This is a genomic window from Sphingomonas sp. SP3 (assembly GCF_058514305.1).
Genome location: NZ_JBZSOE010000001.1, coordinates 1 through 106,490 on the forward strand (window position 1 = coordinate 1; position 106,490 = coordinate 106,490).

At 63.9% G+C, this 106,490-nt stretch carries 124 protein-coding genes and 2 pseudogenes (1 of these 126 running past the window's edge); 66 read left to right on the forward strand and 60 right to left on the reverse strand.

Annotated features, from left to right (window positions below):
• The 4 genes from AC4K8G_RS00005 to AC4K8G_RS00020 all read left to right on the forward strand — a co-directional run.
• On the forward strand, positions 1-331 hold a 331-nt coding region (locus AC4K8G_RS00005; protein WP_491732137.1), incomplete at its 5' end, for a hypothetical protein.
• A 44-nt stretch (positions 332-375) separates the two neighbouring features.
• A complete protein-coding gene (gene parC, locus AC4K8G_RS00010; RefSeq protein ID WP_491732138.1) occupies positions 376-2,601 on the forward strand; it encodes a DNA topoisomerase IV subunit A in 2,226 nt (741 codons plus the stop codon).
• A 161-nt stretch (positions 2,602-2,762) separates the two neighbouring features.
• Positions 2,763-4,424 (forward strand): putative bifunctional diguanylate cyclase/phosphodiesterase, encoded by a 1,662-nt coding sequence (locus AC4K8G_RS00015; RefSeq protein WP_491732139.1) that lies wholly within the window; start codon positions 2,763-2,765, stop codon positions 4,422-4,424.
• An 86-nt stretch (positions 4,425-4,510) separates the two neighbouring features.
• Positions 4,511-4,831 carry a hypothetical protein gene (locus AC4K8G_RS00020; protein ID WP_491732140.1) on the forward strand — a complete coding sequence of 107 codons (321 nt, stop codon included), beginning with the start codon at positions 4,511-4,513 and terminating at the stop codon, positions 4,829-4,831.
• Here AC4K8G_RS00020 and AC4K8G_RS00025 read toward each other — a convergent pair.
• On the reverse strand, positions 4,828-5,562 hold the full coding sequence (locus tag AC4K8G_RS00025) for a DUF2334 domain-containing protein (RefSeq protein ID WP_491732141.1): 735 nt from the start codon (positions 5,560-5,562) through the stop codon (positions 4,828-4,830). The two genes, AC4K8G_RS00020 and AC4K8G_RS00025, sit on opposite strands and share 4 nt — an antisense overlap.
• Positions 5,563-5,658: 96 nt before the next feature.
• On the opposite strand from AC4K8G_RS00025, the gene AC4K8G_RS00030 reads away from it, so the two are divergent.
• Positions 5,659-6,897, forward strand: a complete 1,239-nt coding sequence (locus AC4K8G_RS00030) for a glycosyltransferase (protein WP_491732142.1) — start codon at positions 5,659-5,661, stop codon at positions 6,895-6,897.
• A gap of 240 nt (positions 6,898-7,137) precedes the next feature.
• On the opposite strand, the gene AC4K8G_RS00035 is transcribed toward AC4K8G_RS00030, so the two are convergent.
• From AC4K8G_RS00035 to AC4K8G_RS00045, 3 genes are read right to left on the reverse strand one after another with little or no spacing between them, the layout of a single operon-like run.
• Entirely contained in the window at positions 7,138-8,328 is a 1,191-nt protein-coding gene (locus AC4K8G_RS00035; RefSeq protein WP_491732143.1) for a CCA tRNA nucleotidyltransferase, read from the reverse strand.
• Entirely contained in the window at positions 8,319-8,900 is a 582-nt protein-coding gene (locus AC4K8G_RS00040) for a CoA pyrophosphatase (RefSeq protein ID WP_491732144.1), read from the reverse strand. Before AC4K8G_RS00040 ends, AC4K8G_RS00035 begins: the two co-directional genes overlap by 10 nt.
• On the reverse strand, positions 8,897-9,451 hold the full coding sequence (locus AC4K8G_RS00045) for a DUF1285 domain-containing protein (protein ID WP_491732145.1): 555 nt from the start codon (positions 9,449-9,451) through the stop codon (positions 8,897-8,899). Before AC4K8G_RS00045 ends, AC4K8G_RS00040 begins: the two co-directional genes overlap by 4 nt.
• Before the next feature lie 47 nt (positions 9,452-9,498).
• Here AC4K8G_RS00045 and AC4K8G_RS00050 point away from each other — a divergent pair, with 47 nt between their 5' ends.
• The 7 genes from AC4K8G_RS00050 to glmU all read left to right on the forward strand — a co-directional run bounded on the left by AC4K8G_RS00050 (position 9,499) and on the right by glmU (position 14,806).
• The gene (locus AC4K8G_RS00050) at positions 9,499-10,230 is read left to right on the forward strand and encodes an SDR family oxidoreductase (RefSeq protein ID WP_491732146.1); all 732 of its coding nucleotides are present in this window, start codon (positions 9,499-9,501) and stop codon (positions 10,228-10,230) included.
• Positions 10,227-10,649: a dihydroneopterin aldolase gene (locus AC4K8G_RS00055; RefSeq protein WP_491732147.1), complete on the forward strand. Its 423-nt coding sequence runs from the start codon at positions 10,227-10,229 to the stop codon at positions 10,647-10,649. Before AC4K8G_RS00050 ends, AC4K8G_RS00055 begins: the two co-directional genes overlap by 4 nt.
• A 204-nt stretch (positions 10,650-10,853) precedes the next feature.
• Positions 10,854-11,510 (forward strand): energy transducer TonB, encoded by a 657-nt coding sequence (locus AC4K8G_RS00060; protein WP_491732148.1) that lies wholly within the window; start codon positions 10,854-10,856, stop codon positions 11,508-11,510.
• 46 nt (positions 11,511-11,556) lie between these two features.
• Positions 11,557-12,342, forward strand: a complete 786-nt coding sequence (locus tag AC4K8G_RS00065) for a MotA/TolQ/ExbB proton channel family protein (protein WP_491732149.1) — start codon at positions 11,557-11,559, stop codon at positions 12,340-12,342.
• Positions 12,343-12,409: 67 nt separating this feature from the next.
• Positions 12,410-12,895: an ExbD/TolR family protein gene (locus AC4K8G_RS00070; protein ID WP_491732150.1), complete on the forward strand. Its 486-nt coding sequence runs from the start codon at positions 12,410-12,412 to the stop codon at positions 12,893-12,895.
• An 18-nt stretch (positions 12,896-12,913) separates the two neighbouring features.
• Positions 12,914-13,342 carry an ExbD/TolR family protein gene (locus AC4K8G_RS00075; RefSeq protein ID WP_491732151.1) on the forward strand — a complete coding sequence of 143 codons (429 nt, stop codon included), beginning with the start codon at positions 12,914-12,916 and terminating at the stop codon, positions 13,340-13,342.
• A 105-nt stretch (positions 13,343-13,447) separates the two neighbouring features.
• A complete protein-coding gene (gene glmU / locus AC4K8G_RS00080) occupies positions 13,448-14,806 on the forward strand; it encodes a bifunctional UDP-N-acetylglucosamine diphosphorylase/glucosamine-1-phosphate N-acetyltransferase GlmU (RefSeq protein WP_491732152.1) in 1,359 nt (452 codons plus the stop codon).
• On the opposite strand, the gene AC4K8G_RS00085 is transcribed toward glmU, so the two are convergent.
• Entirely contained in the window at positions 14,799-15,812 is a 1,014-nt protein-coding gene (locus AC4K8G_RS00085) for a proline iminopeptidase-family hydrolase (protein WP_491732153.1), read from the reverse strand. The two genes, glmU and AC4K8G_RS00085, sit on opposite strands and share 8 nt — an antisense overlap.
• Positions 15,813-15,937: 125 nt before the next feature.
• Here AC4K8G_RS00085 and glmS point away from each other — a divergent pair, with 125 nt between their 5' ends.
• The 3 genes from glmS (at position 15,938) to AC4K8G_RS00100 (ending at position 19,068) form a co-directional block, all read left to right on the forward strand.
• Entirely contained in the window at positions 15,938-17,761 is a 1,824-nt protein-coding gene (gene glmS / locus AC4K8G_RS00090) for a glutamine--fructose-6-phosphate transaminase (isomerizing) (protein ID WP_491732154.1), read from the forward strand.
• Entirely contained in the window at positions 17,758-18,483 is a 726-nt protein-coding gene (locus AC4K8G_RS00095; RefSeq protein WP_491732155.1) for an aspartate/glutamate racemase family protein, read from the forward strand. The genes glmS and AC4K8G_RS00095 overlap by 4 nt, the downstream gene beginning before the upstream one ends.
• Positions 18,484-18,552: 69 nt before the next feature.
• On the forward strand, positions 18,553-19,068 hold the full coding sequence (locus AC4K8G_RS00100; RefSeq protein WP_491732156.1) for a hypothetical protein: 516 nt from the start codon (positions 18,553-18,555) through the stop codon (positions 19,066-19,068).
• Here AC4K8G_RS00100 and pdxR read toward each other — a convergent pair.
• Complete coding sequence (pdxR, locus tag AC4K8G_RS00105; RefSeq protein WP_491732157.1) at positions 19,065-20,462, reverse strand: MocR-like pyridoxine biosynthesis transcription factor PdxR; 1,398 nt, start codon at positions 20,460-20,462, stop codon at positions 19,065-19,067. The genes AC4K8G_RS00100 and pdxR overlap by 4 nt on opposite strands.
• 50 nt (positions 20,463-20,512) lie before the next feature.
• Between pdxR and AC4K8G_RS00110 the strand changes: the two genes are divergently transcribed.
• The 3 genes and pseudogenes from AC4K8G_RS00110 to alr form a co-directional block, all read left to right on the forward strand.
• Entirely contained in the window at positions 20,513-21,232 is a 720-nt protein-coding gene (locus AC4K8G_RS00110) for an HAD-IA family hydrolase (protein WP_491732158.1), read from the forward strand.
• A gap of 40 nt (positions 21,233-21,272) precedes the next feature.
• A complete protein-coding gene (locus tag AC4K8G_RS00115; RefSeq protein WP_491732159.1) occupies positions 21,273-21,626 on the forward strand; it encodes a tRNA-binding protein in 354 nt (117 codons plus the stop codon).
• Between the two features lie 3 nt (positions 21,627-21,629).
• Positions 21,630-22,652 (forward strand): annotated as a pseudogene (alr, locus tag AC4K8G_RS00120) (alanine racemase); the annotation flags it as partial.
• On the opposite strand, the gene nth reads toward alr, so the two are convergent.
• Genes nth through AC4K8G_RS00140 form a run of 4 tightly spaced genes read right to left on the reverse strand, consistent with a single transcriptional unit; the run spans position 22,537 to position 25,700 of the window.
• Positions 22,537-23,304, reverse strand: a complete 768-nt coding sequence (nth, locus tag AC4K8G_RS00125; RefSeq protein WP_491732160.1) for an endonuclease III — start codon at positions 23,302-23,304, stop codon at positions 22,537-22,539. The pseudogene alr and the gene nth overlap by 116 nt on opposite strands.
• The gene (locus AC4K8G_RS00130; protein ID WP_491732161.1) at positions 23,301-23,954 is read right to left on the reverse strand and encodes a 4-hydroxy-tetrahydrodipicolinate reductase; all 654 of its coding nucleotides are present in this window, start codon (positions 23,952-23,954) and stop codon (positions 23,301-23,303) included. The genes nth and AC4K8G_RS00130 overlap by 4 nt, the downstream gene beginning before the upstream one ends.
• A gap of 9 nt (positions 23,955-23,963) precedes the next feature.
• The gene (locus tag AC4K8G_RS00135) at positions 23,964-24,707 is read right to left on the reverse strand and encodes a DUF72 domain-containing protein (protein ID WP_491732162.1); all 744 of its coding nucleotides are present in this window, start codon (positions 24,705-24,707) and stop codon (positions 23,964-23,966) included.
• Between the two features lie 27 nt (positions 24,708-24,734).
• Complete coding sequence (locus AC4K8G_RS00140) at positions 24,735-25,700, reverse strand: sensor histidine kinase (protein ID WP_491732163.1); 966 nt, start codon at positions 25,698-25,700, stop codon at positions 24,735-24,737.
• 189 nt (positions 25,701-25,889) lie between these two features.
• On the opposite strand from AC4K8G_RS00140, the gene AC4K8G_RS00145 reads away from it, so the two are divergent.
• A complete protein-coding gene (locus AC4K8G_RS00145; protein ID WP_491732164.1) occupies positions 25,890-26,246 on the forward strand; it encodes a hypothetical protein in 357 nt (118 codons plus the stop codon).
• A gap of 68 nt (positions 26,247-26,314) precedes the next feature.
• The gene (locus tag AC4K8G_RS00150) at positions 26,315-26,830 is read left to right on the forward strand and encodes a DUF1993 domain-containing protein (protein ID WP_491732165.1); all 516 of its coding nucleotides are present in this window, start codon (positions 26,315-26,317) and stop codon (positions 26,828-26,830) included.
• Positions 26,831-27,185: 355 nt separating this feature from the next.
• On the opposite strand, the gene AC4K8G_RS00155 is transcribed toward AC4K8G_RS00150, so the two are convergent.
• On the reverse strand, positions 27,186-27,581 hold the full coding sequence (locus AC4K8G_RS00155; RefSeq protein ID WP_491732166.1) for a rhodanese-like domain-containing protein: 396 nt from the start codon (positions 27,579-27,581) through the stop codon (positions 27,186-27,188).
• Positions 27,582-27,741: 160 nt separating this feature from the next.
• Between AC4K8G_RS00155 and AC4K8G_RS00160 the strand changes: the two genes are divergently transcribed.
• Positions 27,742-28,443: an NAD-dependent deacylase gene (locus AC4K8G_RS00160; RefSeq protein WP_491732167.1), complete on the forward strand. Its 702-nt coding sequence runs from the start codon at positions 27,742-27,744 to the stop codon at positions 28,441-28,443.
• Here the strand turns inward: AC4K8G_RS00160 and era are convergent.
• Genes era through lepB form a run of 3 tightly spaced genes read right to left on the reverse strand, consistent with a single transcriptional unit; the run spans position 28,440 to position 30,849 of the window.
• On the reverse strand, positions 28,440-29,330 hold the full coding sequence (gene era, locus AC4K8G_RS00165; RefSeq protein WP_491732168.1) for a GTPase Era: 891 nt from the start codon (positions 29,328-29,330) through the stop codon (positions 28,440-28,442). The two genes, AC4K8G_RS00160 and era, sit on opposite strands and share 4 nt — an antisense overlap.
• Positions 29,327-29,992, reverse strand: a complete 666-nt coding sequence (rnc, locus tag AC4K8G_RS00170) for a ribonuclease III (protein WP_491732169.1) — start codon at positions 29,990-29,992, stop codon at positions 29,327-29,329. Before rnc ends, era begins: the two co-directional genes overlap by 4 nt.
• Positions 29,989-30,849 carry a signal peptidase I gene (lepB, locus tag AC4K8G_RS00175; RefSeq protein ID WP_491732170.1) on the reverse strand — a complete coding sequence of 287 codons (861 nt, stop codon included), beginning with the start codon at positions 30,847-30,849 and terminating at the stop codon, positions 29,989-29,991. Before lepB ends, rnc begins: the two co-directional genes overlap by 4 nt.
• A gap of 71 nt (positions 30,850-30,920) precedes the next feature.
• On the opposite strand from lepB, the pseudogene pgi reads away from it, so the two are divergent.
• The 3 genes and pseudogenes from pgi to gorA all read left to right on the forward strand — a co-directional run.
• Positions 30,921-32,405 (forward strand): annotated as a pseudogene (pgi, locus tag AC4K8G_RS00180) (glucose-6-phosphate isomerase); the annotation flags it as partial.
• Positions 32,402-33,232 (forward strand): retropepsin-like aspartic protease, encoded by an 831-nt coding sequence (locus AC4K8G_RS00185; protein ID WP_491732171.1) that lies wholly within the window; start codon positions 32,402-32,404, stop codon positions 33,230-33,232. The pseudogene pgi and the gene AC4K8G_RS00185, both read left to right, overlap by 4 nt.
• Before the next feature lie 3 nt (positions 33,233-33,235).
• Positions 33,236-34,576, forward strand: coding sequence for a glutathione-disulfide reductase (gene gorA, locus AC4K8G_RS00190; RefSeq protein WP_491732172.1), 1,341 nt, complete (start codon positions 33,236-33,238; stop codon positions 34,574-34,576).
• 2 nt (positions 34,577-34,578) lie between these two features.
• On the opposite strand, the gene AC4K8G_RS00195 is transcribed toward gorA, so the two are convergent.
• Positions 34,579-35,886 carry a S41 family peptidase gene (locus AC4K8G_RS00195; protein WP_491732173.1) on the reverse strand — a complete coding sequence of 436 codons (1,308 nt, stop codon included), beginning with the start codon at positions 35,884-35,886 and terminating at the stop codon, positions 34,579-34,581.
• A 159-nt stretch (positions 35,887-36,045) separates the two neighbouring features.
• Here AC4K8G_RS00195 and AC4K8G_RS00200 point away from each other — a divergent pair, with 159 nt between their 5' ends.
• Together AC4K8G_RS00200 and AC4K8G_RS00205 are read left to right on the forward strand one after the other, a co-directional pair.
• Positions 36,046-37,635: a phytoene desaturase family protein gene (locus tag AC4K8G_RS00200; RefSeq protein ID WP_491732174.1), complete on the forward strand. Its 1,590-nt coding sequence runs from the start codon at positions 36,046-36,048 to the stop codon at positions 37,633-37,635.
• Entirely contained in the window at positions 37,632-38,828 is a 1,197-nt protein-coding gene (locus AC4K8G_RS00205; protein WP_491732175.1) for a CaiB/BaiF CoA transferase family protein, read from the forward strand. The genes AC4K8G_RS00200 and AC4K8G_RS00205 overlap by 4 nt, the downstream gene beginning before the upstream one ends.
• Here AC4K8G_RS00205 and AC4K8G_RS00210 read toward each other — a convergent pair.
• The 6 genes from AC4K8G_RS00210 to AC4K8G_RS00235 form a co-directional block, all read right to left on the reverse strand.
• The gene (locus AC4K8G_RS00210; protein ID WP_491732176.1) at positions 38,825-39,514 is read right to left on the reverse strand and encodes a hypothetical protein; all 690 of its coding nucleotides are present in this window, start codon (positions 39,512-39,514) and stop codon (positions 38,825-38,827) included. The genes AC4K8G_RS00205 and AC4K8G_RS00210 overlap by 4 nt on opposite strands.
• 9 nt (positions 39,515-39,523) lie before the next feature.
• A complete protein-coding gene (locus AC4K8G_RS00215) occupies positions 39,524-40,222 on the reverse strand; it encodes a COG3904 family protein (RefSeq protein ID WP_491732177.1) in 699 nt (232 codons plus the stop codon).
• 2 nt (positions 40,223-40,224) lie between these two features.
• Entirely contained in the window at positions 40,225-40,737 is a 513-nt protein-coding gene (locus AC4K8G_RS00220; protein WP_491732178.1) for a hypothetical protein, read from the reverse strand.
• A gap of 84 nt (positions 40,738-40,821) precedes the next feature.
• Positions 40,822-42,741, reverse strand: a complete 1,920-nt coding sequence (locus AC4K8G_RS00225) for a hypothetical protein (RefSeq protein WP_491732179.1) — start codon at positions 42,739-42,741, stop codon at positions 40,822-40,824.
• A gap of 99 nt (positions 42,742-42,840) precedes the next feature.
• Positions 42,841-43,575 (reverse strand): hypothetical protein, encoded by a 735-nt coding sequence (locus tag AC4K8G_RS00230; protein ID WP_491732180.1) that lies wholly within the window; start codon positions 43,573-43,575, stop codon positions 42,841-42,843.
• A complete protein-coding gene (locus AC4K8G_RS00235) occupies positions 43,572-44,777 on the reverse strand; it encodes a toxic anion resistance protein (protein ID WP_491732181.1) in 1,206 nt (401 codons plus the stop codon). The genes AC4K8G_RS00230 and AC4K8G_RS00235 overlap by 4 nt, the downstream gene beginning before the upstream one ends.
• 189 nt (positions 44,778-44,966) lie before the next feature.
• On the opposite strand from AC4K8G_RS00235, the gene AC4K8G_RS00240 reads away from it, so the two are divergent.
• Genes AC4K8G_RS00240 through AC4K8G_RS00250 form a run of 3 tightly spaced genes read left to right on the forward strand, consistent with a single transcriptional unit; the run spans position 44,967 to position 47,187 of the window.
• Positions 44,967-46,286 (forward strand): pilus assembly protein TadG-related protein, encoded by a 1,320-nt coding sequence (locus AC4K8G_RS00240; protein ID WP_491732182.1) that lies wholly within the window; start codon positions 44,967-44,969, stop codon positions 46,284-46,286.
• Positions 46,283-46,762 carry a TadE/TadG family type IV pilus assembly protein gene (locus AC4K8G_RS00245; protein WP_491732183.1) on the forward strand — a complete coding sequence of 160 codons (480 nt, stop codon included), beginning with the start codon at positions 46,283-46,285 and terminating at the stop codon, positions 46,760-46,762. Before AC4K8G_RS00240 ends, AC4K8G_RS00245 begins: the two co-directional genes overlap by 4 nt.
• Positions 46,759-47,187: a TadE/TadG family type IV pilus assembly protein gene (locus tag AC4K8G_RS00250; RefSeq protein WP_491732184.1), complete on the forward strand. Its 429-nt coding sequence runs from the start codon at positions 46,759-46,761 to the stop codon at positions 47,185-47,187. The genes AC4K8G_RS00245 and AC4K8G_RS00250 overlap by 4 nt, the downstream gene beginning before the upstream one ends.
• Here AC4K8G_RS00250 and AC4K8G_RS00255 read toward each other — a convergent pair.
• Entirely contained in the window at positions 47,184-47,951 is a 768-nt protein-coding gene (locus tag AC4K8G_RS00255; RefSeq protein WP_491732185.1) for an enoyl-CoA hydratase, read from the reverse strand. The genes AC4K8G_RS00250 and AC4K8G_RS00255 overlap by 4 nt on opposite strands.
• Positions 47,952-48,049: 98 nt before the next feature.
• On the opposite strand from AC4K8G_RS00255, the gene fsa reads away from it, so the two are divergent.
• From fsa to AC4K8G_RS00275, 4 genes are all read left to right on the forward strand, one after another.
• The gene (gene fsa, locus AC4K8G_RS00260; protein WP_491732186.1) at positions 48,050-48,703 is read left to right on the forward strand and encodes a fructose-6-phosphate aldolase; all 654 of its coding nucleotides are present in this window, start codon (positions 48,050-48,052) and stop codon (positions 48,701-48,703) included.
• Between the two features lie 154 nt (positions 48,704-48,857).
• Positions 48,858-49,016, forward strand: coding sequence for a Flp family type IVb pilin (locus AC4K8G_RS00265; protein ID WP_491732187.1), 159 nt, complete (start codon positions 48,858-48,860; stop codon positions 49,014-49,016).
• Positions 49,017-49,136: 120 nt separating this feature from the next.
• A complete protein-coding gene (locus AC4K8G_RS00270; protein ID WP_491732188.1) occupies positions 49,137-49,706 on the forward strand; it encodes a DUF484 family protein in 570 nt (189 codons plus the stop codon).
• The gene (locus tag AC4K8G_RS00275; protein ID WP_491732189.1) at positions 49,682-50,614 is read left to right on the forward strand and encodes a tyrosine recombinase XerC; all 933 of its coding nucleotides are present in this window, start codon (positions 49,682-49,684) and stop codon (positions 50,612-50,614) included. The genes AC4K8G_RS00270 and AC4K8G_RS00275 overlap by 25 nt, the downstream gene beginning before the upstream one ends.
• A gap of 157 nt (positions 50,615-50,771) precedes the next feature.
• Here AC4K8G_RS00275 and gshB read toward each other — a convergent pair whose 3' ends face one another.
• The 3 genes from gshB to rsmI are packed head-to-tail and all read right to left on the reverse strand — an operon-like array spanning position 50,772 to position 52,918.
• Positions 50,772-51,725, reverse strand: a complete 954-nt coding sequence (gene gshB, locus AC4K8G_RS00280) for a glutathione synthase (protein WP_491732190.1) — start codon at positions 51,723-51,725, stop codon at positions 50,772-50,774.
• A 9-nt stretch (positions 51,726-51,734) separates the two neighbouring features.
• Complete coding sequence (locus AC4K8G_RS00285; RefSeq protein WP_491732191.1) at positions 51,735-52,088, reverse strand: YraN family protein; 354 nt, start codon at positions 52,086-52,088, stop codon at positions 51,735-51,737.
• Positions 52,085-52,918 (reverse strand): 16S rRNA (cytidine(1402)-2'-O)-methyltransferase, encoded by an 834-nt coding sequence (gene rsmI / locus AC4K8G_RS00290; RefSeq protein WP_491732192.1) that lies wholly within the window; start codon positions 52,916-52,918, stop codon positions 52,085-52,087. The genes AC4K8G_RS00285 and rsmI overlap by 4 nt, the downstream gene beginning before the upstream one ends.
• A 114-nt stretch (positions 52,919-53,032) precedes the next feature.
• Here rsmI and AC4K8G_RS00295 point away from each other — a divergent pair, with 114 nt between their 5' ends.
• Entirely contained in the window at positions 53,033-53,389 is a 357-nt protein-coding gene (locus AC4K8G_RS00295) for a hypothetical protein (RefSeq protein WP_491732193.1), read from the forward strand.
• Here AC4K8G_RS00295 and hemW read toward each other — a convergent pair.
• From hemW to rph, 3 genes are read right to left on the reverse strand one after another with little or no spacing between them, the layout of a single operon-like run.
• Positions 53,355-54,521: a radical SAM family heme chaperone HemW gene (gene hemW, locus AC4K8G_RS00300; protein WP_491732194.1), complete on the reverse strand. Its 1,167-nt coding sequence runs from the start codon at positions 54,519-54,521 to the stop codon at positions 53,355-53,357. The genes AC4K8G_RS00295 and hemW overlap by 35 nt on opposite strands.
• On the reverse strand, positions 54,518-55,129 hold the full coding sequence (gene rdgB, locus AC4K8G_RS00305; RefSeq protein WP_491732195.1) for an RdgB/HAM1 family non-canonical purine NTP pyrophosphatase: 612 nt from the start codon (positions 55,127-55,129) through the stop codon (positions 54,518-54,520). Before rdgB ends, hemW begins: the two co-directional genes overlap by 4 nt.
• Positions 55,126-55,842 carry a ribonuclease PH gene (gene rph, locus AC4K8G_RS00310; RefSeq protein WP_491732196.1) on the reverse strand — a complete coding sequence of 239 codons (717 nt, stop codon included), beginning with the start codon at positions 55,840-55,842 and terminating at the stop codon, positions 55,126-55,128. Before rph ends, rdgB begins: the two co-directional genes overlap by 4 nt.
• Before the next feature lie 72 nt (positions 55,843-55,914).
• Here rph and hrcA point away from each other — a divergent pair, with 72 nt between their 5' ends.
• Positions 55,915-56,949 (forward strand): heat-inducible transcriptional repressor HrcA, encoded by a 1,035-nt coding sequence (gene hrcA / locus AC4K8G_RS00315; protein ID WP_491732197.1) that lies wholly within the window; start codon positions 55,915-55,917, stop codon positions 56,947-56,949.
• The gene (gene grpE, locus AC4K8G_RS00320; RefSeq protein ID WP_491732198.1) at positions 56,946-57,494 is read left to right on the forward strand and encodes a nucleotide exchange factor GrpE; all 549 of its coding nucleotides are present in this window, start codon (positions 56,946-56,948) and stop codon (positions 57,492-57,494) included. The genes hrcA and grpE overlap by 4 nt, the downstream gene beginning before the upstream one ends.
• Here the strand turns inward: grpE and AC4K8G_RS00325 are convergent.
• Entirely contained in the window at positions 57,491-58,642 is a 1,152-nt protein-coding gene (locus tag AC4K8G_RS00325; protein WP_491732199.1) for an FAD-dependent oxidoreductase, read from the reverse strand. The two genes, grpE and AC4K8G_RS00325, sit on opposite strands and share 4 nt — an antisense overlap.
• Positions 58,639-59,094 (reverse strand): vgr related protein, encoded by a 456-nt coding sequence (locus AC4K8G_RS00330; protein ID WP_491732200.1) that lies wholly within the window; start codon positions 59,092-59,094, stop codon positions 58,639-58,641. Before AC4K8G_RS00330 ends, AC4K8G_RS00325 begins: the two co-directional genes overlap by 4 nt.
• A 107-nt stretch (positions 59,095-59,201) precedes the next feature.
• On the opposite strand from AC4K8G_RS00330, the gene AC4K8G_RS00335 reads away from it, so the two are divergent.
• From AC4K8G_RS00335 to AC4K8G_RS00350, 4 genes are all read left to right on the forward strand, one after another.
• Positions 59,202-59,438 (forward strand): acyl carrier protein, encoded by a 237-nt coding sequence (locus AC4K8G_RS00335; protein ID WP_491732201.1) that lies wholly within the window; start codon positions 59,202-59,204, stop codon positions 59,436-59,438.
• Between the two features lie 106 nt (positions 59,439-59,544).
• Positions 59,545-60,801, forward strand: a complete 1,257-nt coding sequence (gene fabF, locus AC4K8G_RS00340) for a beta-ketoacyl-ACP synthase II (protein WP_491734375.1) — start codon at positions 59,545-59,547, stop codon at positions 60,799-60,801.
• Complete coding sequence (mltG, locus tag AC4K8G_RS00345) at positions 60,798-61,760, forward strand: endolytic transglycosylase MltG (RefSeq protein ID WP_491732202.1); 963 nt, start codon at positions 60,798-60,800, stop codon at positions 61,758-61,760. The genes fabF and mltG overlap by 4 nt, the downstream gene beginning before the upstream one ends.
• A 10-nt stretch (positions 61,761-61,770) precedes the next feature.
• Entirely contained in the window at positions 61,771-62,103 is a 333-nt protein-coding gene (locus tag AC4K8G_RS00350; RefSeq protein ID WP_491732203.1) for a hypothetical protein, read from the forward strand.
• Here AC4K8G_RS00350 and AC4K8G_RS00355 read toward each other — a convergent pair.
• The 3 genes from AC4K8G_RS00355 to AC4K8G_RS00365 all read right to left on the reverse strand — a co-directional run bounded on the left by AC4K8G_RS00355 (position 62,100) and on the right by AC4K8G_RS00365 (position 64,299).
• Positions 62,100-62,504, reverse strand: coding sequence for a hypothetical protein (locus AC4K8G_RS00355; RefSeq protein ID WP_491732204.1), 405 nt, complete (start codon positions 62,502-62,504; stop codon positions 62,100-62,102). The genes AC4K8G_RS00350 and AC4K8G_RS00355 overlap by 4 nt on opposite strands.
• Positions 62,404-62,787 carry a MarR family transcriptional regulator gene (locus tag AC4K8G_RS00360; RefSeq protein ID WP_491732205.1) on the reverse strand — a complete coding sequence of 128 codons (384 nt, stop codon included), beginning with the start codon at positions 62,785-62,787 and terminating at the stop codon, positions 62,404-62,406. The genes AC4K8G_RS00355 and AC4K8G_RS00360 overlap by 101 nt, the downstream gene beginning before the upstream one ends.
• Before the next feature lie 111 nt (positions 62,788-62,898).
• The gene (locus tag AC4K8G_RS00365) at positions 62,899-64,299 is read right to left on the reverse strand and encodes a leucyl aminopeptidase family protein (RefSeq protein WP_491732206.1); all 1,401 of its coding nucleotides are present in this window, start codon (positions 64,297-64,299) and stop codon (positions 62,899-62,901) included.
• Positions 64,300-64,420: 121 nt separating this feature from the next.
• Here AC4K8G_RS00365 and AC4K8G_RS00370 point away from each other — a divergent pair, with 121 nt between their 5' ends.
• On the forward strand, positions 64,421-66,790 hold the full coding sequence (locus AC4K8G_RS00370; RefSeq protein WP_491732207.1) for a membrane-bound PQQ-dependent dehydrogenase, glucose/quinate/shikimate family: 2,370 nt from the start codon (positions 64,421-64,423) through the stop codon (positions 66,788-66,790).
• A 6-nt stretch (positions 66,791-66,796) separates the two neighbouring features.
• On the opposite strand, the gene AC4K8G_RS00375 is transcribed toward AC4K8G_RS00370, so the two are convergent.
• From AC4K8G_RS00375 to AC4K8G_RS00385, 3 genes are all read right to left on the reverse strand, one after another.
• Positions 66,797-67,141, reverse strand: a complete 345-nt coding sequence (locus AC4K8G_RS00375) for a hypothetical protein (RefSeq protein WP_491732208.1) — start codon at positions 67,139-67,141, stop codon at positions 66,797-66,799.
• Between the two features lie 123 nt (positions 67,142-67,264).
• Entirely contained in the window at positions 67,265-68,596 is a 1,332-nt protein-coding gene (gene rimO / locus AC4K8G_RS00380; RefSeq protein ID WP_491732209.1) for a 30S ribosomal protein S12 methylthiotransferase RimO, read from the reverse strand.
• Positions 68,597-68,642: 46 nt separating this feature from the next.
• Positions 68,643-69,218, reverse strand: a complete 576-nt coding sequence (locus tag AC4K8G_RS00385; protein ID WP_491732210.1) for a cysteine hydrolase family protein — start codon at positions 69,216-69,218, stop codon at positions 68,643-68,645.
• A 128-nt stretch (positions 69,219-69,346) separates the two neighbouring features.
• Between AC4K8G_RS00385 and AC4K8G_RS00390 the strand changes: the two genes are divergently transcribed.
• Together AC4K8G_RS00390 and AC4K8G_RS00395 are read left to right on the forward strand one after the other, a co-directional pair.
• On the forward strand, positions 69,347-70,660 hold the full coding sequence (locus AC4K8G_RS00390; protein ID WP_491732211.1) for a UDP-glucose dehydrogenase family protein: 1,314 nt from the start codon (positions 69,347-69,349) through the stop codon (positions 70,658-70,660).
• A 109-nt stretch (positions 70,661-70,769) separates the two neighbouring features.
• Positions 70,770-72,029 carry a sugar transferase gene (locus AC4K8G_RS00395; RefSeq protein ID WP_491732212.1) on the forward strand — a complete coding sequence of 420 codons (1,260 nt, stop codon included), beginning with the start codon at positions 70,770-70,772 and terminating at the stop codon, positions 72,027-72,029.
• Here the strand turns inward: AC4K8G_RS00395 and AC4K8G_RS00400 are convergent.
• Positions 71,995-73,251 carry an MFS transporter gene (locus AC4K8G_RS00400; protein ID WP_491732213.1) on the reverse strand — a complete coding sequence of 419 codons (1,257 nt, stop codon included), beginning with the start codon at positions 73,249-73,251 and terminating at the stop codon, positions 71,995-71,997. The two genes, AC4K8G_RS00395 and AC4K8G_RS00400, sit on opposite strands and share 35 nt — an antisense overlap.
• Positions 73,252-73,336: 85 nt before the next feature.
• Complete coding sequence (locus AC4K8G_RS00405; protein ID WP_491732214.1) at positions 73,337-74,218, reverse strand: hypothetical protein; 882 nt, start codon at positions 74,216-74,218, stop codon at positions 73,337-73,339.
• Between the two features lie 112 nt (positions 74,219-74,330).
• On the opposite strand from AC4K8G_RS00405, the gene AC4K8G_RS00410 reads away from it, so the two are divergent.
• The gene (locus AC4K8G_RS00410; RefSeq protein ID WP_491732215.1) at positions 74,331-74,669 is read left to right on the forward strand and encodes a hypothetical protein; all 339 of its coding nucleotides are present in this window, start codon (positions 74,331-74,333) and stop codon (positions 74,667-74,669) included.
• A 1-nt stretch (position 74,670) separates the two neighbouring features.
• Here the strand turns inward: AC4K8G_RS00410 and AC4K8G_RS00415 are convergent, their stop codons facing one another.
• From AC4K8G_RS00415 to AC4K8G_RS00435, 5 genes are all read right to left on the reverse strand, one after another.
• Positions 74,671-75,318, reverse strand: a complete 648-nt coding sequence (locus AC4K8G_RS00415) for a hypothetical protein (protein ID WP_491732216.1) — start codon at positions 75,316-75,318, stop codon at positions 74,671-74,673.
• Between the two features lie 9 nt (positions 75,319-75,327).
• Positions 75,328-76,563, reverse strand: coding sequence for a glutamate carboxypeptidase (locus AC4K8G_RS00420; protein ID WP_491732217.1), 1,236 nt, complete (start codon positions 76,561-76,563; stop codon positions 75,328-75,330).
• 86 nt (positions 76,564-76,649) lie between these two features.
• Positions 76,650-77,120: a MarR family winged helix-turn-helix transcriptional regulator gene (locus AC4K8G_RS00425; RefSeq protein WP_491732218.1), complete on the reverse strand. Its 471-nt coding sequence runs from the start codon at positions 77,118-77,120 to the stop codon at positions 76,650-76,652.
• Positions 77,121-77,231: 111 nt separating this feature from the next.
• Positions 77,232-77,369, reverse strand: a complete 138-nt coding sequence (locus AC4K8G_RS00430) for a hypothetical protein (RefSeq protein WP_491732219.1) — start codon at positions 77,367-77,369, stop codon at positions 77,232-77,234.
• Between the two features lie 3 nt (positions 77,370-77,372).
• Positions 77,373-77,558, reverse strand: coding sequence for a hypothetical protein (locus tag AC4K8G_RS00435; RefSeq protein ID WP_491732220.1), 186 nt, complete (start codon positions 77,556-77,558; stop codon positions 77,373-77,375).
• Between the two features lie 147 nt (positions 77,559-77,705).
• Here AC4K8G_RS00435 and AC4K8G_RS00440 point away from each other — a divergent pair, with 147 nt between their 5' ends.
• Together AC4K8G_RS00440 and AC4K8G_RS00445 are read left to right on the forward strand one after the other, a co-directional pair.
• Positions 77,706-78,209 (forward strand): hypothetical protein, encoded by a 504-nt coding sequence (locus tag AC4K8G_RS00440; RefSeq protein ID WP_491732221.1) that lies wholly within the window; start codon positions 77,706-77,708, stop codon positions 78,207-78,209.
• A 108-nt stretch (positions 78,210-78,317) separates the two neighbouring features.
• The gene (locus tag AC4K8G_RS00445) at positions 78,318-78,494 is read left to right on the forward strand and encodes a hypothetical protein (RefSeq protein WP_491732222.1); all 177 of its coding nucleotides are present in this window, start codon (positions 78,318-78,320) and stop codon (positions 78,492-78,494) included.
• A gap of 69 nt (positions 78,495-78,563) precedes the next feature.
• Here the strand turns inward: AC4K8G_RS00445 and AC4K8G_RS00450 are convergent, their stop codons facing one another.
• Positions 78,564-79,124, reverse strand: a complete 561-nt coding sequence (locus AC4K8G_RS00450; RefSeq protein ID WP_491732223.1) for a hypothetical protein — start codon at positions 79,122-79,124, stop codon at positions 78,564-78,566.
• Positions 79,125-79,311: 187 nt separating this feature from the next.
• Between AC4K8G_RS00450 and AC4K8G_RS00455 the strand changes: the two genes are divergently transcribed.
• The 3 genes from AC4K8G_RS00455 to AC4K8G_RS00465 are packed head-to-tail and all read left to right on the forward strand — an operon-like array spanning position 79,312 to position 80,171.
• A complete protein-coding gene (locus tag AC4K8G_RS00455) occupies positions 79,312-79,635 on the forward strand; it encodes a hypothetical protein (protein WP_491732224.1) in 324 nt (107 codons plus the stop codon).
• Positions 79,628-79,903 (forward strand): DUF5985 family protein, encoded by a 276-nt coding sequence (locus AC4K8G_RS00460; RefSeq protein ID WP_491732225.1) that lies wholly within the window; start codon positions 79,628-79,630, stop codon positions 79,901-79,903. The genes AC4K8G_RS00455 and AC4K8G_RS00460 overlap by 8 nt, the downstream gene beginning before the upstream one ends.
• Positions 79,904-79,907: 4 nt before the next feature.
• Positions 79,908-80,171, forward strand: coding sequence for a DUF5985 family protein (locus AC4K8G_RS00465; RefSeq protein WP_491732226.1), 264 nt, complete (start codon positions 79,908-79,910; stop codon positions 80,169-80,171).
• A 16-nt stretch (positions 80,172-80,187) separates the two neighbouring features.
• Here AC4K8G_RS00465 and AC4K8G_RS00470 read toward each other — a convergent pair whose 3' ends face one another.
• From AC4K8G_RS00470 to parE, 3 genes are read right to left on the reverse strand one after another with little or no spacing between them, the layout of a single operon-like run.
• On the reverse strand, positions 80,188-81,444 hold the full coding sequence (locus AC4K8G_RS00470) for a cation:proton antiporter (protein ID WP_491732227.1): 1,257 nt from the start codon (positions 81,442-81,444) through the stop codon (positions 80,188-80,190).
• Between the two features lie 45 nt (positions 81,445-81,489).
• Positions 81,490-82,839 (reverse strand): SLC13 family permease, encoded by a 1,350-nt coding sequence (locus tag AC4K8G_RS00475; protein ID WP_491732228.1) that lies wholly within the window; start codon positions 82,837-82,839, stop codon positions 81,490-81,492.
• Positions 82,817-84,811, reverse strand: coding sequence for a DNA topoisomerase IV subunit B (gene parE / locus AC4K8G_RS00480; RefSeq protein WP_491732229.1), 1,995 nt, complete (start codon positions 84,809-84,811; stop codon positions 82,817-82,819). Before parE ends, AC4K8G_RS00475 begins: the two co-directional genes overlap by 23 nt.
• 110 nt (positions 84,812-84,921) lie before the next feature.
• On the opposite strand from parE, the gene AC4K8G_RS00485 reads away from it, so the two are divergent.
• Complete coding sequence (locus AC4K8G_RS00485; protein WP_491732230.1) at positions 84,922-85,389, forward strand: hypothetical protein; 468 nt, start codon at positions 84,922-84,924, stop codon at positions 85,387-85,389.
• A gap of 125 nt (positions 85,390-85,514) precedes the next feature.
• Positions 85,515-86,009: an Hsp20 family protein gene (locus AC4K8G_RS00490; RefSeq protein WP_491732231.1), complete on the forward strand. Its 495-nt coding sequence runs from the start codon at positions 85,515-85,517 to the stop codon at positions 86,007-86,009.
• 169 nt (positions 86,010-86,178) lie between these two features.
• Here AC4K8G_RS00490 and AC4K8G_RS00495 read toward each other — a convergent pair whose 3' ends face one another.
• The 4 genes from AC4K8G_RS00495 to AC4K8G_RS00510 form a co-directional block, all read right to left on the reverse strand.
• Positions 86,179-87,567 carry a pyridoxal phosphate-dependent decarboxylase family protein gene (locus AC4K8G_RS00495; RefSeq protein ID WP_491732232.1) on the reverse strand — a complete coding sequence of 463 codons (1,389 nt, stop codon included), beginning with the start codon at positions 87,565-87,567 and terminating at the stop codon, positions 86,179-86,181.
• Positions 87,568-87,575: 8 nt separating this feature from the next.
• Complete coding sequence (locus AC4K8G_RS00500; protein ID WP_491732233.1) at positions 87,576-87,767, reverse strand: hypothetical protein; 192 nt, start codon at positions 87,765-87,767, stop codon at positions 87,576-87,578.
• A gap of 74 nt (positions 87,768-87,841) precedes the next feature.
• Positions 87,842-88,402, reverse strand: coding sequence for an OsmC family protein (locus AC4K8G_RS00505; protein WP_491732234.1), 561 nt, complete (start codon positions 88,400-88,402; stop codon positions 87,842-87,844).
• A 24-nt stretch (positions 88,403-88,426) separates the two neighbouring features.
• Positions 88,427-89,332: a diiron oxygenase gene (locus tag AC4K8G_RS00510; RefSeq protein ID WP_491732235.1), complete on the reverse strand. Its 906-nt coding sequence runs from the start codon at positions 89,330-89,332 to the stop codon at positions 88,427-88,429.
• 317 nt (positions 89,333-89,649) lie between these two features.
• On the opposite strand from AC4K8G_RS00510, the gene AC4K8G_RS00515 reads away from it, so the two are divergent.
• Positions 89,650-92,325 carry an alpha/beta fold hydrolase gene (locus AC4K8G_RS00515; protein WP_491732236.1) on the forward strand — a complete coding sequence of 892 codons (2,676 nt, stop codon included), beginning with the start codon at positions 89,650-89,652 and terminating at the stop codon, positions 92,323-92,325.
• Here AC4K8G_RS00515 and AC4K8G_RS00520 read toward each other — a convergent pair.
• Entirely contained in the window at positions 92,322-92,966 is a 645-nt protein-coding gene (locus AC4K8G_RS00520; RefSeq protein WP_491732237.1) for a GcrA family cell cycle regulator, read from the reverse strand. The genes AC4K8G_RS00515 and AC4K8G_RS00520 overlap by 4 nt on opposite strands.
• Positions 92,967-93,023: 57 nt before the next feature.
• Here AC4K8G_RS00520 and AC4K8G_RS00525 point away from each other — a divergent pair, with 57 nt between their 5' ends.
• The 4 genes from AC4K8G_RS00525 to AC4K8G_RS00540 all read left to right on the forward strand — a co-directional run bounded on the left by AC4K8G_RS00525 (position 93,024) and on the right by AC4K8G_RS00540 (position 96,369).
• On the forward strand, positions 93,024-93,866 hold the full coding sequence (locus AC4K8G_RS00525; RefSeq protein WP_491732238.1) for an ABC transporter permease: 843 nt from the start codon (positions 93,024-93,026) through the stop codon (positions 93,864-93,866).
• 89 nt (positions 93,867-93,955) lie between these two features.
• A complete protein-coding gene (locus AC4K8G_RS00530) occupies positions 93,956-94,465 on the forward strand; it encodes a hypothetical protein (RefSeq protein ID WP_491732239.1) in 510 nt (169 codons plus the stop codon).
• A gap of 158 nt (positions 94,466-94,623) precedes the next feature.
• Positions 94,624-95,034, forward strand: coding sequence for a hypothetical protein (locus AC4K8G_RS00535; protein ID WP_491732240.1), 411 nt, complete (start codon positions 94,624-94,626; stop codon positions 95,032-95,034).
• A gap of 144 nt (positions 95,035-95,178) precedes the next feature.
• Positions 95,179-96,369: an aspartate aminotransferase family protein gene (locus AC4K8G_RS00540; protein ID WP_491732241.1), complete on the forward strand. Its 1,191-nt coding sequence runs from the start codon at positions 95,179-95,181 to the stop codon at positions 96,367-96,369.
• A 6-nt stretch (positions 96,370-96,375) separates the two neighbouring features.
• Here AC4K8G_RS00540 and AC4K8G_RS00545 read toward each other — a convergent pair whose 3' ends face one another.
• Positions 96,376-96,558 (reverse strand): hypothetical protein, encoded by a 183-nt coding sequence (locus AC4K8G_RS00545; RefSeq protein ID WP_491732242.1) that lies wholly within the window; start codon positions 96,556-96,558, stop codon positions 96,376-96,378.
• A 108-nt stretch (positions 96,559-96,666) separates the two neighbouring features.
• On the opposite strand from AC4K8G_RS00545, the gene hslO reads away from it, so the two are divergent.
• The 5 genes from hslO to queE all read left to right on the forward strand — a co-directional run bounded on the left by hslO (position 96,667) and on the right by queE (position 99,846).
• Positions 96,667-97,572: an Hsp33 family molecular chaperone HslO gene (gene hslO, locus AC4K8G_RS00550; RefSeq protein WP_491732243.1), complete on the forward strand. Its 906-nt coding sequence runs from the start codon at positions 96,667-96,669 to the stop codon at positions 97,570-97,572.
• Between the two features lie 61 nt (positions 97,573-97,633).
• Entirely contained in the window at positions 97,634-98,044 is a 411-nt protein-coding gene (locus tag AC4K8G_RS00555; protein ID WP_491732244.1) for a DUF3617 domain-containing protein, read from the forward strand.
• A gap of 157 nt (positions 98,045-98,201) precedes the next feature.
• On the forward strand, positions 98,202-98,552 hold the full coding sequence (locus AC4K8G_RS00560; protein ID WP_491732245.1) for a DUF3147 family protein: 351 nt from the start codon (positions 98,202-98,204) through the stop codon (positions 98,550-98,552).
• Positions 98,549-99,217 carry a 7-cyano-7-deazaguanine synthase QueC gene (gene queC / locus AC4K8G_RS00565; protein ID WP_491732246.1) on the forward strand — a complete coding sequence of 223 codons (669 nt, stop codon included), beginning with the start codon at positions 98,549-98,551 and terminating at the stop codon, positions 99,215-99,217. Before AC4K8G_RS00560 ends, queC begins: the two co-directional genes overlap by 4 nt.
• Positions 99,214-99,846 (forward strand): 7-carboxy-7-deazaguanine synthase, encoded by a 633-nt coding sequence (queE, locus tag AC4K8G_RS00570; protein WP_491732247.1) that lies wholly within the window; start codon positions 99,214-99,216, stop codon positions 99,844-99,846. Before queC ends, queE begins: the two co-directional genes overlap by 4 nt.
• A 4-nt stretch (positions 99,847-99,850) precedes the next feature.
• On the opposite strand, the gene AC4K8G_RS00575 is transcribed toward queE, so the two are convergent.
• The 3 genes from AC4K8G_RS00575 to lipB all read right to left on the reverse strand — a co-directional run bounded on the left by AC4K8G_RS00575 (position 99,851) and on the right by lipB (position 101,297).
• A complete protein-coding gene (locus tag AC4K8G_RS00575; RefSeq protein ID WP_491732248.1) occupies positions 99,851-100,171 on the reverse strand; it encodes a hypothetical protein in 321 nt (106 codons plus the stop codon).
• 100 nt (positions 100,172-100,271) lie between these two features.
• Entirely contained in the window at positions 100,272-100,517 is a 246-nt protein-coding gene (locus AC4K8G_RS00580; protein ID WP_491732249.1) for a hypothetical protein, read from the reverse strand.
• Positions 100,518-100,601: 84 nt separating this feature from the next.
• On the reverse strand, positions 100,602-101,297 hold the full coding sequence (gene lipB, locus AC4K8G_RS00585; protein ID WP_491732250.1) for a lipoyl(octanoyl) transferase LipB: 696 nt from the start codon (positions 101,295-101,297) through the stop codon (positions 100,602-100,604).
• A gap of 51 nt (positions 101,298-101,348) precedes the next feature.
• Between lipB and AC4K8G_RS00590 the strand changes: the two genes are divergently transcribed.
• Complete coding sequence (locus AC4K8G_RS00590) at positions 101,349-102,152, forward strand: DUF7847 domain-containing protein (protein WP_491732251.1); 804 nt, start codon at positions 101,349-101,351, stop codon at positions 102,150-102,152.
• Here the strand turns inward: AC4K8G_RS00590 and AC4K8G_RS00595 are convergent.
• Positions 102,098-102,709 carry a GNAT family N-acetyltransferase gene (locus AC4K8G_RS00595; RefSeq protein ID WP_491732252.1) on the reverse strand — a complete coding sequence of 204 codons (612 nt, stop codon included), beginning with the start codon at positions 102,707-102,709 and terminating at the stop codon, positions 102,098-102,100. The two genes, AC4K8G_RS00590 and AC4K8G_RS00595, sit on opposite strands and share 55 nt — an antisense overlap.
• Positions 102,706-103,548 carry an oxygen-dependent coproporphyrinogen oxidase gene (gene hemF / locus AC4K8G_RS00600; RefSeq protein WP_491732253.1) on the reverse strand — a complete coding sequence of 281 codons (843 nt, stop codon included), beginning with the start codon at positions 103,546-103,548 and terminating at the stop codon, positions 102,706-102,708. Before hemF ends, AC4K8G_RS00595 begins: the two co-directional genes overlap by 4 nt.
• Positions 103,549-103,704: 156 nt before the next feature.
• Here hemF and AC4K8G_RS00605 point away from each other — a divergent pair, with 156 nt between their 5' ends.
• Together AC4K8G_RS00605 and AC4K8G_RS00610 are read left to right on the forward strand one after the other, a co-directional pair.
• Positions 103,705-104,130, forward strand: a complete 426-nt coding sequence (locus AC4K8G_RS00605) for an EF-hand domain-containing protein (RefSeq protein WP_491732254.1) — start codon at positions 103,705-103,707, stop codon at positions 104,128-104,130.
• A gap of 93 nt (positions 104,131-104,223) precedes the next feature.
• Positions 104,224-104,622 carry an EF-hand domain-containing protein gene (locus AC4K8G_RS00610; protein WP_491732255.1) on the forward strand — a complete coding sequence of 133 codons (399 nt, stop codon included), beginning with the start codon at positions 104,224-104,226 and terminating at the stop codon, positions 104,620-104,622.
• On the opposite strand, the gene AC4K8G_RS00615 is transcribed toward AC4K8G_RS00610, so the two are convergent.
• Positions 104,616-104,822: a helix-turn-helix domain-containing protein gene (locus AC4K8G_RS00615; protein ID WP_491732256.1), complete on the reverse strand. Its 207-nt coding sequence runs from the start codon at positions 104,820-104,822 to the stop codon at positions 104,616-104,618. The genes AC4K8G_RS00610 and AC4K8G_RS00615 overlap by 7 nt on opposite strands.
• Entirely contained in the window at positions 104,822-105,160 is a 339-nt protein-coding gene (locus AC4K8G_RS00620) for a P-II family nitrogen regulator (protein ID WP_491732257.1), read from the reverse strand. Before AC4K8G_RS00620 ends, AC4K8G_RS00615 begins: the two co-directional genes overlap by 1 nt.
• Positions 105,161-105,233: 73 nt before the next feature.
• Between AC4K8G_RS00620 and AC4K8G_RS00625 the strand changes: the two genes are divergently transcribed.
• Positions 105,234-105,980: a phosphocholine cytidylyltransferase family protein gene (locus AC4K8G_RS00625; RefSeq protein WP_491732258.1), complete on the forward strand. Its 747-nt coding sequence runs from the start codon at positions 105,234-105,236 to the stop codon at positions 105,978-105,980.
• Positions 105,981-106,490 carry the 5' portion of an alpha/beta hydrolase family protein gene (locus tag AC4K8G_RS00630; protein ID WP_491732259.1) on the forward strand. 159 nt of this gene lie beyond the right edge of the window, so only the first 510 of its 669 coding nucleotides appear in the window; it begins with the start codon at positions 105,981-105,983; its stop codon lies beyond the right edge, outside the window.

Consider the following 106,490-nt stretch of genomic DNA (forward strand, 5'->3'; position numbering starts at 1 on the left):
GCCGCCGCCGCCGCCTCCGCCGCCGCCGCCGCCACCACCGCCGCCGCCGCCGCCTCCGCCGCCGCCGCCGCCACCACCGCCGACGCAGCCGCCGCCGCCGACCCCTCCACCCCCTCCACCGGGGGTTGGACCGCCCGGCGGCATCCCGCGTGACGAAGTGGTCCCGTGGCTGAACGGCAGCCCGGACGGCGACAATGAGGATGACGATGACGACGACGTCATCGATGAGTCGGGGCTGTTCGGTTCGGACGACGGCACGGTCGAGGACGGCGTGACGAGCGGCGCCGACCCGAGCTCCTGGGATCCGATCAACATCGACGGAAATCCCTAGGGCAAGCGGTGGCGGGGCGCGCCGCGCCTTGCTAGGCAGCGGCCATGGCTGAACCCGATATTTCCTCCGTTATCGAAACGCCCTTCGATGCCGCGCTTTCCGAACGCTATCTTGTCTACGCGCTGTCCACGATTACCGCGCGCTCCCTTCCCGATGTTCGCGATGGGCTGAAGCCTGTCCATCGGCGGCTGTTGTGGGCGATGCGGTTGCTGAGGCTCGACCCCGCCGGCGCTTACAAGAAATCGGCGCGTGTCGTCGGCGACGTGATCGGCAAATACCACCCGCACGGCGACCAGTCGGTGTACGACGCGATGGTCCGCCTCGCGCAGGATTTCGCGCTCCGTTACCCGCTGGTCGACGGCCAGGGGAACTTCGGCAACATCGATGGCGATAATGCCGCGGCGTATCGGTACACTGAGGCGCGGCTGACGGCCGTCGCCATGCAGTTGATGACCGGTCTCGACGACGGCACGGTCGAATTCCGCCCCACCTACAATGGCGAAGAGGAAGAACCGGAGGTCTTTCCCGGCCTATTCCCGAACCTGCTGGCCAACGGCGCGAGCGGAATCGCGGTCGGAATGGCGACGTCGATCCCGCCCCACAACGTCGCCGAGCTAATCGACGCCGCAACGCACCTGATCGATAATCCAAAGGCTGACGATCGCGTTCTATTGCAATGGGTTAAGGGGCCAGATTTCCCCACCGGCGGCGTGCTAGTCGATGACGAGGACGTGATTGCCCGCGCCTATGTCAGCGGGCGCGGCACCTTCCGCTTGCGTGCGGCGGTATCGGTCGAGCGCGAGAAGGGCGGGGGTTGGCACATCCTGGTCAGCGAAATCCCGTACGGAGTGCCGAAATCGAAGCTGATCGAACAGATCGCGCAACTCATTGCCGACAAGAAGCTTCCGATCCTCGCCGACGTCCGCGACGAAAGCGACGAGCATGTGCGGTTGCTTCTCGAGCCTAGGGCGAGAACCGTAGACCCCGAGCTGCTGCTCGAAAGCCTCTATCGGCTCACCGACCTCGAAATCCGCTTCCCGCTCAACCTCAACGTCCTCGACGCGACGCGCACGCCGGGTGTGATGAGCCTCAAGGAGGCCCTGCTCGCCTGGCTCGAGTTTCAGATCGAAGTGCTGGTGCGCCGGAGTCAGGTGCGGATCGGCAAGATCGACGATCGGCTGGAGCTGCTCGACGGGTTCCTCATCGCCTATCTCAACCTCGACCGGGTGATCGCCATCATCCGCAGCGAGGACGAGCCCAAGCCTGTGCTCATGGCGGAATTCTCTCTGTCGGACCGCCAGGCCGAGGCGATCCTGAACATGCGCCTGAGGTCCTTGCGTAAGCTCGAAGAGTTCGAGATCGGCAAGGAGCGCGAGGCGCTGTCCAAAGAGCGCGACGAACTCGAAAAGCTTATCGAAAGCCCCGCGCGCCAGCGCACCCGTCTGAAGCGCGATCTTGCTGCGCTTCGCGACAAATTTGGAGACGATCGGCGGACGCGCATCGAAGCTGTTGCTCCCGCTCGGGAAATCGACTGGTCAGCGATGATCGAGAAGGAGCCGATCACGGTCATCCTGTCTCAGCGCGGATGGATCCGCGCGATGAAGGGACATCTCGCGCTGGAGCAGGTCGCCGACCTCAAATGGCGCGAGAGCGACGGCCCGTTCATTCATTTCCACGCCCAGACCACGGACCGCCTCGCGCTGTTCGCATCCAATGGCCGAGTCTACACGCTTGCCGGCGACAAGCTGCCCAGCGCGCGGGGCTTCGGCGAGCCGGTGCGGCTGTTCATCGATCTCGATGCTGAAGTCGACATCGTGCAGCTGCTCGTCGCTCGCCCGGAACTGAAATTGCTGGTCGCATCCAGCGACGGGAAGGGGTTCGTGACCAACGGCGAAGCAACCCTTGCGGAGACGCGCAAGGGCAAGCAGCTGGCCAACCTCCGGGCGGGGGCCAAGGTTGCCGTGGTTAGGCCCATCGCCGACCAGGCCGACATGGTGGCGGTGGTCGGTGAAAACCGAAAGCTACTCGTCTTTCCGCTCGCCGAGCTTCCGGAACTCGGGCGCGGCCAGGGCGTCACCCTGCAGCGCTATCGCGATGGGGGATTGTCCGACGCAACCGCTTTTGCCTCGAGCGAAGGGCTCAGCTGGGCACTCGGCGGCGAAAGCGGCCGGGTGCGGACCGAAGCCGATCTTACGCCATGGCGCGCTGCGCGCGGCGCGGCGGGCCGGATGCCGCCCATCGGCTTCCCCCGGGATAACCGCTTCGACTGACCGTTAACCAAATCCGGTTAACAACCGCCCGTACAGGGAAAAAGATACTTCGAATTAACCCCTGTGCGGTCATAGACCGGTTCATGCAGGCTGCAGCATCCCGGCCGCGCGCTGCCACAAGGCAGCGGCGGGCGGATAATCTGAGTGTAAAACCGCACATCGTGAGCGCGGATGATGCCGGCTTGCTCGATGCCTTGCCGATTGCGGCGGCGATCATCGAACGTGTCGACGAGTGCCTGCGGGTTGCCGCGTTCAACAGCCGCTTCCGCGAGACCGTAGACCTTTCCACTTGCAGCGCCGCTGACTGGAACGAGGCCGAATGCCTCAAAGCGGGAGCGATCGGCGATGTGATCCACGGGTTCTTCGACGGGACCAATGCCGGCGGAGAGTTGGACTTCCGCGATGGCGAGGGCGTTGCGGCACGTTACTTCCGGATGAAGCTCGCACCGCTGCCGCGCGGAGAGGGCGGGCTGCCGCGTTGCCTGCTGAGCGTCGTCGATCGCACGGTCGAGGTTCAGGCGGAATGCGCGCTTCGGGCGGAAATGCTGCGCGACAGCCTCACTGGGCTGCCCAACCGGCTGGCCTTCACGGAGGCCGTCGAGAAAGCTGGCGACAATGTGTCCCGCGATCTGGAGCACGCCGTGCTGGTGGTCGACATGCTGCGCTTTTCCCGAATCAATGAGAGCATGGGCGGCCTTGCAGGCGACGAGCTGCTGATCACCTTTGCTCGCCGTCTGATCCTCGCCCTTCGGTCCGGTGATGTCCTGGCACGAACCGGCGGGAATGAATTCGGCGTCCTCGTTTCACTGCGCCGCGGCGTCGAGGATGCGTTGAAGGCAGCCGAACGCATCCAGCAGGTGATGACCGCCCCGTTCAAGCTGTCCGAACTCGAGATTCGTGTGGAATGCGCCATCGGCGTGGCATTGATGCATGCCGGTCAGGACCCGGAAGAGTTGTTTCGCAACGCCCAGTTTGCGGTGAAGCAGGCCAAAGCCGCCGGGCGCCCCCAGGTATACGAGCCGAAGCAGGCGACCGAAGCCCGTCGGCGCTTCTCGATCGAGACCGAGCTTCGCCGCGCGCTCGACAAGGACCAGCTGAAGCTTTTCTACCAGCCGCTGATCAACCTGAAGTCGGGCGAGGTCGCCGGCTTCGAGGCGCTGGCCCGCTGGAGCCATGAGGATCGCGGCGAGATTAGCCCTTCGGAATTCATCCCGGTCGCCGAAGAATCCGGCCTCATCCTGACGCTTGGCCGCTGGGCGATGGACAAAGCCGCCCAGACGCTGGCCGACTGGGACAAGCAGATCGGCGAAACCTTGCCCCTTTACGTGGGTGTAAATCTGTCTGCCATTCAGGTCGCTCGCGACGACATTGCAGCCGTCGTCGAGAGCGCCCTGAAGTCGAGCGGCCTAACCGGCGAGCGGCTGACGCTGGAGTTGACCGAAAGCTCGATCGTCCAGGACCCGGCCCGCGCGACCCGCGTATTCGACGCTTTGAAGGCGCTGAACGCGACGGTGGCGATGGACGATTTCGGCACGGGCTACTCGAGCCTCGCTTATCTCCAGCGGCTGCCGATCGACGTGCTCAAGATCGACAAGAGCTTTGTCAGCGGCATGATGGTCGATCCGGACGCGGTTGCGATCGTTCGCGCGGTCCTGAGCCTCGCCGAAGCGCTCGGTATGTCGACCACCGCCGAGGGTATCGAAACGGTCGAGCTCGCGACGACCCTCGCCACGCTCGGATGCGCGTCCGGCCAAGGCTATTATTTCGCCAAGCCGCTCGAGCCCGAAGCGGCGCTGGAATATTGGAAGTCGCGCCGTCGCTGACCCGTCACGGGACATTCACACAATTCGACTGGAACTGACCCGAAAAACCGTGGTTAATCCCCCCGTAACAGGGGAAGGAAAGAGCCATGACCAAATGGCTCGCCATTTCGGTGGCTCCGATGCTCTTCGCATCGACCGCCGCGAGCGCGCAGTTCAGCGGCAAGCTCGTCGCCGCTCACGCGACCACGCGCGCACTCGATCTTCGGTTATCGCAAGAGATGGGCGTTCAGCGTACAGCGCCACTGATCCGTGGAATGATCTTCCGGCATGACATTTCACCCGATGCAGCTTTGGGCGTCGGGCTGGCGAACATCTACGCGAAACGAAAAGGCTCCGCCGAATGGAAGGTGGGTGAGCCCACGCCGCATTCGCGCAAACCAGCCATCACCTTCATGATGAAGTTCTAGGTCGCCAGCAGGTCCGAGTAACAAGCCGATCCGCGCTTGGCCGTTGCGACGGCGAGCGTCTCGTCAATGCTGCGGACCAGCCGGTTATGACGGACGTCGGAAGGGTGGACGCCGACGCGCAGCGTATCGATAGGTGCCCTGCGCAACGACGATGCCGCGATCAGTGAAGAGAGAATGCGTGCCCGGCTGCGACTTGCCCACGTGATGACCGGGCCCCGAGCCAAAGTCTGGCCGGTTTGAGGCGACCATACTCGCCAATGATCCTCGGCGAGGGCGATGCCGGAGGCCCCGAGCGCATCAAGAGCGCCACGGCCGTATAGCCAGGCGGGCGCGACGAACCCGGCGACAGGCTTGCCCAGGATGTCTTCGATTATCGAGCGGCCCCGTTGTATTCGCTGCGCAGCAAGCTCAGCTGAAAGTCCCAGGAATTCGCCTTCACCAGCCGTCATCAAACGCGCGCGAGCGCGGTCCAAAAGCCGTTTATGCGGATAGTCATCGCGATGGAAAAAGCCGTGGAGCAGCATCTCGACCCCGCGGTCGGACCAGTCCCGCAGTCGCGTCGCGAACGGGGATCCGGCAACGATCGGGCTGTCACCCCAATGGTTCGGCACAACCAGCATCGTGAAGCGATCGCCGACCCGACGACCCAGGAGATCGCTCAGCTGATCGACCGCGCTTTCGAAACGCGGCGATACGTCATGGATTGAAGCGATGAGGCGACGCTGAGCCATCCCTGTCAAATACAACGCATTTCCCAACGGCGCGTGGCGAACCGATGAACAAAGCTTCACTTGAAGTTCACCCCGTCCTGCCCGCTTTCCGACCGCATGCGGATTGTCGACGTAAGCGCGTTCTATGCCCCCCGAGGCGGAGGCGTTCGTACCTACGTCGAAGCGAAGCTTAGGGCCGCGCCGCGGCTGGGGCACGAACTGGTCGTTATCGTGCCCGGCGAGCAGAATGAGATCGTTGAGCGGGCCCCCGGTGCGATCATGGCAAGCCTCGCCTCGCCGAACCTGCCGGTTGACCGGCGCTATCGCTACTTTGATGACCAGAAGGCGCTTCATCGCCTGCTCGATCAGTGGCGGCCTGACCACGTCGAAGCCTCTTCACCATGGTCCAGCGCGACGATGGTCGGACGGTGGCAGGGGCCGGCTTCCCGATCCTTGGTGATGCATTCCGATCCGCTCGCGGCCTATGCGTACCGTTGGTTTGGCGGCATCGCGTCGACCGAAACGATCGATCGCTGGTTCAACTGGTTCTGGAGCCACCTGCGCGGCCTGGGCCACCTTTTCGACACCGTGGTTTGCGCCAACAGCAATCTTGCGCAGCGGCTTCGCGAGGGCGGCATCGAGGGTGTCCAGACCGTGCCGATGGGTGTCGAAGCCGGGCTGTTTTCGCCCGGGCGGAGATCGTCTGAACTGCGCTCGTCCGCTTTGGCCTCGCTAGGGCTTCCCCCCGATGGAGTCCTGCTGGTCGGCGCTGGCCGTCTCTCCACCGAGAAAAGGTGGGACATGGTCATTCGCGCGGCCGGCGACGCGGCTCGGTCCCGCCAGGTTGGACTCTTGCTCGCAGGGGATGGTGCGACGCGCTCCAGGCTTGAGCGTTTGTCCCGCCGCCTGCCGACCGTTGGGCTGCTGCCGAACCTCGGCGACCGGACCGAACTCGCCCGATTGCTCGCCAGTGTTGATGCGCTCATTCACGGCTGCGAGGCGGAAACCTTCTGCATGGTCGCGGCGGAGGCAAGGGCCAGTGGCATTCCGCTGATCGTGCCCGATCGGGGCGCGGCCGGAGACCACCGCATCGGCGGCATTGGATCCGTTTATCGTTCGGGTAGCCGGCGGGCGCTTAAGCAGGCGATCGTCGACTTCATCGACCGCGGTCCTGAGTTGCAGCGCGCCGCCGCGGCGCGGGCGAGCGACGCGCGCACGATGGACGAGCATTTCACCGACCTGTTTGCCCGCTACGGCGCCCTACATCCGCGACCGACGCAGCGGTTCGCGATACCCTCGTGTTCGTCCATGCCGGAGACACTCGTCGGGGCGTCGGTCGCGGGTGGGGTATTTTAAGTCACGGGAATTGCCTCAAGTTATAGCGCGACCGTCACATTCACCGACTATTCAACCCGGCTTGCGGAAGCTGTTTCAGCGGAGGGTTGGGCGTGTTGTTTGATCATGCGTCTGTCGATTATTTCCGGCGTCGCGAGCAGGCGGAGCGAGCTGCGGCAAAGCATGCGCGGTCAGACGCGGCACGACGCATCCATCAAGAGTTGGCGCAGGAATATGCGGATTTGATCCGCGGCGTGACAGTCAGCGCGCGTTCCGAATTTCGTCGCTGACTATCTCCTCAAACGCGTCGCCACCCGGAAACCCCTCAGCGACCCACCGGCGCTCAATCGCCTTTAACGTGCGCGCAACAATCGGCCCCTCGGTGAGCCCGCGTGCGATTAACGCTCCTCCGCCGATCGGGAGGCGCGGCGCTTTCCACGATGCGATTTCCAGTGCTTCTCTGGTCTTGCCGGCAAGCAACAGGCGATCGACCGCGCACGGCGTCCCAAGCTGGTAGGCGAGGACCTGCGGCGAGACGCCGGTTTCGCTGCCGACAATGCAGGCCAGCCGCTTCCTCGCCTTGTTCGAAAAGCGCAGCCGGCTGGCGATGTCGTCGGCGAGGCCCTCGTCTTGCGGCAACAGTGCGGCCAGCCGACGCAGCGCGTCCGGGTCGACCGCGGTCTCGCGCTCGGCGGCAATAAGGCCGTCAAGTTTCCCGAGCCGGTCGGCTTTTATCTCCGGAAGAACCGGCTTGAAGATCCCGCGATCCAACATAATCCGAACCGTCGCTGCGGGCTCGGGCATGCCAAGCAACTTCATTAGCTCGTCCGCGATACGCTCCCGCGACAGTGCCATGAGGTCGTTTGCCCGGGCGGCGCAGGCGTCAACCGCCGCCGCGTCGGGCGGCCCGGCGCCAAAGCGGGCGTGGAAGCGGAAGAAGCGCAGGATCCGCAAATGATCTTCCGCGATCCGCTGCAGAGGATCGCCGATGAAGCGCACATGGCGCTTCTCTAAATCCTCGAGACCATCGAAATAATCATAGACGTCGCCGCTGATCGGGTCGGCAAAGAGCGCATTGAGGGTGAAATCGCGGCGCGCCGCATCGGCCTCCCAGTCGTCGGTGAAGGCGACCGTCGCGCGGCGTCCGTCGGTCTTTACGTCCGTGCGCAGGGTCGTGATCTCAAATGGATGGCCGTCGCTAACCGCGGTAACGGTGCCGTGGTCTAGCCCGGTCGGGACTGCCTTGATCTTGGCCTTTTGGAGCCGGGCGATGACCTCCTGGGGCTCGAGCCTCGTCGCCAGGTCGACGTCGTTCACGGGCAGGCCGAGCAGTCCGTCGCGAACCGCCCCACCGACATAGCGTGTCAGGCCTTCGTCTGCGCCGAGCGCCTTCAGCAGGCGCTTCATGCCGCGAATTCGCTGCCATTTCGCCGCGTCCAGCTTCAGGTCCATTGGAGCCTGCGCGACAGATTGACGATCATGGCAGCGGTTGCCCCCCAAATCCTGCGGCCCTTCCAGTCGATCTCGTAATAGTGGCGCTCGCGCCCCTGGAACAGCGCGCTCCGCCGCTGCTGGTTTTGCGGGTTGAGGATGAAATCGAGCGGCGCCTCGAACCAGTCAGCGACTTCATGCTCGTGAGGCTGCAGCGGAAGATCAGGCGGGACGACGCCAAGCACCGGCGTGACGAGATAATCGGTCACCGTTCGATATGGATCGGCTGACCCGATGATGTCGACGAGCTCGGGATCGAGCAGGATTTCTTCTCGCGCTTCGCGAAGCGCGGCGGCCACGACGTCCTCGCCTGCGTCGATCCGACCGCCAGGAAAGGCGATCTGCCCCGCATGGGTGCGCAGGTGCTCGCGGCGGACCGTGAGGATGACGCCGGGCTCGGGCCGTTCCGTGATTGCGACCAGCACGGCCGCCGGGATACCGCTCTGGTGATCCTGCTCGATCATGTCGCCGGCGAGCAAATCGCCACCGGACCCGCCATCGAGTGCAGTCCGGAGCTTTTCAGCCAGGGTCACTCGACGGTCTCCAACGGGAAGTAGGCGCCGGCGCTCCACACGCCGGGCGGCGTGCCGCCTTCCGCCAACGCTATCTCTGCCAGCTCGTAATAAACCGGGCGGGCCAGTTCGGCTTCCAGACCATGGCGGACGAGGACGCGCGGGGTCGGCCCCAGCGTCAGTGGATGGTCGGGGCCAAGGATGACGATGTCGCCGCTGTCCAAACCGAACACCACGCGCCGGTCGCGGCCATCGCCTTCGGTCCGCAGTTCGGTGGCGCGGAACGCCGTATTCTCGACCTCGATGTCCAATTTCTCGACTGGGGTGACGAGGACGTGCCGGCCGTCGGGTTCGCGTCGCAGCACGGTCGAAAACAGGCGGACCATCGCCGGTCGCCGAATCGGATCACCCTGATGATACCAGGTGCCGTCGCGTGCGATGCGCATGTCGGATTGTCCGCAATGCTCCGGGTCCCATTGATCGACCGACGGCAGCTTGCGCTGGTCGATGAGCGCCTGAAGTTCGGCCAGGCTGACGCCTTTCAAGTCGAGGGGCGGGCGCGTTTCGGGCATTGGGTCTCTGTTGTCATTGCCGCCGAAGGGACGCAATGCACGATCCTATGACGGAACGACGCACCGCCATCGTCACGGGGGCAGGAAAGCGAGTCGGCGCATGCCTGGCCGGAGCGCTGATTAGCGACGGCTGGCGTGTCATCGCCCATGTCCATCACGAAGACGATGACGTGCCGGCGGGCGCGGACAAGGTGGTCGCAGACCTTTCTCGACCAGATTGCGCCGGGGTTATCTTCGCGGCCGCAGATGGGCCAGTGAGCTTGCTCGTAAATAATGCCGCGCGGTTCGCATGGGACGCCTTCGGCGAATTTAGCGCGGACGAATTTGACAAACATATGGCGGTGAATGCCCGCGCGCCGGCGTTGCTGAGCGATCGCTTCGCGCGCGCGCATGAGAAAGGGAACGACGCCCTCGTCGTGAACCTGCTCGATTCGAAGCTCACGGCGCCCAACCCGGACTACCTTAGCTACACCGTCTCTAAGCAGGCCCTCGCCGGATTAACCGAGCTTGCGGCGCGGGCGCTTGCCCCGCAGGGGATCCGCGTGAACGCGATCGCGCCCGGGCTGATGTTGCGGTCCAGCGGCCAGAGCGAGGAGAATTTCGAAGCGATGCACGCCAACAATCCGCTGCGCCGCGGCGTGGACCCGCATCACATCGCCGATGCGCTTCGCTATCTGATCGGCGCGACGCGCGTAACCGGACAGACCTTGCTGGTCGACGCAGGCCATAATTTCCTGGCCCTCGATCGGGACGTGCAATTCCTGGGAGGGGAGCGGTGACGGGCGAAGCGCGCCTGGTCGGCCTAGTGCCAGACCATCTGAAGGTTCGCTCCGCGCGGATCATCTTGGATCGCCTGGCTGTCCAGGCAGACATCGGCTTTCACGATTTTGAGGTCGGCGCGCCGCAGCGGCTGTTGATTACCGTGGAGATCTGGCTGGACGATCCATCAGTTCCGCCCGACGACGATCCCGACCGGGCATGGAATTACGATCTCCTGCGGCAGGAGGTCGAGGAGATCGCGGCCGCTCGCCGGTACAATCTCCAGGAGACGCTGGCTCATATGGTGTTCGATCGGATCGCGGCGTTTCGCGGCGTGAAGGCGTTGCGGGTCCATACGTCCAAGCCCGATGTCTACGCCGATGCTCATGGCGTCGGGATTGAAATCGCTTCCTTTTCCGAAGCTTGGCCCGAAGCCTGAGCATCTGGCCTCGGAATAGCGGGTTTCACGCCTTCCGGCTGTGGAACAAAATCCGTTGCGCGGCCTTTGAGCCGGGGATAAGGAAGCGCGCTTGTCGCCGATGATATCTTGATACATCGGCGTTTAATCAAGGCGCAGGGCGCGCGTCTGAACGCCCGGTCTGACCGTGGTTAACCACGGTGTGTTGAGGAGAATTGCGGGTTAATGTCATACGCCCGGAAAAGAGAGCTCAGCGGTAATCGCGGCCTGTCGATCTTTTTCACGGTCGCGATTGTCGGTGGCCTGATGTACGCGATCGTCACTGGCCTCGCCTACAACGTCGTCAAGAAGGCGGCCGAAGACCTCAAGACCTTCGACGTAGAGGAGCAGCCGCCGCCCCCTGAGGAGCCGCCGCCGCCGCCGAAGGACATGCCGAAGGTTCCGCCTCCGCCGACTATCCCGCCGCCGTTGGTGCGCATGGAAGCGCCGCCGCCGCCGATCGCGGTCGTCGAAGCGCCCCACCCGCCGCCGATCCCGCCGGTTGCCATTGCGCCGCCGCCGCCGCCTTTGCCGCCCCGTAAGGTTGTTTCGGCCCAGAGCGCCAAGGGTGACCTGCGTTCGCTGTTCAGCGCTGACGACTATCCGGCTTCGGCCCAGTCTTCCGGTGCTGAAGGTACGGTGCGCGCATCGTTGACCATCGGCCCAGACGGTCGGGTGACCGCGTGCAACGTCACCCAATCATCCGGTAACGGCTCATTGGACTCAGCCACGTGCAACATTCTGCGCCGCCGCGCGAAGTTCACGCCTGCTCGTGACAGCAACGGCAACGCGACCAGTGACACGATTCAGACGCCGTCGATCGTGTGGCGTTTGGAAGGTTAATTAGACTCGGTTTTTTAGACGAAAAGTTCAGAAGGAAAGCACAGTTATGCTGATTCAAGCGACCGCCGACGCAGCAGCGGCGAATCCCTATGGTCTGGTGCCAGCTCTCAAGCAGGGTGGCATTATCGCTCTTTCGGTCTTCACGATCCTCGTGATCATGTCGATCGGCACGTTCTACATCTTGTTCACGAAGCTGATGCAGCAGCAGAAGATCATCAGCCAGGGGCGCAAGGTCCGCTCCAGCTTTTGGAATTCACCCAATCTGCGCGACGCCTCGACGAAGCTCGAAGCGAAGAGCGCTTACCGCGCAATCGTGGACGACGCGCTTGTCGCCCAGGACCAGCACGGCAAACTGACCGACCCGATCGACCAGCATGACTGGATGGCCAACAGCCTGGCGCGCAGCCAAGGCGCAATCGGCGCCCGTCTCGGCGAAGGCCTCGCCTTCCTCGCGACGGTCGGTTCGACTGCTCCGTTCATCGGTCTGTTCGGCACCGTCGTCGGCATCTACCGCGCGCTGATCCGGATCGGTGCTTCCGGTCAGGCTTCGATCGACGCCGTCGCCGGCCCGGTCGGTGAGGCGCTCATCATGACCGCGCTTGGCCTGGTCGTCGCGGTTCCGGCCGTGCTCGCTTACAACTGGCTGATCCGCCGCAACAAGTCGATCATGGAGGACCTCGCGGCCTACACGAACGACCTTCACGGCTATCTGATGTCGAACGGCGCGGTGAAGCCGTCGAGTGGTCCGGCTCCGGCCGCGGCGCGCACGACCGCTGCGGCTCGCGGCGCTGCGCCGAGCGAGCCGGTCCGCACGCCGACCAACGCCAAGTAATCGGATCAGGCCCCGGTCCGGTGAGGGTCGGGGCCTCGTCCAGATGAACTAGAAAGACACCAGCCGTATGGCAGGACAAGTATTAGACGAAGGCTCGGAAGAGGCGCTGTCGGACATCAACGTTGTGCCGCTCACCGACGTGATGCTCGTGCTTTTGATCGTCTTCCTGATCACCACCCAGGTCATCAAGCAGACCATTCCGATCAAATTGCCCAGCGTGCGGTATGAGCCCACTCTGACGAAGCCGGACAACGTTTCTCTGGTTGTCCGCAACGGCGCCGGCGATACGTGCGAGGTTTATTGGGGAGTGACCCGTATCTCGCAAAAGGACTTGCTCGACCGGGCCGTCAAGAAGCTTGAAGACCAGATCAAGAAGGTCGGCGGCGTTCAGAACATCAACGAAGAGAATATGCCGGAGGCGCACATCCGCGGTGACATCAATACCCGGTACAAGTGCATCGGCGCAGCAATCATCACGATGCAGCAGGCTGGTTTCCAGCGTGTCGGCTTCATTTCCGAGCCGCCGCCGCTGACCGGCTATCGCGCCGAGTAGGAGTAGCAACCCATGTCAATGCAGACCACTAGCGACAACGCTTCTGGCGAGCCGATGCTGGACGTGAACGTGACGCCGTTGATCGACGTCATGTTGGTGCTCCTGATCATGTTCATCATCACCATTCCGATCCAGACCCACGCGGTGAAGCTCGACCTCCCGGTCCAGCAGCCTAATCCGCCGCCGCAGGTCATCGACCCGGTCAAGAACGTGCTGTCGATCAACGCTCAGGACCAGGTGCTGTGGAACGGATCGCCCGTGACCATGCAGCAGCTGCGTTCCTATCTCGACACGACGCAGCAGATGAACCCGGTGCCGGAGCTTCACCTGCAGCCTGACGCCACCGCGCGCTATGAGGTCGTCGACCAGGTGCTGGCCGTGACCAAACAGGCGCACGTCCAGAAAATGGGCTTCGTCGGCAACGAATATTATCAGAACGTCTTCTGAGGCTTAACGCCGCAGAGGAAGTGAAGGGCGGTTCCTCCGGGAGCCGCCCTTTTTCGTTGGAGTGCTACTGGTGCAGATTACGCCGCCATGCCATTGCTCGCGACCATGACCGACCAGCGCCGATTTGCCGTCGTGATCCTCGCCGCAGGGCAGGGAACGCGCATGCGTTCGGACACGCACAAGGTGCTGCACCCGATCGCTAGCCGGCCGTTGCTGCTCCACCTGCTCGATCGTGTCGACGCGGTCGGCGCGGACAAGAGGGTCGTGGTCGTCGGCAAGGGCCGAGAGCAAGTAGAGAAAGCCATTCACGGCCGCGACGTCGCAATCGCCGTCCAAGCGCAGCAAAACGGAACAGGTCACGCGGTCCAGCAGGCGGCCGAAGCACTTGCCGGTTACGACGGTCCGGTGCTTGTGCTCTACGCGGATACGCCGTTCGTTGAAGCCGAGACGCTCGGCCGCATGATCGATCGCCTCAATGGCGAAGGCGGCCCAGGCGTCGTCGTGCTGGCCTCGCGGCCCGAAGATCCGCTGAAATATGGCCGGATCATCCTCGGTGAGGGCGATCGGATCGCCAAGATGGTCGAATATAAGGACGCAACCGAGGAAGAGCGGGCTGTGCGCCTGTGCAATTCAGGCATGATGGCGGTGCGCGCTGCCGACCTCTTCCGCTGGCTCGACCAAGTCGGCAACGACAATGCGGCCGGCGAATATTACCTGCCGGACATCGTCAATATCGCGGCCGCCGAAGGCCGCGAGGCGGTGGTCATCGAGGGCGATCCTTATGAGGCCGCAGGCGTCAACAGCCGCGCCGAGCTCGCCCACCTTGAGCTGGAATGGCAACGGCGGCGGCGCGAGCAGGCGCTGGACGAAGGGGCGACCCTGATAGATCCTGAAAGCGTGTGGTTCGCCTACGATACGCGCCTGGGACGTGACGTGACGGTTGAGCCGCATGTGGTCTTCGGCCCCGGCGTCGAGATTGCCGATGGCGCGACGATCCATGCCTTCAGCCACATCGAAGGCGCGACGATCGGGGCGAAAGCCAGCATCGGGCCGTTCGCCCGTATTCGCCCGGGCACCAAGCTGGCCGATCGCACCAAGGTTGGCAATTTCGTCGAGCTCAAGAAGGCCGAAGTCGGCGAGGGCGCGAAGGTCAATCACCTGTCCTACGTCGGCGATGCGGAGGTGGGCGCGGGCGCCAACATCGGCGCCGGGACGATCACCTGCAACTACGACGGCTTCGGCAAGTACAAGACCGTGATTGGGACCGGCGCTTTCATCGGATCGAATACCGCATTGGTGGCGCCGGTAACGATCGGAGACGGCGCGGTCGTTGGGGCGGGTTCGGTCATCACCGAAAACGTCGAGGCGGATGCGCTCGCGGTGGAGCGGAGCGAGCAAAAGGGCATCGCCGGCTGGGCCAAGCGCTTCCGCGACCGGATGGCCGCGAAGAAGAGCGCTACCTAAACTTCCCCAGGAAAGCCGTCAGCTTGGCGAAATAGGTCGGCTGGTCGTCGTACATGGCCATATGACCGCCATCGGTTGCGGCGAGTTCGCCATGGGGTAGCTGCTTCGCCATCCGCGCCATGTACGCGGGGTCCATCGTGTCATGGGCCCCGGAAATGACCAGGGTCGGAATTTGGATGCGCTTCAGGTCGTTGAAGCGGTCCCAGTTTACCAAGCGTCCGCTCGCGCCCATTTCGCTTGGGCCCTGCATCGTCACGTAGAACGCTCGGTTCATGTTGGCGAAGGACACGGCGACCGGTGCCGGCCACTGGTCAGCCGGACGGCGAAGGATGTGCTGTTCGTACCAATTGGGAACCAGCAGGGCCATGTAGGCCGACTGTTCGGTCTGGCCCTTCTTTTCCATGTCCAGGATCTGTTTCAGCACGGCCTGGTCCATTTTCGGTTCCAGGACCTTCTTCGCGTAATCGTTATAGGCGGGGATCGACGCCATCATGTTGGAGATGACCAGGCACTTCATCTGATCCTGGTGGGCCAGCGCATATTCCATCGCGAGCATCCCACCCCAGCTGTGGCCGAGCAGGCAGAAGTTCGACTTGTCGCCGCCGATCGCCTTGCGGACCTGGTCGACCTCGTCGACGTAGCGCGCGAGCGTCCACAGGTCAGGGTCGTTGGGCCGGTCGCTGGCGCCCGTTTCCAGCTGGTCGTAGTGATAATATTCGATGCCTTCCTGCGGCAGGAAGCTGTCGAAGACATTGAGATAGTCGTGCGATGCGCCCGGGCCGCCGGTGAGAAGCAACAGCTTCAGCTTCGAGTTGTTGCCGACGCGCTTGATCCACACCTTGTGCGGGCCCTTGGGCGTGGTGATCTCGACATAGCGTTCACCCCCGCTCCACGCGTCGGGATGCGCGCTGTTGTCGTAATAAGACGCCGGCACGGCGGAAGGCTGAGAATTGGCAGATTGGTTAGTCGAGGCCTGCGGCTGGCGATTGCAGGTGGCTAGAAGCATCAGCGAAGCGCTTGCGAGCGCCCATTTTGTGCGCGACATGGCGAACCCCCTCTTCGACCAGCTTGCAGCAAGGCCGAACGAAGCATAGCGCGCTCAAAAAAAGCGTTCAAAGGAGTGGCACGCGGATGTGCGGCATTGTCGGCATTGTCGGGAAGAGTGAGGTCGCTCAGCGCCTGTTCGACGGGCTGAAGCGGCTTGAGTATCGCGGCTATGACAGCGCCGGGATCTGCACCGTCGACCATGGCGAGCTTGTCCGGCGGCGGGCCGAGGGAAAGCTCGACAATCTCGCTCGCGAGCTGGCGGCCAATCCGCTTCACGGCGATACGGGCATAGCGCACACCCGCTGGGCGACCCACGGCGCGCCGACGGTCGGCAATGCACACCCGCACATCGTTGGCCCGGTGGCGCTGGTTCACAACGGCATTATCGAGAACTTCAAGCCGCTCCGCGATGAGCTGATCGCCGAAGGGCGCAAGTTCGAAAGCGAGACGGACACCGAAGTCGTCGGGCATCTGGTGGCCCGCGAGATCGAAGGCGGGGCGTCGCCGCAAGATGCCGTAGCCGCCGTGCTCCCGCGACTGGTCGGCGCATTCGCCCTCGCCATTCTGTTTCGCGACCATGCCGACCTGATCATTGGCGCGCGCATGGGGGCGCCGCTGACGGTCGGCTATGGCGATGGTGAGAATTACCTGGGGTCGGACGCGCTTGCCGTCGCGCCGTGGACCCAACGCATCGCCTATCTCGATGAAGGCGACTGGGTCGTCGTCCGCCGCGACACCATCCAGATCTTCGACCGCGATAACGCGCCCGCGGAGCGCGAAATCGTTCAATCGGGCGCATCCTCGGCCCCGGTCGAGAAGGGCAATTACGCGCATTACATGCAGAAGGAGATTTTCGAGCAGCCGATCGTGGTTGCCCAGACTCTCCAAAGCTACGTGCGCCCGTTCGAAGGGGAGATTGCGCTCCCCGTGGCCGAAGCCGACCTGGAAAGCGTCAACCGGCTGACCATCGTTGCTTGCGGCACTAGCTACTATGCCGGCTTGGTCGCCAAATATTGGGTCGAGCAATTCGCTCGCGTGCCCGTCGACATCGATGTCGCGTCAGAGTTTCGCTACCGCGAGCCGATCCTTGAACCCGGCGGGATGGCGCTGTTCATCAGCCAGTCTGGTGAGACCGCCGACACGCTCGCTGCCCTGCGTCACGCCAAGTCGCAGCAGCAGCGCATTGCGGTCGTGGTCAACGTGCCGACGAGCTCGATGGCGCGCGAAGCCGATCTGCTGCTGCCGACGCACGCCGGTCCCGAGATCGGGGTTGCGTCGACCAAGGCCTTCACCTGCCAGCTTGCCGTTCTCGCAGCGCTCGCGGCCAATCTCGCGCGCGCCAAGGGACTTCTCAGCCGCGAGGAAGAGAAAGAGATTGTCGCCCATTTGCAGGAAGCGCCGGCTGCGCTGAATGCCGCGCTTGGCCATGATGACGATATCGCCGCGATGGCGCATCTTATCGTACCGGCGCGCGACGTGCTCTATCTTGGCCGCGGTCCGGATTATCCAATGGCGCTGGAAGGCGCGCTGAAGCTCAAGGAAATCAGCTACATCCACGCCGAAGGCTATGCCGCGGGCGAGATGAAGCACGGGCCCATCGCGCTGATCGACGACGAAGTGCCCGTGATTGTCCTCGCGCCGTCGGGCCCGCTGTTCGAAAAGACGGTCAGCAACATGCAGGAGGTCCGCGCGCGCGGCGGCAAGATCGTGCTCATCAGCGACGCGCACGGCGTCGCCGAAGCCGGCGAGGGATGCATGGCGACGATCGAAATGCCGCAAGTGCACCCCCTGATCGCACCGCTCGTCTATGCGGTGCCGGTGCAGCTTCTGGCTTATCATGTGGCGGTGCTAAAAGGCACAGACGTCGATCAGCCGCGCAATCTCGCGAAAAGCGTCACCGTCGAATGAAGCATATCGGCATCCTCTCGCACAGCTTCGAAGGTGCGACCTTGTGCTACCGGACGATGTGTCTCGAGGGCGTTGCGCGGCTCGGCCCGCACCAGCACCCGGAAATCACGCTGACCGGTGTTGCGATGGATCACATGCTCGAAGCGTGGGATCGGGACGATCGTCCAACGCTGCGCCGGATGTTCGCTTACGACATCGGCAAGCTCGCGGCCGCGGGCGCGGATTTCTGGGTGTGCCCTGACAATACCGCGCACATCGCGCTCGAAAGCGACGGTGAACCCTTCCCGATCCCCGGCCTCCACATCGGCGAAGTCGTTGCCGATCGCGCGGAGCGAGACGGGCGCCACAAGGTCGCGATCCTCGGCACCAACTGGACGATGACCGGCCCGGTTTACCCAGGGGCGCTCGGGCGGCGCGGTATCGACTGGGAAATCCCGGACGAGGACGACCGCAAGCTAATTCACCACGTGATCATGGATGAACTCTGCCTCGGCACGTTCACCGATGAATCGCGCGACGCTTATTGCCGGATAATCGAGAAGATGGCCGCGCATGGCTGCGACAGCGTGGCCCTGGTCTGCACCGAAATTCCGCTGCTCGTGACGGCGGACGTCTCGCCGCTGCCGATCCTCGATTCGACGCGCCTGCTTGCCGCCGCTGCGGTGGATGTCGCGCTTGGTGAGCGAGCCATGCCGGAATGGCGCGGCGGCCCCATAATCTGATCCTGGCACCAAACGCGCTCCACTAACTGGCTCTCGCTGGCGCGAGTGGCCCGGTGCAGCCTGCCCACAATGACTCGCGCCTTTCTATTCGCCGCAGTGGCCGCCGCGGCGAGCAGCGCTGTCGCCCAGCAGCCGACCCCATCGGCCTGCTCGGCGGCAGCGCATCACCAGTTCGACTTCTGGGTCGGCGAATGGACGGTCACCGACCAGGCGAGCGGCCAGTTCGCCGGCGTCAGCCATATCGAGCAGGTCTACGGCGGCTGCGTGATCCGCGAGAATTGGGCGAGCGAGGGTTTCCGCGGCGGGAGCCTCAACAGCTACTGGGCGACCGACCGGCAGTGGCACCAGACCTGGATGGATTCTGCAGGGGCATTCCGGCATTTCATCGGCGGCCTGGACGATCAGGGCCGGATGGTGATGACCGCCCACCAGCCCGATCCGGCCGGGAGCGGCAAGATCCGCTTGATCCGGCTCACCTTTACCCACAATCTCGACGGCAGCGTACGCCAGTTCTCGGATTATTCCGATGATGACGGACGGACCTGGAAGTTCCGCTACGATTATCTGTACCGCCGTCTCGGCTAGGCGAAGCGGCCTAGCGCGGCGTCGAAGGCCGGGCGCATCGACTGAATGACATCAGGCGAGAAGGCGGCGAAGCCCAGCAGCAGCGCATCTTGGTCCCACGAGTCGCGATTCAACGCGCCAAAGGTCCAGCAGGCGATTCCGTGGTCGCGTAGCGCTGCCTCGGTTGCGGCGACCGACGCCGAACGGGGTTTGAGTACAAGATGAAGACCGCAGGGGTTGAGCTCAGGCTCAAACACGGTGCCGAGGTACGGCTCCAGGAGTGTAACGAGCGCTTCACGCCGCGCCTTTGCCATCTCCCTGGAAGCGCGCAGGTGAGCGGAATATGCGCCCTCCTCGATGAACTCGCTGAGCACGAGTTGGTGAGGGAGCGTGACGTAGCCGTCGATTGCCGCTCGCGCTTTCAGGAGCGGGCCTTTCAGTGCTTCGGGCACGAGCATGAAGCCAAGCCTCAGCGAACGGAACAGCAAGCGGTTGAAGCTCGTGATCGTCACCACTCTATCGGGATGATCGGCGCGAAGCGGAGCGAAGGGCAGTTGACCGTCGAAGCGCGCCTCAGCGTCATATTCCTCCTCGACAATCCACGCCTGAGCCTCGGTGGCCCATTCCACCAGCTGCACGCGGCGTTCCGGGCTCATCGTGACGCCGGTCGGGAACTGCGTCGCGGGCGTCACGAGGATAAGCGCGGGCTCGGGAGCAAGTTTGCGCGCTGCATCGACGTCGAGGCCATGGGCATCGACCGGAGCGGGGACGATCTCCAGGCCGCGCCCGGAGAAGGCGGCGTCAGCGAAGACGTATCCGGGATTTTCGACCACGACTTGCGAGCCGGCGGGAAGCGTTGCGGCGAGATGGTCGAATGCCGACTGGGCGCTGGTCACGATGACGACGACATCCGCACTGGCCGATAGGCCTCGCGCGGGGAGGGCCACGTCGGCGATGGCCTGGCGCAGGCCGATGTCGCCGGCCGGGTCGGGGTCGTACAGCAGGTTCGGGACCGATCGCGACCAGACGCGCGATTGCAATCTCGCCCAGCGTTCGAAGGGAAAGCTGTCCACCGCGCCTGGCCGAAGCTCGAACGGTATGGGCAGCTTGCCACCACCAGTCGAATCCCGTGGCGTGGCGGGACGGCTTACTCGCTCGGGCAGCGGCGCACTGACGAAGGTACCTGAACGACTGCGGGCTTCGACCCAGCCATCCGCGAGAAGCTGGTCGATCGCGAGGCTTGCGGTGTTGCGTGCGATGCCGAGATCGGAGGCGAGGGTTCGCGATGAGGGCAATCGCATGCCCGGCGGCCAGCTTCCCTCCAGGATCAAAGCGCGCATCCGCTGGTAAAGCCGGACGTACAGAACACCGGTCTTGTCGGGCAGGCTCAGCAGCGGATCGTGCCGGCGTCCCATCAACCGGTCGCCTTGCTCATTTCGTTCGGCCTGATAAGCGGCGCGCGAATATGCAGCTCTCCCAATTCAAGGCCCTCAGTTTCGACTGCTACGGCACGTTGATCGACTGGGAAACCGGGATCGTCGAGGCGCTTCGCCCGCTCGGCGAACGGGCCGGAGTGTCATCCGAGCAGCTGATCGAGGCTTATGGGCCGGTCGAGCATGAAGCGGAGGAGGCTTTTCCCGCCCTTCGTTATTCCAAACTGCTCGAGAAGGTGCATGAAGGCCTGTCCCGGAAATTTGGGGTTGATCCCGACGATGCCGAAGCTGCCGCCTTTGGGGCGTCTGTCGGAGACTGGCCCGCGTTCCCGGATACTATGGAAGCGCTCACCTACCTCAAGGGCCATTTCCAGCTGATTATCCTGTCCAACGTCGACCGCGTGAGCTTTGTGGGCAGCAATCGACGTCTTGGCGTCGAATTCGACCAGATCCTGACTGCGGAGGAGATTGGCTCGTACAAGCCGAACCTGCGCAACTTCCAATGTTTGCTGCGACGGGCTGGCGAGGCGGGCATTGCGAAGGAAGAGCTGCTCCACACCGCGCAAAGCTTGTTCCACGACCATGTGCCGGCCAACAAGATGGGGATAGCCTCAGCCTGGATCGACCGGCGGCACGACAAGCCTGGTGGCGGAGCGACCGTGCTTCCGGACCCGATGCCGCACTTCGACTTTCGCTTCACCTCGATGGGGGAACTTGCCGGGGCCCATCGCGCGGAGCTGGCAGGGCGCTGAGCGGCTGGATTTCCGCCGCGCGTCCTGACATGGCGCGGCCATGGCCAATCAAGCGGCACCTGAGATCACCTTTGATGATTTTCTGGCGGTCGACGTTCGCGTCGGCACGATTGTCGACGTCCAGGAATTTCCCGAGGCGCGAAAGCCCGCATTCAAGCTGACCATCGACTTCGGGCCTGAAGTGGGCCGCAAGAGATCGTCGGCGCAGATCACGGCACATTACACGCCGGAGAGCCTGCTCAACCGTCAGGTCGCGGCCGTCGTCAATTTTCCGCCGCGGCAGATCGGTCCATTCATGTCCGAAGTACTGACCCTGGGCTTTGCAGATGAGGCGGGTGAGGTTGTGCTGATCAAGCCGGACCTCATGGTGCCCAACGGCGGACGGCTGTTCTAGCAAATGCATCGTCCTCTTCGCCTGACAATTGATCGCGATGCGCTCCAGGCAAACTGGCGCTGGCTCGCCGAGCGCGCTGGCGTGCCGGCGGGCGCCGCCGTGAAGGCCGATGGTTATGGCCTTGGCGCCCGCGAGACCGTCGAAGCGCTCCTCGAGGCGGGCTGCCGCGACTTCTTCGTATCGACTTGGTCCGAAGCTGCTGCGCTCGGCAACCTGCCCGCCGATGTGAGTCTGGTGGTACTTCATGGAGTCGGGCCCAACGACGGCGATGCGGCACTGGGGCTTCGCGCCCGCCCGGTGCTCAACACACCCGAACAGGTCGCGCGGTGGAAAGAGATTGCGCCTGATCGGCCGTGCGACGTGATGGTGGACACGGGCATCAACCGGCTGGGCCTCAGGGCGGACGAGCTAGGGGCCGTCGATGGCCTCGCCGTCGATACGCTCCACAGCCATCTCGCCTGCGCCGATGAGGATCACGCGCTCAACCAGATGCAGCTCGAGCGCTTCCGCTCGGTGGCGGCTGACATCCCCGCAAAGCGCTACAGTTTCGCCAATTCGGCCGGCATCTGCCTGGGTCGCGACTACAGTTTCGACCTCGTCCGGCCCGGACTGTCGCTGTACGGCGGAATCCCGCGCGAGGAAGCGGAGGGCAATATCCGCCAGGTCGCCCGCGTCGAAGCCCAAATCGTTCAGCGCCGGACGATTCGGGAAGGCGAAACCTGCGGTTACGGCGCGACGTTCACCGCCCCCTCGGACACTGAGGCGGCCATCCTCAATATCGGCTACGCCGACGGATATCTCCGCGGTTTCTCATCGCGCGGCGCGGCGTTTGCCGGAGAGTTCGCGCTGCCGGTGATCGGGCGAGTGTCGATGGACTTGATCGCGATCGACGTGGATGCGGCGCCCCGGCTCAAAGAGGGCGAGTGGGTCGAGATCGACTACGACTTGCCCTCGGCCTCGAGGCAGTCCGGGCTTTCGCAGTACGAGCTGTTGACGACACTTGGCTCGCGGTTCGAGCGGGTTTGGAAGTAGTGCGTTCTCCCGGCGGGGGCGTCTTCGGCTTGTAGCGACAGAGGTCGATCAGCGGGCAACGCCAGCATTCGGGGAGCCGAGCCTTGCACGTGTAGCGGCCGTGCAGGATCAGCCAGTGGTGGGCGTCCCGGCGGAAGGGCTGGGGAACGATCTTCTCGAGCTTCGCCTCAACGACATCGACATTCTTGCCGGGGGCGAGGCCGGTGCGATTGCAGACGCGAAATACGTGGGTATCGACGGCGAAGGTTTCCGCCCCGAAGTAAGTGTTGAGAACAACGTTGGCGGTCTTGCGGCCGACGCCCGGAAGTTCACACAGTATTTCACGATACCCGGGGACCTCGGAGCCGAAGCGGTCGATCAGCGCCTGAGAGAGCGCGATCACATTCTTGGCCTTGGTGTTGAACAAACCGATCGTCTTGATCGCGTTTTTGAGCGATTCTTCGCCGAATTCGACCATTTGTTCGGGCGTTTGGATGCGTTTGAAGAGCTCGCGCGTCGCAATGTTCACCCCGGCGTCCGTCGCCTGCGCCGACAGCACGACGGCGACCAGCAGCTGGTAGACGTTGCCGTACTCAAGCTCCGTGGTGGGCGAAGGGTTGGCCTCGGCCAGGCGGCGGAAGAATTCGAAAACCTCTGCGCGGTTCACAGGCTGCCGACGACGTCCCGCATCGAATAGAGCCCGGCGGGCTTGCCCGCGAGGAAGCGCGCCGCAGCAAGCGCGCCGCGGGCGAAGATCATGCGGTTCTCGGCGCGGTGCGACAGGATCAGCCGCTCGTCCGGCCCGAGGAACATCACGTCATGGTCGCCAGCGACCGTGCCCCCGCGAACCGATGCGTAGCCGACGTCGCGGCCAGCATTCTCGGCGATCTTTCCCAGCATCAGGGCGGTGCCGGACGGAGCGTCGACCTTCTTCGCGTGATGCGCTTCGGCGACCTGGATATCCCAATCCGGGCCAAGCGCCTTTGCCGCTCGCTCGACCAGCTCAGCCAGCAGGGCGATCCCAAGGGAGGTGTTAGCGGCGCGCAATACGGCGACCGACTTCGCGGCTTCCGCAATTTTGGCGTTCGCGTCTTCGCCAAGCCCGGTCGTGCCGATCAAAATCGGGATCGCGCCGGATACCGCACGGTCGAGGCTCCCGGAAAGCGCGGCCGGAACCGAGAAATCGACGAGGACGTCGGCGTGATCCTGATCGAGTGCGAACGCCGGATCATCCGCGACTGCTGAAGCGATCGCCTGGCCCATGCGGCCGTTGGGCGCGACGAGGGAAATCCGGATCGGCTGGTCGGCAGTGCGCATGATGAATGGTTAGCGAAGCCGTTCCTGCAGCGCCAGCGCAGCGGCCGGTGCGCGGACCTTCGCGCCGTTGATCATGAAGATGTAGGCGTCGCCGCGTTCGCGCCATTTCCTCGCGCGGTCCGCAAAGCCGTCGAGCGCCGTATCGTCATAGCCGGTCGGGACATCCTCGTTCATCCGCTGAAGGCGTGCATAAGAAAAATCCGCGGTGTCGGCTTCGATCAGCGGATAATCGTCGGAATCCTCGAACACGATCGCGATATTGCGGGCACGGCACAGGTCGAAGAACTTGTCGTCGTCGAAGCTCTTGTGGCGCGGCTCGATCGCATGGCGCAGCGCGATGCCGTTCAGCTCCGCCGGAAGAAGGTCGATGAATGCAGCGATATCGTCGGCATCGAAGCGCTTGAAGGGGGCGAATTGCCACAGGATCGGACCCAGCTTCGGGCCGAGAATCTCGAACCCCTGGCCGAAGAAGTTGGCGATGCTTTCTCCGCTCTCGGCGAGCTTCGAACGGCTGACGCAATAGCGCGAGCCCTTGATCGCGAACTGGAAACCCTCGGGCGCGATCTTCTCCCAATTCTCCCAGCTTTTCGGTTTCTGCCGGCCGTAGAAGGTCGCGTTGATCTCGATCGCGGTCATCGCCTGGGTGGCGTATTCGCACTCTTTCGCCTGAGGCAGTTTGTCGGGGTAGAAGACCCCGCGCCACGGCGCATAGGTCCAGCCGCCGATGCCGATGCGGATCCGGTGATCGCTCACGCGCTTCACCTAAGCGCGTTCGGCAATTCAGTCGAGCGCGGGAATAAGCAGGCGGTGGGTCGTGCCTTCGCCGGTCGAGGTCACCTGGTGCTTGGCGCCAAGCTGGCGGGCGAAGCTTTCGACGAGCTTGGTGCCGAGCCCGGTCGAATCCTTGCGTCGGCTCTCGCGTATGCCGCCGCCGTCATCCGACACAATAAGCTCGAACGGGTTGCCCGAACGGCCGCTCACGCGCACGCGGCCCGACCCTTCGCCGTTGAAGGCGTGTTTGATGGCGTTGGTCACAAGCTCATTGACGATGATCGAGATCGAGGTGGCCTTGTCGGCATCGGCGGTGACCTCGTCGACATCACAATCGACGTTGATGCCATCGCGGGAAAGGCCGCGCTCTATCTGCTGGACGAGCCCGCAAAGATGGTCGTCGAGGCGCACCTTGCCGATATCGGCACTGCGCACGGCAAGCTGTTGCGACGCATTGGCGATGGCCTGAATCCGGTCGCTCACCTGGCGCAAGGCTTCGCGGGCAATGTCGCTCGATGCGCGGCGCGACTGAAGGTCGATCATCGCCAGCACGGTCTGGTAATTGTTGCGCGTGCGGTGATCGATCTCGTTCAGCGCCTCATCGAGCAGGGCGAGGCGCTGCTCCCGCTCCTCCGTGCCCTTGTCGATCTCGCGCTGATAAAGGCCGATGATCAAAACGGTGACCAGCTGCGAGAAGGTTGCGAGGATGAAGGCCCCGCGCACCTCGTCAGTAGCCGCTGAGCTTACGACCAGGTTCCAGGCCAGCGCCTGTCCGACGACCACCGCAAGCACGCCGCTGCGCCAACCGGCGAGTAAAGTCGCGAGCGCGGAACCGATGAACATGAAGGCATAAGGCGCGCGGTCGCCGGCAAAGCCGTACAAGGGCATGCGCAAGGCGACCATGACCACCGGCAAGGTCAGTCCGACGGCGATTTCGACCAGGAATGGCGGCACCGTCCGGACGCGTTGCGGCAAGCGCGATCGCAAGATTTTCCGCATACTGGACCCCCAAACTCGACCGGGCTCGCTAAGCCCTTTCGAACCAAGGCTTATATCAGGTCCGGAACAGTGTCACCTTAACGAGTGTCAGTAGTGTGACAGGCCGCCACAACCGTGTTGCCGATTGAACTTCTCAAAGTCGTAGTGGCCGATTAGGCCGTGACTATGTCAGGCCAAACCAAACTCATCATCCTCGGTTTTCTCATCATCGCCACGGCCCTCGAGGTCAGCGGCGACGCGGTCATTCGCAATGGACTGGCGCAAAAGGCGCTGGGATCGAAGTCAGCCTATTTCGGGCTCGGTGCGGCAATGCTGTTTGGCTATGGGTTGAGCCTCAATCTCGCGCCGATCGAGTTTCACCGGGTGGTGGGAATCTATATCGCGACCCTGTTCGTGATGTGGCAGCTCGTGAGCTTCCTGTTCTTCCGGACCGTTCCAAACCTGCCGATCATCCTGGGCGGCGGGCTGATCGTTGCCGGGGGGCTCGTGGTCGCCTTCTGGGATCAGGGCGCGCACGCTTAGGGGCCGGATGACGGATCGGTTTCCCGACGCTAGGGCGCTCTCATACCTGTGAGGCGAGAGGGACTGTAATGAGCTTTGGAATGTACGAGGCGTCGGTGCCGATATTCGTTCGGTCGCTGACCAATATGCGCAACTGGCTGGACAAGGCAGCGCAGGAAAAGAGCGAAGCGGAGTTGATGGAAGCGCGGCTTGCGCCCGACATGCGGCCGCTCCCGGCGCAATATCAGATGGCATCGGACTCAGCGAAGAGCGCGCTTGCGCGGCTGACGGGCACGGAAGCGCCGTCGATGCCGGACACGGAGGCGAATTTCGCGGAACTGAAGGACCGGTGCGACCGGACGATTGCGTATCTCGAGGGCTTCGATGCTGCCGCTTTGACCGGAAGCGAAGACCGAGAGGTGAAGATCATTTTCCCCAACGGGATGGGCTATCGCTTCGGCGGTGCCGAATATCTCGCGGGGTTCGCGCTGCCCAATTTCTATTTCCACGCGACAACGGCGTACGCGATCCTGCGTAATGCCGGCGTGCAGCTGGGCAAGCCGGACTTTCTTGCGCATCTGGGGCCGCCGAACATCGGAGGTTGAGGGGCAGTGATCCCAATGGCTGCTTTCCACCCATTCCTGCCCTTAGCTCAGTAGTCGATTACGGCACGGCCACTCAGCAACAACGCAATCCCAACGAGCAGAGATAGGCCCGTCCAAACGGCAAGAACGACCCACACCCACATGGGCGAGCCGCCTTGTGACGCTGGTGTGATGGACGCACCTTCACGCGCTTCCCGCCGCCGCCGTGCAATCAGAATGCATGAAATGCCGAGTAAAAGGACGACCAACCCCAGCTGGGGGAGTGAGACGTGCCACATCATGGGGTAAAGCTAACCGCCATCCTCAGTTGCGGCTAGTGGCAGCTTTCCACCCATTACAGACGTTAGGCGGTCGGTTAGGCTCGGGCGAGGGGGAAACCTTCGTCCAGCCACCCCGTAATCCCGCCTGCCATGATCTTCACCGGCCGACCAAGCCTCGCGAGGCGCAGCGCACCGCGCGCCGCGCCGTTACAATGCGGCCCGGCGCAATAAGTTACGAACAAGGTGTCGTCCGGCCACGCGGCCATCTTGGAGCCGATGATCTTGCCGTGGGGCAGATTGATCGCGCCCGGCACATGCCCTGCCGCGAAGAGCGCGGGACTGCGCACGTCCAACAACACGAAACCGGGTGAGCCTGACCCAAGCGCGTCATGGACATCCCAGCAATCGGTCTCGAAAGTGAACTCGGACTCGAAATGAACTGCCGCTACCTCGGGGGAGGCGGCGCTTACGGCAGTGACGGAATTGGACAAGGGCGATCTCCTGCGGCTGTTGGGGCGGCGACCTAGCGACCGGTCACAACCTAGCCCAATCAATCTGCCTGCAATTCCCATAAGCGGGCTTTATCCGACCGCAGCAACGGCAGCCCATCTACCCGTAGCGGACATTGAGCATCGCCCGTAAGCCGTGGACATGAGTGACTTCCGCAGCATCGTGATCCTGACGGGGGCGGGTGTGTCTGCCGAAAGTGGGCTCGCGACATTCCGCGGCCCGGATGGACTATGGGAAGGGCACCGCGTCGAGGATGTGTGCACGCCGGAAGCATTCGCGCGCGATCCCGCGCTCGTTCATGAATTTTACGACGCGCGGCGGGCAAAGCTGGGAACGGTCGAGCCCAATGATGCGCATAAGGCGCTGGCGCGGCTCGACGCCGAATGGCCGGGCGAGCTGCTGCTGGTGACGCAGAATGTCGATGATTTGCACGAGCGCGCGGGCTCGACGCGGCTGCTCCACATGCATGGCGAGCTGGCCAAGGGCTGGTGCCTTGCGTGCGACGAAAAATTCGAATGGAGCGGGCCGATGGGCGAGGGCGCGGCGTGTCCTTCGTGCGCGGTCTCGGGCCAGGTTCGCCCCGACATCGTGTGGTTCGGCGAAATGCCATACGAAATGGAGCGGATCGAAGGCGCGCTTCGGAGCTGCGACCTGTTCGTGTCGATCGGGACCTCGGGCGCGGTCTATCCCGCCGCGGGTTTCGTGCAGACCGCGCGCTACTGCGGGGCAAGGACGCTGGAGATGAACCTCGAGCCGAGCCTCGGCAGCTTTATGTTCGACGAAAGCCGGACGGGGATGGCAGGCGAGCTGGTGCCGGCGTGGGTGGAGGAGATGCTGGGCTAGTCAGCCCACTCCAATCCTATCTCTTTGTACAGCCCGCGGTCTTCGTCCCAGCGCGGATTTACTTTGACGTGCAGGAACAGGTGGACGGGCCGCCCGAGATGGTGCGCGATCTCCTCGCGCGCCGCGGCGCCGATTTCCTTCAAACGCTTGCCGCCCTTGCCGATGACGATCGCTTTCTGGCTGTCGCGCTCGACCAGGATCTGCTGGCGGATGACGGTCGACCCGTCGGGCCGGTCTTCCCACGTCTCGGTCTCGATCGCGGTCGAGTAAGGCATCTCCTGGTAGAGCCGGTTGACGATCTGCTCGCGCGTCAGCTCGGCCGCGATCATCCGGTCGGTCGCGTCGGACACCTCGTCCTCGGGATAGAGCCACGGGCCTTCGGGCATGGCGGCGGCGAGGGCCGCTTTGACGTCGGCAACGCCGTCGCCGTTGGCGGCGCTGATCATGAACACCTGCTCGGGATTCAGGCGCTCGGTGAGCGACTGGGCGAGAGCCAGAAGCTGCGGCTTTTTTACGAGGTCGATCTTGTTGAGCGCGAGGAACAGCGGGTGCTCGCGCTTCTCCAGGCCTTCGAGGATATCGTCCCTGATCTTTTCCGATGCGTCGATGACGAGCAGGATCAGGTCGGCGTCCTGCGCGCCCGTCCAGGCGGCCGCGACCATCGCGCGGTCGAGCCGGCGCTTGGGCGCGAAGATGCCGGGCGTGTCGACCAGCAGGATCTGCACCTTGTCGGCGATGGCGATGCCCATCAGCCGGGCGCGGGTGGTCTGCGCCTTGGGCGAGACGATCGCGACCTTCTGCCCGACGAGCGCATTGACCAGGGTGGATTTGCCGGCGTTGGGCGCGCCGATGACAGCGGCGAAGCCGGCGCGGGTATCGTCGGTCATTGAAGCTGTTCGAGCAACGCGGCGGCGGCGGCGGTTTCCGCTTCCTGCTTGCTGGTTCCTTCGGCGGTCGCTTCGCCAAGCTTTGGCACCGAGACGCGGATCGTGAACTTGGGCGCGTGGTGTGCGCCGGTGCGGCCGACGACTTCATAAGCTGGCGCCTTGACGCCCTTGGCCGCCGCCAGCTCCTGAAGCGCCGACTTGGGGTGCTGCGGCGCCTTGCCCTGCTCGGCGAGGTGCGCGTCCCAGGTTGCGAGGATGAACCGCTGCGCAGCCTCGAATCCGCCGTCAATGAGGAGCGCGCCGATCAGCGATTCGACGACATCGCCGATCACATTGTCGCTCTGCGTTGCGCCGTCCTCCCGCGCCTGCTTGCCAAGGCGCACGAGCGCCGGAACGCCAAGCGCACGACCGATGTCGGCGCAGGTCTCGCGCGCGACGAGGACATTGTAGCGGCGCGAGAGATAGCCTTCGGGCTCGCTCGGGTGGCGGTCGTAGAGGGCGCGGGCCATGACATGGCCAAGGACGCGGTCGCCCAGGAACTCTAGCCGCTCGTAATCTTCATGCTTGCCGATGCTCTTGTGGGTCAGCGCAAGCTCGAACAGCGCGAGGTCTTTCGGTTCATGACCGAGGCGTTCGCGAACGAAGGCAGCGACGTCGCTCATTCCGCGTCACCGGTGTAGCCGTTGCCGATCCGCGTGCCGCGCAGCGCCGTGAACCACGTCCACGGCTTCCAGTAAGACGCGCTGCCGTCGGTCGACCAGAAGGTGACCGCCGCGCGGCCGATGATGTTCTCGACTGGAACCATGCCGATCCCCCCTTCAGCCGCGGAGAAGCGGCTGTCGAGGCTGTCGTCGCGGTTGTCGCCCATCAGGAAGATGTGTCCGGCCGGCACGCGGACGACCGGGAAGTTGTCGGCGAAGCCGTTATCGACCTGGTCGAGGACGGTATAGCTCGGGCCTCCAGGCAGCGTCTCGCGAAAAGCCGGGATGACGCAGTAGGTGCGGTCATCGACCGAGGCGACGAATGGTTGGGCTGGCGGCACAACCTTGCACGGGCTGTTTTCGCTGACCCGCATCTGGAACGCGGGGAGCTTCTGGCGAAGGACCGGGCGGCCGTTGAGCAGGAGCTGCCCGCGTCGCACCTCCACGGTATCGCCGGGAAGGCCGATCACCCGCTTGATGAGGTCCGCTTTCTCGCTCGGGTGGCGGAAAACAACCACGTCGCCGCGCTTGGGCAAGTGACCGAGCACACGTCCGTTAAGCGGCGGAAACTGCATCGGAAAGCTGTAGCGCGAATAGCCGTACGGCCATTTCGAAACGACCAGATAGTCGCCGATGTACAGGGTCGGCAACATCGAGCCCGAAGGGATACTGAATGGCGCGACGATGAAGCTGCGTAGCGCCCAGGCCAGGATGATGACGGTGCCGACGAAGCGCACCAGGCTCCAAAGCCCGCCTTCTTGCTTGTCAGCCTCCCCGGCCGCGGGCGCGTTGGCGTCACGAAGATCGGTCGAGGACATCAGGGCCGCTTGTTTCCGCGCCTTGGGCGAAGGTCAAGCCGGGGTGGCAAAACACGGCCCGCGCATTATGTGCGGCGGCGATGGCCGCAAAGGACACCAAGACGCTCGAGCAGCTGTTCGCCGCCGAGCCTGACCGGCTCAGCCGGCTGACGTTCGAAGCGGCCGGCCTCTATTTCGACTGGTCGAAGACGCACCTCGATAAGACGGTCATCGCGGAGTTCGAGAAGCGGGCGAATCAGGCGGGGTTCGCCGCGAAGCGGGACGCCCTGTTCGCGAGCGATATCGTCAATCCGAGCGAAGGGCGCGCCGCAACGCATGTCGCCGAGCGCGGTAATGGCTCGCCGGACGAAGTCGACCTTTCGACCTCGCGCAGGCAGCGGTTGCGGGCACTGGTCGATGCGATCGAAGCCGGTGCGTTCGGCACCGTCGCCGGCGTGCTGCACATCGGCATCGGCGGATCGGTTCTTGGCCCGGCATTGCTGATCGATGCGTTGGGCAGGCGCTCCGGCGGCCTGAACGTGCGATTCCTGTCAAACATCGATGGCGCGGCGTTCGACGATGCGGTGAAGCCGCTCGACCCGGCGACGACACTGGTCGTGGTCGCATCGAAGACGTTCACCACGCTCGAAACCTTGGCCAATCTCGATGCGGCGCGGGCGTGGTTGCGTGCTGCCGCTGTCGACGACCCGGATGGGCGCATGATCGCGGTGACCGCCGCGCCAGAAGTCGCGCTCGACCATGGCATCGACGAAACGCGAATCCTCGTGTTCGGTGAGGGCGTCGGCGGGCGCTATTCGCTGTGGAGCTCGGTTGGCGTGACTGCCGCGCTGGCGCTTGGTTGGGATGCGTTCGAGGCATTGCTCGAAGGCGCGGCGGAAATGGACCGCCATTTCCGCTTCAGCGATGGCGCCGCCAATGTGCCGCTGGTCGCCGCGTTCGCCGACCGGCTCTACGTCGAGCGTTTCGGCTGCCAGACGCGGGGCGTCTTCGCCTACGACGAACGGCTGCGACTGCTGCCTTTCTATCTTCAACAGCTGGAGATGGAATCGAACGGCAAGTCAGTGACAACGGACGGGAAAGCTACCGCGCACCCGACCGCGCCGGTCACCTGGGGGGGCACCGGGACGGACGCTCAGCACGCGGTGTTCCAGCTGCTTCACCAGGGTACGGTTCTGACGCCGGTGGAATTTATCGCCGCGAGCGACGGCGACGACGACCAGGATCCCGAGCATCACCGCCTGCTTCTGCTCAATGCGTTCGCGCAGGGCGCGGCGCTGATGCAGGGCAAGGCGAGCGACGACCCGCAGCGCAATTATCCCGGCAACAGGCCAAGCACCACGATCCTGCTGCAGCGGCTCGACCCGCGCGCGCTCGGTGCGCTGATCGCCTTTTACGAGCATCGCGTGTTCGCCAATGCCGTCCTGCTCGGGATCAATCCGTTCGATCAGTTCGGGGTTGAGCTGGGCAAGCAAATGGCGCGGCAATTGTCCGAAGGTGCCGACGAAAACGCGCTCGATCCGTCGACACGGGCGCTGATGAAGAGGGCGGGGCTGTGATCCGCTGGCTTGCCGCCGCGGCATTGCTCGCCACGGCATCGGCAGGTGCCGAGCCGCTCGGGTTTCACAACGGCCGCTTGTTCATTGCTGCCGAGGTCAACGGGGTTGCGACGGAGGCTTTGCTCGACAGCGGCGCAGAGGCCACGCTGATCGATCCCGAGCTCGCGCTGAAGGCAAAGCTGCCGGAAGGGACGCCGCAGGTGATCAAGGGCTCGGGCGGGAGCCAGCAGGCGCATATCGTCGAGGGCGCCACCGTAACAGCACTCGGCATCGAGCTTCATCCGGAAGCCGTCGTCGTGCTCGACATGACCGATTTGTCCACGCGCCTGATCAAGCGACCGACCCATGTCATCGTCGGACGCGAGTTATTCGACGCCGCGCGGCTGGAGATCGACATACCGCGAGGTAAAATCGCTGTCGTCGAAAAGGCAGCGGCGCCGCGCGGCAAAATGCTCGCGCTCACTGAGCACGCCGGGATCGAATCCGTTCCGACCCGCGTGAACGGCATTGCCGCACAGGCCGAGTTCGATCTCGGTAATGGGAGCGAGGTCACCATCTCCCGCGCGCTCGCAAAGCGGCTGAGACTCAAAGCCATCGGCAAAAAGAGTGGCGGCGGAATCGGCGGAAAGATCACGCGCGATCTCGCGAAGATCAGGTCGCTCGAGGTCGCTGGCGCGCGCTTCCGCAACGTCACTGCAGCGATCGACGATCAGGATAGCGCGAACGATCTCAATATCGGAACCGCCATCCTCAAGAATTTCCTGATCACCACTGATTTCAAAGACCGCTCCGTCTGGCTTGAGCCGGTCGGTTCAATTGGAAGGTAAGATATGGCCGACTTTGACCTGTTCGTGATCGGGGCGGGATCGGGCGGGGTGCGCGCGTCCCGCATCGCCGCCGCCTACGGCGCCAGGGTCGCCGTCGCCGAGGAGTTCAAGGTTGGCGGCACCTGCGTCATTCGCGGCTGCATTCCCAAGAAGCTCTTGGTGTACGGCGCTCACTTCGCCGAGGATTTGGACGATGCGGCCATGTTCGGCTGGGACGTGCCCAAGAAGCGTTTCGACTGGCCGGTCCTGCGCGACAATGTGCTGTCGGAAGTCGGCCGGCTCGAAGCCGCCTACACCGAAACGCTGACCAATCACGACGTCACGATTTTCCACGAGCGCGCGGAGCTCACCGGACCCAATTCTCTCAAGCTCGCAAGCGGCAAGGAAGTCACCGCGGACAAGATCCTGATCGCCACAGGAGCGCGGCCAGTGATGCCGAAAATCGACGGGATCGAGCACGCGATCAGCTCCAACGAGACCTTCCATCTTGCGGAGCTGCCGAAGCGCATCGTGATCGCCGGCGGTGGCTATATCGCCAACGAATTTGCTGGCATTTTCCACCAGTTCGGCAGCCACGTGACTCTGGTCAACCGGACAGATGTGCTGCTGCGCCATTACGATCAGCAGATCGTCGACCGGCTGATCCAGATATCGCTGCGCAAGGGCATCGACTTCAAGTTCCACGCCACGATCGAGCAAATCGAAAAGCGCGACGACGGATCGCTGCACATCAACATGACCGGCTGCGACGACATCGAGGCGGATCAATTACTGTTCGCTCTCGGGCGGAAGGCCAATACCGAAAACATGGGTCTCGAAGCCGCCGGCGTTGCGGTCGGCGATCGGGGGGAGATCAAGGTCGATGCCGACAATCGCTCGTCGGTGCCGTCGATCTTCGCCATCGGCGACGTGACCGATCGCGTTCAGCTGACCCCGGTTGCGATCCGTGAAGGCCATGCCTTCGCCGACACTTTCTTCGGCAACCAGCCGCGGCAGGTGGATTACAGCTGCATCCCGAGCGCCGTATTCAGCCATCCGCCGCTGGCCGGCGTCGGGATGACCGAAGGCCAGGCGCGCAACAAGCTGGGCAGCGTCAAGACGTTCACGTCCGACTTCCGCCCGATGAAGAACGTACTAGCCGGCCGCAACGAGCGCTCACTCTACAAGTTGGTGCTCGACGGCGCGACCGACGAGATTGTCGGCATTCACATGATCGGCCCGGACGCGCCGGAAATCCTGCAGGCCGCGGCGGTCGCCGTGAAGGCGAAGCTCAAGAAAGCCGACTTCGACGCAACCGTCGCGCTTCATCCTACCATGGCCGAAGAGCTGATGTTGATGCGCTAGCGCTACTGGGTGCGCGTGCCTTCGGCGGTTGATCCATCCGAGCGGACGAGGTGGAGCGCCGTCGCGCGGTCACCAGCCACGTCGAAGGTCACAGTCGCTCCGGGATCGTTTTCGTAGGCAAACTCATTCGGCCCGATCGGAACGAGCTTGCTGGTCGCGCCGCCCTTGCGCTCGATCGTCAGGGAATCGCCCTCGGCCCGGACCAATCGCTCCCCGTAATCGCCGGCGTAGGCCGCAGGCAGCAGGGCGGTTTTGACCGGCGCGGTCTTCGCCAACAGCATCGCTGCCTGGACTTCGAGTGCGCGCTTCCGGTCCGCGGAGGCAGAGGCTGCGATCCTCGTTAGTGCATGGGCCTCGGCGACGTCGAGGGCCTGGCCGACCGGGACAACGGTGTTGGGCGCGAAGCCGACTCCCTCCCAGCCCTTGCCGGTCGAGGCGAGGATCGCCTGCCCGACCGAGATGCTGATGATCAGGCCATCGGGCAGGGCATAGAATTGATTGCGGAAACCGGCACCCGCCGTGTTCTCCCCGATCAATTCGCCAAGCTTGTAGCCGGCGACGTGACCCACGAATTCCTCGGCCGCGCTCGCGGTGCCGCCGCTGGTCAGCACGTAAAGCGGCTTGCCGACCATGCGCGGCGCGATCGTCTTGGGCAGCGCTGCGGTCGTGTCGACGCGGGTCGCGCCCATGTGAAAGGTCATCAGCGGCGTATTCGGCGCGAGGAAGTGGCTGACGAGATAGCGAACCGCTGAAGGGTCGCCTCCACCGTTCTTGCGCATGTCGATGATCACCGCATCGCCGCCCGACAGGAAGCGAGCCGCGTCGTCATAGGCGCGTTCGGTGACTTCACCCGCCCACACGAAGCCGTCGGTTTCGAGATAGCGGACGTTGCCGGGCAGGATCTTCATCTGGATGAGGCCGCTGTTGCGGCGCTTGGCGTCGGCAATGTCGTCCGCGGTCGGCGGAGCATCGTCCGCGCCCGCGTCAGGCGGCGCGGCGGCCAGCTTCGCCGAGGTTTCCGGGTCGACCATCACGCCCAGGTGCTTGTCGGGCGTTACGGTGTGCAGATCCTCATTGAGCAGCTCGGACAGCTTATCGGGATCAGAGACATCGTAGCGGCCGGAGGCGATGCCCTTGGCAAGCACGGCGTCGAACTTCGGGCGCGCCTCAGGAAGCACGTAATTGGCGTCGAGCAGCTTCCTGATCTCGCTTGCTACCTGCCGGCCGTTCACCGGTGTGGCTGCGTCGGCTGCGACGGTACCGGAAATGAGGGCCAGCATCGCCGCGCCAGCCAGAATCATCGTGCGCATAGATCGTCTCCCGCCCCCTCACGATACAATTGTAGCGTGAACGCGATCCAAGTTTTCAACGTTTCGACCAACCTACTGTCAGAATCCGACAAATCGTCGCCGCACTGGACGCGGGAGGGGCCGTCACTATAGGCGGAAAGCATCGCGAGCCCCGGGGGAATGATGGAATTGGATGCGGTCGTTATCGGCGCGGGCCACAACGGCCTGACCTGCGCTTATTATCTCGCCAAGAAGGGCATGAAGGTCGCGGTGCTGGAAGCGGCCGGGACGGTGGGCGGCGCGGCTGTGACCGACGAATTCCTGCCCGGCTTCAGGAACAGCGCGGCGAGCTACACCGTCAGCCTGCTCAACCCGAAGGTCATCCGTGACTTGCAGCTCGAGCGCCATGGCCTGAAGGTCGTGCTGCGCAAGACCGACAATTTCCTGCCCGGTGACGGTGATTACCTGCTCGCGGGGCGCGGGGGCCTGACGCGGCGCGAAATCGTCCGCCACGTGAAGGCCGATGGCCCCGCCTACGACCGCTATATCGACGAGCTCGAGACGGTCGTCCGGCTCCTCAAGAAATGGCTGCTTCGCGCGCCGCCCAACGTCGGGCGGACTGCGAGCGCGATCCCCAAGCTGCTGAGCCTCGGTCGCGACATGGCCGGGCTGACATTAGCCGAAACGCGCATCGTCCATGATTTCGCGGTACGGAGCGCAAGCGAGGTCCTCGACCGCCATTTCGAGGGCGAGCTGACGAAGGCGCTGTTCGGGTTCGACGGCGTGGTCGGTAATTTCGCGTCGCCGCAAGCGGCGGGATCGGCCTACGTTTTGCTCCATCACCTGTTCGGCGAAGCAGCCGGCGTGCCCGGCGCCTGGGGCCATGCGGTCGGCGGCATGGGATCGATCACGCAGGCCATGGCCAAGGCGTGCCGTGAGGCTGGCGTCGACATCGTGCTCAACACGCCGGTCGAGGAAATCATCGTGTCGGGCGGGCGTGCGACAGGCGTGGTCGCCGGCGGCAAGGCGTGGCGCGCAAAGTCGGTGATCGCAGGCGTGAACCCGAAATTGCTATTCGATCGCCTGGTACCGGCGGGCGCGGTCGACGAGGACGTGTCTTCGCGCATGCACGGCTGGAAGTGCGAAAGCGCGACCTTCCGCATGAACGTCGCGCTGTCGGAGCTGCCGAAGTTCACCGTGCTGCCGAAAAAGGGCAATCACTTGACCGCGGGCATTATCATGGCGCCGAGCCTTGGTTACATGCACCAGGCGTGGCTCGATGCCGAACAGAACGGCTGGACCAAGAAGCCGATCGTCGAGATGCTCATCCCCTCGACCCTGGACTCGACGCTCGCGCCGAAGGGCCAGCACGTCGCGTCGATGTTCTGCCAGCATTTCCGCTACAACCTCGGGCCGGGGCGGAGCTGGGACAAGGAGCGGGAAAAGGCCGCGGACGCGATCATCGCGCTGGTCGACAGCCACGCGCCAGGCTTCGCCAAGTCGGTGATCGGGCGGCAGATCCATTCGCCGCTCGACCTCGAGCGCCGCTTCGGCCTGATCGGCGGCGACATCTTCCACGGCAAGATGGGCCTCGACCAATTATTCAGCGCGCGCCCGATGATCGGCGCTGCCGACTACCGAATGCCCCTGAAGGGCCTCTACCTGTGCGGATCGGGTGCGCACCCCGGTGGAGGTGTGACCGGCGCGCCCGGGCATAATGCCGCGCACGCCGTGCTGTCCGACCGTCGCTTCTGGAAGCGAGGCCATTGAAGCCGCTCGCGGGCATCAAGGTCCTCGACCTAAGCCGCGTGCTGGCGGGGCCGTGGTGCACGCAACTGCTGGCCGATCTCGGTGCCGAGGTCACCAAGATCGAGCGGCCGGGAAGCGGCGACGACACACGCCATTGGGGCCCGCCGTGGCACGGCGAGGGCGACAGCCGCGTCGCCGCCTATTTCCTGAGCTGCAACCGGGGCAAGAAGTCGGCGGCGATCGATTTCGCCCAAGCGGAAGGCGCGGCGCTTGTGCGCGAGCTCGCCGCAGACGCGGACGTCGTGGTCGAGAACTTCAAGGTCGCAGGGCTGAAGAAGTTCGGGCTCGACGCGAAATCGCTGCGCGCCGCCAACCCGCGATTGATCTACGCGTCTATCACCGGCTTCGGGCAGGATGGGCCTTACGCGGAGCGCGCCGGCTACGACTTCATCATCCAGGGCATGGGCGGGATGATGAGCATCACCGGGCTGCCCGACGGCGAACCGGGCGGTGGGCCGATGCGCGCCGGCGTGGCGATCGCCGACCTGTTCACGGGCATGTACACCTGCGTTTCGATCCTGGCGGCCTTGTACGGTCGCGAGAAGACGGGCGAGGGCGCGACGATCGATCTCGCCTTGTTCGACACGCAACTGGCGGTGTTGGCTAACCAGGCCGCCAATTCGCTGATTTCGGGTAAGGACCCGCCGCGGCAGGGCAACACCCACCCGAATATCGTGCCCTACCAGCCGTTCGATGCTGCGGATCAGCCGATCATCATCGCAGTTGGCAACGACCGCCAGTTCGCGCGGCTGGCCGAGATTTGCGGGCATCCGGAGTGGGTCGGTGACGACCGGTTCTCGTCCAATGCTGCGCGCGTCGCCAATCGGGCGGAAATGGTGCGGCTGGTGAGCGAGGCGATCCGGACCAAGCCTGCGGCGGCATGGCTCGATCAGCTTGAGGAGGCAGGCATTCCGGCGGGGCCGATCAACCGCATCAGCCAGGCCATGGAAGATGTGCAGGCGCAACATCGCGCCATGGTGCGCAACATCGCGGGTATTCCGCTGATGGGATCACCGGTGCGACTGGACGGCGAGCGGGCCGATTCAGACCTGCCGCCGCCGGCACTTGGCGAACACACGAATGAGGTATTGGAAAAGCTCGGACTCGAGCCGGCCCAGGTGGCGCGGCTCAAGTCCGAGAAGATCGTAGGTTAGTTGCCCTTGCTGACCTTGCTGGCGCCGTCGACCAGCAAGTCGAGCTGGTTCTGGCAACCATTTTCAATCAGCACCTGGGCGGCGCCGACGAGGTCATCGGTCGGCAATGAATTGACGGTGACGATGTCGAGCTTGCTCGTCTCGGCGCCCGGCCACTCCACCTGATACTCGACTCCGCCAACGATCGGCAGCGATGCCGGCCACGGGGCAAGAGCGCTACCCGCTGCCCAGGTCAGATCCTGCGTGCTGCCATCCGGTGAGCGGATTTTCACCGTCATCTCCGTTTCCTTGTCCGGGCGCCACGCCTGGACAGTCGAAGCGTTGCTCACGCAGATCTTTGCGCTTTCGCTGAGATCGATGTCCCAAATGCTCGGGTTGTGCGCGACTTCAGCTGCCCGAAGAGCGCCAAAGCGGCCGCGCTTGGCGGCGGCCGACGCGAGCGTCACCTGCTTTGCATCGAAATTCCCGGGACCGCGCATCGTTTGCGCACTTGCCGGCCCAAGCACAGTGACGATGTCACCGCCCTGGAGCGTGATCTTGGCGGTTTCCGGCAGGGTCTTGCCCGGCGGGTAAGCCTTGGCCGAAGGTCCAAGCGACTTGACGACGACGACGCTTGCCACTGCCGCCGACGACCCTAGGGCTACTACGGCTGCTGCGCCCCACAGCATTAGCTTCGATCGCATCATTCATGCTCCTCACTGTGCATTTGCGACATTGTACTTCACTGCCTCCGCTGCGGTGAGGCAGCGGCGAGTAGACTTGTCTTCGTTGCCGTCCGCGACGGCCTTCTGCTGGTACATGACTTCGGTCAGCAGCTTCCGGGACACACCCATCCGGATTAAAAAGTCATTATCCTCACTTGCGAGTAAAGCCGAGTCCTGTTCGACATCGCCGATCAGACCGATGGCATTGTCAGTGCCCTTGGCGAGCTCGGACCTCACCGCCTCCTTGTCGGACACGTGAGTGAACATGTGGACGACGAACAGGCCGCCCGCATCAACGAAGCGGACCGGGCCGCCCATGAACATGAAGTTGCAGGCTGAGAAGCAAGCCCAATTCGCTGGGATGCGGGTCGGAATGCCGTTCTTGCGAATGATCTTGCCCGCCTCGTTGCCGGCTCGCGCGATGCCGCCCGGGGAGCGGAGCCAGATCTCGTCGATTGGCTGGTTAGTTTTGAGCGCGTCTTCGAGCTTGGCGGGCACGTCCTCGTCGATCTGCCCTTCGGCGCGCAGCACGCGCTGACCACTCGACGTGTCTAGGGTGAAGCGCATTTGCGGATAGGTCGACCAGTTGAGGCGTAACGGGCAGGTCGGATTCTTTGGGTCGTTAGCTGGCGTCGCTGCCGAGGTCGTCAGCAGCGCCAGGATCCCGACAATTTTGCTGCCCCTGATCATCGCTAGACCCGAGCGTAGCCACTCGCGCCCTTCGCCTTGCACATTCGCTTCGGCACAGTGGTTTCCTCGCCGTCGACGATGACAACGTCGGTGACCGTCAGGCACTGGCCGCCATCGGCAAGCTTTTCCTCGCCAGTGACGGTGGATTTGCCGGTAACATTGGCGCGCGTGTCGCTCTTCCATGCGACTTCGGTGCCAACCCCGCCCCGAACCGCCTCGTCCGTTGCCTTCGCGGCCTGGACCTGCTCCTTGCAGTCTAGCTTTTTGAGCAGTTCGTCGGTGAGATAGGAGCCGACGGGAAGCGCCAGCGAGACGACGTTCCCGGCGACGCCCGCACGGCCAAGCAGGTTTCCGCCGACCGCGTTCAGCACCCCTCCGAAGAGCGACCTTTTGGCTTTTTTCTCGGCCGTATCAGCACATTGCTGCGGCGCGTTCTGCGCCCCCGCAGGTGCGGAGGCCGCAATCGCTACCGGCGCAGCAAAAATCAGCCCGGACAAAACCAAGGCACGCAGCATGAATCACCCCCGTGTCGCTTGCCCGCCAAATTATGCTTTGATTTTAAAGGGGTCAATCAAGGCCAGTTAATCGAAATCAAAGTTTTAGGCGGTGCGCGGTCCCCGCTTGCCGGCGAGCGACGATCCGGCGCCAAGAAGCGCCTCGAGCTGTTCGATCCGCTGGCGATTAGCCTCGATCAGCTCGGCCACCTTTTCCTCGCGCGCCTCGCGCTTGATGACGGTGCGGATGGCGCGCGCGATGGCTTCCGACACGCCGGCTAGCGCCTTCTGCTCTTCCTTGCTCGGAATCGAGCCGTCCGGGCGCGGTCCGACGAGGATATAGCCGATGGGCTCTTCGTCCCGGTCCGAGCTGGGAATGAGCGGCACGCGAAGCGGAAACTGACGATCCGAGGATTCGCACAAGTCCCGTGAAAAGCCTTCGTTCAGCGAGCGCCAGTCTTCGACTTCCTGAAGCGTGACGTCGTGCGTGTTGAGAACGCGGCCGCCGACAATTGCAGCGCTTCGCACGGCGCGCACGCCGTTTTCAATGCGCTGCAGGATCTCTTCCAGCATTTCCCCGAGCGACGCGGTCTCGCGCATGTCGCGGATGATCTCGGGCAAGTCATCGCGGAGCAGGAACAGGTTCTTCTGGAACTTGCGCTCCGACCATTTGTGAATCCGTTCCTGGAGGGGATTGATCAGCACGGTGGCGAGCGCCGCCGCGATGACCACCGGTCCTTCGCTGTTGGTGTTGCCGTAGTAATTGTAGATGACCTGCTTCAGCGCGTCCGCAGCGCCTGCGAAAATTGCCGCGACCGCGAGGGCGATTATGGCGAAATTGGCCGATCTGCTTATGACGACCTCGGCGTCGTACAGCCGGAAGCGAAGCAGCGCGACGAGCAGGCCGAGCTGGAGGAACAGGACGCCAAGCGCCAGTGAAACGCCGGCGCCCATCTCTACCAAAAGCTGGTGGCCGAAGCTTCCGGTCGACCATTTGAAATAGTCGCTCGCGATCGAGATGACGCGGAGCAGCGCGTAGCCCGTGAAGCCGAACAGGGCCCAGCGGATCTGCTGGCGAAGGTCTATCGATTCCGTCTGCCGGAGACAGCGCAGCAGCAACAGGACTGCGGTGATCATGAAGCCGACGAAAAAGGCCTGATAAAGGGTTCCGTGGAGGAACATCAGGATGGGAAGCGACGCGAGCAGGCCGACAATTCGCCACGACAACTTTCCGTGCGGGAACAGGATAATTCCGGCGAGGAGCAGGACGTTGCCGAGATCGTAGAGGGCGACGTTGAGCCAGCGCGGAACGCCGAGATTGGCGAGGAAGATGGAGGAGGGCTGCTCCGCGGCGATCGTCAGCAGCACTGCAAGCGACAGGATCGAGCTGACCGCATCGCGCGAGTTTCGCCGATGGAGCAGCCACGCTGCCCACAGCAGGAAGGGGTAGGAGATGACGTGGAACAGGTCGATGAAGCTTAACAGCTTGCGCGAGATTCCAAGCGACTTCGCGCCGGCATCGATATGCTGCTCACCGGTGGTGACAGTCACGTCGCGAACCTTGCCGTTGGAATCGCGGACGGTGAGCGGAACCTCCGAATTGTCGGTCCCGAACAACACGTTGCCCATAGCAATATAGGCCGGGTCGTCGGCATGCTCGGCGAGCGATTCTTCGGTGAAGGGCATCACCGGCGGCAGAGGCAGGCCATAGACGGCGATGATGTGATCGCCGGCACGGATTCCGGCCGCGTTGGCGTCCGGTCCGACCGTAAATCGGACCCAGGTCGCATCGCGTGGTGACACCGCAAAACCGGCCCGGCTGCCGAGCAGCAGCTGGGAGTTATTCTCGGGAGAGCTGTAGCGGAAGTAGAAGCCCGCAAGCGGGCCGACGAAGGCCAGCAGGAATGCGAGAATCCAGACGAAGGAAAACAGGTAGTGCGCTCTGGTATTGAACGGCGGCACCGCCGGCGGAAGCCGGAAGCCGCCTTTCAGCGTCCCATCTGCATTGGACAGCGCAAGCTGCATCCCCACCGGCTCCGGCCGACCTCGCTATTACCATCATGCGGGTCAGAGCGTCTTGGCGCAATGATTAATGGCAAGCCGCCCAAGGGCTTGCACGGGAATTCAACTGTCGATCCGCTCCTCGCCGTAGCGCGATTTGATGAAGCGTCCCTGCGTCTCGAACGCGGCCATATCGGCGCGCGCGAGCTTCTCCGTAATCTCATGCAACGCTGACCGGCCCGCCTGAAGTCCTTCGACCAGGCTTGCGTCGAGGGTTTTGTCTTCGCCGTCGCGCTCGCTTCGGAACGCTGCCGGCACATGCAGATAGCGGTCGATCAGGCCTGGCAGGTGGATCGACATCAGTCGTCGCGCATCCTGCGCGTTGGGATCTAGGGTTTCGACCCGCTCGAGCGTTTCCTTGAGCGGCGGCAGCGCGGCGCTGATCGCATCGATTTCGGCCTGGGCCGGGGCGGGCAGGGCGCGCCGCGTTTTATACAGGTAAGAGTCGAAGCGCTCGACCATCGCCCCGTTGGGAAGGTCTGTCGCAGGCGGCTTCGCCGTGATTGCCTGTCGGCCACCCCGCGCAAGCAGAATTGCGGCCACAATGCCCGTCGCCAGCAGCGCCGCGAGGAACCCGAACATGCCGATCGGCTTCAGAAGCCCAATAGTCACCGCGACGAGCCAGATGGCGCCGACCGCGATTGCAACTTGCAGCAAGGTTCGCCCGGCGCCGGCATTCAGTCGCCGGCGTTCGCGGCGGGCAGCGGAGCGCGCCGGCCCGTCGCGCTCGTCGATGGTGCGGGTGACTCGCTCGAACCGGGCGATCGCCCGCTCAACCTTGTCGCTAACGTCGGTCATTTGCTCTCAATGGGAGTGAGCGGGGACGCCGCACCCTCAAGCTTGCCCTGGTTCACCCCTTCGGCGCGGGCGATATAGCCTCTCGACTTCTCGACTTCCTTGCCCAGCGTCTCGACCGTCTGCTTCATGTTGCCGAGCGCCTGGAGCTTGAACTGATCGATCTGGTCCATCGTGTCGTAGATGTTCTGGAACGCGCGCTGCAGCGTCTCGAGCGGGATGGTCGAGGAGGCGGCCTGCTCATGGATCGCGCCGCTCTGCGTGCGCAACATTTCGCCGGTGGAGTCGATCATGCCCGCCGTCGTGGTGTTGAGCGCGGTGATTTGCTCCAGCACCAATTTCTGGTTGGTCATCGCCTGCGCGACGGTGACCGCGGTGCGCAGCGCCGATACGGTAGTCGTCGACGCGCGATCGACGCCCTTCACCAGCTCGACATTGTTCTTCTTGACGAGGTCGAGCGCGAGATAGCCCTGAACGGTCACGGCCATCTGGGTCAGCAGGTCGGTGGTGCGTTGGCGGGTGTAGAAGAGCGCGCTCTCGCGGATCGCCTTGGCCTTCGCGGGATCGGTCGCGTCGAGCTCGTTAGCCTTGTCCTCGAGCTTCTGGTCGAGGCTATTGGAGATGTGCACCATCTGCTCGAGCTTGTGCATCGTCTTCCACAGGTTCGCGCGCTCGGTGTCGATCGCCGCATTGTCCATCAGCAGCTCGTCCTTGCCATTGGCGAGGCTGCCCAGGATCTTGGTGATGTGGGTCTGCGAGCTGCGGTATTTGTCAAAATAGCGGTCGATGCGGTTCCCGAACGGGATGATCCCGAGCAGCTTGCGAGGGCGGCTCGCTTCCTTGGGGTCGAGCGACTCCACGGTGCGGCGAAGCTCCGTTAGGTCGGCGCCAATGCCCGTGTCCTTGTCGATCGCCTTGACGGGGCGATCGAGGAAGCGGTTCGAAGCCCCCGCGGCTTCCGCGATCTCCTTGCGGCCCATGGCGGTCAGCTGATCGACCTTCTTGCCGAACTCGGGGCTGTTGGAATCGAGCGCCGCGAGCTCGTCGACGAATTGGCCGACGCGCTTGTCGAGCTCGCTCGTCTCTTCGGCCTTGAGTGGAACCAGGCCGGCGGCCTCGGCCGGCGCGACCGGCTGCAAAGCCTCGGGCGGGTCAAGCTTGAGCTTCGTCGCCGTCTTCGTCGTCTCGGGTGCCTCACTGGCCATCAGTCGATCCTTTCGCTCCCCTTGTGCTTCTCTGTCCAAGGCCGGTCAACGACCGCGCGGACCCGCCGCACCAGGGTTTGTGCTGTATTATAGGTATAAGACACATCGATGCAAGGAGGGAGCGGGCCCAAGTTCGTGAAGCCGAATTAACCATGGCTCTCAACGGTTCACTCACCCTGTCGCGGCTAGATGGCGCCCTATGCGCATCCAGATTGGGTCGGCCCGATGATCAAATTCTTCAGGAAGCTTTGGCGCGATCGGCGCGGCAACGCGCTTGTAATCGCGGGCGCGGCGCTCCCCCTGATCATTGGCTCCGCCGGCCTCGCCAGCGACACGATCCAATGGGTGTTGTGGAAGCGCCAGCTTCAGCGCGCAGCGGACTCGGCGGCGATCGCCGGTGTCTATGCCACGATGCAGAGCCAGACGGTGAGCTCGGCGGTCAGCACCGACCTTACGAAGAACCAAAGTACGGGCATTGCGCTTCAAAGCGGCTACCCGCAGATCACTTATCCGACGATCACCAACGCGGCCAACGCTGTGAAAGTGGCGTTGGCGGTCCAGCGGCCACTGGGCTTTTCAGGCGTGTTCATGTCGTCCGCCCCGATCATCAAGGCTGAAGCCACCGCAGCGACCGTGACGACCGGCGTCTATTGCGTCGTCAGTCTCGAAAACACGAGCGCGACCGGCATCACCGCAACCGGCAACTCCGACATCGACCTTGGCTGCGGCATGATCACCAATTCGACGTCGCTGAACGCGGCGATCGCGACGGGATCGTCCAGCGTCACTGCCACGCCGATCGCGGCGGTCGGCGACATTCAGGACAGCACACACTGGAACGATGCTGAGCTGTTGCCTTTCACGATCGCCGAGCAGGATCCCTACGGCAGCGTCGACGCCCCGACCAACTTCCCGAGCGGCAGCTGCCCGAACTATCGTGCAAACGCGAATCAAACCGCGCCGGCTCTTGTCGCGGGAACTGACTATCTGACCACCCCGGACGGCTATTTCTGCGTGAGTTCGTTGACGTTGCAGGGGACGGTGACGCTACCCAATGGCGTTTACGTCATCGATGGCGGCGATTTCTCGGTTGGGTCGCAGGCCAACGTCACCTGCTTGCACTGCACGTTTATCCTGACGAACCACAACAGCGGAACGAGCGGCATCCAGATCGGCAACGTCAATATCAACGGCGGTGCGCAGCTCAACCTCGGCGCGCCAACGTCGGGTAATTACGACAACATCTTGTTCTACCAGGATCGCCGCGCTCAATCGGGTACCAGCCAGACCAACCAGATCAACGGCAATTCCTCGTCGACGATGTCCGGTGCGTTCTACTTCCCGACGCGAACGCTCGATATCAACGGTACGGCGAACCTGACGTTCAGTTGCGCCCAGTTCGTCGCGCGGACGGTGAACTTCTCCGGCAACGGCAGCATCACCAACACCTGCACTGGCGGCTACGGTGACGACACGATCACCGGCAACCACGTGAGGCTGGTGGCATGATCCGTTTTCGCTCACTCCTCCGCGACGATCGCGGCGCGTCGGTCGTCGAGCTGGCGCTCGCCGCGCCGTTCATGGCGACGCTGATCATCGGCATGGTCGACATCAGCCGCGGCTATTCAGCCAAGGTCCAGCTGACCCAGGCTGCCCAACGCGCCATCGAGAAGGCGATGCAGGGCGAGAAGACCACCGACCTTTATGACACGCTGCAGGCGGAAGCAGCCTCGGCCGCGGGGGTCGCGACCAGCGCCGTCACCGTTAAATATTGGCTCGAGTGCAACGGCGTTTCGAAATATCAAAGCGCTGCAACGATGACCGCGGATTACGACCAGGTCTGCTCCACCGGGCAAACCTATGCCCGTTACGTCAGCGTCGACATCACCAAGACCTACACGCCGATGTTCAGCACCAAATGGGCCGGTGCCAACGCGAATGGCAGCTACACGCTACACGGCGTTGCAGGGATCCGCGTTCAATGAAGCTCGCGACCCTCATCCGTCGCTGTGAGCAGGGCGCCGCCGCGATCGAAATGGCGATCGCCGTACCCGTGCTGATGCTGTTCATTTACGGCATCTTCGAGATCGGCATTGCCGGGCAGGCGATTGCCGGCATGCAACACGGCCTAGGTGAAGGGGCACGCTACGCCACCCTTTGCATCAACCCGACATCGGCGGGAACCTGCGGAACTCCGACCGACACGGAAATCGCCACGAGGATCCAGGCCAAGAAATTCGGCGTTGGCGTCGGCACGTTTGATGATCCGGTCGTGTCTACTCCGCTCGCGACGGATTGCACTCATTGCCGCGACCTGTCGGTGACCTTCCACATGCCGATGAACTTCCTGTTCTTCAGCGCGCCGACGATCAACATCACGCGCACCAAGCGGGTCTATCTCGCCACCTAAGCGGTCGGTCGCTTCGCGCGGCTTTCGAAAAACGCGGTGATTGCCTCGCGGACTTCGTCCGAGGCTAGACGTTGGCCGAACACCTGCCCTTCCGTGCGCATGCGATCGAGGATTTCATCCTGTGTTCCCAGGCGAAGCAGGCGCTGAGTCTGTCGAAGCGCTTCGGCGGGCTTGGCGAGCAACCGCTCGACGATTTCCGCCAGTTTGCCTTCGACCGCGCCCGGCAGCGCCTTGTGGCTCACCAAGCCGATCGCCAGCGCCTCATCCACCCCGAACGGTTCCGCCAGCAACAGATACTTCGCAGCGCGGCGGCGTCCTGCGAGCCGCGGCAGCAGCAATGAGCTCGCCGCTTCAGGCACCAGGGCCAGGTCGACGAACGGGAGCGAGAAACGCGCTGTTTCCTCAGCGACGACGAGGTCGCAGTGGAGCAGCATGGTCGTCCCGATGCCGACGCAATTGCCGTGCACCGCAGCCACCAGCGGGGTTTCGCACAGAGCCAGGGCCCGAAGCAGCCGCCAGACGGGGATTTCCTCGAGATTTTCGCGCGAGGCCTCGAGGAAATCGGCAAGGTCATTGCCGGCAGCAAAGTCCTGGCCTTCGCCACGGAGCGTGATGACCCGGACCGATGGATCGCTTGACGCCTGCTCGATCGCGTCGGCCAGGGCGGCATACATCGCCACGGTGATTGCGTTGCGCCGATCGGGCCGGGCGAGGGTGATCGCAAGCACCGTTCCCTCGCGAACGACCCGGACATGCTCACTCATCACACGCTCTCCAGAATTTGGCTCCAGAATCGGATGACGGATGATCCGCCAGCGGCTATCCCCGGCTCATCCACCAAAGCACGGACGCGCGCAAATCCATGAAGTTCTTCGCCGATACTGCCGAGATTGCTGAAATTCGCGAGCTTGCCGAAACCGGCCTGCTCGACGGAGTGACGACCAACCCGTCGCTGGTCCACAAATCGGGCCGCGATTTCCTCGAGGTCGTGAAGGAGATCGCTTCGGTCGTTTCCGGGCCCGTATCGGCCGAGGTCGTTGCGCTCGATTACGAAGGAATGATGCGCGAGGCCGAGGTGCTTCGGAAGATCGCAGGTAATATCGCGATCAAGGTTCCGCTGACTCCGGCCGGGCTCAAGGCGTGCAAGGCGCTGACCTCCGATGGGAGCATGGTCAATGTGACCCTGTGCTTCTCCGCGGCCCAGGCGCTTCTTGCAGCCAAGGCCGGCGCGACTTTCATTTCACCCTTCGTTGGGCGGCACGACGACGTCGGGTTCGACGGGATGGCGCTCATCGCCGACATTCGCCTGATCTACGACAATTATGACTTCCCGACCGAAATCCTGGTCGCGAGCGTGCGGCACCCGATGCATGTCGTCGAAGCGGCGAAGATCGGGGCGGACGTGATGACCGCGCCGCCGAAGATCATATGGCAGCTGTTCAAGCACCCGCTGACCGATTCGGGAATCGCGAGCTTTTTAAAAGACTGGGAAGCTACCGGCCAGAAAATAGGCTGAGGTTTCAACAGCTTGGCGCTCGGCTTTAACCTTTGCGCAACTGTGGGCCGTAACCCTTTCCTAACTCTTGTGGGAATAAAAGCTCCCCATCCTGCCAGTGGAACGCAGGTTGGGGCGCCTGGCGCCTCGGTACTTGGAACCAAGGAGCTAGACCATGAGCAAGTTCATCAAGCTGATCCGCGACTCTGAAGGCGCGACTGCCATCGAGTACGGCCTGATCGCCGCTCTTATCGCCGTTGCGGCGATTGGCGCGATGCAGGGCATCGGCAACAAGCTGAATTCGACGTTCAACAACGTTTCGAACAAGCTCTAAGCGCTTAGTCGCTTAGTCAGGAGCGGCGGTGCCGAAAGGCGCCGCCGTTTTTGTTTGTGCCCTGGAGGCCACAGGGCAACTGATAGGAAATTAACCCCAGTCGGGGTATCCTCGCCGCCAATGGCGACGGTAATTCCCTTCGAAGAGCGCGCGGTTGCGCACCTCCGACAGCGCCTCGGCGCGGTAGAGGAGGCCAACCAGGATTTGATCGCCTTCGCGCGTGGGCATTCGGGCGCCGTCGCCTCGATCCACAATGCGGTCCTCGCCGCAATTGAGGCCGACAGCATCGAGGCCTTGCTTCACGTCGTCACCCAGGAATGGCCCCTGATCCTCGGCATCGACGCGGTCGCGCTGTCGCTCATTATCGGAAACCGGGGCTTTCGCGCTGACGGAAGCGGGGTCCAGATCGTCGATCCCCAAATCCTCCGCCGTGCCGCCGAGGCCGTGGATGGTGTCGAGATGCGCACGGTCGAACGCGGGCATCCCCTGTTCGGACCCGCATGCGACCTAATCCGCGCCGAGGCGCTGATCCGCATCGATTGCGAGCCGCCGTTCCCAAGCGGGCTGCTGACCCTTGGCCAGCGCGCCGAGCTGAGCCTCGATGCGCGCCACGGCAGCGAATTGCTGATGTTCCTTGGGCACAGCCTTGCGGCTATGATCCGCAAGTGGCTGATCGTCCCGCAGAGCTAATCGACCACCCGGCCCGCGCGCTGGCTGGGCAATGGGCTGGATATCTCCAGCATGATCGGCGCCGGTCCGCGCATACGGTGAGAGCCTATTCAGCAACCGCGCACCGCTTCATCCAATTTCTCGGCTCCTATCGCGGCGAAACCATCGATACCGGCGTGCTGACCGGCATTTCGGCACCCGACCTGCGCGCGTTCCTCGCGCAGCGGCGCGCCGAGGGGCTTGGCGCTTCATCGGCGGCGCGTGAACTGTCGGGCGTCCGCGCGTTCCTCAAATATGCTGCTGAGCAAGCGGGAAGCCATGCGCAGCTGCCGCGGACCCGCGCACCCAAACGGCCTCGAACCTTGCCCCGGCCGGCCGCGCCTGAGGATGCAATGGGCCTGGCAGAGGATGCTGCGGGCGCCGCAAGCACGCCGTGGATCGGTGCGCGTGACCTTGCGATCCTGCTGCTTCTTTACGGAGCCGGCCTGCGGGTGGCCGAGGCGCTGTCGCTGACCGCAAGCGTGCTGCCGATCGGGTCGACGCTTCGGGTCACCGGCAAGCGCTCGAAAACCCGTGTGGTACCGGTCGTCCAGGCCGTGCGCGAGGCGATCGACGACTACGTCCGGCAATGCCCCTATCCGCTGAGCGGCGATACGCCGTTGTTCGTGGGGGCGAGGGGCGGGCCGCTCAATCCGGACCTGGTCAGGCGGGCAGTTGCTGCGGCGCGCAAGCGTCTCGGACTGCCCGACAGCCTGACTCCGCACGCGCTGCGGCACAGCTTCGCAACGCATTTGCTGGCGCGGGGAGCGGACCTTCGTTCGCTCCAGGAACTGCTCGGCCATGCAAGCTTGTCGTCGACGCAAATCTATACGGCGGTGGACGCGGCACGCCTGCTCGACGTCTATCGCCACGCCCACCCCCGCGCTTGAGCAGAAGCCCATTGGTCCGGTTTGCCGCGGCCTTCGGGCAAGTGGGGTTGCCTTCCGGCCGCGACATCTGCCGGTTAAATCGAGCAGGTAAACCGAAAGCTAAATAACCGTTTTGGATGAATAGCTTAAGAGGTAACTCTATGCCAAATCGGAGTAACTAGCGCTTGGAGATATGCCGCTCGATTGCGCTCCAGATAAGCCCGGCGGTGTCACTCCCGTTAAACTTGTCGACGGCAACGATGCCGGTGGGCGAGGTGACGTTGATTTCGGTCAGCCACTTGCCGCCGATGACGTCGATTCCGACGAACAGCAGCCCTCGACGCTTGAGCTCCGGCGCCAGCGCCGCGCAGATTTCGCGCTCGGTCTCCGTAAGCTCGGCGGCCTCGGCCGTGCCGCCGGCCGCGAGGTTCGATCGAATGTCGCCCTTTGCCGGCCGGCGATTGATCGCCCCGGCGACTTCGCCGTCGACCAGGATGATGCGCTTGTCGCCGTCCGCGACCTCGGGGAGGAAGCGCTGGAGCACGTGCGGCTCGCGGTAGGTGGCGTTGAACAGCTCCATCAGGGCCGAGAGGTTGGCGCCGTCGCTGGAGATCTTGAAGACTGCTTTGCCGGCATTCCCGTGGAGCGGTTTCAGGACGACTTCGCCCTGGTCGGCCAAGAACTTGCGCGCCGCGCCGACCGATCGCGTGATCATCGTTGGCGGCATGAATCGGCCGAAATCCAGCACCCAGACCTTTTCCGGCGCGTCGCGGACTCCGGCGGGGTCGTTCACCACCAAAGTCTCGCCCTGGATACGCTCGAGCAGGTGCGTCGCCGTGATGTAGCCGAGGTCGAACGGCGGATCCTGCCGCATCAGCACCACGTCAACATCACTGCCGAGGTCGAGGATGACGAAATCGCCGAGCTTGAAATGATCGCCGGCAACCGCCTGGACGCTCACCTCATGCGCGCCGGCGTAGAGCCGCCCGTCGTTATAGGTCAGGTCCTCGGCGAGGTAATGATAGAGCTTATGGCCAAGCTCCTGCGCTTTCAGCATCAGCGCGAAGGTGGAATCGCCGAAGATGTTGATGTTCTCGAGCGGGTCCATCTGGACTGCGACACGCAATGGCATGCGACCCGCCTAGCGGCCTTCCCAGACGTTGGCGAGATGCCGCGGCCAGCGGCCGGGAACGATGAACAGGGCGTCGATCCTCACATCGTCGCCATCGCGCATGTAGCGCGGAGCGAGCCGCTCGGCCGCCACCGCGACCCGGCGCAGGCGATAGGCGTCGAGCGAGAAGGCCGCCGATCCCTCGCTGGCGCGCGCCTTCACCTCGACGAACGCAAGCGTCCGGCCGCGACGGGCGACGATGTCGACCTCGCCGCCGGGCACGCGAGCGCGCCGTGCGAGGATCCGCCAGCCCTTCAGCCGCAGGTAGAGCGCGGCAATGACTTCGGCGCTGCGGCCGCGCTTCTCGGCCGCCTCGCGATTCACTTCGACCGCTCGAGGGCGCGGGCGTAAGCGCGCTTGCGCGGGATATTGAGCTGCTCGGCGACGAGAGCCGCGGCGCGCGAAGGCGACAGCTCGGCCATTGCGGCGTCAAGTGCGGCATTGAGATCGTCGTCGCTGACGGTTTCGCGCTCCATCCGTGGCCCAACAACGATCACGATCTCGCCCTTTGGCGGATTGTCGGCGTAGCGGACCGCGAGATCGCCCAGCACGCCGGTCACGCATTCTTCGTGAAGCTTGGTGATTTCGCGGACGACGGCGGTGTCGCGCGGCCCGAGCCTCGCGGCCAGCGCGAGCAAGGTTTCCCCGAGGCGCGGCCCACTCTCGTAGATCACGAGGGTCGCGCGGACGTCGGCGATCTCGATGATCGCATCCGCCCTGGCTTTGGCCTTGGCGGGCAGGAATCCGAGGAAGAGAAAGCGGTCGGTCGGTAGTCCGGCGAGGGTCAGCGCGGCGATCGCGGCGCAAGGGCCCGGAACGGTGTGTACCTTGTGTCCCGCCGCCCGCGCCGCGCGAACCAGCTTGTACCCAGGGTCGGAGATGAGTGGCGTTCCCGCATCGCTGACCAGTGCGATCGCTTCCTCGCCAAGCCGTGTGACGATGCCCGCGCGGTCACTTTCGCTCGTATGGTCGTCGTAGCGGGTCATCGGCACCTTGGCGCCGATATGGGCAAGCAGCTTGGCCGTGACTCGCGTATCCTCGACCAGAATCCGGTCGGCGCGACGCAGCGTGTCGGCGGCGCGCGGGCTCAAATCTCCGAGGTTACCGATCGGAGTCGCCACGATGTGCAGACCGGGTTCGAGCGAGTCATTCATTCGAGTCGATTAACCTCTTCCAATTCAACCGAAAAAGAGTCATCGTGCGTTTGTTGATCCCGGTGCCTGGGGAGAGGTTCGGTGATTGTATTATTGAGTGCTACCTCAATTGTCTTGGCTGCGCTGCAGGCGTCTATCACTGCGCCGACTACAGCTTTTCGCGACTGCCTGAAGGAAGCGTCGACAAAAGCCAGTACCGAAAAGGTCACTGGCGACGCTTATGAGGCCTATGCGCGGAGCGCGTGCAGCGTCCCGATGTCGAGCCTGAAAAACGCGGTTGTCGCCTTCCGCATGAAAAACGGGATGTCGCGCAAGGCTGCGGCGGATGATGCCGACATGACGGTCGACGATTATGTCGGCACGTCAGTCGACAAATATCAGTTCATGGCGACCGTCAACGCCCCGCAGCAGCCCGCAGCGCAGGCAGCCGCCCCGGCTAGCCAACCGGCGCCAAAGCCGCAGGGGCAGTAGCCGCAACCTCGCCCAGGATGTGATCGAGCACCAGACGGCCGCTGGCCGTGAGGGCGAGGTGCGTGTCGTCGCGCACCAGGTGGCCCGAGCCCATCAGGCGATCGACGCGCGCCCAGTCGACAATCGACGGTAGCCCGAAGCGCTGGGCAATGCCGGCCACATCGACCCCTTCACGCAGGCGCAGTCCCATGACCAAAGCCTCGTCCGCCGCTTCAACCGCCGACAGTAATTCTTCCTCAGCGATTCCGTGGCCGTTGCGCCTTACTGCCGCGAGATAGTTTTCGGGCTTCCGGTGTCGCGTCGTCCGCATGCCGGTGCGGCGTCCGTGCGCGCCCGGGCCGACGCCAGCATAGTCGCCATAGCGCCAATAGGTGAGGTTGTGCCGGCTTTCCTCGCCGCGGCGAGCGTGATTGCTGATCTCATAGCCTGGAAGCCCCGCCGCCGATGTCATGTCGTCGGTCATCTCGAACAGCGCGGCTGAAGCCTCGACGTCGAGGGGCTCGAACTTGCCCGCCGCGTGAAGCGCCGCGAAGCGCGTGCCGGGCTCGATGGTCAGCTGGTAGAGCGACAGGTGCCGGGTTCCGAGTGACAGCGCCTGGGCCAAGGTTGCCGACCAGCTGGATTCGCTGTCGCCGGGCAGGGCGTAGATGAGGTCGAAGCTAACCCTGCGGAAGTGCCTCTGGGCGATTTCGAGTGCGGCGAAGCCCTCACGCGCCGAATGGGCGCGGCCGAGGAAGGCGAGCGCCTTGTCGTCAAAGCTTTGCAGCCCGAGCGACAGGCGATTGACGCCGGCAGCGCGAAGGTCGGCGAAGCGCGCGGACTCGACCGAGTTGGGATTGGCCTCGAGTGTGATTTCGAGGCCCTCTGCCGGTGCCCAATGGCGAATGGCGGCGTCGATCACCGTTTCGACAGTGCGCGGGTCCATCAGTGATGGGGTCCCGCCACCGAAGAAGATCGAGGTCAGCTTGCGGCCTGGGAGCAGCGCGGCTTCGTGCGCGAGATCGGCCAACAGCGCGTCGCGCCACTCGTCCTGGTCTATCGACGCCCGCACATGGCTGTTGAAATCGCAATAAGGGCATTTGCTGACGCAAAACGGCCAGTGGACGTAGAGCGCGAGCGCGTCGCCGCTCATTCGTTGAGCGCCGCCACGAGCTTGCGGAACGCATCCGCGCGGTGGCTGATCGAATGCTTCAGCTCCGGATCGAGCTCGCCGAAGGTTTCCTCGTGGCCGACAGGCACGAACATCGGGTCGTAGCCGAAGCCCCGGTCCCCTCGCGGCGGCCAGATGAGTGTTCCGTCGACCCTGCCGTCGAAAGTCTCGGCCTGCCCGTCATTGGGCCAGGCGATGGCCAGCGAACAGGCGAAATGCGCGGCCGGCGCGGCATCGGGCTCGGTCGCCTCGACCTCGCTCCACACCTTCTCCATCGCGCGATTCCAATCGCGGTTTCCGTCCTCGTCTTCGGCCCAGCGGGCGGAGAAGATTCCGGGCCGACCCTGAAGCGCATCGACGCACAGGCCGCTGTCGTCGGCGAGGGCGGGGAGGCCGCTCAAGTCAGCTGCTTCGCGCGCCTTCAGGTCGGCGTTGTCGGCGAAGGTGTTGCCGATCTCTTCGGGTTCGGGGAGGCCAAGCTCATCGGCGCCGACGCAAGTAATGCCGAACGGCTCCATCAGCGCCTTGATCTCGCGCAGCTTGCCGGCGTTGTGGGTCGCAATGACCAGCTTGTCCCCGATCGGCCTCACCGGCCGGTCGCCTTCAGCTGCGCCTGGAAGATTTCGCCGCAGCCGATGCGGGCGAGGCGTAGCAGGCGGAGCAGGCCTTCCTCATCGAAAGTCTCGCCTTCGGCGGTCAGCTGCGCCTCAACGATCGCATTGTCGGCGGTGAGGACGAAATTGCCGTCACTTCCGGCGGTCGAATCCTCCGCATAATCGAGGTCGAGGACGGCGTTTCCGCCGTGGATTCCACAGCTGACGGCCGCGACCTGCGTGCGGATTGGGTCGGCGGTGAGCGCCTTCTTTTCGAGCAGCTGATCGACAGCAATGCGAAGCGCTACCCAACCGCCTGAGATGGCGGCGGTGCGGGTGCCGCCGTCCGCCTGGATCACGTCGCAATCGACGATGATTTGACGCTCCCCCAGCTTGGGCAGGTCGACCACCGCGCGGAGCGAGCGGCCGATCAACCGCTGGATTTCCTGGGTGCGGCCCGACTGCTTGCCCTTGGCCGCCTCGCGATTCCCGCGGGTGTGCGTTGCGCGGGGCAGCATGCCATATTCGGCGGTGACCCAACCCTGGCCCTTCCCACGTAGGAACGGGGGCACCTTTTCTTCGACCGATGCCGTGCAGAGCACGCGAGTCTCGCCGAAGCTGACGAGGCAGGCGCCTTCCGCATGGCGGGTGAAACCGGGCTCGAATTTCAACTCGCGCATTTGGTCGGGGGCGCGTCCGGATGGGCGCATGAAGGCAATCTCCTGATACTGGTGCGTCGGCGTCCCTAGACCCCGAATGTCCGCAATCCTAGATGGTTGCACATGACACAGCCCATCGGTGAACTGACGAACCGGATGCGGGATATCTTCGGCCTTGTGGTCGAAGCCTATCTCGAGCGTGGACTGCCCATCGGATCTAAGGCGTTGGCGGGCTCGATCAGCCTGTCGCCGGCCTCGATCCGCAACGTGATGCAGGAGCTGGAGGAGCGAGGGCTTCTCACCCATCCCCACACCTCTGCCGGACGCGTTCCGACCGAGACGGGCCTGCGGCTGTTCGTCGACGGCATCATGCAGGCGGCCGTACCCAATCCCAGCGAACGGCGCGAGATCGAGCGGCAGATCGTCCGCGAACAGCCGATCGAGGACGCGCTCGCGGCTGCGTCGGCGGCGCTGTCGGGCCTCAGCCAGGCGGCGGGCGTGGTGCTCGCCCCGAAACGGGAACTCACGCTCAAGCAATTGAGCTTCGTACCGCTGGACTCCGGCCGCGCCCTTGCAGTGCTGGTTGGCGCCGATGGAAGCGTCGAGAACCGCGTCGTATCGCTGGACGCGGGAACGAGCGCGAGCGCGCTCACCGAGGTCAGCAATTTCGTCAACGCGCGACTGGCGGGCCTGACTCTTGCCGAGGCGGAGGCACGGCTGCGCGCCGAAATCCGCGAACGGAAGGAAGCGATCGACTCCGCGGCGGCCGAGCTTGTCGCTTCGGGGTTGGCGGCTTGGAGCCAGGACCATGCTCGCCGGCCGGTGCTGATCGTACGGGGGCAGGCGAACCTGATCGACGACAGCGCAGCGGAGGATTTGGAACGCGTCCGCAAGCTGCTTGGCGAGTTGGAAGACACGCAGGAAATCGCGCGGCTGTTGGAAAGTGCCCGCGACGCGCCCGGCTGCCGCATCTTCATCGGATCGGAGAACCGCATGTTCGCGCTTTCCGGCTCGTCGGTGATTGCGGCGCCCTATCGCGGGAGCGAGGGGCAGGTGGTCGGCGTTGTCGGCGTGATCGGGCCGACGCGGTTGAACTATGCGCGCGTGGTCCCCATGGTGGATTTTACTGCGAAAGCGCTGACGAGATTGATGGCATGAACGACGACGAAAAACTGCACGACGAAGCCGAAGAGCTTCGCAAGGAGACCGCCGACGGCGCGCCCGAGCTGGCGGAGCATGACCGGATCGCCGAGCTCGAGAAGCTGCTCGAGGAAGCCAATGCGAAGGCGCTCTACGCTGCGGCCGAGGTCCAGAACACGCGCCGGCGGCTGGAAGCCGACAAGGAGCAGGCGTCGAGCTATGCCGCCGCGTCGTTCGCGCGCGATATGCTGGCGATCAAGGACAACCTCGAGCGGGCCCTCGTTGCGGTCAACGACGAGCTTCGCGCCGACAAGGTCGCGAGCCAGTTCCTGGCCGGCATTGAAGCCACGGCTCGCGAGATCGAAGCGGCCTTTTCCCGCAACGGCATTAGCCGGATCAAGTCGATCGGCGAGGAACTCGACCCGCACCGCCACCAGGCGATGATCGAAATCCCCACCGACCAAGCCGAGCCGGGGACGATCGTCGAGGAAATGCAGGCCGGCTACATGATGAAGGACCGGCTGTTGCGGCCGGCTCTCGTCGGGGTCGCGAAGAAGCCCTAATAGATGTCGCGCTGATGGGCCTCGCTTTTTGATCCGAGACTGAAGCGCAACTCCGGCTCCACTGAACCAAACAGACGATCGGCAGCATAGCGACCGACCGCCGGGCCATGTTTGAAGCCGTGGCCCGACCCGCCGCCGACCAGCAGCACATTGCCGTGGCCCGGATGGAAATCGATCAGGAAGTCGCCATTCGAGCTATTCTCGTACTGGCAGACGCGCGCCTCCGTCAGTTGGGCGTCGCGGAGCAGCGGAAAACGCCGATCCCTGAAGGCGACAACCTCGGCCAGCGCCTCTTCGGTCGCACGCCGGTCCTGCGTGTCGGGATCGACCACCGGCCCGTGAACGTCGTGCGCGAACTTGACCCCGCGGCCTTCGAGGTCGGGAAAGCCGTAGAACATGTCGCCGTGGTTGAAGTCCGCCCAGCACGGCATCGTGCCCGGTGCGAAGCGGCCACTACCGGCGGGCGGTGCGAAGAAGAATATTTCCTGACGGGTCGGCAGGATTCGCTCGCCAATCACATCGGGGAACAGCTTCGGCAGCCAAGGTCCCAGCGCGAAGACAAAGCGATCCGCGGCGATGCTACCACCGGTGGACAGCGGAATTTCGGTGAGCGTGCCCAAATCCGTTCCTGGCGCCTGCACCTCAGCTTCGAGGTAATTACCGCCAGCGCGAACGAACCGATCGACGAGCGTTTGGACCGCGCGCCGGGCCATCAGCGCCCCGAACTGCGGCTCCAGCAGGCCAACTTCGATCCCGTCGAAGTCGATCATCGGGAAGCGGCGCGCCATTTCGGCCTGGCTCAGTACCTCGGTGACCAGGCCAAGCTCCTCATGCGCGGCGACGCTGTCGCGGAAATAGGGCTCTTCGGTGGGGAAGAAGAACAAAACCCCGCACTCATGGAAGATCGGCAGGCCGGCATCTTGGCTCAGCGCCTTCCACTCGGCGAGGCTGTCGAACGCCATTCGGGTATAGATCTGGTCCTTGCCGTAGGCGCCGCGCGTCAGGCGCGATTCTCCGCCCGATGACGCCCGCGAATGCGCCGGCGCCCAGGCGTCAATCAGGGTGACGCGATACCCCTGTTGGTGCAGCCGGTGCGCGGTCCAGGCACCGAACACGCCCGCGCCGACCACCGCGACATGCTCGCTCATGCGATTTCCCCGAATGGCAGCAGGTCTGCAGGCGGAAGGACCGGCGTCGGAACCCCGTGGTCCGCGAGGAAACGGTGGGTGACGATTTGGGCCTGCTGCTCGAGGCCGTAGCGGTCGAACGGCTTTCCCGGCGTCAGCGCATAATCGTAGCGGCAGAAGGGGTGGCGCATCAGCGGCAGGTAAAAGCTGCCCTTGGCCTGCGCCTGCCAGACATGGGTCATTTCATGAATGAAAAAGGCCTGCCGGCGAACGTCCTCATTCGCGAAATCCTCGGACCAGCCGCCGCCGTCCGGATGGAAGTAAATGTTGCCCATCGGCGCCATCGCCGCGTTCCTTGGCTGGAACGGCCACCATTTGCCCTTGATCAGCCGGACGCGTGAATAATCGACCGCATCCTTGAAGATCGGCCGCGCAAGCGCAATTTCTCCGGGCGTCAGGGAACGGGAAATCATGCGCGACAGTTAGCCGCGCGGACGACTTGCACCAAGGCCGGCGCACTTGCGGGGCAACATCGCCGCCGCTAGGGCTGCCGCAAAAGCAATAACGGAGGAAGCTTCACATGAGCGAGACTGGCGATCGGGTTAAGAAGATTGTCGTCGAACATCTCGGCGTCGAGGCCGACAAGGTCACCGAAGACGCGAGCTTCATCGACGATCTCGGTGCCGACAGCCTCGACATTGTCGAGCTGGTCATGGCGTTCGAGGAAGAGTTCGGAGTCGAGATTCCGGACGATGCCGCCGAAAAGATCACCACCGTTCGCGACGCGATCGATTATATCGACCAGAACAAGGGCTGATCGGGTCCGAGTTCTGCCGCCCGCTTAACGCCGAAACGCGGCACGAACGGCTTCCCGAACACAATCGGGGGGCCGTTTGTTTTGGAGCCATGACGGAGTTGAAATGATGCGCCGTGTCGTCGTGACAGGTTTGGGTCTCGTGACGCCCCTGGGCGCCGACGTTGAGACAACTTGGCAAAACCTCATCGCCGGAAAGAGCGGAATCGCGCTCATCACTCGCTTCGACGTTTCCGATCAGAAGGCGAAGATCGCGGGCGAGGTGAAGCCGAAGGATCACCCCTACGGTTTCGATCCCGACAAGCGTGTCGACCATAAGGTCCAGCGCCAGGTGGACCCGTTCATCGTCTACGCGATCGACGCCGCCGGACAGGCGCTGGAAGACGCGGGACTCACCGACATGACCGACGAGGAGAAGGAGCGCGCAGGCGTTTCCATCGGCTCGGGCATCGGCGGTCTGCCGGGGATCGAGAGCGAGTCGCTGGTCCTGGCCGAGAAGGGCCCGGGGCGGGTCAGCCCGCACTTCGTCCACGGCCGGCTGATCAACCTCACTTCGGGCCAGGTTTCGATCAAATATGGCTTGATGGGCCCCAACCACTCGGTCGTGACGGCCTGCTCGACCGGCGCCCACTCGATCGGCGACGCCGCCCGCATGATCAAGGACGGCGATGCCGACATCATGCTGGCCGGCGGTGCCGAAAGCACCATCAACCCGCTCGGCGTCGCGGGCTTCGCCCAGGCGCGCGCGCTCAACACCGAATTCAATGACCGGCCAGAGCAGGCCAGCCGTCCCTACGACAAGGGCCGCGAAGGCTTCGTCATGGGCGAGGGCGCGGGCGTCGTCGTGCTCGAGGAATATGAGCACGCCAAGGCGCGCGGCGCGAAAATCTATGCCGAAGTGGTCGGATACGGCCTGTCGGGCGATGCTTATCACGTGACGGCGCCGCATCCTGAAGGCCGCGGTGCCGAACTCGCGATGCGGATGGCGCTGAAGAAGGCCGGCCTCAAGCCCGAGGACATCGACTACGTCAACGCGCACGGTACGTCGACCATGGCCGACACGATCGAGCTCGCGGCGGTAAAGCGAGTGCTTGGCGACGACCTTCACGGCGCGTCGATGAGCAGCACCAAGTCCGCGATCGGCCACCTGCTCGGCGGCGCCGGCGCGGTCGAGGCGATCTTCTGCATCCTGGCGATCCGCGACCAGATCGTGCCGCCGACGCTCAACCTCGACGATCCGGACGAGGGCACGGAAGGCGTGGACCTCGTCCCGCACAAAGCAAAGAAGCGCCCGGTCCGCGCCGCGCTCAACAACAGCTTCGGCTTTGGCGGCACCAACGCCTCGCTGATCCTGAAGGCCGTGTGAGGCGACTGCCGCTGATCGCGGCCGGGCTGGCCCTTGCCGCGCTGATCGCTGTTTACCTTCTGTGGTGGGGTCCGGGCCCGAAGGCTGGCCCGCACACGATCATTGTCGAAGAGGGTTCGACCGTGGGCTCGGTCGCGCGCCAGCTCAATAAGCAAGGCGCGATCCCCGGATCGCAACGTACCTATTACGTGATGGCGCGGCTGCTCGGTTCCAGCGACCCGATCCAGGCGGGAGAGTTTGAAATACCCAGGGGCATGGGCGGCGCGGCGATCCTCGACCTCCTCCAGCACGGAAAGCCCGTGCAGCGCCTGATCACCGTGACCGAAGGCATGCCGTCGATCATCGTCAGCGAGAAGCTTGCCGCCAATTCCTATCTCGCCGGCGCCGCGCCGCCGATCGCGGAAGGTTCGGTGCTTCCAGACAGCTACGGCTATGAGCGCGGTGAAACCCGCGCCTCGGTTGTCGGCCGCATGCAGTCCGCGATGACCAGGACGCTCAATGCGCTGTGGGCCAAGCGCACCTCGGATTGCCCGGTGGCGACGCCTGAGCAGGCGATCACGTTGGCCTCCATCGTGGAGAAGGAGACGGGCAAGGCGTCCGAGCGGCCGATGATCGCCGGCGTTTATTGCAACCGCCTGAAGATCGGCATGAAGCTGGATGCCGATCCGACGGTTATCTACCCCGTGACCAAGGGTAAGCCATTGGGCCGGCGGATCCTCCGCTCCGAGCTCAACGCCGACAACGGCTACAATACCTATCGTCGTGCGGGACTCCCGAACGGCCCGATCGCCAATCCCGGCAAGGCGAGCATCGAAGCGGTGCTTCACCCGGCAGCGACCAGGGCGCTTTATTTCGTTGCCGACGGCACCGGCGGCCATGTGTTTGCCGATACCCTGGCGCAGCACAACGCCAATGTAGCCAAATGGTATGCGATCCGCCGCCAGCGGGGGCAGATGTGAGGAAGCGGTCGTGAGGAATCGGGGGATCGGCCGCGGCCGCATGTTCATGGGCGGCCTGCTGCTCTTCGCGGCGGTTATCGCCTGGGGCACGGCGTTGGGCATGAGCCCTCACGGCACGAGCGTCGCCGAGGGAACCGAGCATGTGCGCGGGACAGTTGTGGGTCTGCTGCAAAAGGCGGCCCTGATTACGCTTTTCATGACCGCGGTTTCCGCCTGGCTGTTGTTTCCTTCGCGGCGGCCCAAGGCCCCGAGACGGGACTATGCCATCCTAGCGGTCATTACATTGCTGATCGTCACTTGCGTTTACGAGCTGGCTTGGCTCCAGTTCTCGGTCCTTCGCTAGCCGCCGACCGCCTCGCTGCGGACGTAACCGACGCGGCCGTCCTCCCCGGCGTAGCCCCACGCCCAGCCGACACTGTCGTCCAGCATCATGAATGGATCGCCGGGCATCAGCTCGCGCACCACTTCGGCGCCTTCCGAGGGTGCATCCCGCAGCAACGTATCCGCGATGATGGTCCGTTGGATCGGCTCGGCATAATGGGAAGCGATTACCCGATGGGTCAGCGCGACGTCGGCCAGGTCCTTGCGGAAGGCATTGAACAGCGCGTCGGGTGGGTCCGACGGGCCAGTCAGCGCGAAATCGTCAACGCTGGTGAGCGTAGGCGGGTGCTTGCCCGATGATTGGACGGTGGGCCGCTGAGTTGCTGTCGCCGTCCTCGCGGAGGTTACGCTTGAAGCCTTCAAGAAATTCTGCCCCGCTGTTGGTGCGAACCACGAACACGTTGCGGCGGTCGTCCTGGTCCCTCTCGCGGCGGAGATAGCCGAGCGCGCCGAGCGTATTCAAGGCGCGAGTGACGACGGGCTTGGACACGCCGAGTACTCGCGCGAGCCCGCGCACCGTGTGGGGGCCGGGGGTCAGGTAAACCATCATCAACAGGGCCATCTGCCGATTGGTCAGATCCGGTTCGCCCGAGCGGACATAGGCGATAAGCGCCTTCATCCAGCCGGTAAGCGAAACTTCGCTCATGACTGCTCGTCTCCGTCTCGTGCCGCGTAGTTCGGGAATTAAACAGGCAAGGACGCGAATTGTTGCAGGTGCGTGACCTTAAAAATCCTTATTTTTCGGCGAAACGGGCCGTCAATCGCCTGAATAGAGTCCTTCGAGCAGGGCAAAAACGGCCCTCAGGCCGAGCGCATCGCCCCCTTTTGGGCGACCCGGCTTGGCCTGATCTCGCCAGGCATAAGTATCGAGGTGCGCCCAGCGCGTTCCCTCGGGCACGAAGCGCTTGAGGAACAGGGCGGCGGTAATGCAGCCCGCCATGGGCGAATTCACGGCGTTGGCAAAATCGGCAAGGTCGCTCTTCAGCATCTCGTCATAGGGTTCCCACAGCGGCATCCGCCAGATCGGGTCCTCGGTGGTGCGCGCAGACTGCTCCGCCTCGGCGGCAAGATCGTCATTATTGGCGAAGAACGCGGGGAGGTCCGGGCCAAGCGCAATCCGCGCCGCCCCCGTCAAGGTCGCGAAATCGACGATCAGTTCGGGGTTCTCTTCCGATGCCCGGGTCAACGCATCCGCCAGAATCAGCCGCCCTTCCGCGTCCGTATTGTCGATTTCGACGAACAGACCCTTGCGCGACTTGATCACGTCGCCGGGACGGTAGGCGCCGCCCGAAACAGCGTTTTCGACCGCTGGAATCAGCAAATGAAGCCGAACGGGCAGGCGCGCGAGGGTGATTAGCCGCGTCAGCGCCAGCGCATGCGCCGCCCCGCCCATGTCCTTTTTCATCAGGCGCATGCCGCTCGCCGACTTGAGGTCGAGGCCGCCGCTGTCGAAGCACACACCCTTGCCGACGATCGCGATGCGCGGGTCGCCTGCCTTCCCCCATTCGAACTCGATCAGGCGAGGGGCGCGTGCGTCTGTGGCAGCACCGCCAACCGCCGCGATCAGCGGATAGCCCTTCGTGAGCTCGCTGCCCGAAGTGACGCGCAAATGCCCGCCGCACCGCTTGGCTTCGTCGGCCACAGCGCGCTCGATCTCCGCCGGTCCAAGGTCCGCAGCGGGCGTGTTCACCAGATCGCGGACAAGAGCAGTTGCATCAGCAAGTCGCACCATCGCATCGATGCGCGCGACCTCGCCGGTCACCAGCACGCGCGGACCGCGCTCCGGCTCCTCTTCCTTCTTCGAGCGATATTGATCGAACCTATGCTGCGCGAGGAGCCAGCCCAGTGCGGCGTTGCCCGGTTCGCCCGCAGCAAGCTTGTAGCTTCCCTCCGGCAAGCTCTCACCGAGCTTTGCAAGGCACCATGGGGATAACTCGGTCGTGTTCTTGACCGCGCTGACCACTTCGAATTCCCCACCGCGCGGTAGGATCACGAAGGCATTGGCAGTCTTTCCGTCGAACCGCATCGCTTCGATGAGGCTGCGGTCTTCCGCCGGACGCTTCTTGAGCCAGGCCTCGAAGCTCTGCTTGTCGACGAGATGGATGGGGCGGGCTTTTTGCTCGCGGTCAGCGACGAGGAGCGAAGCGAAATCGGTCATAGTGGGGCTCTAAAGCCGGCGCCGCGTCAGGGCCACCCGTCAAACTTTCATTACAGTGAGTTCATGGAACGCGCCGCTGCCGCGACCCGTTACGGGGAAGCGGCGGATAGGGAGGCGAGCGATGAAGCGCAGCATTTCCGGAATCATCCTGGCAGGGATCATGGCTCTGATCGGGATCGTGCTCACCATTGGTGGCGCTTGGCTGCTCGCGCTAGGCGGCTCGCCTTATTATTTGATTGCCGGTCTCGCGATGCTCGCGTCTGCTTTCTTCCTGTTCCGTGGCCGCCTGCTGGGCGGCTGGATCTACCTCGGTTTATTCGCTCTCAGCGCGATCTGGGGCTTTTCGGAAGCTCGCGACAACGCCTGGGCAATGATCCCCTGGCTGGTCGCGCCGCTCGTGCTGCTTATCGCCGTGCTTTTGGTGATGGCGACGCTCACGCGCGCGCCTAACCGATGGAAATTCGCCGGGGGCGGCATCGCCGCCGCCATATTGTTCGTCGCAATAAGTTTTGCCGCGCTCGGCAATAGCGTCAGCGCCATTGCTGCACTCCCGGCGCAAAGTTCGCCGGGGATGTCGGATCCGTCCGGGCTTTCGACTGGCGCGGACTGGCCGACCTACGGCGGCACGAATGCCGCCTGGCGCTTTTCCCCGCTGACGCAGGTCAATCCAGACAATGTCGGCAAGCTTCAGAAGGCATGGGAAGTGCACACCGGCGGCATGCCGGCGAGCGCCGATTATCAGAAGCTCTACGGCACCGAGAATACGCCGCTGAAGGCGGGCAACCTGCTTTACACCTGCACCGCGAAGAACATCATCCTCGCGCTTGACGCAGCTACCGGCAAACCCGTGTGGCGCGTCGACCCGCACGTGCCCGACGCCTGGATCCCGTACACCACCGCTTGCCGCGGCCTGGCCTATTACAAAGTCCCGGGCGCCGCCCCGAACAGCCTCTGCGCGGCCCGGATCATCGAAGGCACGCTCGACAGCCGCCTGATCGCGGTCGATGCGCTCACCGGCAGGCCCTGCACCGACTTCAACGGTACCGGCCAGCAGGATACGAAGATCGGCATGGGCTGGGTCTCGCCCGGTTCCGCATCGATCAATTCCGCGCCGACGATCGTTCGCGGCATCATCGTGGTTCCACACCAGATCCTCGACGGCCAGTGCCGCTGCGCGCCCTCCGGCGTAATTCAGGGCTTCGACGCCAAGACCGGCAAGCTCGCCTGGGCGTGGGACATGCAGCACCCCGACTGGACCGGCTATCCGCCCAAGGGCCAGACCTGGGCGCGCGGGACGCCCAATTCGTGGACCACGAGCGCGGGCGATGAAAAGCTGGGCCTGGTCTATGTCCCGATGGGCAATACCGCGGACGACTATATCTCCACTGGCCGCACTCCCCTGCAGAACCAGTACAGCAGCGCGGTGGTGGCGCTCGACGCGACCACGGGCCGGCTGCGCTGGACCTTCCAGACCGTCAAGAAGGACGTCTGGGACTATGACATCGGCAGCCAGCCGAGCCTGATCGACTACAAAGGCGCGCCGGCGCTCCTCATCCCGTCCAAGCAGGGCGACCTCTATGTGCTCGACCGGGCGACCGGAAAGCCGCTGGCGCCGATCGGGACGATCAAGGCTCCGCTTGGCGGGATCGAACCGCAGGAACGCTCGCCTACCCAGATCGTGTCGCTGTGGAATACGCTGCGCAAGCCGCCGCTGCTGGAGTCCGACATGTGGGGGATGTCGCCGATCGACCAGATGATCTGCCGCATCCAGTACCGCCGGGCCGATTACCGCGGCTATTTCACACCGCCCACCGCCGACAAATTCACCGTCCAGTACCCCGGCTACAATGGCGGCAGCGACTGGGGCAGCGTTTCGATCGACCCGGTACGCGGCGTGATCATCGCCAATTACAATGACATGCCCAATTACGTCCGGCTCATTCCGCGCGCTGAGGCCGACAAGCTTGGGATCAAGCCGCGGTTCGCGAGCGGCGGACCATCGGCTAACTCCCACCAGACCGACCCGCAATGGGGCGTTCCTTACGCGGTAAAGGTCAATGCTGGCTGGCGGATGCCGTTCACCAAATTGATGTGCAAGCGCCCGCCTTATGGCGGCATCCGCGCGATCGACATTTCGTCCGGCAAGACGATCTGGGACCGCCCGTTCGGCACGGCGCGGCGCAATGGGCCGTTCAACCTCCCGACCTTGCTGCCATTCTCGATCGGAACGCCGAACAATGGCGGCGCGGTGACGACGGCGAGCGGCCTGGTCTTTGTCGCGGCGGCCACGGATGATTTGATCCGCGCCATCGACCTGAAGACCGGCAGGACTGTGTGGAGCGCCGCTTTACCGGCGGGCGGCCAGGCGACGCCAATCGTCTATGAACAGGGCGGGCGCGAGTATCTGGTGATCTTCGCTGGCGGCCATCACTTCATGGAAACGCCGATGGGCGACAGCGTGATCGCTTACGCCCTGCCGAAAAACGCCTGAGACTGATCAGGCCGGGCTGTTCGGCGCCGGGACCTCGTGATGCTCGTTCTTCGTCGCGATGTAGACCATAGTAAGCAACGTCGCGAGCCATACGGCGAGCACGGGAATCGGCGGAGGAGCGAACCGGCCGTAGGCCGAAGGCCGCGGCGGAGGTGCCGGCTGGGCCGCAGCGGTCGCAGCGCCGCCCAAGGCAGCGGTTCCCACGGGCGATAGCATGCTCAGCTCCATCCACGAGCTCTGGGTCTGGAGCGCCGCCGCGGGGGCAGGCGTGTCAGCCAGAGCGGCAGTGGATGTGAGGAGAATAGCAGTAGCAGCGGCAACCGCAGTGAGCTTCGCAGGGGTCTTACGCATGACCGAGTCTCCAGCGCAGTTTTAACGCCTTGCGCCTATTCGGCTCAAATTGCACGCACCAAGCTCAAGATTTAATGCGGGTATTCGACGGGCTGCGGCGAATTGACCGCGAAGCGCGGGATTTTAGGCCGGCACCCCGAATAGGTCGTGCTCGTCGGCATCTTCGACCTTTACGCACACGATATCGCCCGGCTTCAGCCCACCGGCGCCGCGCAAATGCACTTCACCGTCGATTTCGGGCGCGTCCGCCTTCGACCGGCCGGTCGCGCCGCCCTCGTCGTCAACGGCATCGATAAGGACGTCGATGATGGAGCCGACTTTCGCCTCGAGCTTCTGCGCTGAAATGCGCGCCGACAGCGCCATCACGGCCTCGTAGCGCTCCTGCTTCAAGTCGTCGGGCACTTGCTCGCCCATCGAGGTCGCCGGCGCGCCTTCGACTGGCTCGAACTTGAACGCGCCGACCCGGTCGAGCTGCGCTTCTTCGAGCCAGGCGAGAAGATAGGCAACGTCTTCGTCGGTCTCGCCCGGGAATCCGACGACAAAACTCGAGCGGATCGCGAGATCGGGCACCTGTTCACGCCACGAGCGGATGCGCTGCAGAACCTTGGCGTCGTTCGCCGGCCGCTTCATCGCGCGCAGCACCTTGGGGCTGGCGTGCTGGAACGGGATATCGAGGTAGGGGAGCACGAGGCCTTCCGCCATCAACGGAATGACGTTGTCGACGTGAGGGTAGGGGTAGACGTAGTGAAGCCGTACCCAGGCGCCGAGCTTGCCAAGCTCGCGCGACAGGTCGGTCATGTGGGCGCGAACCTCCTCGCCCTTCCACATCCGCGGTTGGTGCCGGATGTCGACGCCATAAGCCGATGTATCCTGGCTGATGACCAGCAGTTCCTTGGTGCCGGCGGCGATCAGTTTCTCGGCTTCGCGCAGGATCGCGTCCGGCCTGCGACTGACGAGGTCACCGCGCAGGTGCGGGATGATGCAGAAGGCGCAGCGATGGTTGCAGCCCTCTGAAATTTTCAAATAGCTGTAGTGGCGCGGTGTGAGCTTTAGCCCGCTTTCGGGGACCAGGTTGAGGAAGGCGTTGGCCGGCATCGGCGCGGCCTCGTGCACTGCTCCGACCACCTGCTCATATTCATGCGCCCCGGTAATCGCGAGGACATCAGGGAAACGCTCGCGGATGACGTCCGCTTCCTTGCCCATGCAGCCGGTGACGACCACGCGGCCGTTCTCGGCGATCGCTTCGCCGATCGCTTCGAGGCTCTCTTCCTTGGCGGAATCGAGGAAGCCGCAGGTGTTGACCAGCACCACGTCAGCACCCGCATAATCGGGCGACATGTCGTAGCCGTCTGAGCGCAGCTTGGTCATGATCCGCTCGCTGTCGACCAAGTTCTTGGGACAGCCGAGTGAGACCAGCCCGACGCGCGGGGGCTTGGGGAGCGATGTAACGTTCATCGGAAGGGCCGCGCCAATATAGGGAATTTGCGGCGAAAACTAGGCCTTAGGCAGCGGCTGGCACGCTCGTTAGCTCAGCGGTCGCCGACACGCGGCAAAACTCGAACGCAAGCGTCGCGACATGAACGCGTTGGACCTCGTCGGCACAGATCCAGCCGTCGCCGGAGGGGTCGGGCAAATCGAAACAATCGCAGGCGTCGGGGACAAGGACCATGTCCCAGCCAAGATTCGCCCCCATTCGGACGGTCGTCGACACGCACATGTCGGTCGAAATGCCGAAAACGACGACGTGCTTGGCCCCAAGCTTCTTGAGCCGCGCATCGAGGTCGGTGCCGATAAAGGCTGAATTGACGCTTTTGGTAATCAGCGCTTCGCCGTCCTTCGGACCAAAGCCCGGGCGGAAGTCATTCCCTGGGAGTCCCGGTGCAAGGGTCGATCCAGGCTGAACCGAGTCATGGCGGACGTGAATGATCGGGCGATTTACGGCCCGCCAGGCGTCGAGCAGCGCCAGCCCGTTTGCGTCGACGTCCGAATTCCAGCGGCGAGGCCAGGGCGGCCGGTCGAACGCCTGCTGCATGTCGATTGGAAGGAGGACGGCGCGGTCGAGATCGATATTGGTCATGGCGAGCGCTCCTTTAGTCTCGTTGGATCGGTATCGCTCACAAAATTGGGCTTTCCGTCGATAAGGACGCGCTTGTTCATGCCGCGCGCCACCGGCTAAGAGCCGCGCCATTCCTCAGGAGAGCTTGCATGCGCATCGCGATGATCGGCACTGGTTACGTCGGATTGGTATCCGGCGCCTGCTTCGCCGATTTCGGACATCGGGTGTGCTGCGTCGACAAGGACGAGTCCAAGATCGACGGCCTCAATGCCGGCAAGATGCCGATCTGGGAGCCGGGGCTCGAGGCCCTGGTCAAGTTCAATGCCGACCATGGCCGTCTGACCTTCACCAAGGATCTGGTCGAAGGCGTGAGAGGCGCGGAGGCCGTGTTCATCGCCGTGGGCACGCCGGCGCGACGCGGCGACGGCCATGCAGACCTCACCTACGTGTTCGAAGCCGTGCGGGAGCTTGCCAAGGTGATCGCGCCCGGAACCGTGGTGGTCACCAAGTCGACCGTCCCCGTCGGCACGGGCGATCAGATCGAGCAGATCCTCCGTGAGGAAGGGGCGACGGACGTGTCGGTCGCTTCGAACCCGGAGTTCCTGAGAGAAGGCGCTGCGATCGCCGACTTCAAGCACCCCGATCGCATCGTAGTCGGGGCGGAGGACGAGCGCGCGCAGGAAGTGCTCAAGGAAATCTACCGGCCGCTTTTCCTCAACCGCGCACCGATCCTGTTCACCGGGCGCCGCACTGCCGAGCTTACCAAATATGCCGCCAATGCTTTCCTCGCGGTCAAGATTAGCTTCATCAACGAGATCGCGGACCTATGCGAGGCCGTCGACGCCGACGTTCAGGACGTCGCCCGCGGCATCGGTCTCGATAACCGGATCGGCGCCAAGTTTTTGCACGCGGGCCCCGGTTATGGCGGCAGCTGCTTTCCCAAGGACACGCTGGCGTTGCTGCAGACCGCCGAGAATGCCGGTGTCGACCAACGGATCGTCAGGACCACCGTCCAGGTGAACGATGATCGCAAGAACAGCATGGTCGATCGGGTGGAGCGCGGGCTCGGTGGCGACTTGAAAGGCAAAAGCGTCGGGGTCTTGGGATTGGCGTTCAAGCCCAACACCGATGACATGCGCGATGCACCCTCGATTCCTCTGGTTGAGGCGCTGGTAAAGCGCGGGGCGACCGTTCGGGCGTTCGACCCGGTTGCGACAGAGCAGGCCATGAAAGTCTTGTCGGGGATAGAATTCGTGGATGATGCCTACGCAGCCGCCGAGGGCGCCGATGCCCTGGTCATCGTCACTGAATGGGACGAATTCCGCGCGCTGGATCTTGAGAAAGTAGCAGATTCAATGCGCGGGACGGTGCTTGTCGACTTGCGCAACGTCTATGATCGCGAGGAGGCCGAAGAAGCGGGCCTTGCTTATTATGGCGTAGGGCGCGGCCGTCCGGGGTTATAGCCGGCCGCATACTGAACTAAGGCGTTAGCGGGATGTGTGCCGTCTTCCTTCCTGACCTCCGGGTTCACGCTTGGCCACGCTGAAGAGTAGCGCGGGGCGTCCTGAACGCGTGGCCGGCGCGGCGCGCGTATCGATCCTCGCCCGTAAGCGTTTCCAGCTCGCCGGCGCGTTGGCGATTGGTGCGCTCCTGCCTTGGCTCGCGCGCGCTCCGCTTCCGGGTCTGATGTTGGAAGCGGCAACGCTCAACGACCTGTTCGGCAATGCGGTCGCGATCATCATCGGTTTTTGGATGCGGCTGTCGATCGAAACCTATCCGGGCATCCGGCGAAGCTCGGTCATTCTCCCCGCTGCACTGACCGGCCACGGTCTGGTGGTGACCTGGTTCGTGCTGACGCGCTTTCCCTACGACCGTCTCGGCCTTGCCGCCGGATTCCTGTTGCACGTCACATTCCTCTACGCGCTGAACATCTACACCGATCGGCGCATTCGCCGCCGGATCGCCGTGGTCCCGATTGGCGGCACAGAGCGGATCGACCAGATCGACAGCATCGACTGGGTGCTGCTGAAGCGGGCGCGCCTGTCCGACGCGCGCGGCTGTAACGCCATCGTTGCAGATTTCGGTGCCGACCTGCCCGACGAGTGGGAGGCATTTCTTGCCGATGCCGCGCTCGACGGGCGCATCGTTTACCAGGTCAAGCAACTTGCAGAATCCTTGACCGGTCGGGTCGAGCTCGAACATCTCTCGGAGAACAGCTTCGGCTCGCTGCTTCCGGCGCGCGGCTATTTTTACCTCAAGGGCCTGTCGGATTTCCTCTTTGCAGTGATCATGCTGCCCGTGGCCCTGCCTGTCATGGCGGTCATTGCGCTCGCCATCCGCATCGAAAGCCGGGGCCCGGTGCTGTTCAGACAGACGAGGGTGGGACACGCCGGACGCAGGATTACCGTCTACAAGTTTCGGACCATGCGGCCGATGGAGCTCGAGGACGCGCGCAGCGCGGCCATGACCAAGGATGAAGACGACCGCATCACCGAAGTCGGCAAGGTGCTGCGGACGTTGCGGGTCGACGAGCTTCCACAGATCTTCAACATCCTGAAGTGGGAGATGAGCTGGATCGGACCGCGTCCGGAAGCAGAGGTGCTGTCGGTCTGGTACACGAGCGAAATCCCCTTTTACCGCTATCGCCATGTGGTGAAGCCGGGCATTTCGGGCTGGGCGCAGGTCAACCAGGGCCATGTCGCCGAAGTCGACGAGGTGCACCGCAAGCTGCAGTACGACTTCTATTACATCAAATATTTCTCGCCCTGGCTCGACATCCTGATCCTGTTCAAGACGATCAAGACGATGCTGACGGGCTTCGGCTCGCGCTGAGCGGCGCGGTTTCTCGCATCATCCAAAAGACAGGCAGCACGGCGAGCGCGACGATTGCAATCATGACGCCGGGCGCCGTGGTCCAGCCCGACCGCTCGACCAGAAGCTGGGCAACGTAGGGCGTTAGTCCGCCGAAGACTGCGGTTGCCGCGGTTGCCCCCAAAGCAAGGCCGGTGATCCGGCCCTCGCCGGGGAATTGTTCGGCCGTTGCCACCGCACCGACCGCGCTATAGGCCCCGGCGATCGCAGCCAGCGCGACCGCACCGAGCAAGGCGAGCCAGCGAGCGCCACTGGCCATCAGGGAAAACATGCTGATCGGGAGTAGTGCGCTAAGCAATGCGAGCACGACGAGCACGCGGCGCCGGCCGACCCGGTCAGACCAGGCACCGGCGAAGGGCGTGACGACAATCACGATCACCGCTGCGATCGTCGAAAGCCACAATGCATCACGCTCTGGAAGCGCGCCGGCCGATGTCAGGAACGACGGAACGTAAGTGATTCCGACATAATAAGTGATCGATCCCAGCGCCGAGATGGCGAACGACCGGGCAATGCCGGCCTTGTGGTGGGTGAGGGCATGGCGGAGCGGGACTTCGGGCAAGGTGCCTTCGCTTCGCTGGCGCTCGAACTCCGGGCTTTCGTGCATCGATGCCCGGGCGATGCCGACGCTGCCCGCGAGCAGCGCGCCAACGAAAAACGGGATCCGCCAGCCCCAGTCCTGCAACTGCGCTTCGCTGAGCGACGCGACGGTCAGGGCCGAGACCGCGACCGCCAGCAGGCCGCCGACCTCGCTCGCCGCCGAAGCCGAGGAGGCGATTAGCCCGCGCTTCGATTCAGCAGCGCCTTCGAGCAGGTAGGCGACGACACCGGTATATTCTCCGCCGACCGAGAATCCCATCACGCAGCGCAAGCCTAGCAGCAGCCAGCCGGCCAGCGGGCCGATCGCGGCTCGGGTCGGCAGCAGCGCGGTCGCGAGCATTGCCGTCGTCATCACCGCCACCGACATCAACAGCATGTGCCGCCGCCCCTTGCGATCGCCGATGTGGCCGAAGACGAGGGCGCCGAGAGGACGCATCAGATAGGCAATGGCGAAACCGCCGAGCGTGATGAGCAGGCTATTCGCGCCGCCGCCAAAAAACACGCGGCTCAAGACCGTCGCGAAATAGAGGTACAAGGTGAAATCGTACCATTCGACGATCGTCGAGAAGGCCGCGATCGCCATCGAGCCGCGCGAGATCCGGTGCCCAGAAGTCATCCGGGCAGTGTGTGCCAGACTTCGCGACTTAACCAGTGCCGAGGGCGAAGGCTTAGGTGACCACGACGCTCACATCCGCAGAGCAGGCCGTCGTCCCGGCGTTGCATACCCGATACTGGTAAGTGCCCGGCGGCCTCGTGTCCTCGAACGCGCCATCGTTGGCGGTACTGACGAACTTCACGCCATTACGATAAATGTCGACGTTGGCGGTCGTAGCGCCTGACCATGTCAGCACCGCGCGGGAAGGATTGGTTGCGGCTGTTGCCGCCAGCGAGATCGGGTAGACAACTACCACCGGAGGCTCGTGGATGACGATGTCGCGTCCCGCGTCCGGAAGTCGGGTAATCCGGTAGGTGAACTGGTAATTCCCATCCCCGCCCGTCGGCCTGATCGTGTAGTCGGTGGATGCGCCCACGGTGGGTAGTGCCGCAACCAGATCGGCTTGAGGCATGGTGATTTCGGCATGACCGATCAGATCGTCACCCGAGCACAGGCCATGCGAGAACCAATAATCGCCCGGCGCGAAATCGCCGTAACAGAAGTTGGCGAACGGCGGCGGCGCTGTATCATTCTCCCACAAAGCAACGCGGAAATGGACGTCGGTTACGCCATGGTCACAGGTTGCCTGGGGTTGGATGCACGAGAGCGCCGGCTTGAACGCGAAGGTTTCACCCGCGTCGACGTTGTAGAACCAGGCGCTCATCACGCCGGCGGTCGTGAAGTCGGACATCAGCACCTCGACCTCATCATTGCCCGGCCAGTTGGTATGAGTTTCGTGGACGGCGTGGATTTTCACCGCCGTGACCACGAATTGCGGGCGCTTGAGATGAAGGCGCCCGTCATCGAGCGGTTGGACGAGCGCGGCCGCCGGCAGGCACAACGCGACTACAGACAGAATAGAAAGGAAGATGCGAGACAGGCGATTACAAGGCATGGCTTTCCTCCCCTTAAGGAAAGTGACGCAGCGCGAGTCCGCTCGCTATTTAACATAGGTCAGCAATGCGGCCCAATCTTGCGGCGTCGACTAATCCATTTCTCACATCACTGTGACCGACACGTCCATCGAGCAGAGCCCGGTCGCCGGCGAGCGCGGGAGGCTCGACCTGTGGATAAGTCGCGTTAAATTCCCGTTCAGCGACTCGGGGACGGGTCAACGCTTCAAGGGGGGCCCGAAGCGAATGGAATCCGACGTTAGATTTTTCCGCCGCAGGGCGAATGAGGAGCTGGCGGCGGCCGGTCGGGCAATCACCCCGGCCGCGCGCGAGCGCCGGCTGATCTTGGCCGACGCCTTCCTCCAGCGATTGAAGGCCGTCGAAGCGTCGAGCGAGCCGCAGATGGCATTCGTCGCCGACCGTCCGGCGTTCGACTGGCGACGCAGCGCGTAAGTCACCCGTTGCTCAACATATGGTCTGCCAGGCTGTAGCAATGGCTCGCCTGGTAAGCGTTGCGACCGCGGTTCATGTAGGTGAGGTTGAAGCGGCGGATCGCGCGCAACCCGTGTGGATGGGCGATGAAGGCGCGGATCGAGGGTGCGCCCTTCACCTTGACCCCGAAGATGTCCGCCTTCCACGGGAAATGGCTGACGTCCTCGGCTCGCTCGACGCAGCTTTCGAGGAGGTCCGTGTCGATCTGATCGATCTCAGTTGAGCCGTCGCGGGTGAAGTCGGACAGATGGAGGACGAAGCGGGCGCGCAGGGCGTCCCCGTCCGGTTGCAGCGCGAATAATTCCATCCAGCTGGCGTTGACCCGGGCGAAGGTCTTGTCGGTGCTCGGCAGGCACGACACTGACCAGTAGAAGCGCTCGGTCGTGCGCGGGAGGGGGATGCAGCGCTCAGCGTAGGCCTTGAGGATGTCGAGCACGTCCTCGGCCTGCGGATGTTTGAGCAGTTTCTCCAGCCGGCCGGCATATTTGAAGCGCTGTTCGAGGTCGTCGGATTCTGGGCGATCGCCGTCCGGCAGTGGCGCGCCGTCTAGCCAGGCCGCCTGTTGCTCATCGTCGAGGAATTGGCGCAGACCTTTGACCGAAGGGATCATCAAACCCCGTCAGCGGCGCTTTGGCGGGTCGCGGCCGAGGTCCATCAGCAGCTTTGTGAGCAGGTACAGGCGCGGCGTCAGGGTCGTCAGGTCGAGATATTCCTTGTCGGAATGGAAGCCGCCGCCGACCGGGCCCAGCCCGTCGAGCGCGGGCACGCCCGCTTCATAAGCAAGCGCCGATTCCGAGGCGCCGCCATTACCACCGCGGCCGATCTTGCGGCCGATGCCGGCGTAAATGGCTTCAGCCCGCGCCGCGAGCGCGTCCGTCGCCGGGTTGCTCGCGAGAGGCGGGAAGGCGGGCGTGCGGGAGACGGTGACCGCCGTGTCGGACACGGCAGGCTTCGCCGCATTGGCCCGGAACGCCTGATCGACCTTATCGAAGTCCGCCTTGTCCCGGACGCGAACGTTGATCGCGGCAGAGGCATTTTCCGGAATGATATTCTCCCGGCTGCCGGCGCTCATCAAGGTCAGGTTGGCGGTGATGCCGTCGCCCGACTTGGGGAACACATCGTCGGCCTGCACCTGGTGGATGAGCTCGACCGCGGCATTGCGCCCGTCCTGCGGCGCGACGCCGGCATGGGCCGCGCGGCCCTTCACGTCGATATGGAAGGTGGTGCTGCCCTTGCGCCAGACGGTCAGCACGTCGGGTGGGTCGCCGGGCTCGAGGTTCAGCTCGACATCGGCGTCGGCGACCAACCGCTTGATCAGCGCCTGCGTCCCCGGCGAGCCGCGCTCCTCCGATGTTTCGATGAGGAAGGTGATCTGGCCGAAGTCCCTGAAGCCGAGGTCGTGGAGGATCTGGAGCGCGTAGAGCCCTTCGATCACGCCGCCCTTTTCGTCGGAGACGCCGGGCCCGGTGGCGCGGTCGCCGTCGGTCCGGAACGGCCACTTGGCGACCGTGCCCCGGCCGAAGACGGTGTCGATGTGGCCGATCATCAGGATGCGGCCGCGGCCTGTTCCCTTGAGGGTAGCGACAGTGTTCTCGGGTAGATCCGGCGCTTCGGCGGCGACGGTCTCGACCTCCATGCCGAGCGCCTTGAGGCGCGGGACGAGCACGCTTGCGACCTTGCGCCCGCCCTCGACGTCGCCGGTCCCGGAATCGACATTGACCACCTGCTCAAGCATTTCGAGCTGCGCCGGGCGAAGCCGCTCCGCCGCGGCCCAGACCTTCGCGTCCTTGCCCTTGGCGATTGCCGGCGTCGCGACCGCCGCCAGCAGGCCCGCCATCAACATAACTGTCCGCATCGTTCCCTCCCCAGCGTGTCGCGCGTCCGAGCTGCGCGTTTGACTTGGTTCTAATTGCTAGGTGCGGGTGGCGATAGGCAACGAAATCAACTGCGTTGGGTGAATGCAGTGAGCCGGCCGAGCATTGAGCCCAGCAGACCGTCGAGCGCGGCCCTGCCTGTCTCCGTTAGGCGAAGAAGCCACGCCCGGCCATCGCTGGGGTGCCGCGTGCGTAAGATCAGTTTTTTCGAGCACAAATAGTCGATCCAGCGCAGCCCGCTCGATTGCGGCACGCCCGACAGGTCAGCCAGCTTAGCGAGAGTCACTTCGGCGGATTCGTCCGCGATATACAGCGCAAGCAGCATGTCGAAGGCTGGCTCGCCCAACATCGCCGGATGCAGGAATTCGCAGCGGTCACGGCGAAGCGCAAAAACCAGCCGGCCAAACTGCAACAGGTCCGGTGCCGAATGTTCGGGGCCTGCTTCCGGAGCACGCGCAGACGCTTCAACCAGTGACGAGAGGACGCGCTCTACGGATTCAAGATCTCCGGGAAGAAGCTTAACGGTTTTGATCAGCAATGTGGTGGCTCGCGAGTGAGGAGAGGGCGCTGCCTATCAGCAGCACGCGCCGGCCAAAAGACTTAAATTCCAGTTATTTAGCGCCTAACTAGCAGAGATCGTTAACAGGCGTTAGCGAAGCTGTGCCCTGATGCACCAGCAACCCAGGGCAACCAGGGTGACCAACGCGATCGCAAGCAGGCCGCGGGTAGACAAAGCAGCGATATCAATCCCGAAAAGCGCCTGCTCACTCGTTACCAGATCGTGCATCGGTTAGTCCCGATCCGCATTGGGCGCCGCGCGAGCAAGCCGGGCGATTTGATCAAGCATCGGGGCGGGTACACGCTCCGCCCTCATGAGCTTGAGTAGTGCGTCAGTCATCGAAAGCTCCTCGACCACTGGCTTGGTCCAGGCGCGCTTCAGCTGCTTGGCCGGTTCGATGCGGCTATGTCGGGTCAAAACGTGTCTCCCTCTCGTCTTCGACCGAGAGCAACACCCTAACCTTGGTTAGGGACGCATGTAGCACCAACACGGACCGAACTCGTGCCACGTTGGGTGAACCTTCCGCGTTGCGGAACGAACGTTGGGCATTAACGTAGGTTGAGCATGGACGGGAGCGGCGACAACGAGAAGCGCCTGGTGCGCACGGTAAGCCTCAATGACTCCGATATCCTGGCAGTATCTGAATTGCTCGGGCAGCTGGTCAACCGGTCGCAACCACAGGTTGGCGAAGCCGCCGCGGCCGGACCCCAGCAAACAACCGACACTGATTCGCAGCGGATCGCGCTGGCCAAGGCGATTCGCCGGGCCCGGCTGCGCCGCACGAACTATGTCAGCAAGGCAATGCTGGGCGAGCCGGCGTGGGATATGCTGCTGGCGCTTTACGTCAACGACCGCGATGGGCCACGGCTGAGCGTCGGCCGGTTGGCGACATTGTCCGGCGCGCCGATGACGACCGCGCTCCGCTGGATCGACTATCTGGCGAAGGAGCGGCTGATCTGCCGTCACGCGCATCCCACGGACCGGCGCTCCGAAATCATCGAGCTCACAGACCGCGCTCGATCCGCTTTGGAACAATACCTTTCCGAGACACTCCAGGATCGGCCCTAGACCTAAGGCCGTATATCCCAGCACAGCAGGCCATGTATCCCGGCACCCGCTGGTGATACAAAGGTAACGAGCCCAAGTGGGGGCGGGCTCAGGCTCGGGAGGCGTAAGATGTCTAGTAATGACATCGAGTTGGATTCGGCTGCCCATGGGGACGCCAGACTTGCATTGGATCATTTGCGGACGGCGCAGGAGCTGATCGACAAGCTCGATCGGCCAGAGATTGGCGCGCGCTTGCAAGAGGTAATTGAGGCGATGAACGACGGGCTCGCATCCGGGCCCGACTAGGCGTCGATCGGCTTTTCATACCGTTCCCGGCGTGCCGCGATCGGGCGCGAAGTACACGAAGTACACGCCCTAACGCGCGCGCGAGGATGCGTCGTCGCCGTCATCCTCCAGGTCGCCGAGCTGCCAGTCGAGCTCCTCCATGGCTTCGTCGCGGTCGGGTGGCTGCGGCCCATCGAGGCCTGGCGGCGGGATGAGCTCGACCGGCGGCGGCAAGCGGTCGAGGTGCGACCCGAAGCGCAGCGGGCGGCGATAGCGCAGCAGGAACATGCCGAGCCGCTCGTCATGGTAGCGCCACTCGCCGACCTGTTCGCCCTTGTAGAAGACCGGGCGCCTAACGCCGTGGATCGCGCGCGACAGCATTGCCGTCTCGAGCCTGCTCATCGCACAATCGAGCGCCGCGTCCCACGCCAGGCGGAAGGATTTCGCGGAAGCGCGTGAGCGCAACTTGTAGGCGGAGCCATAGGTCATGCCGACCACGGCGCACGACTCGCGCACGCAGCCGCACGCAGCGAGCGCGGTCAGGAAGCGGGTCTGCCGCTCGACCGTCCAGCCGTCGTGACGGATGGTGGTGGTGGTGGTGGTGGCGGAGGAGGGGAGGTTAGCGGGTGGTTCGTTTGTATCGCCGTACATCAACCAAATTGGAACATAGAAGAGGGGCTGTAGGAAAGGATGTTTTGAATCGCCCCGGAAACAGTTGCTTACTCCCTTGCGATCAGGCGAGACGGCGCTACCCTTATCTTTCGTTAGCCCACCATTAGGTTTCGCGGACATAGCCGAAGAAGAGATCCTGGCCTTCATCCAAGGAAGCTTTCCGTCAGTGTGGGCGATTGAGCTGGCGCTGCTGTTGAGACGCGACGGTCGCGTGTGGTGCCAGCAGGATCTGGTATCGGGCCTGCGTGCCAGCGAAGTGGTTGTGGCGAAGACCCTGGACGCCCTATTGGCTGCCGGCTTGGCGTCGATCGACGAGGCCGGTGCGCGCTACGCCCCGGCCAATCTAGATGTGCAACGATGCATGGAGCGGGTCGAGGAACTCTACCGGACCCGGCCAAACTTGGTCAGGCGCACCATCGTCACGGCAAGTGCGGGCAGCGCAGTGGCATTCGCTAATGCGTTCAAGATACGGAAGAACGGGGATGACTGAATTCTTCGCGGGCGCCGTATACCTCCTCTGCTTGGTCACTAGCGCCGCGTGCGCGGCACTGTTGGGTCGGAGCTACAAACGATCCCGGATGAAGTTGCTGTTTTGGAGCAGCCTTTGCTTCTCGCTGCTTGCGGCAAACAATCTCGTCCTGGTCGTCGACCTCCTGGTCTGGCCGAACGTAGACTTGCAGCTACCGAGGCTGTTGTTGTCTCTAGCCGCGATCGCGTCGTTGATCTGGGGCTTTGTCGGGGAATCGGAAAAGGATTGAGGACATGCCCATGTACGATTTCCTGTCCGGTGCCGTCGCGTTCGGCTTCCTCATCTCCGGTCTGTTCTTCTTCCAATTCTGGAAGCGAACCCAGGACGGCTTTTTTGTTGCGTTCGCGCTGGCTTTCGCATTGCTCGGCCTTGGCCAAGCAGCGCAAACGCTGGCGAATCTGTCGAATGAAGAGCGCGGCTCAATCTACCTGTTTCGCCTCGCGGCCTTCGCGCTAATCCTCATCGCGATCGCGCGAAAGAACAAGGCGAGCGCCTAGCCCCCGTCCCGCAGGTTCAAGAGGCGGTCTGACATGGTTGGCCCACTTTCTGAAGGACCCGTGCGATACTGCCGCCCTGGACCAGCACCGAAAACAGCACCACGACATAGGTCACGGTCAGGACCGCCGTCCTTGGCTCGCTGACCGGCAAGGACAGGGCAAGGGCCACCGAGATTCCGCCGCGCAGCCCGCCCCAAACCAACGTCACCAACGCTGGGCGGCCGGTCAGGGTGCGCATCGCCGTCAGTGGGACCGCGACCGATATCATCCTGATGAGAAGCAGGAGCGGGATGGTCAACGCGCCAAGAAGCAGCAGGATTGGGCTTGGCGAAATCGCGATGATCTCGAGGCCGATCAGCAGGAACAAAACGGCATTTAGCAATTCGTCGATCAACGCCCAGAATTTGAGGACATGATCGCGGGTGATTTCGCTCATCGCTTGAGCAACGCCAGCGTTACCAATCAACAAGCCTGCGACGGCCATCGCCACCGGCCCGCTCACGCCCAGCGCATGCCCAAACGCATAACCTCCCATGACAATTGCAAGGCTGATCATCAGCTCCACATTATATTCGTCGATCGCTTTCATGGCGGCGAGGCCGACCCATCCAATCGCAAGTCCCAGCAGCACGCCGCCGCCCGCTTGTTTGAGAAATTCCAGCACTGCCGCCGGAGCATCCACGGCCCCGCCTCCCAAGGCAGCGGCGAGGATGATGGAAAAGACGACGACGCCAACGCCATCGTTGAAGAGGCTCTCACCGGCCACTGTCGCCTGCAGGGAAGGCGGGCAGTTCGTGCGCTTGAGGACGCCCATCACGGCGACGGGGTCGGTAGGACTGATTAGCGCCCCGAACACGAGGCACCAGGCGAACGGAATGCGAGTCCCGAGCCAGTTGCTCGCGTAATAAACGGCGCCGCCAATGAGCGCCGTCGAAACCAGCACGCCGATGGTGCTCAGGACGAGGATCGGCCACCGTCCGCGCCGCATCTCAACCCAGTCGACATGAAGTGCTCCGGCGAAGAGCAGGAAGGACAACATTCCATCGAGCAACGTCGTGTGAAAATTGATCCCGGTCAGGAACGCAGCCGCGGTCTCCGAAAGGCCGGCAGCGGGAATGATGAAATCGATGCCAATGACGATCAGCGAAGCGATTGCGCCCATGCCGGTCATCGCCACCGATGCCGGAAGACCGAGATAACGCTGATTGAAAAAGCCGAAGGTGGCGACCAGCACCACCAGAATGGCCGCGGCGTCAAACGGACTGAGACTCATTGGCGGCCCCCACTTGCAGAAATGCCAATTAACGCTCGGCGGGTGTCAGAAGGGAAAATAAATGCGGATAGCGAGCACCCCGACGATCCAGGTGATGAGGTTGAGCGGCAGGCCCACCTTCACGAAGTCGAGATAATTGTACCGGCCCATTTGATAGACGAGCGTATTCGTCTGATAACCGAACGGCGTCGCGAACGCGGCGCTTCCGCCGGCCATGACCGCTACCAGGAACGGTCGTGGACTGGCGTGCACGGCTTCGGCGAGCGACACGGCAACCGGCGTGAATAGTACGGCGACGGTCGCATTGGACAACAACTCCGTTGAGAACAAAGTCGCGCCGTAAACAATGATCAACGCGACGAGCGGGCTCAATCCCTCGAGCATGGCAATCAAAGAATGCGTCGCCGATTCCGCCAGGCCCGAGACCCGAAGTGCGATTCCGAGGACCAGCATTCCCGCGATCAGCATCAACACGTCGGGGCGCAGTCCCCTGTAGGCCTCGTCCGCCGAGATCACCCGCAAGAGGATAAGGAGGACCGCGCCAGCGAATGCGCAGGCGGCGATCGGAGCGACGTCCGCCGCCGCCAGAGCGATTACTCCCACGAAGACGACAAGTGAGGCGAATGCCTTGAGCGGTTGAAACGTGCGGACCGCCGCAAACGCCTCCGTCGATCCGACCTGCCCGCCCGCTAGACCGGCCTTGCGTGAGTCGGAGAGCCGGTCAGGCTCAGCCCTAGAATGATCTTCGCTCGCGATCAGGCGATTGCTGAAAAGCAACAAATAGACCCCGCCAGCGAGGGCAATTGCCAACCCAACCGGAGTGATCTCGAACAAGCCGAATCTGGGCTGTCCCGCCACCGCCGCCATGTCGTTGACCAGGAGGTTGGTCGACGTCCCGATCAACGTACAGCCACCGCCCAGAACGGCAGCATAGGACAGGGGTATGAGATAGGGTTTGGGCGATTGCTGGAGCGACTTCGCGGCATCACGCACGACAGGCGCGGTAAGAACTACGATAGGTGTATTGTTAAGGAAGGCTGAGGCGACCCCCGCGAGGCCAATCACAATCCACAAGCCCGCGCGGCCGATTCTTCGACAAAGCGCGACCAGACCCTTGATCGTTGCGTCGAGCAGGCCCGATAACTCCATTGCATAAGCAATCACGAACATCGACGCCAAGGCCACGATCGCGGGGCTGGCAAATGCGCTCTGGACTTGGATGGGGCGAACTACCCCGGTCAACAGCAGGGCGGCCGCACCGGCAAGTGCCACAACGTCGGACCTGACCTTGTCCCAGATCATCGCCGCAACAACCGCGACCAGCACCAGCATCGTGATCGCCTGGGGCGACAGGATGAACGTCATCTCATGCTCAGGCGTCGATCGCCTCTTCATCCACCGCCGCGGCGCCGTTCTGGATGAATTCGAACCTCAGCGCCGGGTCGCGGCCCATCAGCCGCTCGACGATGTCTCGCGCCGCCTGGCGCTCCTCGTACGGCCCCGGCAGCGTGATCTTGATGAGCGAGCGACTGTCCGGGCTCATGGTGGTTTCCTTGAGCTGGTTCGGGTTCATCTCGCCGAGGCCCTTGAAGCGCGACACCTCGACCTTCTTGCCCTTGAACTCGGTCGCTTCGAGCTCGGCGCGGTGCGCGTCGTCGCGCGCGTATAAGGTCTTGGCGCCGGCGGTCAGGCGGTAGAGCGGCGGCTGGGCGAGGAACAGGTGGCCGCGCCGCACCATCTCCGGCATTTCCTGGAAGAAGAAGGTCATCAGCAAGGTCGCGATGTGCGCGCCGTCGACGTCGGCGTCGGTCATGATGATGATCTTTTCGTAGCGCAGCGCGTCCTCGTTGAACTTGTCGCGCGTGCCGCAGCCGAGCGCGAGGTTGAGGTCGGCGATCTCGGCGTTGGCGCGGATCTTGTCGGCGGTGGCGGATGCGACGTTGAGGATCTTGCCGCGGATGGGGAGGATCGCCTGCGTCTTGCGGTTGCGCGCCTGCTTGGCCGAGCCGCCCGCGCTGTCACCCTCAACGATGAACAATTCGGTGCCTTCGGGGTCGTCGGATGAGCAGTCGGTGAGCTTGCCGGGGAGGCGGAGCTTGCGCGCGCTGGTCGCCGTTTTCCGTTGAACTTCCCGCTCAGCGCGGCGGCGCAATCGTTCTTCCGCGCGCTCGACGATCGATCCGAGGAGGGCGCGACCGCGGTCCATATTGTCGGCGAGATAATGGTCGAAATGGTCGCGGACGGCGGCCTCGACGAAGCGCGCGGCCTCGAGGCTGGTCAGGCGGTCCTTGGTCTGGCTCTGGAAGTGCGGGTTGCGGATGAACACGCTGAGCATCAGCTCGACGCCGTTGAACACGTCGTCGGCGGTGATGTCCTTGGCCTTCTTGTTGCCGACGAGATCGCCGAAGCCGCGAATGCCCTTGGTCAAAGCGGCGCGAAGCCCCGCCTCATGCGTGCCGCCGTCGGGCGTCGGGATGGTGTTGCAATAATAGCTTTCCGAGCCGTCCGAATAGAGCGGCCAGGCGACGGCCCATTCGGCGGAGCCCTGCGGCGTGCCGCTGGCGTCGGCGGGGAAATCCTGGCGGCCGGTGAAAGGCTGGTTGGTGACGGCGGGGCGATCGCCAAGCTGCTCGGCGAGATGGTCGGCGAGTCCGTTCGCGAACTGGAAGGTCGCGGTCTCCGGCACGGATTCCGACGCAAGCGACGGATCGCAGCGCCAGCGGATCTCGACCCCGGCGAAGAGATAGGCCTTGGAGCGGGCGAGCTTGTACAGCCGTTCCGCCGAGAAAGCGGCGTCGGCCCCGAAAATCTCCGGGTCGGGGGTGAAGGTGACGGTTGTACCGCGCTTGTTGGGCGTCGGGCCGACGGTCTCCAGCGGGGAGACGGCGGCGCCGCGAGCGAAGCGCTGGCGGTACAGCGTCTTGTCGCGCGCAACCTCGACGACGGTCTCGGTCGAGAGCGCGTTGACGACGCTGACGCCGACGCCGTGGAGGCCACCGGAGGTCGAATAGGCCTTGCCCTCGAACTTACCGCCCGAGTGCAGGGTGGTCATGATGACCTCGAGCGCCGACTTGCCCGGGAACTTGGGGTGCGGATCGACCGGGATGCCGCGCCCGTTATCGAACACCGAGAGCGTGTTGCCGGTGCCGAGCGTCACCTCGATGCGGCTGGCGTGGCCGGCAACCGCCTCGTCCATCGCATTGTCGATGACTTCCGCGGCGAGATGGTGGAGCGCGCGCTCATCGGTGCCGCCGATATACATGCCGGGGCGGCGGCGGACGGGCTCGAGCCCCTCCAGCACCTCGATGGCGCTGGCGTCGTAGGCGTCGGCGGTGGTTTGGGCGGAAGACGAGAAAAGATCGGACATTTGCGGTTTGCTATATGCCCCCGATTCCGGCCCTGCCAAGGAACGGCCAAGGTTTATCCACAGTTGAGGGCATGATAAGCGAGTGCGTCAGCCAGCTTGGGGAGCCGGACATGATGAAAGCGTGGGTTGCATTGGGAGCTTTGGGTCTGTCGGCAAGCGCGGCCGCCCAGCTCGGACCAGTCAGTTCCGAACCTCAGGCCGGCATGACCGCTCCTGCCAAAGGCGGCGCCAGCGAATCAATCGGACCTGGAGCGGCGGCCTGGGCGAAGAGATTGAATGCGCAAGGGCAGATGCCCGAGCAGGACTATATCGACGAGCTCTCGCGGCAACTGGCCAGCGCGCAAAGGCTCGTCGGTGCGCCGCTGACGGAGAAGGACCGCGGCCGCATCCGGAGTGCGGTCAGCAAGGACCTGATCGCCTGGCGCAAGCAATATGACCCGCGCCGCAAGGACTATAGCGCGATGCGCGCGAAATGGCTGGTCGACGAGGATAAGCTCTCACCCGAGGGCTGGGCGAAGCAGCGGGTCGACTGGCTCCGCGCGCAGCAGGAATGGATCCTCGCGCAGCACCGCGGCTGAGGGTCTTGAAAAGCTAAAATCGCGTTCCAAAATTTGGTCCTGCCGGGCGCCTCTTTAGGGCTCGGTGACGGGGTTCGGCCCCGCTGGGGCCATCCTCGCCTTGCTCATCAAGAGGAGGACAAAATATGCGTAGTGCTTTCGACTTTGCGCCGTTCCGGCGCTCCACGGTCGGTTTCGACCGCCTGTTCGACATGCTGGAGAACAGCAGCGCCGGGCAGACCCAGGAAAATTATCCACCCTTCGACCTCATCAAGCTGGGCGACAACGACTATCGCATCGAGCTGGCGGTGGCCGGGTTCAAGCCCGACGAGATCGACATCACCGCCCAGCAAAACGTGCTGATCGTCTCCGGCCGCAAGAGCGAGGAGAATGAGCAGAAGGGCCAGGACTACATCTATCGCGGTATCGCCAACCGCTCGTTCGAGCGGCGCTTCGCGCTCGCAGACCATATCCAGGTCAAGGGCGCGGATCTGAAGGACGGGCTGCTTGCGATCGAGCTGGTCCGCGAAATCCCCGAGGCGATGAAGCCGCGGAAGATCGATATCGGCGGATCACAGCGCAGGCAGGTGGAAAAGCCCGCTTCGAAGCAGACCGTCGATGCCGAGGCCGAGCACGCTTAAGCGCGCTGACTAAGCCTAATGTTTGCGAGGGCCCCGGAACTTTCCGGGGCCCTTTTTCATGCGGCCTTTTTCAGCTCAGCCACGCGCTTGGTATCGAGCTCGGCGACGAGCTTGCCGTCCTTGCCGAGCGTGATGGTCCAGACGCGGGCCTTGGGGTCGATGGTGGCCGTCACGGTTGTTGATCCTTCATGATGTGCTGAAGCGCGTCGGCCAGAGCGTCGGCCGTATCGGGGCCCGACGGCTGGCCGCAGAACGAGGCGCGGATGATGGTCTGCCCGCGCCATTCCGCGGTGCGGAGGAAGAAGTCGCCAGTCGCATTCAGCCGGTCGCAGACTTCCTCCTCGCGGCCGTCGACCGTGATCGCGACCTGGTTGAGGACGACGGGACCGAGAATGCCGACGCCTGGGATCGCAGCGCATCGCTCGGCGAGGCGAGCAGCTGCGGCGCAATGGCGTTCGACCATCATCGCAATGCCGTCGCGCCCAAGGGTCTGGAGCATGGCCCAGGCCGAAAAGCCGCGCGCGCGGCGCGATAGTTCGGGAACGTAATTGGCCGGGTTGCGGCCTTCCTCGTCCGTCCCGTTGAGATAGCCTGCCGCCTTGGTCATGGCACGGCGATGAGCGGCGGGATCGCGGACGATCGCAAAGCCGCTGTCGTAGGGCGTCTGCAGCCATTTGTGGCCATCGGTCGCCCAGCTGTCGGCTAGTTCCACATCCTGTGCGAGATGGCGGCGGGCCGGGGCGGCGCGGGCCCACAAGCCAAACGCGCCGTCGACATGATGCCAGGCGTCGAGCCGGCGCGCGACCTCGGCCGCAGCGGCGAAATCGTCGAAGGCGCCGGTATGGATGTGGCCAGCCTGCGAAATGATAATCGTCGGGCCGCTGACCTTGGCGGCGGTCGCGCGAAGCGCGTCGGCTAACATCACTCCGTCGGGGCCGGCCTCGACCTCGACGATATTGTCGCTGCCGAACCCGAGGTAACGAAGCGCAACCTTGTTGGAGACATGCGCGTCGGCGCCGATCAGCACCGTCACGCGGGGCGCGCATTGGAGGCCGCGCTTGTCGACATCATAGCCGATGCGGCGGAGCACTTCCGAGCGCGCGACCGCGAGGCAGGTGAAGGTCGCCATCGTCGCGCCGGTCGCGAAGCCCACGGAGCTTTCGCGCGGGAGATCGAGGAGGTCGAGCAGCCAGGTCGAAACGACATCCTCGCAGGCGGCGGCAGAGGGCGACGTCTGGTACAGTCCCGCATTCTGGCCCCACAGCGACGTTAGCCAGTCTGCGGCGACACCGGCTTCGTGCGACGCGCCAATCACCCAGGACAAAAAGCCTGGCTTGGTCGAGCCGACGATGCCGGGCTCGGCGGCTTCGACGAGGTCGGCGAGCACATCACGCGCCGGTCGACCCTTGTCGGGAAGCCCGATGTCAAAGCCGCGCTTGAGCGCTGCGGGATCGGTCGCAAGATCGAGCGGCGTTTCGCTGTCGCGATAGCGCTCGGCATAAGCCGCGAGGTCGAGCAGCAGCGAATTGTCACCGCCGTTGATGGCTGACTGTCTCATGGGGTCGTTCACCAGAGACGCGTAGCGGCAATTTCCCGCCGGGCCATCATCAGGAACAGCGGATCGGCGAGGTCGCTGGCGAGATCGTCGCCATTGTCGTTGGCGCAAAGAACAGAATCGCCCGCGCCAACGGGCGTTTCGGCAAACGAATGCTGGCCGACGATGTCGGGAAAGCGGGGATCCATCAGGAGATGTTTCATCACTTGTTCCTTTGGTTTTCCCGGGCGCGCCTCGAGGGGAGGGGAATATTCGGCGGCGCGCCCGGGAAGATGGGTCAGCCGACCTTGATCGTGCCCTTGAGGCGGATCGGGCGGCTGATGTTGAAGTAGTTGGGTGAGGTCTTCATCACGGTCTGGTGGATCTCCTCGAACTGTTCGGGAGTGCCGCTGCCCTTGATGCGAACCTCATATTCGACGTTCTCGTAGCCCGGCGCGACGGCGTCGCTGAGGCCGAGGAAGCCACGCAGGTCGAGCTCGCCGCGAGTTTTGATCTCGAGGCTTTCGAGCGTGATGCCGTGCACCGAGGCGCCGGCGACGTAGCCGACGGTGATGCAGGCATTGAAGGCGGCCATCAGCAGCTCTTGCGGATTGGGCGCGCCGTCTGCCCCGAGCAGCTCGCACGGCTCATCGGCGACGATCTTGTGGTTGCGTGCGATCCGCTCGCCGCCGAGGGTGTAACCCTCGACGGTGGTTTCGCTGCGGGTCTGGCCCGTCCAGCGAGTGGTGACGTCGAAGCCGACGATCGCCTTCTTCGCGTCCTCTTTGATCGCTTCGACGGTCTCGCCGAGCGCGGCGAGATCAAGGCCGTTGACCCGGCTCTTCACGGTATCAAGCATGATATTTTCCTTAGAAATCGAGGATCAGGCGAAGACCGGAGCGACTTCCGCGAGACGCTTCGCAGCGTTCGGCGAAATGGCTTCGAGGGTCGCCTTGAAGCGTTCGTGGACCATGCCCGAGCCGATGTAGGTCCAGCGCGCGGCCTGGTGCTGCTGGGCGATGATCTCATCGCGGTTCTCGACCTTGCGGCCGATCGCCTTCTCAAGCGCGTCGAGGTTGAACTCGGCCTGGGTCTTGAGCCCGTTGTCGAGGAAGCCGCCGATCTCGAGGAACTCGTCGATCGCCCTGTCGAGCTCGGCTTCGCTGCGCCCTTCGGCCAGCGCGTCGACGATCAACGTATCGAGCTTGGCGTGCTGCGCTTCTTCCATCCAGTGATGCTTCATCAGGCTCTTGAACAGCGGGTCGATGTCGCCATCGTCGCGGATCGAGCCGAGATAATGCTGCTGCGTCATCCACTCGATCATCAGGATGACGAGGCCGACCGCGAGCGGATCGTGGCGAAGCACTTCCGCTCCGATCGCTTCCGACGGGCCGATCATCTGGCATTCCACCGGGAAGCCGCGAACGAACGCGTCGTGGAAGCGCTTGAACAGGTGGATGTGCTTCGCTTCCTCGGTCGCGAAGTTGAGGATTGCGCGAACCCGCCAGTCATCGCCCAAGAGGTGCGGACGGGCATGGTCGACCAGGAACGGCAGGATGAATTCTTCAACCACGGCGAAGATGGTCAGATACTGGTGCGCGCTGATCTGGTTGAGGATGCGCTGCTCGAACGGGTTGAGCGTGTCGAGCACCGCCGTCCGGGCCAGGCTCTCGGGCATGAAATTGCGCGAGAAATCCAGCTCCTGATCGGCGCCAAGCACGTCGTCCAGCTGCCACTGGGCGCGGAGCGACGAAGCGAGCGTCGCTTCATAATTGAAGTCATGATACATTTGAAAACCCCCTTGATCAGATATGAAGGATCGCCGGCACAACCGCAGTAGAAACAGCGGAAATTCCAGACAGAAGTGCGAAGAAAAGCGTCACAATTCTACGTGAACGCAGCGAGTCATCAGTATCGAACATCTTTGTTGCCCTTTCACCAATCGGCATGAGTTCTCTCGTTCCCGGAAGCAGTGCTTGCTCCGGGCCGGAAATGTGCGCCGAACTTGATGATTGTCATTTAGGTGAGGGGCCGGTTTGCCAAAATGATTGCGGTGCCGGATAAATTGATCGAAACGCCGGATGCGCACCCCGACGCAGGAAAAGCATGGACGTTCTCGACGATATCCTGGGCTCGCTCCGCCTGACCGGCGGCGTCGTCATCGATGGCGAATTCAGTGGCGACTATTGCGTCCGGGCGCAGTTCACGCCGGACCACTGCACCCCGTTCTTCCCGACCCCGGACAAGCTGATCAGCTACCATTACATCCGCTCGGGACGGGTGATCGTGGAAGTCGAAGGGCAACCGCCGGTGACGCTTGGCCCGGGCAGCATCGCGATCTTGCCGCGCAACGACCCGCACATGCTGTCGAGCCAGCTTGGGCTGAAGCCGGCCGACGTCAGCGAGGTCGGCTGGATTACGGCGGCGGGCGTCCATCGCGTGTCAACCGGTACCGACGGGCCGAAGACCGAAATCTGGTGCGGATTCCTGGGCACGGATGGGAGCAGCGAGCATCCGCTTCTCGATGCGCTTCCGTCGATGCTGACATTGGACGTGTCGGGCGGCGAAGCGACCTGGCTCGATAGCTCAATGCGCTTCCTCGCCGAGGAGAATCCATCGCCGGAGATCGTCGCGCGGCTGGCCGAGCTCTTCCTGAGCCAGGCCATCCGCGACTATGTCGACGGCCTTCCCGCCGGTTCGAAGGGGTGGCTTCGGGGACTGACGGACCCTGCCGTTTCGAAGGCGCTGTCGATTATCCACAGGCGCTATGCCGAGGAGCTCGACGTCGAGGGGCTGGCGCGTGAGGTCGGGGTGTCCCGCACCGTGCTCGGCGAGCGGTTCGGCGAGCTGCTGGGCGAGCCGCCGATGCGTTATTGTGCGCGTTGGCGAATGCGCATGGCCGCGAACATGCTGCGCGACGGCAAGCAGAACACGGCCAACGTCGCGTATTCGGTCGGGTTTAACAGCGAGGCCGCGTTCAACCGCGCCTTCAAGCGCGAATATGGCGTGCCGCCGGCGACCTGGCGGCGCCAGGTCGAAGCGCGCGAACTGGCCGAAGCGAAAAACCTTCAGCGGCGCGAGCTGCCGCCCCAGAAAGTCGAATTTACGCGCGCGGCGGACGGTACGCGGCTCGCTTATTCGGTGACGGGCAAGGGGCCTCCGCTGATCAAGACGGCCAATTGGCTCAACCATATCGAGCATGACTGGGACAGCCCGCTGTGGCGGCACTGGATCGAGGAATTCACGCTCGGGCGCTCGTTGATCCGCTACGACGAGCGGGGCAACGGCCTCAGCGATTGGGACACGCCAGAGCTGTCGTTCGAGGCCTTCGTCGACGACCTCGAATGCATCGCCGACCGGCTCGAGCTGGAGCAGTTCGACCTGCTGTCAATCAGCCAAGGCGCGGCGGTCTCGGTGGCTTATGCCGTCCGGCACCCCGAGCGGGTGCGGCGACTGGTGATCCTCAACGGCTATGCTGCTGGCTGGGCGCATCGCAACCATGGCGCGGAGCTCGCCCGGCGACAGGCGATGCTCACGCTGACGGAAACCGGATGGGGCGCGGACAATCCGGCATACCGGCAGCTGTTCACCAACATCTACATTCCAGAAGCGACGCCTAAGCAGATGGGCTGGTTCAACGAGATGCAGCGCCTGTCGGCATCGCCGGAGAATGCGGCTCGCCTGCAACGTACCTTGTCCGCGATCGACGTTCGGCCGCTGCTGTCACAAGTGACCGTGCCGACGCTGGTCTTCCATTGCCGGAACGACCAGGCCGTGCCGTTCGCGCAAGGGGAGGAGCTCGCCGCCGGCATTCCCGCCGCGCAATTCATCCCGCTCGAGAGCAAGAACCATATCCTGCTGGAAAGCGAGCCCGCGTGGAGCGTGTTCTCAAATGCCGCCCGCGACTTCCTGGAAAATGACGAATGGCGGGCGCCGGCTTGCCCCAAGAAGGTCGAGCCGAATACGCAACATTGCCTCGCCAAGGATGGAACCAAGCTCGCTTATTCGCTGGCGGGCGAGGGCTTCCCGCTGGTCAAGGTGCCCAACTGGTTCAACCATCTCGAGCACGACTGCGACAGCCCTATCTGGAGAGGCTGGTTCGAGCAGCTCGTCCAAGGGCGGCAATTGCTGTGGTTCGACGGGCGCGGGCACGGCGCCTCGGAATGGGACGCAAGGATTGCACCCGACAGCTTCGAGGCCGACCTCGCCGATGTGGTGGATGCGGCCGGGCTGGAGCAGTTCGACCTTATGGGCATCGGCCATGGCGCCGCGGTGTCGCTCAGCTACGCGCTGCATCACCCCGAACGGGTACGGCGGATTGTCCTGTGCAATGGCTGGGCGGTCGGCTGGGCCCGGCGCGGCGACGCCGAGGACCTTGAACGGCGCAGGGCGATCATCAAGCTGAGCGGGATCGGGTGGGACCAGCAGAGCCCGCTGTACCGCGAGATTTACACCAAGATTTACATGCCGGGCGGGACAACGGCCCAAAAGGATTGGCTGAACGAGGCGCAGCGCCTGTGCACGACCCCCGAAAATGCAGTCGCGATCCAGGAAGCGATGGGCGAGATCGACATTTCGGCGGTGGTCGGGAAGCTCGAAGCGCCGTGCCTTCAATTCCACTCCCGCGGCGACCAGGCAGTGCCGTTCGAGCTTGGCGAGCAGCTCGCCGAGCTATTGACCGACGTTCGCTTCAAGCCGCTCGACAGCGACAACCATATCTACGTCCCCACCGAACGGGCGTGGGACGACTTCATGGGCGAAGTGAGGGAATTCCTCGCCTAGCGGACCCGAGGGCCGCCAAACGGGAGCGGCGGCGGCGGGCGGCGATCGCGGCGCGGAAGCTGCGCCTGATAGGCAACGCCGCAATGCTGGACGCAATAAGGGAAGCCCGGGTTCGAAGGCTCGCCGCAGAAATGGAAGTCGGGCTCACCGGGGTGGCCCATCGGCCACTTGCAGATGCGATCATTGAGATCGAGCAGCGAGGTTTTGTCCGCCACTTCCGGGCTGGGCTTGGCCGGCACCAGGCGGCGCGGCGGCGCGGGCGGAATCGGGGCCTGCTGATCGCCTGGACCCTGACGGACGAAGCCACCGGGTCCGATCGAACGATACTGCATTTCAGGTCCGCGCTGCGGCACGGCGGGCTGCGCCGCGGCGGCGGCACTGGGCTCGGGAGTGGCAGCTGCGGGGGGAGCCGGCCTCGGGGCTTCTGCCTTCGCGGCGGCCTTGGGCGCGGCAGCGGGCTTCTTTTCCTTTTCCTCGCCGGCCTTCACCGGGGAGGGACGCTGCTCGAGGCCGAGGCGGTGCGCCTTGCCAATCACCGCATTGCGGCTGACCCCGCCGAGCTCATCGGCGATCTGGCTCGCGGTCGCGCCATCGTGCCACATCTTCTTCAGGCGCTCGATGCGCTCTTCGGTCCACGACATATTTAATCTCAGCTCCAAACTTGCCCGGCAGGCACCCAGCCGATAGGCGCCTCACCAGTGAACGACCAGCCTGCCCACAATCAATCCGACAATTGGGTGCGCCACGCGCCGGGCAAGCCGGTGCTGAAGGGCGTCAATTGGGGTGGCCTCGAGACCCTTTATATCAAGGAGGTGAGGCGCTTCTTCAAGGTCCAGATGCAGACCGTGTGGGCGCCGGCCATCACTACCTTGCTCTATCTGGTCATTTTCACCGTCGCTCTGGGCAGGAGCGGGCGCATGATCATGGGCGTGCCGTTCGCGACCTTCCTTGCGCCGGGCCTGATCGTCATGGCGATGATCCAGAACGCCTTCGCCAATTCGAGCTTCTCGCTGCTGGTCGGCAAGATTCAGGGCAATATCGTCGATTATCTGATGCCGCCCCTTTCGACCGGCGAGCTGATTGCGGGGATGATCGGAGCTTCGGTGACGCGCGCTTTCCTGGTCGGATTCGCGGTGTGGCTGGCGATGCTTGTGTGGCCCGGCGTCTCGGTCGACATCCGGCGGCCCGAGCTCGTGCTGTGGTTCGGCCTAATGGGCGCGCTGCTGCTGTCGTTCCTCGGACTGTTGACGTCGGTGTGGGCGGAGAAATTCGATCATGCCGCGGCGGTCAGCAACTTCGTGGTCACGCCGCTGTCGCTGCTAAGCGGGACCTTCTACGCGGTCCACCAGCTGTCGCCCGCCTTCCAGGCGGTGAGCCATGCCAACCCGTTTTTCTATATCATCTCCGGTTTCCGCGCGGGCTTCCTCGGGACCAGCGATTCGCCCTTGTGGGTGGGCGCGCTCGGGCTGTTCGCGGTGAACGTGATCTTGTGGGCGGCCTGCTACGCTCTCCTGAAGAGCGGCTGGAAGATCAAGAACTGATCTGAACCGCGAATAACCGCGCCGTTCAGACCTGCATCAATCGAATCGGCGCACAACCCACGCATCAACCCGCTCAAAGGAGAGCCGTGATGCGTAAGTTCCTGATTTCCCTCGCCGCTGCCGGTGCGGCTCTCGTGGTCGCCAGCCCCGCCGTCGCGCAATATTATCCGCAGCAGCAATATGGCTATGGCGCGCAGGGCTATGGCTACAACAATGGTTATGGCGAGGCGCGCGCGCTGCAGCAGCGTATCGACGCGGTCCAGAATCGCATCCGCTACATGGGTGTTCGCGGGAAGTCGGCCCAGCGGCTGCGCGATGAATCGCGGAGCATCGAGCGGCGCCTTCGGGCTGCCCAGTACAATGGCCTGAACCCCTACGAGGCCAATGACATCCAGCAGCGGATCGCAAGGCTCGAGCAGCGCGTGAACTATGCGATGCAGCGCGGCTATGGCCGTTACGGGAACGCCGGCTACGGTAACGGCTACAACGGCTACAATGGCGGCGCTTATTACGGGAACGGCGACCGCGACGGCGACCATGATTATGATCGTGGGCACGACCGCGACGACGATCACGGTTACGACCGCGACGACGACTAAGCGCTGTCACCTTACGGCCAAAAGACGGGCGCTGCGGAGCAATTCGCGGCGCCCTTTCGTTAAGGCTGATGAATTGCAGCTAACACGCCCGTTCAGCGCCGCCACACGCGGCGCTTGGCATAAGGGCGGCACAGTTGCTCAACATAAGGAGAGCGAAAATGCGTAAGTTTCTTATTCCGATCATTGCCGCGGGCTCGGCCCTGGCAGTCGCCGCTCCGGCCACCGCACAGTACGTGCAGTGGGCGCCGCCCGTCTATCAGTACAATCCGTACAACTACGGCTACAACTTCAACGGCATCAACTTTGCCCGTTCGATGGCCGACCGGGTGCAGCGGGTTCGCGCCGACATTCGCGTGATGCGCGACCGCCGCGTGCTCTCGCGCGGTGAAGCGCGGAGCCTGGACGTCCAGGCCGAGAACCTGCAGCGTCGCATCTTCCGCGCCCAGCGCCACGGCATTTCGGCGCGCGAAGCGCGGAGCCTGGAGACCCAGATCTTCAACCTCCAGCGCCGCGTCGCGCGTGAGGCGAACGACTGGAACAACCGCTACGGCCGCCATCGCCGCCATTAATCGGCGATAAGGCTCAAAGAGAGGGCGCGTCGGAGAAATCCGGCGCGCCTTTTCCTTTTTGGGGCCGCTGGCTATAGGCGCCGGGAGCAGCGGCCGGGGGGCCGCTCGAAACCGCCACAGCTATTTCCAAGGAGCCGCACTCCAATGGCCATTACGCCGCTCATGCCCGTCTATCCCCGCTCGCCGGTCCGCCCGGTCCGCGGCGAGGGTCCGTATCTCTACGGTGAGCAGGGCGAGAAGTATCTCGACTTTGCGGCAGGCATTGCGGTCAACATTTTGGGCCACGGCCATCCCCACCTGACCAAGGCGATCCAGGACCAGGCGGCGACCTTGATGCACGTGTCGAACCTTTACGGGTCGCCGCAGGGCGAGGCGTTCGCCAAGCGGCTGTGCGACCTGACTTTCGCCGACACGGTTTTCTTCACCAATTCGGGCGTCGAAGCGGTCGAGTGCGCGATCAAGACCGCGCGCCGCTATCACTACGCCAAGGGCAATCCGCATAAGCATGACCTGATCAGCTTTTCGAACGCCTTCCACGGCCGGACGATGGCGACGATCAGCGCCACCGACCAGGCGAAGATGATCGACGGCTTCGCGCCGCTGCTGCCGGGCTTCAAGGTCGTTGAGTTCAACAACCTGGAGGCCGCGCTTGCAGCGATCGACGAGAATACCGCCGGTTTCCTGCTCGAGCCCGTGCAGGGCGAGGGCGGCATCCGCCCGGCGACCCACGAGTTCCTGGCCGGCCTTCGCGCCGCCTGCGACGAGCACGACCTCATGCTGGTGTTCGACGAGGTCCAGTGCGGCGTTGCGCGAACTGGCGAGCTTTACGCGTACCAGCATTATGGGGTGACGCCGGACATCATGGCCTCGGCCAAGGGTATCGGCGGCGGCTTCCCGATGGGCGCTTGCCTGGCGAGCGAAAAAGCGGCCGCGGGCATGGTCATCGGCACCCACGGATCGACCTATGGCGGCAACCCGCTAGCGATGGCCGCCGGCCAGGCCGTGTTCGACGTGGTCGCGGACGAGCAGTTCCTCGCCCAGGTCAAGCAGAAGGGCGAGCGCCTGCGCTCCGCGCTCGAGCAGATGATCCCCAACCACGACCATCTGTTCGAAAGCGTCCGCGGGCTCGGCCTGATGCTTGGCGTCAAGATGAAGACCGACAGCCGGGCCTTCGTGACGTATCTGCGGACCAAGGGCCTGCTCGCGGTCGCCGCCGGCGACAACGTGATGCGCGTTCTCCCGCCGCTGAATATCGAGGAAGAACATATCCGCGAGTTCGTGGAGACGCTTTCGGCAGCAGCCGCGGAATATGAGGTTCCCGCCGCCGCTGCTTGAGAACTGCTACTGGGTCGCCAGCCAGGCGTCGCTGCAGATCAGGATCAGCTGTCGCCGAGCGTCCGGCTCGGCAAGGTGCGCTTCGAGGATCGGTCGATCCTCGGGCGCCAAGTGCCGGAATATTTCAGCGACGCTGCGGTACTGACCCGATTTAGCCAGTTCAAACGCCCGATCGATTGCCGATGCCATGTTTCAAGCCGCTATCACGAACCCGCGGCGGAGACGAATGTCGACAGTTGAGGGGTCTCATCAAGCGTCTCGGTTGTCGGCTCCGCCAACCGAACCTATCTTTCCCCCATGCCTGCAGTTCAGCTCAACTCGGACGTCGCGCTCGGCGTCGCAATCCCATCGCGCAACGCGCGTGGCCGGATCGCGCGCCTGGGAAGCGTCGTCGATACGGTTCTCGCCAGCCACAATTACCCACCCGTCATCGAGCAGTTGCTTGCCGAGGCGCTGACCCTGACCGCGCTGCTTGGCTCGCTGCTCAAGGAATCGCAGGGGCAGCTGACCCTCCAGGCGCAGACCGAGGGCGGCGCGATCGACCTGATGGTGTGCGATTACCTGCGCGGCGAACTGCGCGGTTACATCCGCCACGATGCCGACCTAGTGGCAGAGCTGCCGGATCACCCGACACTCGAGCAGCTATTCGGCAAGGGCTACCTCGCGATCACGTTCGACCAGCCGGTTGCCGCCGAGCGCTACCAGGGCATTGTCCCGCTCGAGGGCAAGAATTTGGGCGAGGCTGCGCAAAGCTATTTCGCGCAATCCGAGCAGATCCCGAGCCTGGTACGCCTCGCGGCCGAGAAGCGCGACGACCATTGGCACGCGGGCGGACTGCTGCTCCAGCACCTGCCGGAGGGCGAAGAAGGCCGCGAACGGCTGCACACGCGGCTCGACCACCCGGACTGGCCGCATGTCGCCATTCTCGGCGGATCGGTGAAGGCCGAGGAGCTGACCGACCCGACGCTTCCGCTCGACGACCTCATCTGGCGCCTGTTCCATGAAGAGGACGAGGTCCGGACGCTCGAATCGATCGAGCTCAAGCGCGGCTGCCGCTGCGACCCGGCTTATGTGCGCTCGGTGATTGCCCGCTTTCCCGAGGATGAGCGCGCTGAAATGGTCGGCGACGACGGGCTGATCCGAGTCGATTGCGCCTTCTGCTCGTCGAGCTTTTCGATCGAGCCCAAAGAAGTGAGTTCCTGAGGGACTTTAACTGCTGTTTTAATTTTCACCGGCTAACAATGGCGTGATAAATGTCGCCACGATGACTCGCTCGGCCCTCATAGTCGCCGCCGCAAGCGGCCTGTTACTGCTGACGGCTGCGCAGCAGCCGGGAGCGCTTGGCATGACCAGCCCCGGCGAATGGGAGCTGAGCGGCGTTCCGGGATCGAAGGCGCCCGTGCGGGAGTGCGTCGCGGATCTCAAGACGCTCGCGCAGTTCGAGCATCGCACCAAAAACTGCACGGCCAAGACGTTGAGCGATCACGGGAACTCGACGATCATCCAATATACCTGCCACGGCGCGGACTTCGGCCGCACGCAGATCGACGTGCTGACGCCGCGATCGCTGCGGATCAGCACGCAGGGAATCTCCGACGGGCTGCCGTTCAATTATGTGCTGCAGGCGCGGCGCGTGGGCGATTGCGCAAAAAGCGCTTCATCTGCACGCCATTAAGGCGGCGTTTAACCATATCAGTCTAAATGAGTTGGTGTGCCGGATTTGGCACGCTTTCCTCCCAATCGGGCGAGTAGTGGCCCGATCACTGGGCCGCTTCGCCTTCTGGCGGGCGGCCCTTCTTTTGTCGGCCAAGCGCGACTAGATCGCGCGAGCAATGGTCTACCTATTCATCAAGGCCGCGATTTCCGGCGCGATCGTCGCGGCGGTGTCGGAGATTGCGCGGCGCTATCCCGGCTGGGGCGGGCTGGTCGCCTCGCTGCCGCTGACGTCGTTACTGGCGATGATCTGGCTGTGGCGTGATTCGGGCGAACCGGAGCGGGTCGCCGAGCTGTCGGTCAGCACCATCTGGTTTTTCATGCCCTCGATCCCGCTGTTCATCGCGCTGCCGTGGCTACTGCGGTCGGGCGTGGGATTTTGGGCCGCACTCGCAATCGTGGTCGGGATGACGCTGGCGCTCTACGCGCTGATGTTCTGGGCGGCCCCGCGGCTGGGGCTCAAGCTATGAGCAAGAGCGCCGTGGTGTTGCTGTCCGGCGGGCTCGACTCGATGGTGTGCGCGGCAATTGCGCGCGAGCAAGGCTTTCGCGTCATTGCGCTGACGGTCGATTACAACCAGCGGCACTGCGTCGAGCTGGAGGCGGCAAACGTTATCGCGGCTGACCTCGCGGAGCGGCACGTGGTGCTCCCGCTCGATTTGCGCGCGTTCGGTGGATCGGCGCTCACCGACGACATTGCGGTCCCTAAGGATGGTGTCGGGGAGGGCATCCCGGTCACCTACGTCCCCGCGCGCAACACGATCTTCCTCAGCCTCGCGCTTGGCCTCGCCGAGGCAAGCGGCGCGCGCGATATCTTCATCGGCGTCAACGCGCTCGATTATTCAGGCTATCCCGATTGCCGGCCCGAATTCATCGCCGAGTTCCAGAAGATCGCTGACCTCGCGACCAAGGCCGGCGTGGAAGGCGAAGGCTTCGCGATCCATGCGCCGCTGCAGCACATGACTAAGGCCGATATCGCGAGAGAGGCAGAGCGGCTTGGGCTCGACGCGGGGCTCAGCCACAGCTGCTACGATCCGCAGGCTGATGGACGGCATTGCGGCCAATGCGATGCGTGCCGGCTGCGCGCCAAGGGATTTGCCGAGGCGGGCATCGAGGATCCGACGGTCTACGCATGACTTACGCGGTCAAGGAATGCTTCCTGACCCTGCAGGGCGAGGGCGTGCAATCGGGCGCGAGGGCCGTGTTCCTGCGCTTCGCCGGTTGCAACCTCTGGTCCGGACGCGAGCAGGACCGGGCAGCGGCGCAATGCACCTTCTGCGACACCGATTTCGTCGGAACGGACGGTGAGGGCGGGGGCAAGTTCGCCGATGCTTCAGCGCTGGCTGTGCAAGTCGAGCGGCTATGGGGTGAGGGCGCGGAGGAGCGACTGGTGGTGATCACCGGCGGCGAACCGATGCTCCAGCTGGACGCGGTGCTGCTCGACGCGCTTCACAGCCGCGGATTTCGCGTAGCGGTGGAGACCAACGGTACGCTGCCCGCAACCGAGGGAATCGACTGGATCTGCGTCAGCCCGAAGGCGGGGACCGAGGTAGTCCAGCGCTCAGGCGACGAATTGAAGCTGGTGTGGCCGCAGGCGGGAATCGACCCGGCGGAGCTCGAATGCTGGGACTTCCGCCATTTCCTGGTGCAGCCGATGGACTGCGAGGGGCGGGAAGAAGCGGTGAAAGCCGCGATCGAGCTCGCGATGGAGCGGCCGAAATGGCGGCTCAGCCTTCAAACCCACAAGGTCGTCGGGCTAGCCTGATCGCTTATTCGGCGTTGGTCGTCGCGTTTGAGGTCGGGTTGGATGCCGGCGCGGCGGCCTGAGGCTTGCTCCGCGAAGACTTAGCGGGGACCTTGGCGTCGCCTTCGTTCAGCATGTTGTCGAGGCTGTTATCGGCAAGGTTAGAATAATCGACGTCGGCAGCCATGTTGGCCGCATCCCCGGTCACCGCATCGATCGCCGTCACGTCGTTGGAAACGATATTTTCGGCCGTCAGATTCTCATCGACGTTCTGCGTGTTGTCGGCCTGGCCGTTGTTCGAGCAGGCGGCAAGGGCGAGGGCGGCGGCAACAATGGCGATGCGCATGAGTGCTCCGAAAGATTTGCGTCAGGCAAAAAAAGAGGCTGCCGGCAGTTACCGGCAGCCTCTTCAAAAGCCAACGCCCCCCGTGAACGGGGGCGCCAGATTACATCGCGTTGTTGGTCGCGGCGTTGGCGGCGCTGTTCGCAGCGTCCGCAGCCGAGTTCGCCGCATCGGCCGCCGCATTGGCGTCCGCAGCAGCGTTCATGTCCATCGTCGCGTTCATGTCAGTTGCGTTCATGTCCGTCGTCGCAAGATTCTCGTCGACGTTCATGGTGTTGTTGGCGTTGTCGTTGCTGCTGCAAGCGGCAACCGCCAGGGCCGCACCGGCGACCAGGATAAGAGCACGCATTCAAGACTCCCTATTTATTGCGATCTGAGAGCGGTCGCCCGCTTCGCAAATCGCGCGGACAATAGTCTGAAGCAGGAGTATCCATCAAGAGACTTTGCATGCACCTTGCAAGCTCTTGAGAAACGGACGGAAACTCTGCTTCAGGGCCGCATCAACCGTTTCAAGCGGGATTTGTTTCCCAAGTTCGACAAGGCTCGTCACGCCATATTCCGCGATCCCGCAGGGCACGATGCCGGCGAAATGAGTCAGGTCGGGCGCGACGTTCAGGGCCATGCCGTGGAGCGTTACCCAGCGCTTCACGCGGACGCCCAGGGCCCCAATTTTGGCTTCGTCCGCGCCCTCGCCGACCCAAATGCCGATCCTACCCTCGGCACGGTGAGCGGAAATGCCCAACTGACCGAGCGTGTCGATCATCCATTGTTCAAGCGCATGGACGAAGCAGCGGATGTCTTTCCCCCGCTTTTCGAGGTCGAGCATCAGGTAAACGACCCGCTGGCCGGGACCGTGATACGTGTAGCGCCCGCCGCGGCCCGCTTCGTAGACGGGAAAATGCATCGGGTTGAACAGCTCGGCCGGGTCCGCGCTCGTGCCGGCGGTGAATAAGGGGGGGTGCTCGAGCAGCCAGACGCATTCGGATGCGGTGCCATCGCGGATCGCAGCCGCGCGGTCCTGCATGAAGGCCAGCGCCTCCTCATAAGGGACAGGCGCAGCGCTCGCGATCCATTCGATATCGTTCACAAAGGGCAGATGGCGTTGCTGGCTGGCCGGAGCAAGCCTCATTGCGCCAGCCGCCACCTCTCCGTAAGCCGAGAGTGAAGAGAGAGGACGGGGATGAACAAGATTTCGCTATCCAGGGCATGGGATGAGACCAAGGGGGTACTGGCTGTGGACGGCCGGCTGTTGGTGTCTGTCGCTCTTGCCCTGTTCGTTCTGCCTGGACTGATCCTCGACGTTACCATGCCGGAAGCGCCGGCGGATCAACTGCCACCCGCCGGTCCCTGGATTGCCGTGGCCGCTTTCGCGGTGCTGATGTCGTTTGTGGGCCAGCTATCGGTCATGCGCCTGGCGACGGGTCCCCACCTTTCCGTGGGCGAAGCGGTCAGCCACGGCTTCAAGCGGCTACCATCCTATGTTGGCGCATTCCTGTTGTGGGCGATCCCACTGGTCCTTGTGCTGGGCCTCTTCGTCGGGCTTCTGAAGAAGGATCCCGAGCATCCTTCGCTCGGTGTGGCGATAGGCTTGCTGGTCGTGTCGTTCGCGGCGTTCTTCCTGACGGTCCGCCTAATGTTGACCGGCGCCGTCGCCAGCCTGGAAAGCGCCAATCCCCTCCACATACTGCGACGCAGCTGGTCCCTCACTGCAGGAAACTGGTGGCGGCTGTTCGCCTTTGTTTTACTGGTCGGTATCGCCGCTATGGTCCTGCTCGGCGCTGTCGCGTTCATTATGGGCGCGCTGGTGAAGATTGTTTTCGATGACGTCGGGCCGATGACGGTGGGCGGGCTTCTGATCGCGATCGCAAGCCAGTTCCTGAGTGCCATTTTCTCCGTGATGTTCTTCACGATGCTGGCGCGGATTTACGCTCAGCTGGCGGGCGGGGCGGACAGCCGGGCCACCGTCCCCAAAAGCGGGACCTGAGGGGCGCAATCCCCCGGTAAAATGCCGAGCAGGCGCGGGTCGGGGAAGCGCTCGATCGCGCGCTTGTAGGGCGTGAAGCCGGCGCGGCGGTAGGCGGACAGCGCCGCCGGATGATCCAGCGAGCAGGTATGGACGTGAACGCGGGCGACGCCTTCGCGCCAGGCGCGGCGAACGGCCTCGGTGAGCAGCCATTTGCCATGCCCGCGCCCGGCCAGCTCGGGGACGAGGCCGATGAACGCGAGCTCGCACTCGCCCTCCTCGCGAAAGTCGAGTTCGAGCATGCCGACCACCGCTTCCACGGCTGCGACTTCAAAGAGCAGGACATCGGGGTGGCGGATGATGGCTTCGAGCTCTTCGTCCGGCATCACCAAGCGGGAGAACCATAGCCACGGCGATCCGACCTTGCGGAACAGTGCCCGATATTGCTCTGCGGTCGGGCTCGAGAGACGGCTGAGCTGAAGGGTCGACTGAGGCACGCCGGCCGCCGGCGGTGCGAGCATTTCGAGATAGGTGACGACAGCCGCAAGGTCGCCGTTCGAGACCGCCTCGTAACTCATTTCCACTTCGCCAGCGGCGGCAGGCTCATCAGGATCGCGTCGATATTCCCGCCGGTCTTGAGCCCGAACAAGGTGCCGCGGTCGTAGAGAAGGTTGAACTCGACATAGCGGCCGCGAAATTCGAGCAGCCGCTCCATGTCCTCATCGGTGAACGGCGTTTCCATGCGCTTGCGGACGAGCTGCGGGAAAATATCGAGGAACGCCTCGCCGACGTCGCGCGTGAAGGCGAAATGGGCATCGAAATGATCTTCGAGATGGTCGTAGAAAATGCCGCCGGCACCGCGCGCGACGTTACGGTGCGGAAGCCAGAAATATTCCTCGGCCCACTTGGAGAAGCGCGGATAGAAGGTTGGGTCGTGCGCGGCGCAGGCCGCGCGGAGCCGGGCGTGGAAGGCCTCCGTGTCCTCGGGATACGGGGTCGCCGGATTGAGGTCAGCGCCGCCGCCGAACCAGCGCTTGGTCGTGGTCAGGAAGCGGGTGTTCATGTGGACCGCGGGCACATGCGGGTTGGCCATGTGGGCCACTAGGCTGATGCCAGTTGCGAAGAAGCTCGGGTCTTCCTCGGCGCCGGGGATCGATTTCGCGAATTCCGGGCTGAAGGTGCCGCCGACGGTGGAGACGTTCACACCGACCTTTTCGAACACCTTGCCGGCCATCTGGCCACGGACTCCGCCGCCGCCAGGCTCGCCCGAGGCATCGGTGCGATCCCAAGGCGTGAAAAGGAACGAGGCGTCGCTGCCTGCGTCGCGCTCGACCCCTTCGAACGCGTCGCAGATGCGGTCGCGCAGACCTTCGAACCAGTCGCGCGCTGCCTGTTGCTGGTCGTCGAGCGGAGCCATGGCGCGCCCCATGCGATCCGCCGCGCCCGGACGCAAGTCGCTCGCCTGACCGAGATGTAATGTGGCTTAAACCGAGATTTCACGCGCGACCGGCCAAGAGCGTGACGGACAGGGGGTCCGGATCGGCGCAACCGCGCCTGCAAGGAAGGACCGAGAATGAAGTTGCTAGCCACCCTCGCGCTCGGCGCGACGATCCTCTCCGCGCCGTCCGTCGGCGCTGCTTCCAGCGATCGAGCAGCTGACCACGACATCACCCGGCCAATGGCGGTTCAGCGCGCCGATCGCTTGTTCACGCTGCTCGACACTGATCACGAGGGTGTACTGACCCGCGACGAGGCCCGTGCTGCCGGCTCCCGGTTGATGGCCCAGCGCCTGGCGACTGGAGAAGATCGCGCCCCCGGAATCGGTGGCCATACGCTCAAATATTTCGAGCATGCGCTGGAGAGCGCCTCGTCGGTCAACCGGCGGCAATTCGAGCAGGTCATGCTCGCCCATTTCGACCAGATGGACACCGACCATGACGGGATACTGACCGCCGCCGAGCGGCAAGAGGGCCGGCACCGCGTGGAGAAGGACCACTAGACAGAGTTAATGTGCGGAAATGCGGGAATAAATCCAGCGTTCACGCGGGACCGGCCAGTGAGTCGGGCGACAGCGGCGGGAAGGGCTTTTTAGATGAAAAAATTGGCTATCGTGGGTGCAATCGGCGTGGCCGTGGCTTCGACCCAGGCAGGCGCACAGGCACCAGCGCAGGCGCCACCAACGCAGAGCGCCCTTCCGCAGGACATGACTCGCCAGCAGGCGCAACAATTCTCCGACTCGATGTTCCAGCGGCTCGACACTAATCATGACGGGACTCTCACTCGGCAGGAGGCCGAGGCAGTCGTCCAGCAAATGGGCGGGCGCGGTCACATGATCGAGCGTACCTTCGGAACCGCGCAATCGCTGACCTTGACCCAGTTCGAAGCGGCGGCGCTCGCTCGCTTCGATGCGGAAGACACCAATCATGACGGCGTTGTTAACGCTGCAGAGCGCGACGCGGCGCGGGCCGCGCGACAGGCTGCGCGTCAGTAAGCGCGACGCTGGGCGGCGACGAGCATCCTTAGTAGCATTGCGACTGGGCGCGGGACTCCGACCTTGCCTTCGAGCCACAGGCTGACCGCAGAGCGCGATACCCCGATCGCCTGGGCAAGGTCGTTCTGCGTGCGGTAGCCGAGGCTACGCATCGCCGAGCGAAGCTCGTCGGGCGACATGGAAGCGAGGCGTTCGTCCATCAAATGGCGTCGGCGCCGCGGTCGCCGGTGCGGATGCGGATCGCCTGCTCGACGTTCAGGACGAAGATCTTGCCGTCGCCGATGCGGCCGGTCCGGGCGGCGTTCTCGATCGCCTCAACGGCATTGTCGACGAGGCTGTCTTCGACCACCACCTCGACCTTCACCTTGGGCAGGAAGTCGATCACATACTCCGCGCCGCGATAGAGCTCGGTATGGCCTTTCTGGCGCCCGAAGCCTTTCACTTCGACGACCGTGATCCCGGAAACACCGACGTCGTGGAGCGCGTCTTTGACGTCGTCCAGCTTGAACGGCTTGATGATTGCTTCGATCTTCTTCACCCGGAAGCCCTCATGCGAATGCCCGAACCGCTAATGCCCAATCACCGCCGTATTTGCTAGGCAGTGGCGCGCCATGAAAGCGATCATTCTTTCCGCCGGCCAGGGATCACGGCTCGGCCACCTCGTCGACGACCGGCCGAAGTGCCTGATCGACTTCAACGGCCGGACCTTGCTCGACCGCCAGCTCGACACGCTCGAAGCCAACGGCATCCATGAAGCGGTGGTCGTGACCGGGTTTCACGACGACCGGATCGAGGAAGCGCTCGCGAAGCGCAGCGGCGGACCGAGCGTCCGCACCATCTTCAACCCGTTCTACAAGGTCGCCGACAATACCGGCTCGCTGTACATGGCGCGGGAAGAGCTGAGCGGCGATTGCCTGGTGTGGAACGGCGACACGTTGGTGTCGCGCGCACTGATGGCCAAGGTTGTCGGCAACGACCGTTCCGGCATCTGCGTGACCATCGACCGCAAGACCGACGGCTACGACGACGATGACATGAAGGTGGTCGAAGAGGGCGGGCGGCTCAAGGCGATCGGCAAGCGCATCAGCGAGGGCGTCAACGCCGAATCGATCGGCCTGCTGGCGTTCCGCGGCGGCGGCGCCGAGCAATTTCGCGAAGCGATCGAGGCCGCGATGCGGACGAGCGAGGGCACCACGATCTGGTACCTTCGGGTGATCAATCACATGGCGCAGAGCCAGGAGGTTTCGACCTTGGACATCCAAGGGGAGGAATGGGGCGAGGTCGACTTCCCGCCCGACGTCGATAACGCACGCGAGCTAACCGCGCGGTGGGACGCAGCAGCCAGGGTGGCGGCTTAGATGCAACGGACCAAGGTCGACCTTCGCTTCGCCAACGAGCAAGTGACGGGCCTGCTGCTTCGCCCGGATAACGCCAAGGCGCTCTACGTGTTCGCGCATGGCGCGGGCGTGGGCATGATGCACCCAAGCATGGTCGCTTATGCGGACGGGCTGGCGGCGCGGGACATTGCGACGCTGCGCTTCAATTTCCCGTTCATGGAAAAGAAGACCAAGCGCCCCGATCCGCCACGGATCGCCCAAGTCGCCGTGCGCGCGGCCGTGGGAGCTGCCGGCGAGATGGCCAAGGACCTGCCCCTGTTCGCGGGCGGCCGATCGTTCGGCGGGCGTATGACCGCGCAAGCGCAGTCGGTTGCGCCGCTACCCGGCGTTCGCGGGCTCGCCTTCCTCGGGTTCCCGCTGCATCCCCCCGGCAAGCCGGGCATTGAACGTGCCGAGCACCTAAAGAATGTCGAAATCCCGATGCTGTTCGTATCCGGGTCGCGCGACCCGTTGGCCGAGATCGAATTACTG

Coding starts and splice junctions, on each gene's coding strand:
- parC (WP_491732138.1), top strand. CDS start 376: ATGGCTGAACCCGATATTTCCTCCGTTATCGAAACGCCCTTCGATGCC.
- AC4K8G_RS00020 (WP_491732140.1), top strand. CDS start 4,511: ATGACCAAATGGCTCGCCATTTCGGTGGCTCCGATGCTCTTCGCATCG.
- AC4K8G_RS00025 (WP_491732141.1), bottom strand. CDS start 5,562: ATGGCTCAGCGTCGCCTCATCGCTTCAATCCATGACGTATCGCCGCGT.
- AC4K8G_RS00030 (WP_491732142.1), top strand. CDS start 5,659: ATGCGGATTGTCGACGTAAGCGCGTTCTATGCCCCCCGAGGCGGAGGC.
- AC4K8G_RS00035 (WP_491732143.1), bottom strand. CDS start 8,328: ATGGACCTGAAGCTGGACGCGGCGAAATGGCAGCGAATTCGCGGCATG.
- AC4K8G_RS00045 (WP_491732145.1), bottom strand. CDS start 9,451: ATGCCCGAAACGCGCCCGCCCCTCGACTTGAAAGGCGTCAGCCTGGCC.
- AC4K8G_RS00050 (WP_491732146.1), top strand. CDS start 9,499: ATGACGGAACGACGCACCGCCATCGTCACGGGGGCAGGAAAGCGAGTC.
- AC4K8G_RS00060 (WP_491732148.1), top strand. CDS start 10,854: ATGTCATACGCCCGGAAAAGAGAGCTCAGCGGTAATCGCGGCCTGTCG.
- AC4K8G_RS00065 (WP_491732149.1), top strand. CDS start 11,557: ATGCTGATTCAAGCGACCGCCGACGCAGCAGCGGCGAATCCCTATGGT.
- AC4K8G_RS00070 (WP_491732150.1), top strand. CDS start 12,410: ATGGCAGGACAAGTATTAGACGAAGGCTCGGAAGAGGCGCTGTCGGAC.
- AC4K8G_RS00075 (WP_491732151.1), top strand. CDS start 12,914: ATGCAGACCACTAGCGACAACGCTTCTGGCGAGCCGATGCTGGACGTG.
- glmU (WP_491732152.1), top strand. CDS start 13,448: ATGACCGACCAGCGCCGATTTGCCGTCGTGATCCTCGCCGCAGGGCAG.
- AC4K8G_RS00085 (WP_491732153.1), bottom strand. CDS start 15,812: ATGCTTCTAGCCACCTGCAATCGCCAGCCGCAGGCCTCGACTAACCAA.
- glmS (WP_491732154.1), top strand. CDS start 15,938: ATGTGCGGCATTGTCGGCATTGTCGGGAAGAGTGAGGTCGCTCAGCGC.
- AC4K8G_RS00095 (WP_491732155.1), top strand. CDS start 17,758: ATGAAGCATATCGGCATCCTCTCGCACAGCTTCGAAGGTGCGACCTTG.
- AC4K8G_RS00100 (WP_491732156.1), top strand. CDS start 18,553: ATGACTCGCGCCTTTCTATTCGCCGCAGTGGCCGCCGCGGCGAGCAGC.
- pdxR (WP_491732157.1), bottom strand. CDS start 20,462: ATGGGACGCCGGCACGATCCGCTGCTGAGCCTGCCCGACAAGACCGGT.
- AC4K8G_RS00110 (WP_491732158.1), top strand. CDS start 20,513: ATGCAGCTCTCCCAATTCAAGGCCCTCAGTTTCGACTGCTACGGCACG.
- AC4K8G_RS00115 (WP_491732159.1), top strand. CDS start 21,273: ATGGCCAATCAAGCGGCACCTGAGATCACCTTTGATGATTTTCTGGCG.
- AC4K8G_RS00130 (WP_491732161.1), bottom strand. CDS start 23,954: ATGCGCACTGCCGACCAGCCGATCCGGATTTCCCTCGTCGCGCCCAAC.
- AC4K8G_RS00145 (WP_491732164.1), top strand. CDS start 25,890: ATGTCAGGCCAAACCAAACTCATCATCCTCGGTTTTCTCATCATCGCC.
- AC4K8G_RS00150 (WP_491732165.1), top strand. CDS start 26,315: ATGAGCTTTGGAATGTACGAGGCGTCGGTGCCGATATTCGTTCGGTCG.
- AC4K8G_RS00160 (WP_491732167.1), top strand. CDS start 27,742: ATGAGTGACTTCCGCAGCATCGTGATCCTGACGGGGGCGGGTGTGTCT.
- era (WP_491732168.1), bottom strand. CDS start 29,330: ATGACCGACGATACCCGCGCCGGCTTCGCCGCTGTCATCGGCGCGCCC.
- rnc (WP_491732169.1), bottom strand. CDS start 29,992: ATGAGCGACGTCGCTGCCTTCGTTCGCGAACGCCTCGGTCATGAACCG.
- lepB (WP_491732170.1), bottom strand. CDS start 30,849: ATGTCCTCGACCGATCTTCGTGACGCCAACGCGCCCGCGGCCGGGGAG.
- gorA (WP_491732172.1), top strand. CDS start 33,236: ATGGCCGACTTTGACCTGTTCGTGATCGGGGCGGGATCGGGCGGGGTG.
- AC4K8G_RS00195 (WP_491732173.1), bottom strand. CDS start 35,886: ATGCGCACGATGATTCTGGCTGGCGCGGCGATGCTGGCCCTCATTTCC.
- AC4K8G_RS00200 (WP_491732174.1), top strand. CDS start 36,046: ATGATGGAATTGGATGCGGTCGTTATCGGCGCGGGCCACAACGGCCTG.
- AC4K8G_RS00210 (WP_491732176.1), bottom strand. CDS start 39,514: ATGATGCGATCGAAGCTAATGCTGTGGGGCGCAGCAGCCGTAGTAGCC.
- AC4K8G_RS00215 (WP_491732177.1), bottom strand. CDS start 40,222: ATGATCAGGGGCAGCAAAATTGTCGGGATCCTGGCGCTGCTGACGACC.
- AC4K8G_RS00220 (WP_491732178.1), bottom strand. CDS start 40,737: ATGCTGCGTGCCTTGGTTTTGTCCGGGCTGATTTTTGCTGCGCCGGTA.
- AC4K8G_RS00225 (WP_491732179.1), bottom strand. CDS start 42,741: ATGCAGCTTGCGCTGTCCAATGCAGATGGGACGCTGAAAGGCGGCTTC.
- AC4K8G_RS00230 (WP_491732180.1), bottom strand. CDS start 43,575: ATGACCGACGTTAGCGACAAGGTTGAGCGGGCGATCGCCCGGTTCGAG.
- AC4K8G_RS00235 (WP_491732181.1), bottom strand. CDS start 44,777: ATGGCCAGTGAGGCACCCGAGACGACGAAGACGGCGACGAAGCTCAAG.
- AC4K8G_RS00240 (WP_491732182.1), top strand. CDS start 44,967: ATGGCGCCCTATGCGCATCCAGATTGGGTCGGCCCGATGATCAAATTC.
- AC4K8G_RS00245 (WP_491732183.1), top strand. CDS start 46,283: ATGATCCGTTTTCGCTCACTCCTCCGCGACGATCGCGGCGCGTCGGTC.
- AC4K8G_RS00250 (WP_491732184.1), top strand. CDS start 46,759: ATGAAGCTCGCGACCCTCATCCGTCGCTGTGAGCAGGGCGCCGCCGCG.
- AC4K8G_RS00255 (WP_491732185.1), bottom strand. CDS start 47,951: ATGAGTGAGCATGTCCGGGTCGTTCGCGAGGGAACGGTGCTTGCGATC.
- fsa (WP_491732186.1), top strand. CDS start 48,050: ATGAAGTTCTTCGCCGATACTGCCGAGATTGCTGAAATTCGCGAGCTT.
- AC4K8G_RS00265 (WP_491732187.1), top strand. CDS start 48,858: ATGAGCAAGTTCATCAAGCTGATCCGCGACTCTGAAGGCGCGACTGCC.
- AC4K8G_RS00270 (WP_491732188.1), top strand. CDS start 49,137: ATGGCGACGGTAATTCCCTTCGAAGAGCGCGCGGTTGCGCACCTCCGA.
- gshB (WP_491732190.1), bottom strand. CDS start 51,725: ATGCCATTGCGTGTCGCAGTCCAGATGGACCCGCTCGAGAACATCAAC.
- rsmI (WP_491732192.1), bottom strand. CDS start 52,918: ATGAATGACTCGCTCGAACCCGGTCTGCACATCGTGGCGACTCCGATC.
- hemW (WP_491732194.1), bottom strand. CDS start 54,521: ATGAGCGGCGACGCGCTCGCGCTCTACGTCCACTGGCCGTTTTGCGTC.
- rph (WP_491732196.1), bottom strand. CDS start 55,842: ATGCGCCCATCCGGACGCGCCCCCGACCAAATGCGCGAGTTGAAATTC.
- hrcA (WP_491732197.1), top strand. CDS start 55,915: ATGACACAGCCCATCGGTGAACTGACGAACCGGATGCGGGATATCTTC.
- grpE (WP_491732198.1), top strand. CDS start 56,946: ATGAACGACGACGAAAAACTGCACGACGAAGCCGAAGAGCTTCGCAAG.
- AC4K8G_RS00325 (WP_491732199.1), bottom strand. CDS start 58,642: ATGAGCGAGCATGTCGCGGTGGTCGGCGCGGGCGTGTTCGGTGCCTGG.
- AC4K8G_RS00330 (WP_491732200.1), bottom strand. CDS start 59,094: ATGATTTCCCGTTCCCTGACGCCCGGAGAAATTGCGCTTGCGCGGCCG.
- AC4K8G_RS00335 (WP_491732201.1), top strand. CDS start 59,202: ATGAGCGAGACTGGCGATCGGGTTAAGAAGATTGTCGTCGAACATCTC.
- fabF (WP_491734375.1), top strand. CDS start 59,545: ATGCGCCGTGTCGTCGTGACAGGTTTGGGTCTCGTGACGCCCCTGGGC.
- AC4K8G_RS00360 (WP_491732205.1), bottom strand. CDS start 62,787: ATGAGCGAAGTTTCGCTTACCGGCTGGATGAAGGCGCTTATCGCCTAT.
- AC4K8G_RS00365 (WP_491732206.1), bottom strand. CDS start 64,299: ATGACCGATTTCGCTTCGCTCCTCGTCGCTGACCGCGAGCAAAAAGCC.
- AC4K8G_RS00370 (WP_491732207.1), top strand. CDS start 64,421: ATGAAGCGCAGCATTTCCGGAATCATCCTGGCAGGGATCATGGCTCTG.
- AC4K8G_RS00375 (WP_491732208.1), bottom strand. CDS start 67,141: ATGCGTAAGACCCCTGCGAAGCTCACTGCGGTTGCCGCTGCTACTGCT.
- rimO (WP_491732209.1), bottom strand. CDS start 68,596: ATGAACGTTACATCGCTCCCCAAGCCCCCGCGCGTCGGGCTGGTCTCA.
- AC4K8G_RS00385 (WP_491732210.1), bottom strand. CDS start 69,218: ATGACCAATATCGATCTCGACCGCGCCGTCCTCCTTCCAATCGACATG.
- AC4K8G_RS00390 (WP_491732211.1), top strand. CDS start 69,347: ATGCGCATCGCGATGATCGGCACTGGTTACGTCGGATTGGTATCCGGC.
- AC4K8G_RS00400 (WP_491732213.1), bottom strand. CDS start 73,251: ATGGCGATCGCGGCCTTCTCGACGATCGTCGAATGGTACGATTTCACC.
- AC4K8G_RS00405 (WP_491732214.1), bottom strand. CDS start 74,218: ATGCCTTGTAATCGCCTGTCTCGCATCTTCCTTTCTATTCTGTCTGTA.
- AC4K8G_RS00415 (WP_491732216.1), bottom strand. CDS start 75,318: ATGATCCCTTCGGTCAAAGGTCTGCGCCAATTCCTCGACGATGAGCAA.
- AC4K8G_RS00420 (WP_491732217.1), bottom strand. CDS start 76,563: ATGCGGACAGTTATGTTGATGGCGGGCCTGCTGGCGGCGGTCGCGACG.
- AC4K8G_RS00430 (WP_491732219.1), bottom strand. CDS start 77,369: ATGCACGATCTGGTAACGAGTGAGCAGGCGCTTTTCGGGATTGATATC.
- AC4K8G_RS00440 (WP_491732221.1), top strand. CDS start 77,706: ATGGACGGGAGCGGCGACAACGAGAAGCGCCTGGTGCGCACGGTAAGC.
- AC4K8G_RS00445 (WP_491732222.1), top strand. CDS start 78,318: ATGTCTAGTAATGACATCGAGTTGGATTCGGCTGCCCATGGGGACGCC.
- AC4K8G_RS00450 (WP_491732223.1), bottom strand. CDS start 79,124: ATGTACGGCGATACAAACGAACCACCCGCTAACCTCCCCTCCTCCGCC.
- AC4K8G_RS00460 (WP_491732225.1), top strand. CDS start 79,628: ATGACTGAATTCTTCGCGGGCGCCGTATACCTCCTCTGCTTGGTCACT.
- AC4K8G_RS00465 (WP_491732226.1), top strand. CDS start 79,908: ATGCCCATGTACGATTTCCTGTCCGGTGCCGTCGCGTTCGGCTTCCTC.
- AC4K8G_RS00470 (WP_491732227.1), bottom strand. CDS start 81,444: ATGAGTCTCAGTCCGTTTGACGCCGCGGCCATTCTGGTGGTGCTGGTC.
- AC4K8G_RS00475 (WP_491732228.1), bottom strand. CDS start 82,839: ATGAAGAGGCGATCGACGCCTGAGCATGAGATGACGTTCATCCTGTCG.
- parE (WP_491732229.1), bottom strand. CDS start 84,811: ATGTCCGATCTTTTCTCGTCTTCCGCCCAAACCACCGCCGACGCCTAC.
- AC4K8G_RS00485 (WP_491732230.1), top strand. CDS start 84,922: ATGATGAAAGCGTGGGTTGCATTGGGAGCTTTGGGTCTGTCGGCAAGC.
- AC4K8G_RS00490 (WP_491732231.1), top strand. CDS start 85,515: ATGCGTAGTGCTTTCGACTTTGCGCCGTTCCGGCGCTCCACGGTCGGT.
- AC4K8G_RS00495 (WP_491732232.1), bottom strand. CDS start 87,567: ATGAGACAGTCAGCCATCAACGGCGGTGACAATTCGCTGCTGCTCGAC.
- AC4K8G_RS00500 (WP_491732233.1), bottom strand. CDS start 87,767: ATGAAACATCTCCTGATGGATCCCCGCTTTCCCGACATCGTCGGCCAG.
- AC4K8G_RS00505 (WP_491732234.1), bottom strand. CDS start 88,402: ATGCTTGATACCGTGAAGAGCCGGGTCAACGGCCTTGATCTCGCCGCG.
- AC4K8G_RS00510 (WP_491732235.1), bottom strand. CDS start 89,332: ATGTATCATGACTTCAATTATGAAGCGACGCTCGCTTCGTCGCTCCGC.
- AC4K8G_RS00515 (WP_491732236.1), top strand. CDS start 89,650: ATGGACGTTCTCGACGATATCCTGGGCTCGCTCCGCCTGACCGGCGGC.
- AC4K8G_RS00520 (WP_491732237.1), bottom strand. CDS start 92,966: ATGTCGTGGACCGAAGAGCGCATCGAGCGCCTGAAGAAGATGTGGCAC.
- AC4K8G_RS00530 (WP_491732239.1), top strand. CDS start 93,956: ATGCGTAAGTTCCTGATTTCCCTCGCCGCTGCCGGTGCGGCTCTCGTG.
- AC4K8G_RS00535 (WP_491732240.1), top strand. CDS start 94,624: ATGCGTAAGTTTCTTATTCCGATCATTGCCGCGGGCTCGGCCCTGGCA.
- AC4K8G_RS00540 (WP_491732241.1), top strand. CDS start 95,179: ATGGCCATTACGCCGCTCATGCCCGTCTATCCCCGCTCGCCGGTCCGC.
- AC4K8G_RS00545 (WP_491732242.1), bottom strand. CDS start 96,558: ATGGCATCGGCAATCGATCGGGCGTTTGAACTGGCTAAATCGGGTCAG.
- hslO (WP_491732243.1), top strand. CDS start 96,667: ATGCCTGCAGTTCAGCTCAACTCGGACGTCGCGCTCGGCGTCGCAATC.
- AC4K8G_RS00555 (WP_491732244.1), top strand. CDS start 97,634: ATGACTCGCTCGGCCCTCATAGTCGCCGCCGCAAGCGGCCTGTTACTG.
- AC4K8G_RS00560 (WP_491732245.1), top strand. CDS start 98,202: ATGGTCTACCTATTCATCAAGGCCGCGATTTCCGGCGCGATCGTCGCG.
- queC (WP_491732246.1), top strand. CDS start 98,549: ATGAGCAAGAGCGCCGTGGTGTTGCTGTCCGGCGGGCTCGACTCGATG.
- queE (WP_491732247.1), top strand. CDS start 99,214: ATGACTTACGCGGTCAAGGAATGCTTCCTGACCCTGCAGGGCGAGGGC.
- AC4K8G_RS00575 (WP_491732248.1), bottom strand. CDS start 100,171: ATGCGCATCGCCATTGTTGCCGCCGCCCTCGCCCTTGCCGCCTGCTCG.
- AC4K8G_RS00580 (WP_491732249.1), bottom strand. CDS start 100,517: ATGCGTGCTCTTATCCTGGTCGCCGGTGCGGCCCTGGCGGTTGCCGCT.
- lipB (WP_491732250.1), bottom strand. CDS start 101,297: ATGAGGCTTGCTCCGGCCAGCCAGCAACGCCATCTGCCCTTTGTGAAC.
- AC4K8G_RS00590 (WP_491732251.1), top strand. CDS start 101,349: ATGAACAAGATTTCGCTATCCAGGGCATGGGATGAGACCAAGGGGGTA.
- AC4K8G_RS00595 (WP_491732252.1), bottom strand. CDS start 102,709: ATGAGTTACGAGGCGGTCTCGAACGGCGACCTTGCGGCTGTCGTCACC.
- hemF (WP_491732253.1), bottom strand. CDS start 103,548: ATGGCTCCGCTCGACGACCAGCAACAGGCAGCGCGCGACTGGTTCGAA.
- AC4K8G_RS00605 (WP_491732254.1), top strand. CDS start 103,705: ATGAAGTTGCTAGCCACCCTCGCGCTCGGCGCGACGATCCTCTCCGCG.
- AC4K8G_RS00610 (WP_491732255.1), top strand. CDS start 104,224: ATGAAAAAATTGGCTATCGTGGGTGCAATCGGCGTGGCCGTGGCTTCG.
- AC4K8G_RS00615 (WP_491732256.1), bottom strand. CDS start 104,822: ATGGACGAACGCCTCGCTTCCATGTCGCCCGACGAGCTTCGCTCGGCG.
- AC4K8G_RS00625 (WP_491732258.1), top strand. CDS start 105,234: ATGAAAGCGATCATTCTTTCCGCCGGCCAGGGATCACGGCTCGGCCAC.